Annotated in this window: 103 protein-coding genes, 4 tRNA genes and 2 pseudogenes (2 of these 109 only partly in view); 75 read left to right on the top strand and 34 right to left on the bottom strand. The window is 71.1% G+C overall.

Annotated features, from left to right (window positions below; all coding sequences use genetic code 11):
• The 5 genes from AB0B94_RS16750 to AB0B94_RS16730 all read left to right on the top strand — a co-directional run.
• Nucleotides 1–1,192 carry the 3' portion of a glutamyl-tRNA reductase gene (locus tag AB0B94_RS16750; RefSeq protein ID WP_357279603.1) on the top strand. 206 nt of this gene lie to the left of the window's left edge, so the window shows 1,192 of its 1,398 coding nt (coding positions 207–1,398); its start codon lies beyond the left edge, outside the window; it ends in the stop codon at nt 1,190–1,192.
• Nucleotides 1,189–2,157: a hydroxymethylbilane synthase gene (hemC, locus tag AB0B94_RS16745; protein ID WP_357279598.1), complete on the top strand. Its 969-nt coding sequence runs from the start codon at nt 1,189–1,191 to the stop codon at nt 2,155–2,157. Before AB0B94_RS16750 ends, hemC begins: the two co-directional genes overlap by 4 nt.
• Nucleotides 2,154–3,734 carry a uroporphyrinogen-III synthase gene (locus AB0B94_RS16740; RefSeq protein ID WP_112584249.1) on the top strand — a complete coding sequence of 527 codons (1,581 nt, stop codon included), beginning with the start codon at nt 2,154–2,156 and terminating at the stop codon, nt 3,732–3,734. The genes hemC and AB0B94_RS16740 overlap by 4 nt, the downstream gene beginning before the upstream one ends.
• A gap of 20 nt (nt 3,735–3,754) precedes the next feature.
• Nucleotides 3,755–4,738 (top strand): porphobilinogen synthase, encoded by a 984-nt coding sequence (hemB, locus tag AB0B94_RS16735; protein WP_357279585.1) that lies wholly within the window; start codon nt 3,755–3,757, stop codon nt 4,736–4,738.
• A 577-nt stretch (nt 4,739–5,315) separates the two neighbouring features.
• A complete protein-coding gene (locus tag AB0B94_RS16730) occupies nt 5,316–5,804 on the top strand; it encodes a helix-turn-helix transcriptional regulator (protein WP_357279580.1) in 489 nt (162 codons plus the stop codon).
• A 66-nt stretch (nt 5,805–5,870) separates the two neighbouring features.
• On the opposite strand, the gene AB0B94_RS16725 is transcribed toward AB0B94_RS16730, so the two are convergent.
• The 3 genes from AB0B94_RS16725 to AB0B94_RS16715 form a co-directional block, all read right to left on the bottom strand.
• A complete protein-coding gene (locus AB0B94_RS16725) occupies nt 5,871–9,173 on the bottom strand; it encodes a lamin tail domain-containing protein (RefSeq protein WP_357279575.1) in 3,303 nt (1,100 codons plus the stop codon).
• Nucleotides 9,174–9,265: 92 nt separating this feature from the next.
• On the bottom strand, nt 9,266–10,282 hold the full coding sequence (locus tag AB0B94_RS16720; protein ID WP_357280067.1) for a GNAT family N-acetyltransferase: 1,017 nt from the start codon (nt 10,280–10,282) through the stop codon (nt 9,266–9,268).
• 72 nt (nt 10,283–10,354) lie between these two features.
• Nucleotides 10,355–11,884 (bottom strand): lytic murein transglycosylase, encoded by a 1,530-nt coding sequence (locus AB0B94_RS16715; protein ID WP_357279571.1) that lies wholly within the window; start codon nt 11,882–11,884, stop codon nt 10,355–10,357.
• A gap of 36 nt (nt 11,885–11,920) precedes the next feature.
• Here AB0B94_RS16715 and AB0B94_RS16710 point away from each other — a divergent pair, with 36 nt between their 5' ends.
• Entirely contained in the window at nt 11,921–12,136 is a 216-nt protein-coding gene (locus AB0B94_RS16710) for a zinc ribbon domain-containing protein (protein WP_357279568.1), read from the top strand.
• Between the two features lie 152 nt (nt 12,137–12,288).
• Nucleotides 12,289–15,129 carry an adenylate/guanylate cyclase domain-containing protein gene (locus tag AB0B94_RS16705; protein WP_357279565.1) on the top strand — a complete coding sequence of 947 codons (2,841 nt, stop codon included), beginning with the start codon at nt 12,289–12,291 and terminating at the stop codon, nt 15,127–15,129.
• Between the two features lie 195 nt (nt 15,130–15,324).
• Here AB0B94_RS16705 and AB0B94_RS16700 read toward each other — a convergent pair whose 3' ends face one another.
• Together AB0B94_RS16700 and AB0B94_RS16695 are read right to left on the bottom strand one after the other, a co-directional pair.
• Nucleotides 15,325–15,861: a phospholipase gene (locus AB0B94_RS16700; protein ID WP_357279560.1), complete on the bottom strand. Its 537-nt coding sequence runs from the start codon at nt 15,859–15,861 to the stop codon at nt 15,325–15,327.
• A 178-nt stretch (nt 15,862–16,039) separates the two neighbouring features.
• Nucleotides 16,040–17,692, bottom strand: coding sequence for a family 10 glycosylhydrolase (locus AB0B94_RS16695; protein ID WP_357279556.1), 1,653 nt, complete (start codon nt 17,690–17,692; stop codon nt 16,040–16,042).
• A 202-nt stretch (nt 17,693–17,894) separates the two neighbouring features.
• Between AB0B94_RS16695 and AB0B94_RS16690 the strand changes: the two genes are divergently transcribed.
• Together AB0B94_RS16690 and AB0B94_RS16685 are read left to right on the top strand one after the other, a co-directional pair.
• The gene (locus AB0B94_RS16690) at nt 17,895–19,397 is read left to right on the top strand and encodes an amino acid permease (protein WP_357279552.1); all 1,503 of its coding nucleotides are present in this window, start codon (nt 17,895–17,897) and stop codon (nt 19,395–19,397) included.
• 120 nt (nt 19,398–19,517) lie between these two features.
• The gene (locus tag AB0B94_RS16685) at nt 19,518–20,570 is read left to right on the top strand and encodes a LacI family DNA-binding transcriptional regulator (RefSeq protein WP_357279546.1); all 1,053 of its coding nucleotides are present in this window, start codon (nt 19,518–19,520) and stop codon (nt 20,568–20,570) included.
• Between the two features lie 52 nt (nt 20,571–20,622).
• Here the strand turns inward: AB0B94_RS16685 and AB0B94_RS16680 are convergent, their stop codons facing one another.
• The 3 genes from AB0B94_RS16680 to AB0B94_RS16670 all read right to left on the bottom strand — a co-directional run bounded on the left by AB0B94_RS16680 (nt 20,623) and on the right by AB0B94_RS16670 (nt 23,638).
• Nucleotides 20,623–21,348, bottom strand: a complete 726-nt coding sequence (locus tag AB0B94_RS16680) for a methyltransferase domain-containing protein (RefSeq protein WP_357279541.1) — start codon at nt 21,346–21,348, stop codon at nt 20,623–20,625.
• Nucleotides 21,349–21,653: 305 nt separating this feature from the next.
• Complete coding sequence (locus AB0B94_RS16675) at nt 21,654–21,962, bottom strand: hypothetical protein (protein ID WP_124822832.1); 309 nt, start codon at nt 21,960–21,962, stop codon at nt 21,654–21,656.
• 38 nt (nt 21,963–22,000) lie between these two features.
• On the bottom strand, nt 22,001–23,638 hold the full coding sequence (locus tag AB0B94_RS16670; protein ID WP_357279538.1) for an ABC-F family ATP-binding cassette domain-containing protein: 1,638 nt from the start codon (nt 23,636–23,638) through the stop codon (nt 22,001–22,003).
• 62 nt (nt 23,639–23,700) lie between these two features.
• Here AB0B94_RS16670 and AB0B94_RS16665 point away from each other — a divergent pair, with 62 nt between their 5' ends.
• The 4 genes from AB0B94_RS16665 to AB0B94_RS16650 all read left to right on the top strand — a co-directional run bounded on the left by AB0B94_RS16665 (nt 23,701) and on the right by AB0B94_RS16650 (nt 25,949).
• A complete protein-coding gene (locus tag AB0B94_RS16665) occupies nt 23,701–24,471 on the top strand; it encodes an ROK family protein (RefSeq protein ID WP_203120100.1) in 771 nt (256 codons plus the stop codon).
• Nucleotides 24,472–24,601: 130 nt separating this feature from the next.
• Complete coding sequence (locus AB0B94_RS16660) at nt 24,602–24,970, top strand: tetratricopeptide repeat protein (RefSeq protein ID WP_112584722.1); 369 nt, start codon at nt 24,602–24,604, stop codon at nt 24,968–24,970.
• A gap of 116 nt (nt 24,971–25,086) precedes the next feature.
• A complete protein-coding gene (locus AB0B94_RS16655; RefSeq protein WP_007465523.1) occupies nt 25,087–25,341 on the top strand; it encodes a Smr/MutS family protein in 255 nt (84 codons plus the stop codon).
• Nucleotides 25,342–25,382: 41 nt separating this feature from the next.
• On the top strand, nt 25,383–25,949 hold the full coding sequence (locus AB0B94_RS16650) for an NUDIX hydrolase (RefSeq protein ID WP_357279523.1): 567 nt from the start codon (nt 25,383–25,385) through the stop codon (nt 25,947–25,949).
• Here the strand turns inward: AB0B94_RS16650 and AB0B94_RS16645 are convergent, their stop codons facing one another.
• On the bottom strand, nt 25,950–27,359 hold the full coding sequence (locus tag AB0B94_RS16645; RefSeq protein ID WP_357280062.1) for a helix-turn-helix transcriptional regulator: 1,410 nt from the start codon (nt 27,357–27,359) through the stop codon (nt 25,950–25,952).
• A gap of 148 nt (nt 27,360–27,507) precedes the next feature.
• On the opposite strand from AB0B94_RS16645, the gene AB0B94_RS16640 reads away from it, so the two are divergent.
• Nucleotides 27,508–27,843, top strand: a complete 336-nt coding sequence (locus tag AB0B94_RS16640) for a hypothetical protein (protein WP_357279518.1) — start codon at nt 27,508–27,510, stop codon at nt 27,841–27,843.
• Between the two features lie 20 nt (nt 27,844–27,863).
• Here AB0B94_RS16640 and AB0B94_RS16635 read toward each other — a convergent pair whose 3' ends face one another.
• The gene (locus tag AB0B94_RS16635; protein WP_357279513.1) at nt 27,864–28,013 is read right to left on the bottom strand and encodes a hypothetical protein; all 150 of its coding nucleotides are present in this window, start codon (nt 28,011–28,013) and stop codon (nt 27,864–27,866) included.
• Nucleotides 28,014–28,254: 241 nt separating this feature from the next.
• Here AB0B94_RS16635 and AB0B94_RS16630 point away from each other — a divergent pair, with 241 nt between their 5' ends.
• Nucleotides 28,255–28,428 carry a hypothetical protein gene (locus AB0B94_RS16630; RefSeq protein ID WP_357279508.1) on the top strand — a complete coding sequence of 58 codons (174 nt, stop codon included), beginning with the start codon at nt 28,255–28,257 and terminating at the stop codon, nt 28,426–28,428.
• Between the two features lie 15 nt (nt 28,429–28,443).
• Here AB0B94_RS16630 and AB0B94_RS16625 read toward each other — a convergent pair whose 3' ends face one another.
• Together AB0B94_RS16625 and AB0B94_RS16620 are read right to left on the bottom strand one after the other, a co-directional pair.
• On the bottom strand, nt 28,444–28,788 hold the full coding sequence (locus tag AB0B94_RS16625) for a hypothetical protein (RefSeq protein ID WP_357279504.1): 345 nt from the start codon (nt 28,786–28,788) through the stop codon (nt 28,444–28,446).
• A gap of 162 nt (nt 28,789–28,950) precedes the next feature.
• A complete protein-coding gene (locus AB0B94_RS16620) occupies nt 28,951–29,445 on the bottom strand; it encodes a GNAT family N-acetyltransferase (protein WP_357279501.1) in 495 nt (164 codons plus the stop codon).
• 270 nt (nt 29,446–29,715) lie between these two features.
• On the opposite strand from AB0B94_RS16620, the gene AB0B94_RS16615 reads away from it, so the two are divergent.
• Both AB0B94_RS16615 and AB0B94_RS16610 read left to right on the top strand, forming a co-directional pair.
• Nucleotides 29,716–30,366 (top strand): hypothetical protein, encoded by a 651-nt coding sequence (locus tag AB0B94_RS16615; RefSeq protein ID WP_357279494.1) that lies wholly within the window; start codon nt 29,716–29,718, stop codon nt 30,364–30,366.
• A 120-nt stretch (nt 30,367–30,486) separates the two neighbouring features.
• Nucleotides 30,487–30,984, top strand: coding sequence for an NUDIX domain-containing protein (locus tag AB0B94_RS16610; protein WP_357279489.1), 498 nt, complete (start codon nt 30,487–30,489; stop codon nt 30,982–30,984).
• A 319-nt stretch (nt 30,985–31,303) separates the two neighbouring features.
• Here AB0B94_RS16610 and AB0B94_RS16605 read toward each other — a convergent pair whose 3' ends face one another.
• Complete coding sequence (locus AB0B94_RS16605; protein WP_357279486.1) at nt 31,304–31,804, bottom strand: hypothetical protein; 501 nt, start codon at nt 31,802–31,804, stop codon at nt 31,304–31,306.
• Nucleotides 31,805–31,985: 181 nt separating this feature from the next.
• On the opposite strand from AB0B94_RS16605, the gene AB0B94_RS16600 reads away from it, so the two are divergent.
• The gene (locus AB0B94_RS16600) at nt 31,986–32,927 is read left to right on the top strand and encodes a threonine/serine dehydratase (RefSeq protein WP_357279483.1); all 942 of its coding nucleotides are present in this window, start codon (nt 31,986–31,988) and stop codon (nt 32,925–32,927) included.
• 92 nt (nt 32,928–33,019) lie between these two features.
• On the opposite strand, the gene AB0B94_RS16595 is transcribed toward AB0B94_RS16600, so the two are convergent.
• Nucleotides 33,020–35,392, bottom strand: coding sequence for a M28 family peptidase (locus tag AB0B94_RS16595; RefSeq protein WP_357280059.1), 2,373 nt, complete (start codon nt 35,390–35,392; stop codon nt 33,020–33,022).
• 338 nt (nt 35,393–35,730) lie between these two features.
• Between AB0B94_RS16595 and AB0B94_RS16590 the strand changes: the two genes are divergently transcribed.
• The 7 genes from AB0B94_RS16590 (at nt 35,731) to AB0B94_RS16560 (ending at nt 44,428) form a co-directional block, all read left to right on the top strand.
• A complete protein-coding gene (locus AB0B94_RS16590) occupies nt 35,731–36,930 on the top strand; it encodes a fused response regulator/phosphatase (RefSeq protein ID WP_357279480.1) in 1,200 nt (399 codons plus the stop codon).
• Complete coding sequence (locus AB0B94_RS16585; RefSeq protein ID WP_357279474.1) at nt 36,927–38,660, top strand: ATP-binding protein; 1,734 nt, start codon at nt 36,927–36,929, stop codon at nt 38,658–38,660. Before AB0B94_RS16590 ends, AB0B94_RS16585 begins: the two co-directional genes overlap by 4 nt.
• Entirely contained in the window at nt 38,657–39,109 is a 453-nt protein-coding gene (locus AB0B94_RS16580; protein WP_088987503.1) for a response regulator, read from the top strand. The genes AB0B94_RS16585 and AB0B94_RS16580 overlap by 4 nt, the downstream gene beginning before the upstream one ends.
• On the top strand, nt 39,102–39,911 hold the full coding sequence (locus tag AB0B94_RS16575; protein ID WP_357279469.1) for an inositol monophosphatase: 810 nt from the start codon (nt 39,102–39,104) through the stop codon (nt 39,909–39,911). The genes AB0B94_RS16580 and AB0B94_RS16575 overlap by 8 nt, the downstream gene beginning before the upstream one ends.
• 180 nt (nt 39,912–40,091) lie before the next feature.
• A complete protein-coding gene (locus tag AB0B94_RS16570) occupies nt 40,092–41,108 on the top strand; it encodes a hypothetical protein (RefSeq protein WP_357279464.1) in 1,017 nt (338 codons plus the stop codon).
• A gap of 36 nt (nt 41,109–41,144) precedes the next feature.
• Nucleotides 41,145–42,707, top strand: coding sequence for a fused MFS/spermidine synthase (locus tag AB0B94_RS16565; RefSeq protein WP_357279459.1), 1,563 nt, complete (start codon nt 41,145–41,147; stop codon nt 42,705–42,707).
• A gap of 71 nt (nt 42,708–42,778) precedes the next feature.
• On the top strand, nt 42,779–44,428 hold the full coding sequence (locus AB0B94_RS16560) for a serine/threonine-protein kinase (RefSeq protein WP_357279454.1): 1,650 nt from the start codon (nt 42,779–42,781) through the stop codon (nt 44,426–44,428).
• Nucleotides 44,429–44,478: 50 nt separating this feature from the next.
• Here the strand turns inward: AB0B94_RS16560 and AB0B94_RS16555 are convergent, their stop codons facing one another.
• Both AB0B94_RS16555 and AB0B94_RS16550 read right to left on the bottom strand, forming a co-directional pair.
• On the bottom strand, nt 44,479–45,147 hold the full coding sequence (locus tag AB0B94_RS16555; protein WP_357279449.1) for a TrkA family potassium uptake protein: 669 nt from the start codon (nt 45,145–45,147) through the stop codon (nt 44,479–44,481).
• A 68-nt stretch (nt 45,148–45,215) separates the two neighbouring features.
• On the bottom strand, nt 45,216–46,550 hold the full coding sequence (locus AB0B94_RS16550) for a potassium transporter TrkG (RefSeq protein WP_357279444.1): 1,335 nt from the start codon (nt 46,548–46,550) through the stop codon (nt 45,216–45,218).
• A gap of 457 nt (nt 46,551–47,007) precedes the next feature.
• Here AB0B94_RS16550 and AB0B94_RS16545 point away from each other — a divergent pair, with 457 nt between their 5' ends.
• The 7 genes from AB0B94_RS16545 (at nt 47,008) to AB0B94_RS16515 (ending at nt 55,224) form a co-directional block, all read left to right on the top strand.
• Complete coding sequence (locus AB0B94_RS16545; RefSeq protein WP_357279437.1) at nt 47,008–48,207, top strand: substrate-binding domain-containing protein; 1,200 nt, start codon at nt 47,008–47,010, stop codon at nt 48,205–48,207.
• Nucleotides 48,208–48,209: 2 nt separating this feature from the next.
• Nucleotides 48,210–48,953 carry an ABC transporter ATP-binding protein gene (locus AB0B94_RS16540; RefSeq protein WP_357279434.1) on the top strand — a complete coding sequence of 248 codons (744 nt, stop codon included), beginning with the start codon at nt 48,210–48,212 and terminating at the stop codon, nt 48,951–48,953.
• A 62-nt stretch (nt 48,954–49,015) separates the two neighbouring features.
• Nucleotides 49,016–49,723, top strand: coding sequence for an ABC transporter ATP-binding protein (locus AB0B94_RS16535; protein ID WP_357279428.1), 708 nt, complete (start codon nt 49,016–49,018; stop codon nt 49,721–49,723).
• On the top strand, nt 49,723–50,613 hold the full coding sequence (locus AB0B94_RS16530; protein WP_357279425.1) for a branched-chain amino acid ABC transporter permease: 891 nt from the start codon (nt 49,723–49,725) through the stop codon (nt 50,611–50,613). Before AB0B94_RS16535 ends, AB0B94_RS16530 begins: the two co-directional genes overlap by 1 nt.
• Nucleotides 50,610–51,713, top strand: a complete 1,104-nt coding sequence (locus AB0B94_RS16525; protein WP_357279418.1) for a branched-chain amino acid ABC transporter permease — start codon at nt 50,610–50,612, stop codon at nt 51,711–51,713. Before AB0B94_RS16530 ends, AB0B94_RS16525 begins: the two co-directional genes overlap by 4 nt.
• Nucleotides 51,714–51,813: 100 nt before the next feature.
• A complete protein-coding gene (locus AB0B94_RS16520) occupies nt 51,814–53,946 on the top strand; it encodes a DEAD/DEAH box helicase (protein ID WP_357279413.1) in 2,133 nt (710 codons plus the stop codon).
• 351 nt (nt 53,947–54,297) lie between these two features.
• A complete protein-coding gene (locus AB0B94_RS16515) occupies nt 54,298–55,224 on the top strand; it encodes a hypothetical protein (RefSeq protein ID WP_357279408.1) in 927 nt (308 codons plus the stop codon).
• Between the two features lie 150 nt (nt 55,225–55,374).
• On the opposite strand, the gene AB0B94_RS16510 is transcribed toward AB0B94_RS16515, so the two are convergent.
• A complete protein-coding gene (locus tag AB0B94_RS16510; protein ID WP_210785506.1) occupies nt 55,375–55,791 on the bottom strand; it encodes a helix-turn-helix domain-containing protein in 417 nt (138 codons plus the stop codon).
• Nucleotides 55,792–56,038: 247 nt separating this feature from the next.
• Between AB0B94_RS16510 and AB0B94_RS16505 the strand changes: the two genes are divergently transcribed.
• Complete coding sequence (locus AB0B94_RS16505; RefSeq protein WP_357279402.1) at nt 56,039–56,479, top strand: hypothetical protein; 441 nt, start codon at nt 56,039–56,041, stop codon at nt 56,477–56,479.
• Between the two features lie 10 nt (nt 56,480–56,489).
• Here AB0B94_RS16505 and AB0B94_RS16500 read toward each other — a convergent pair whose 3' ends face one another.
• Together AB0B94_RS16500 and AB0B94_RS16495 are read right to left on the bottom strand one after the other, a co-directional pair.
• A complete protein-coding gene (locus tag AB0B94_RS16500) occupies nt 56,490–57,650 on the bottom strand; it encodes an SAM-dependent methyltransferase (RefSeq protein WP_357279398.1) in 1,161 nt (386 codons plus the stop codon).
• 88 nt (nt 57,651–57,738) lie between these two features.
• Nucleotides 57,739–59,436, bottom strand: coding sequence for a DEAD/DEAH box helicase (locus AB0B94_RS16495; RefSeq protein WP_357279393.1), 1,698 nt, complete (start codon nt 59,434–59,436; stop codon nt 57,739–57,741).
• A 430-nt stretch (nt 59,437–59,866) separates the two neighbouring features.
• On the opposite strand from AB0B94_RS16495, the gene AB0B94_RS16490 reads away from it, so the two are divergent.
• Nucleotides 59,867–60,508 (top strand): ferritin-like fold-containing protein, encoded by a 642-nt coding sequence (locus AB0B94_RS16490; RefSeq protein WP_357279389.1) that lies wholly within the window; start codon nt 59,867–59,869, stop codon nt 60,506–60,508.
• A gap of 75 nt (nt 60,509–60,583) precedes the next feature.
• Here the strand turns inward: AB0B94_RS16490 and AB0B94_RS16485 are convergent, their stop codons facing one another.
• Nucleotides 60,584–60,811 carry a DUF3107 domain-containing protein gene (locus AB0B94_RS16485; protein WP_088950288.1) on the bottom strand — a complete coding sequence of 76 codons (228 nt, stop codon included), beginning with the start codon at nt 60,809–60,811 and terminating at the stop codon, nt 60,584–60,586.
• A 64-nt stretch (nt 60,812–60,875) separates the two neighbouring features.
• Nucleotides 60,876–61,514 (bottom strand): TetR/AcrR family transcriptional regulator, encoded by a 639-nt coding sequence (locus AB0B94_RS16480; protein WP_030489514.1) that lies wholly within the window; start codon nt 61,512–61,514, stop codon nt 60,876–60,878.
• A 1,319-nt stretch (nt 61,515–62,833) separates the two neighbouring features.
• Here AB0B94_RS16480 and AB0B94_RS16475 point away from each other — a divergent pair.
• The 6 genes and pseudogenes from AB0B94_RS16475 (at nt 62,834) to AB0B94_RS16450 (ending at nt 70,075) form a co-directional block, all read left to right on the top strand.
• Nucleotides 62,834–64,978, top strand: a complete 2,145-nt coding sequence (locus AB0B94_RS16475; protein ID WP_357280054.1) for a hypothetical protein — start codon at nt 62,834–62,836, stop codon at nt 64,976–64,978.
• A gap of 23 nt (nt 64,979–65,001) precedes the next feature.
• Nucleotides 65,002–65,976, top strand: coding sequence for an alpha/beta hydrolase (locus AB0B94_RS16470; protein WP_357279376.1), 975 nt, complete (start codon nt 65,002–65,004; stop codon nt 65,974–65,976).
• A 5-nt stretch (nt 65,977–65,981) separates the two neighbouring features.
• Nucleotides 65,982–66,827, top strand: coding sequence for a DUF3152 domain-containing protein (locus AB0B94_RS16465; RefSeq protein ID WP_357279371.1), 846 nt, complete (start codon nt 65,982–65,984; stop codon nt 66,825–66,827).
• Between the two features lie 188 nt (nt 66,828–67,015).
• On the top strand, nt 67,016–67,753 hold the full coding sequence (locus tag AB0B94_RS16460; RefSeq protein WP_357279366.1) for a DUF3152 domain-containing protein: 738 nt from the start codon (nt 67,016–67,018) through the stop codon (nt 67,751–67,753).
• A gap of 56 nt (nt 67,754–67,809) precedes the next feature.
• Nucleotides 67,810–69,058, top strand: a pseudogene (gene moeZ / locus AB0B94_RS16455) (adenylyltransferase/sulfurtransferase MoeZ).
• A gap of 129 nt (nt 69,059–69,187) precedes the next feature.
• Nucleotides 69,188–70,075, top strand: coding sequence for a prenyltransferase/squalene oxidase repeat-containing protein (locus AB0B94_RS16450; protein ID WP_357280051.1), 888 nt, complete (start codon nt 69,188–69,190; stop codon nt 70,073–70,075).
• A 107-nt stretch (nt 70,076–70,182) separates the two neighbouring features.
• On the opposite strand, the gene AB0B94_RS16445 is transcribed toward AB0B94_RS16450, so the two are convergent.
• Together AB0B94_RS16445 and proB are read right to left on the bottom strand one after the other, a co-directional pair.
• Entirely contained in the window at nt 70,183–71,424 is a 1,242-nt protein-coding gene (locus AB0B94_RS16445; protein ID WP_357279361.1) for a glutamate-5-semialdehyde dehydrogenase, read from the bottom strand.
• Nucleotides 71,425–71,461: 37 nt separating this feature from the next.
• The gene (gene proB / locus AB0B94_RS16440) at nt 71,462–72,571 is read right to left on the bottom strand and encodes a glutamate 5-kinase (RefSeq protein ID WP_357279354.1); all 1,110 of its coding nucleotides are present in this window, start codon (nt 72,569–72,571) and stop codon (nt 71,462–71,464) included.
• Between the two features lie 61 nt (nt 72,572–72,632).
• Between proB and AB0B94_RS16435 the strand changes: the two genes are divergently transcribed.
• The 3 genes from AB0B94_RS16435 to AB0B94_RS16425 are packed head-to-tail and all read left to right on the top strand — an operon-like array spanning nt 72,633 to nt 75,901.
• On the top strand, nt 72,633–72,947 hold the full coding sequence (locus AB0B94_RS16435) for an MGMT family protein (RefSeq protein WP_238666878.1): 315 nt from the start codon (nt 72,633–72,635) through the stop codon (nt 72,945–72,947).
• A gap of 32 nt (nt 72,948–72,979) precedes the next feature.
• Nucleotides 72,980–74,365 (top strand): MFS transporter, encoded by a 1,386-nt coding sequence (locus tag AB0B94_RS16430; protein ID WP_357279349.1) that lies wholly within the window; start codon nt 72,980–72,982, stop codon nt 74,363–74,365.
• Nucleotides 74,366–74,392: 27 nt separating this feature from the next.
• Nucleotides 74,393–75,901, top strand: a complete 1,509-nt coding sequence (locus AB0B94_RS16425; RefSeq protein WP_357279342.1) for an aminotransferase class V-fold PLP-dependent enzyme — start codon at nt 74,393–74,395, stop codon at nt 75,899–75,901.
• A 52-nt stretch (nt 75,902–75,953) separates the two neighbouring features.
• Here AB0B94_RS16425 and AB0B94_RS16420 read toward each other — a convergent pair whose 3' ends face one another.
• From AB0B94_RS16420 to AB0B94_RS16405, 4 genes are all read right to left on the bottom strand, one after another.
• Nucleotides 75,954–77,162: a hypothetical protein gene (locus AB0B94_RS16420; protein WP_357279338.1), complete on the bottom strand. Its 1,209-nt coding sequence runs from the start codon at nt 77,160–77,162 to the stop codon at nt 75,954–75,956.
• Nucleotides 77,155–77,721 carry a SigE family RNA polymerase sigma factor gene (locus AB0B94_RS16415; protein ID WP_357279332.1) on the bottom strand — a complete coding sequence of 189 codons (567 nt, stop codon included), beginning with the start codon at nt 77,719–77,721 and terminating at the stop codon, nt 77,155–77,157. Before AB0B94_RS16415 ends, AB0B94_RS16420 begins: the two co-directional genes overlap by 8 nt.
• A gap of 365 nt (nt 77,722–78,086) precedes the next feature.
• Nucleotides 78,087–79,286 (bottom strand): hypothetical protein, encoded by a 1,200-nt coding sequence (locus AB0B94_RS16410; RefSeq protein WP_357279327.1) that lies wholly within the window; start codon nt 79,284–79,286, stop codon nt 78,087–78,089.
• Nucleotides 79,279–79,794 (bottom strand): SigE family RNA polymerase sigma factor, encoded by a 516-nt coding sequence (locus AB0B94_RS16405; protein ID WP_357280047.1) that lies wholly within the window; start codon nt 79,792–79,794, stop codon nt 79,279–79,281. The genes AB0B94_RS16410 and AB0B94_RS16405 overlap by 8 nt, the downstream gene beginning before the upstream one ends.
• A 240-nt stretch (nt 79,795–80,034) precedes the next feature.
• On the opposite strand from AB0B94_RS16405, the gene AB0B94_RS16400 reads away from it, so the two are divergent.
• Both AB0B94_RS16400 and AB0B94_RS16395 read left to right on the top strand, forming a co-directional pair.
• Nucleotides 80,035–80,616, top strand: a complete 582-nt coding sequence (locus AB0B94_RS16400) for an NADH-quinone oxidoreductase subunit B family protein (RefSeq protein WP_357279322.1) — start codon at nt 80,035–80,037, stop codon at nt 80,614–80,616.
• Between the two features lie 50 nt (nt 80,617–80,666).
• Entirely contained in the window at nt 80,667–81,983 is a 1,317-nt protein-coding gene (locus tag AB0B94_RS16395) for a DUF2252 domain-containing protein (RefSeq protein ID WP_357279317.1), read from the top strand.
• A 14-nt stretch (nt 81,984–81,997) separates the two neighbouring features.
• Here AB0B94_RS16395 and AB0B94_RS16390 read toward each other — a convergent pair whose 3' ends face one another.
• Nucleotides 81,998–83,044, bottom strand: a complete 1,047-nt coding sequence (locus tag AB0B94_RS16390) for a glucose 1-dehydrogenase (RefSeq protein WP_357279311.1) — start codon at nt 83,042–83,044, stop codon at nt 81,998–82,000.
• A 105-nt stretch (nt 83,045–83,149) separates the two neighbouring features.
• Here AB0B94_RS16390 and AB0B94_RS16385 point away from each other — a divergent pair, with 105 nt between their 5' ends.
• Nucleotides 83,150–83,866, top strand: a complete 717-nt coding sequence (locus AB0B94_RS16385) for an NADH-quinone oxidoreductase subunit C (RefSeq protein WP_357279308.1) — start codon at nt 83,150–83,152, stop codon at nt 83,864–83,866.
• Complete coding sequence (locus tag AB0B94_RS16380) at nt 83,866–84,828, top strand: complex I subunit 1 family protein (RefSeq protein ID WP_355426178.1); 963 nt, start codon at nt 83,866–83,868, stop codon at nt 84,826–84,828. Before AB0B94_RS16385 ends, AB0B94_RS16380 begins: the two co-directional genes overlap by 1 nt.
• A gap of 221 nt (nt 84,829–85,049) precedes the next feature.
• Here AB0B94_RS16380 and AB0B94_RS16375 read toward each other — a convergent pair whose 3' ends face one another.
• Entirely contained in the window at nt 85,050–86,069 is a 1,020-nt protein-coding gene (locus AB0B94_RS16375; RefSeq protein ID WP_357279303.1) for a glutathione S-transferase C-terminal domain-containing protein, read from the bottom strand.
• An 81-nt stretch (nt 86,070–86,150) separates the two neighbouring features.
• On the opposite strand from AB0B94_RS16375, the gene AB0B94_RS16370 reads away from it, so the two are divergent.
• The 12 genes from AB0B94_RS16370 (at nt 86,151) to AB0B94_RS16315 (ending at nt 97,860) form a co-directional block, all read left to right on the top strand.
• Entirely contained in the window at nt 86,151–86,576 is a 426-nt protein-coding gene (locus AB0B94_RS16370; RefSeq protein ID WP_357279298.1) for an ester cyclase, read from the top strand.
• A 94-nt stretch (nt 86,577–86,670) separates the two neighbouring features.
• Nucleotides 86,671–87,276 carry an NADH-quinone oxidoreductase subunit I gene (locus AB0B94_RS16365; RefSeq protein ID WP_357279294.1) on the top strand — a complete coding sequence of 202 codons (606 nt, stop codon included), beginning with the start codon at nt 86,671–86,673 and terminating at the stop codon, nt 87,274–87,276.
• Nucleotides 87,277–87,301: 25 nt separating this feature from the next.
• Nucleotides 87,302–87,862 carry an NADH-quinone oxidoreductase subunit J gene (locus tag AB0B94_RS16360; protein ID WP_357279287.1) on the top strand — a complete coding sequence of 187 codons (561 nt, stop codon included), beginning with the start codon at nt 87,302–87,304 and terminating at the stop codon, nt 87,860–87,862.
• Nucleotides 87,859–88,221 (top strand): NADH-quinone oxidoreductase subunit NuoK, encoded by a 363-nt coding sequence (gene nuoK / locus AB0B94_RS16355; protein ID WP_357279278.1) that lies wholly within the window; start codon nt 87,859–87,861, stop codon nt 88,219–88,221. Before AB0B94_RS16360 ends, nuoK begins: the two co-directional genes overlap by 4 nt.
• On the top strand, nt 88,218–90,149 hold the full coding sequence (locus AB0B94_RS16350; RefSeq protein WP_357279273.1) for an NADH-quinone oxidoreductase subunit L: 1,932 nt from the start codon (nt 88,218–88,220) through the stop codon (nt 90,147–90,149). The genes nuoK and AB0B94_RS16350 overlap by 4 nt, the downstream gene beginning before the upstream one ends.
• Nucleotides 90,150–90,204: 55 nt before the next feature.
• Entirely contained in the window at nt 90,205–91,713 is a 1,509-nt protein-coding gene (locus AB0B94_RS16345) for an NADH-quinone oxidoreductase subunit M (RefSeq protein WP_357279269.1), read from the top strand.
• A complete protein-coding gene (locus tag AB0B94_RS16340; protein WP_357279266.1) occupies nt 91,710–93,197 on the top strand; it encodes a proton-conducting transporter membrane subunit in 1,488 nt (495 codons plus the stop codon). The genes AB0B94_RS16345 and AB0B94_RS16340 overlap by 4 nt, the downstream gene beginning before the upstream one ends.
• A 115-nt stretch (nt 93,198–93,312) precedes the next feature.
• Nucleotides 93,313–94,188, top strand: coding sequence for a zinc metalloprotease HtpX (gene htpX / locus AB0B94_RS16335; RefSeq protein ID WP_124858758.1), 876 nt, complete (start codon nt 93,313–93,315; stop codon nt 94,186–94,188).
• A gap of 148 nt (nt 94,189–94,336) precedes the next feature.
• Nucleotides 94,337–95,596, top strand: coding sequence for an MFS transporter (locus tag AB0B94_RS16330; RefSeq protein ID WP_357279260.1), 1,260 nt, complete (start codon nt 94,337–94,339; stop codon nt 95,594–95,596).
• 212 nt (nt 95,597–95,808) lie between these two features.
• Complete coding sequence (locus AB0B94_RS16325; protein ID WP_357279257.1) at nt 95,809–96,336, top strand: dihydrofolate reductase family protein; 528 nt, start codon at nt 95,809–95,811, stop codon at nt 96,334–96,336.
• Between the two features lie 26 nt (nt 96,337–96,362).
• Nucleotides 96,363–96,752: a hypothetical protein gene (locus AB0B94_RS16320; RefSeq protein ID WP_357279250.1), complete on the top strand. Its 390-nt coding sequence runs from the start codon at nt 96,363–96,365 to the stop codon at nt 96,750–96,752.
• Nucleotides 96,753–97,107: 355 nt separating this feature from the next.
• Nucleotides 97,108–97,860 carry a DUF1028 domain-containing protein gene (locus AB0B94_RS16315; protein WP_357279247.1) on the top strand — a complete coding sequence of 251 codons (753 nt, stop codon included), beginning with the start codon at nt 97,108–97,110 and terminating at the stop codon, nt 97,858–97,860.
• A 122-nt stretch (nt 97,861–97,982) separates the two neighbouring features.
• On the opposite strand, the gene AB0B94_RS16310 is transcribed toward AB0B94_RS16315, so the two are convergent.
• Nucleotides 97,983–98,477 carry a YajQ family cyclic di-GMP-binding protein gene (locus AB0B94_RS16310; RefSeq protein ID WP_091402478.1) on the bottom strand — a complete coding sequence of 165 codons (495 nt, stop codon included), beginning with the start codon at nt 98,475–98,477 and terminating at the stop codon, nt 97,983–97,985.
• Nucleotides 98,478–98,624: 147 nt separating this feature from the next.
• Here AB0B94_RS16310 and AB0B94_RS16305 point away from each other — a divergent pair.
• The 3 genes from AB0B94_RS16305 to AB0B94_RS16295 all read left to right on the top strand — a co-directional run bounded on the left by AB0B94_RS16305 (nt 98,625) and on the right by AB0B94_RS16295 (nt 100,245).
• A tRNA-Tyr gene (locus AB0B94_RS16305) sits at nt 98,625–98,708 on the top strand.
• 156 nt (nt 98,709–98,864) lie between these two features.
• Nucleotides 98,865–99,365: a hypothetical protein gene (locus AB0B94_RS16300; RefSeq protein ID WP_357279242.1), complete on the top strand. Its 501-nt coding sequence runs from the start codon at nt 98,865–98,867 to the stop codon at nt 99,363–99,365.
• A 55-nt stretch (nt 99,366–99,420) separates the two neighbouring features.
• The gene (locus AB0B94_RS16295) at nt 99,421–100,245 is read left to right on the top strand and encodes an NAD-dependent epimerase/dehydratase family protein (RefSeq protein ID WP_357280043.1); all 825 of its coding nucleotides are present in this window, start codon (nt 99,421–99,423) and stop codon (nt 100,243–100,245) included.
• Nucleotides 100,246–100,281: 36 nt separating this feature from the next.
• Here the strand turns inward: AB0B94_RS16295 and AB0B94_RS16290 are convergent.
• The 4 genes and pseudogenes from AB0B94_RS16290 to AB0B94_RS16275 form a co-directional block, all read right to left on the bottom strand.
• Nucleotides 100,282–100,487, bottom strand: a pseudogene (locus tag AB0B94_RS16290) (IS701 family transposase); the annotation flags it as partial.
• A 96-nt stretch (nt 100,488–100,583) separates the two neighbouring features.
• Entirely contained in the window at nt 100,584–101,498 is a 915-nt protein-coding gene (locus AB0B94_RS16285; protein ID WP_357279238.1) for a hypothetical protein, read from the bottom strand.
• Complete coding sequence (locus tag AB0B94_RS16280) at nt 101,495–101,851, bottom strand: PadR family transcriptional regulator (RefSeq protein ID WP_357279233.1); 357 nt, start codon at nt 101,849–101,851, stop codon at nt 101,495–101,497. The genes AB0B94_RS16285 and AB0B94_RS16280 overlap by 4 nt, the downstream gene beginning before the upstream one ends.
• 916 nt (nt 101,852–102,767) lie before the next feature.
• On the bottom strand, nt 102,768–103,748 hold the full coding sequence (locus tag AB0B94_RS16275; RefSeq protein WP_357279229.1) for a hypothetical protein: 981 nt from the start codon (nt 103,746–103,748) through the stop codon (nt 102,768–102,770).
• Between the two features lie 1,532 nt (nt 103,749–105,280).
• On the opposite strand from AB0B94_RS16275, the gene AB0B94_RS16270 reads away from it, so the two are divergent.
• The 13 genes from AB0B94_RS16270 to AB0B94_RS16210 form a co-directional block, all read left to right on the top strand.
• Nucleotides 105,281–107,752, top strand: a complete 2,472-nt coding sequence (locus tag AB0B94_RS16270; RefSeq protein WP_357280039.1) for an EAL domain-containing protein — start codon at nt 105,281–105,283, stop codon at nt 107,750–107,752.
• A 92-nt stretch (nt 107,753–107,844) separates the two neighbouring features.
• A tRNA-Thr gene (locus AB0B94_RS16265) sits at nt 107,845–107,917 on the top strand.
• A gap of 24 nt (nt 107,918–107,941) precedes the next feature.
• Nucleotides 107,942–108,014: transfer RNA gene (locus tag AB0B94_RS16260), tRNA-Met, on the top strand.
• A 132-nt stretch (nt 108,015–108,146) separates the two neighbouring features.
• Nucleotides 108,147–108,314: a 50S ribosomal protein L33 gene (gene rpmG, locus AB0B94_RS16255; protein WP_007073056.1), complete on the top strand. Its 168-nt coding sequence runs from the start codon at nt 108,147–108,149 to the stop codon at nt 108,312–108,314.
• Between the two features lie 126 nt (nt 108,315–108,440).
• On the top strand, nt 108,441–108,887 hold the full coding sequence (locus AB0B94_RS16250; protein ID WP_091402433.1) for a MaoC family dehydratase N-terminal domain-containing protein: 447 nt from the start codon (nt 108,441–108,443) through the stop codon (nt 108,885–108,887).
• A gap of 1 nt (nt 108,888) precedes the next feature.
• Complete coding sequence (locus tag AB0B94_RS16245) at nt 108,889–109,281, top strand: MaoC family dehydratase (RefSeq protein WP_357279222.1); 393 nt, start codon at nt 108,889–108,891, stop codon at nt 109,279–109,281.
• Between the two features lie 129 nt (nt 109,282–109,410).
• Nucleotides 109,411–109,483: transfer RNA gene (locus AB0B94_RS16240), tRNA-Trp, on the top strand.
• 214 nt (nt 109,484–109,697) lie between these two features.
• Nucleotides 109,698–110,087 carry a preprotein translocase subunit SecE gene (gene secE / locus AB0B94_RS16235; protein WP_030329860.1) on the top strand — a complete coding sequence of 130 codons (390 nt, stop codon included), beginning with the start codon at nt 109,698–109,700 and terminating at the stop codon, nt 110,085–110,087.
• 38 nt (nt 110,088–110,125) lie between these two features.
• Nucleotides 110,126–110,848: a transcription termination/antitermination protein NusG gene (gene nusG, locus AB0B94_RS16230; protein ID WP_238667527.1), complete on the top strand. Its 723-nt coding sequence runs from the start codon at nt 110,126–110,128 to the stop codon at nt 110,846–110,848.
• Nucleotides 110,849–111,034: 186 nt separating this feature from the next.
• Complete coding sequence (rplK, locus tag AB0B94_RS16225; protein ID WP_091402426.1) at nt 111,035–111,466, top strand: 50S ribosomal protein L11; 432 nt, start codon at nt 111,035–111,037, stop codon at nt 111,464–111,466.
• Between the two features lie 78 nt (nt 111,467–111,544).
• Nucleotides 111,545–112,261, top strand: coding sequence for a 50S ribosomal protein L1 (gene rplA / locus AB0B94_RS16220; protein WP_091402424.1), 717 nt, complete (start codon nt 111,545–111,547; stop codon nt 112,259–112,261).
• Nucleotides 112,262–112,341: 80 nt separating this feature from the next.
• The gene (locus tag AB0B94_RS16215; protein ID WP_357279214.1) at nt 112,342–113,232 is read left to right on the top strand and encodes an ATP-binding cassette domain-containing protein; all 891 of its coding nucleotides are present in this window, start codon (nt 112,342–112,344) and stop codon (nt 113,230–113,232) included.
• Nucleotides 113,229–113,627 carry the 5' portion of a hypothetical protein gene (locus AB0B94_RS16210; protein WP_357279210.1) on the top strand. The gene runs 291 nt beyond the window's last position, so only the first 399 of its 690 coding nucleotides appear in the window; its start codon is at nt 113,229–113,231; the stop codon falls past the right edge of the window. The genes AB0B94_RS16215 and AB0B94_RS16210 overlap by 4 nt, the downstream gene beginning before the upstream one ends.

The raw sequence follows: 113,627 nt of genomic DNA, 5'->3' as shown, positions 1-113,627 counted from the left end.
CTGCGCCGTGCTGGCCGAGCAGGCCGGCAGCTCGCCGACAGCGCTCGCCAGCCACCTGTACGTGCACTACGACACCGCGGCCGTGGACCACGTCTTCCGGGTCGCCACCGGTCTGGACTCGATGGTGGTGGGCGAGGCGCAGATCCTCGGCCAGCTGCGTGACGCGTACCACTGGGCCACCGGCGCCGACTCGGCCGGCCGGCTGCTGCACGAGCTGATGCAGCAGGCGTTGCGGGTCGGTAAGCGGGCCCACGCCGAGACCGGCATCGACCGGGCCGGCCAGAGCGTCGTCACCGCCGCCCTGGAACTGGCCGCCGGGCACCTCGACGGCGACCTCGTCGGCCACCCGGCCCTGGTGGTCGGCGCCGGTGCGATGGGTTCGCTCGGAGTGGCCACGCTGTCCCGCCTGGGCGCCGGGCCGCTCACCGTCAGCAACCGGGGCGCCGACCGGGCCGTCCGGCTCGCCGAGTCGTACGGGGCGACTGCCGCGCCGATGACCGAGCTGGCCGACACCCTCTCCACAGTGGACATCGTAGTGGCCGCCACCGCGTCCACCGAACCGGTCCTCACCCGGTCGGTGGTCACCGCGGCGCTGGCCGAACGCGACAGGTCCCGGGGCCCACTGGTCCTGCTCGACCTGGCCGTTCCGCGCGACGTCGAGGAGGGCGTCGCCGAGCTGCCCGGCGTCGAGGTGATCGACATCGACCGGATGGCGGCGCTGCTCGCCGACGGTCCGGCGGCCGCCGACGCCGCAGCCGTCGAACGCATCGTCCTCGGCGAGGTGGAGGGCTTCCTCACCTGGCTGCGTGGTGCCGACGTGGCACCGACAGTGGCCGCGCTGCGCGGCCGGGCCGACGACGTGGTCACCGCCGAGCTGCGCCGACTGGCCCAGCGCCGCCCCGACCTCGGCGACGACCTGCGGGCCGAGGTGGCCCGCACCGTGCACCGGGTCGTGCAGCGGCTGCTGCACCAGCCCACCGTCAAGGTCCGCCAGTTGGCCGCGGAGCCCGGCGGCGACCAGTACGCGGCACTGCTGCGCGAGCTGTTCGACCTCGAGGTGCCACAGACCTCGCCGGTGGACACCGTCCCGGACGTGCTGACCCCCGACCTCGGCATGGCGTTCCCCGGCACCGACCCGGTGTCCGGAGCCGACGCCGCCGAGACCACCCCACCCACCGGAGGTGCGCGATGACCGCCCCCCTGCGCCTCGGCACCCGGGGCAGCACCCTGGCGATGGCCCAATCCGGCCAGGTCGCCGAGGCGGTGACCGCCGCCACCGGTCGCCCCGTCGAGCTGGTCGAGGTGGTCACCGCAGGCGACCGCTCCAACGCTCCGGTGCACCGGCTGGGCGTCGGTGTGTTCGTCTCCGCCCTGCGCGACGCGCTGACCGCCGGGACGATCGACTTCGCTGTGCACTCGTACAAGGATCTGCCCACGGCCGCCGCCGGTGGGCTGCACATCGCGGCGGTTCCGGCCCGGCAGGACCCGCGCGACGCGTTGGTGGCCCGCGACGGCCGGACGCTCGCCGAGTTGCCGCCCGGGGCCACGGTGGGCACCGGCGCGCTGCGTCGGATCGCCCAGTTGCACGCCCTCGGCCTGCAACTGGAGGTCACCCCGATCCGCGGCAACATCGACACCCGCCTGGGGCGGGTGCTCGGTCCGGACGCCGACCTCGACGCGATCGTCCTGGCCCGGGCCGGTCTGGCCCGCATCGGCCGGACCGACGTGATCACCGAGACGTTGGACCCGATGCTGATGCTGCCCGCTCCCGCTCAGGGTGCGTTGGCGGTGGAGTGCCGGGTCGACGACCAGGACCTGGTCGAGCTGCTCGCCGTGCTCGACCACGCACCGTCACGTGCCGCGGTCACCGCGGAACGTGCGTTTCTGGCAACCCTGGAGGCCGGGTGCAGCGCACCCGTCGCCGCCTATGCCGAACTCGCCGAAGGCGAGACCGGCGATGAGATCTACCTGCGCGGGGCGGTGATCAGCCCGGACGGCACTCGTGACCTCCGGCTGTCCCGCACCGGAACGCCCGCCGACGCGGCGGAGATCGGTAAGGCACTCGCCGCCGAACTCCTCGACCTCGGCGCCGACTCGATCCTCGGCCACGAAGGACACACCGGCCCGGGGACCCAGCAATTTGGGAGCACAGAATGACCCGCACCCGTAAGCCCGTCGGCCGTATCGCGTTCGTCGGGGCCGGCCCCGGTGACCCGGGCCTGCTGACCCGTCGGGCCCACGACGCCCTGGTCGACGCCGACCAGGTGATCTACGACCGGGGAGTCCCGGAGTCGTTGCTCACCGTCGTTCGCGCCGAGGCCAGGGACGATGCCGAGTTCACCCCGGCCGAGGGCGCGCCGGGGGACGTGGCGAAGGTGCTGATCTCCGCGGCCCGCTCGGGGCTCAACGCGGTGCACCTGGTCGCCGGCGACCCGTTCGGCCACGACTCGGTGGTCAAGGAGGTGCAGGCGGTGGCTCGCACCGCCGCCCACTTCGAGGTGGTGCCCGGCGTCGGCCAGGCCGAGGGTGTGGCCACCTACGCCGGAGTCCCGCTGCCCGGTGTGCGTACGGCCGCCGACGTCGAGGACGTCAGCGCGCTGGACTTCGAGGCGCTGGCCACTGCCGTCGGCCGGGGTTCGCTGGCGCTCGCAGTGGACGCCGGTGACCTCGCCGCCGTCCGGGACGGTCTGCTCGCCGCCGGGGTCGACGGCACCACCGGCGTCGGAGTGACCGGCGACGGCACCGGCGAGACCCAGTACACGACCACGTCGACGGTGGACAGCTTCGTGGCCGCCGCGCTCGGTTTCACCGGCCGGGTGGTGCTCACCGTCGGTGTCGGCGTGGGGCAACGCGACAAGCTGAGCTGGTGGGAGAACCGCCCGCTGTACGGCTGGAAGGTGCTCGTACCCCGGACCAAGGAGCAGGCCGGCGCGATGAGCGCCCGGCTGCGCGCGTACGGAGCGATCCCGTGCGAGGTGCCGACCATCGCGGTCGAGCCGCCGCGCACCCCGGCGCAGATGGAGCGGGCGGTCAAGGGCCTGGTCGACGGCCGGTACGCCTGGGTGATCTTCACGTCGGTCAACGCGGTCCGCGCGGTGTGGGAGAAGTTCGCCGAGCACGGCCTCGACGCCCGGCACTTCGGCGGCGTCAAGATCGCCTGTATCGGTGAGGCGACTGCGGACGCGGTCCGCGCGTTCGGCATCCAGCCGGAGCTGATCCCCGCGGGGGAGCAGTCCTCGGAGGGCCTGTTGGCCGAGTTCTCGCCGCACGACGAGATCCTCGACCCGGTGGGCCGGGTGCTGCTGCCGCGCGCCGACATCGCGACCGAGACGCTTGCCGCCGGCCTCACCGAGCGTGGCTGGGAGGTCGACGACGTGACCGCGTACCGGACGGTGCGGGCCGCTCCGCCGCCCGCCGAGATCCGCGACGCGATCAAGTCGGGCGGGTTCGACGCGGTGCTCTTCACCTCGTCTTCCACGGTGCGCAACCTGGTCGGCATCGCCGGGAAGCCGCACGCCCGGACCGTTGTTGCCGTCATTGGGCCCAAGACGGCGGAGACCGCCACGGAGTTCGGCCTGCGCGTCGACGTCCAGCCGCCGCACGCCTCGGTGCCCGACCTGGTGGAGGCGCTCGCCGCCTACGCCGTCGAGCTGCGGGAGAAGCTGGCCGCCATGCCGGCCAAGCAGCGCCGTGGCTCGAAGGTGCAGGGCCCGACCGCTCTGCGCTTCCGGTAGTCGTTCGAGGAGGGCCTGCCATGTCGTACCCAGAGATCCGGCCCCGCCGGCTGCGCCGCAACCCGGCGGTCCGCCGGCTGGTGTCAGAGACCCGGGTCGACCCGGCCGAACTGGTCGTGCCGATGTTCGTCAAGGAGGGGCTGACCGAGCCTCGCGCCATCGGGTCGCTCCCGGGGGTGCTCCAGCACTCCCGGGACTCGCTGCGCAAGGCGGCCGCCGAGGCGGTCCAGGCCGGTGTCGGCGGGATCATGCTCTTCGGCGTGCCGGAGCGGCGGGACCCGACCGGCTCCGGCGGCACCGACCCGAACGGCATCCTCAACGTCGCCATCCGCGATGTGGTGGCGGAGGTGGGCGACGCGACGGTGGTGATGAGCGACCTGTGCCTCGACGAGTTCACCTCGCACGGGCACTGTGGGCTGCTCACCGGAGATGGCGAGGTCGACAACGACTCGACCCTGGCCGCGTACGCCGAGATGGCGGTGGCCCAGGCCGCCGCCGGGGTCGGCATGGTCGGGCCGTCCGGGATGATGGACGGCCAGGTCGGCGTGGTACGCCGGGCCCTCGACGCCGCCGGCTACCAGGACGTCTCCGTGCTGGCGTACGCGGTGAAGTACGCCTCCGCCTTCTACGGTCCGTTCCGGGAGGCGGTGGAGTCGGCGCTGGAGGGCGACCGGCGCACCTACCAGCAGGACCCGGCCAATCTGCGTGAGTCGCTGCGCGAGGTCGCGTTGGACGTAGCCGAGGGCGCCGACCTGGTGATGGTCAAGCCGGCGCTGCCCTACCTCGACGTGGTGTCGGCGGTGCGGGCCGCGGTGGACGTCCCGGTCGCCGCTTACCAGGTCTCCGGCGAGTACGCGATGGTCGAGGCGGCCGCCGCGAACGGCTGGATCGACCGGGAGCGGGTGATGCTGGAGACGCTCACCTCGATCAAGCGGGCCGGCGCGCAGGTCATCCTCACCTACTGGGCCGTCGAGGCGGCCGGCCTGCTCCGCCAGCGCTACTGAGCGCTCCCGTCCGCAGCCATCCTCTCCCGCCGTGCGCTGATCGTGGCGCGCCCGGTGGACCTTGACGCGGCCGTGATCGCTGGGGCCCCGGCTCGCGCGGGGTCCAGGTCTTGTCGGCCGGATCACGGCTCCTGACCGCGGCGGATCACGGCTCCTGACCGCGGCGGATCACGGCTCCTGACCGCGGCGGATCCCGGCTCCTGACTGTGCGGATCCCTGGCTCTGATGTCTCCACGGCTGCCTTTGCTCTGCACCCGCGGATGCGCCGGCCACGGTCTCAGGCCGGCGCTGACCAGGATGGCGCGTTCCAGCAGGGATGGAGCGTGTCGGGGGTGGCGCATGAGAGGGCCCGTCGGGGTGGCGCGTATCAGGGTGCAGAGCAAAGGGGATAGGTCAGGGACTGCGTCCCCGCTCCGTCGCCCGTACGACGTGCTGCTCAAAGCCCACGACTTCGCCGCCTGAGCGGAAGCCACCCTCACCACGATGACGGATGTCCCGTTGTCCACAGGTCCTTCCGTTGTCCACAGGCCAGCCGAACGGGACTGCGAAAAACGGGGCGAGCCGGGACGGTGAAGGCATGGACGACCTACCGAGCGATCCCTCCGACACCCTATGGCCGGTCGTTGGCATCGTCCGGGCGGTCCGTCGCCACGCGGACCTCAGCCAACGTGAGCTGGCCCGACGGGCAGGGGTGCACCACGCCACCATCGGCCGCATCGAGGGCGGTCGGACTGTTCCGAGTATCGAGCTGCTCTGCCGGATCATCGAGGTCGTCGGGTGTCGGCTGGCCGTCGTCGACGACCTCGGCCGGATGCTCAAGCCGATGCGGGACTGGGAAGACACGCGTGACGGTGCGGGGCGCCGCTACCCGACGCACCTGGACACCATTCTCGACCCGAAGCCGGGGGAGTGGTGGGCGGACATCTACGGGCTGGCCCGCCCACCCGAGACGTTCTACCGCAATCGGGAGGTCCGTGACGCGATGCGTCGGCGTAGCCAATGGGAGGTGCGGGTAGCCAAGCACCGCGGCGTTCCACCACCGCCACAGCGCTGGCGGTACGACTGACCGCGGGACGGACGACGGCCCGCCGCCCCGGGCGGGTGCGGCGGGCCGTCGGCGACCACTCCAGAATCAGTCGTCGTTGGTGATCGTTCCGGTCGCGAGCGGATCAGCCAGCCGCAGGCCGGGCACACCGGCCACCAGCAGCGTCAACTTCTCGTCCGCCTCCCGCCTGCGGTCACCGCGTACCGACACCGGGAACGCCACCGACGTCTGCCCGGCGGCCAACACCTTGCAGCCGGCGTACGGGTCGAAGTCCGAGCCCGCCTGCGCCGTGAGGCCGACGGTGGCGGCGCAGAGCAGCACCGACTGGGACAGCGGCCGAGACACGGTGGCGGTGAAGGTCAGCTGCCGGGTGCCCTGGTTGCCCTCGGCCACCGCCGTGTCGGCCACTGTCAGCGACGCCCGGGACCGGAACCGGGCCACCTGCGGGTCGTGGTCACTGGAACCCCGCGACCCGTCACCGGCGAACTCCGCCGGCCAGTCGGCGTTGATGTGCGCCGCCCGCACCTGCACCAGGTCGCCGTAGAACGCGTCGTTGACGAACAGGTGGTCGAGAGTCTGCGCCTGCCCCTCGAAGCTGTACGAGTAGGCCGAGGCCGGCACATCCGCGACGAGGTTGTCCCACAGGTTGTGCAGGCCCGCCTCGTAGAGCGGGGCGAGCTGGTCCGACGGCGCGGGCTCGTCACCGGTGGCGCTGAACCCCTGGTGCCCAAAGGGCAACGGATCGTCCGGGCGGGGGAAGACGTTCAGGTCCCCGCCGTAGACCACCCGGGCGGTCTGGTCGGCCGCCTCGATCGCGGCGACGATCGCCGCACCGTAACGCGCCTGCTCCCGCCGCTGCCCGACCCGGCTGTCCGGACCGGAGGAGTAGTGGTTGCTGAGGGCGTACAGGGTGAACCGCTCGGTCGAGCCGGGTGCCGCTGCCACGCTGAACTTCCCCAACTGCGGAGCGCGGGTGAAGACGTTGCTCCCGTCCCGACCGGTCGAGGTGTCCACATCCGCCGGCAACACCGCGTTCAGGGCCTTCGGGTTCTGCACGTCCGCGTTGGCCGGCAACCCCGCAGCCCGATACTGAACCGTCGGCGCCGACCCCAGCAGGGGGTCCGCCGCCGTCGCGGCCGCCAGCGACACCCGGTCCGTGCGGTACAGGAACGCTGCGGTGATACCGCGGGCGTCCGCGCCGGTCCGGTCATAGGCGGCGGCGTACGCGGGCCCGCCGGCCGCCGCGACCGTGAGTGCCAACTCCTGGATGCTGTCCGGAGCGCCATCGGCGTTGTTGGTGTCGCCGCAGCTCAGGGCCGCGCCCGAGACCGTGCAGATGTCCTGGTCCTCGGCCTCCTGCACCAGGATCAGGTCCGGTGCGTGCAGGTCCTTGACGATCTGGTCGGCCAGCGCGGCAAGTTGCTCGCGGTATTCCGCCTCGCTGCCCGGGACGTAGTCGAACGGCGGGGCGACGCCCACGCAGCCGGCGTTACCGGCGAAGTCGCAACCGTCGAACGGGTCGTCGCGGTAGTCGTACAGGTTCTCCACGTTGTAGGTGGCCACTGCCACCTCCTGCGACCGGTCGGCCGGCTTGGGCGGGTTGTTCTTCGACGGGTCGGCCCCGGCGGCGAACTCCGCCCGCTCGACCTGGACGCCGTACTTCTCGAACGAGTAGTAAACCCCGCCCACCGCGTCCGCCCGCAGCGTGTCGAAGGTGTGCGCCGGCGGGAGCAGCGCGGCGCTGTCCCCGGCGGTGGCCTTCACACCCATGCTGCCGAGCAGCGTCCGCTGGCCGTTGCCGTCGTCGAACCGGCGGGTCGGGTCGTTGTCCAGCGGGTGCGAATCACGGAAGACCCGCCGGGAGTACGCGTCGGCGCGGTCCAGCAGCGGGTCGTCGCGGTCGACCACCCACAGCTCCGCGTCGGCGGTGGAGGAGAAGACGTCCCGGCCGCTCACCGCGCCGCTGCCCGCGCGTACCCGCATCCGGGAGCCCTCGTGCCGCTCCCAGAAGCGCTGCGCGTCGGTCAGCACGGCCGGCGGCAGCGCGTCGGTCACCGCGACCGCGGTGTCCACGACCAGCCCACCGCCGATCCGGCGGACCAGCGACGCGCCGGAGAGCTGGGAGAAGTTGTAGTACTCCGACACCCGGGCCCGCAGCACCACCTCGTCGCCGACAGTCGGCACGTAACCGCCGATCAGCGAGGTGAACGTGCCCATGAACACGAAGATGCCGTCGGAGCTGGTCGGGTCGCCGTCGGTGTCACCAATGCGGCTCTGCAGGAAGAAGCCGTGCTGCTCCGCCCCGGCCGAGGTGCGGGCCACTGTCAACTGGGTGATCACGCCGCGTACGTCGTACATCGTGCTGCTCGTGCCGTTGCCGCTCGCCGGTGCGAGCGGTGACCTGTCGCCCGGACCCGACTCGGCGTCGGTGGTCGGACCCTGCACCTCACCGACGGTCAGCTCCCGGGTCACCTGCACTACCAACGCGCAGCTCGCGGTGCCACCGCCGGCGTCGGTCGCGGTGAGGGTGACGGTGTACGCCCCCGCGGCGAGGTCGGCGCTCACGCCGACCGTGGCGCGGGCGGTGCCGCCCACCCCGTCGGCGGGGCTGAACGCGGTACGGGTGACCGAGCCGGAGGTCGGGGTCGGGCTGATCGCGGTCACCTTCAGGTCGACGATCGTGTCGTCGGGGTCGGCGGCGGTCACCTCCCGGCTCGCGGCCGTGCCGGCGGCGGTGACCAGCGCCCCACCACAGGTCAGCGTGGCCGGCACGTCGACCGGGCCACCGCCGTCCACCGAGTGCGCGCCCAGCCCGTCGAACGTGTCGACGGGGAAGCCAGCCCACTGTGCGGCGGGGTCGAACGCGTCCGACGGGTCGGTGTCACCGGCCGTCACGCTCGGCAGCCGGCGCACTGTGTTGTCCGCGGTGCTGGTCACGCCGGCACCCCACTCGGTGCCCGGGTCGATGCCCACCTGGCCGATCGAGTCGAGCACCGTGGTGCCCCGGCGCAGCACTATCGCGTCGTCACCGTTGAAGAGGCTCGCCCCGGTGGTCTGGTCGGCCTGGGCGAGGATGGCGGCCCCGGCCGATGCGCTGGCGAACACGAACGCGTCGCCGGCCGCCACGCTGCCGGTCAGGGCGATAGTGGTGGCAGTGGTGGCGCCGTTGAAGTAGAGCTGCAACTGGTAGCCACCGGCCGTCAGGTCGACGGCGGTGCCAGTGCCGTTGAACAGCTCGATCGCCTTGTTGTTCGACGAACCCTCTACGTACTCCGAGATGAACAGGTCGGTGGGCGCGGCGCTGGCCGCGGTGGGTGCGACGCCGAGCGCCGTGACTGTCACGGCGGCGGTGGCGGTCGCGAGCGCGGCGATTGAGCGGCGCGGGCGCATAGGGCCTCCACGATGGGTGGATGGGGGTCAACGCACGTTAAGGTGCGCGACTGTCCACCGTCCATCCCCTAGTGGACAGTTTCGTGAATTCCTCAGCGCGGCGGATCGAGGCGGTGCACCAGCTCAGCGACATCGACGCTGTATTCGCACCAGTCCCGGTCGGGGCGGTAGCCCAGCTCCGCGTTGACCTTCAACATCGCCTCGTTGGCCTGCGCGTTCCAGGTCTGCACCTCGATCAGCTCCGGCTCGGCGGAGCGCAACTCCAGCAGCATCCGGGCCTTGATCGCCCGATCGATGCCGTAGCCCCGGTGATCCTGCGCGACAATCGTGTCGTACTGGTCGGCGCGGGTCGGGTGCTGCGCCGGCACCACCACCTCGGTCAGACCGGCCACCTCGCCGCTCTGCTCGTGCCGGGCGAGCACGATGTACGGCTTCATGCCCCGCCGGTGCAGCGTGTCGAGGCTGTCCCGCAGTCGCTCCGGGTCGTAGGAGCTGGGGCGCAGCTCACCGTCGTCGACGTCGCGCACCTCGGCCTTGGCCCGCGCGTACGCCTCGATCAGGTCGTCCGGCGGCCCGCCGGGGAAGAACTCCAGCTGGTAGCCCGAACCGATGCCGGTGGCCATCTCGGCCAGCTCGGCCCAGTCCACAGCGGTCAGGTCGAGCACGCTGCGCGTCTCCACGTACTCCCGGGTGAAACCGAGCGACTCGTAGAACCCGATCGCGGGCGTGTCGCCGACGACCTCGACCCCGATCGACCGGAAGCCCTCCTGGTAGACCCGGCGCGCGGCACGTAACACCAGGTCACGGCCGAGCCCGGTGCGCCGCGCGGACGGGTGCACAAGCACCTCAAGCACACCGATGTCACCCAGAAGGAGTACGTGCACCTGGCCGAGCACCGCGCCCGTGCCACCGGGGGCGGTCGGCTCGGCCTGGGCGATCCAGGAGATCCGCCGCTCGCCGGGCATCACCTCGGCGAGGTATTCCCGCAGTGAAGTCTCCCGCCAGGGCGGGTCCTGCGGCAGATCGGCCGCCAGGACCGCGTTCAGCGTGGCCAACAGCGACGCGATCTCGGCGGACGACGCGGTCCTGGGGTCCCACTCGCGCACCATCACCTGTCCAGCTTGCCGCTAACAGAGGCCCGGGGGAAGTGTCCAGTTCTCCAAGGTATCGAGACGATCACTTCACGACCGACTGGCCCGTCCGTACCGGTTCGCGGTGTCGTAGACGTCCTGGGCGTACCGCCGTACATCGTTGTAGGAGAGGATCGCGTTCCACCAGTCGCCCGCAATGCTCAGGTTTCGACCCCCCTTGCAGAGGTAGTTTCCCGCTGCCAGGGCGGCGTCGTCCAGGTCGTGCGGATCCTTGCGGCCGTCGTTGTCCGCGTCCGCCCCGATCTCCTGCCAGGTGGTCGGGATGAACTGCATCGGCCCGATGGCGCGGTCGAGGGTCGAGTCCCCATCGAGCACCCCACGGTCGGTGTCGATGATCCGCATCCGACCCTCGTTCCCGTCCAGCGGCAGCCCGATGATGTTGGGCACCGCCTTGCCGTCCTGCCCCAACCGCGCGCCGTTGGCCGAGCCGTGTCCCGATTCGACCTGCCCGATCGCGGCCAGCGTGGTCCAGCTCAGCGCGCAACTGCGGTTGGTCTGGGCGAGCACGAGTTCGGCGTAGCCGTACGCCTGCATGGCGACCGCCGGGACGCCGACCTTGGCACCTACCTGCTGCGCCCAACCGGCCAGGGCGTCCGACGGTCGGCCACCGGTCACCGACCCCGTCGGCAGCCCGTTGCCGGGTAACCCGCCGGTGGGCAGCGGAAGGGTCGGCAGCGGCCCGGTGGGCAGCGGGCCGGTCGGCAGGCCGGACGGCACCCCCGGCGCGGCGACCCCGCTCGGCGCGGCCGAGGCGTCGACAGCGACCGGGCGCGGCGAGCGGATCGCGGCCGGCACGAGCAGCGCTCCCGCCGCCCCGGTCGCGGCCACCAGCGCCAGCAGGAAGACGCCGGGCACTGTCAGCCGACCACTCGGCCGGCGTGCCCAGGCGCGGGTCGCCTGGGCCGCGGCGGCTGCTGCCCGGCGCGGCGGCAGACGTACCGCATGGGCGAACTGCACCCGCCGCCGGCGGGCCGGGTCGGACGCCGGCACGACCGGATTTTCATCCACAGTGGTCTTCGCCGGACCCGCGGCACCGGCCTTCGCTTCGTCAGTTGGCGTGTCGGCGCTCGACGCGCCGGCCGCCTTCGGCGTGGCCGGGCCACTGGCGCTGTCCTCCGCCTTCGCGTCCCCGGCTTTCGCGTCTTCGGCTTTCGCGCTGTCGGCTTTCGCGCTGTCGGCTTTAGCGTCCCCGGCTTTCGCGCTGTCGGCCTTTGCGGTGTCGGCCTTGGCTGCCTCGGCCGGGGAACCGGCTGCGGGGCTTGCGGTCGGGACAGGTTCAGCAGGGATCTTCGTGCCGGTGGCGCGCGTGTCCGGTTCGGACCCGGCGGAGTCGGCTGAGGTGGGCTTCGCCGCTGGCGGAGCCGGCGTGACGGCCGGCGGCGCGCTCGGCGCGCCTGCGGAACGCCCGCTCAGCCAGGGGCGGCGGGGGCGGGGCACATTGCGCGCCAGGTCGGGCGCGGCCCCGGAGCCTTCGAGCGGCCCGTCCAGCGGCGCGGCCGGTCGTAACGGTTGCACACGCGTGTCGTCCTCGCCGTCCACCACCTGTCGAGTATCACCCATGCTCCGCGAACCGTCAGATCCACGTACCCTGGGTGCATGCCCCGGTACGAGTTCCGCTGCCGCGCCTGCGGCGCCACCTTCGAGGTCAACCGTTCGATGGCGGCGGCCGGTGAGCCGGCCAGCTGCCCTCAGGGACACGCCGACACGGTCAAGCTTCTGTCCGCCGTCGCGGTCACCGGTCGCAGCGGCGGTGCCGGTGGTGCCCCGGCACCCGCCGCTGGTGGCTGCTGCGGCGGCGCCTGCGGCTGCTGATCGGGCCGGTTCGCCGCCGCCTGGTGGGCCGGCCTTGCCGGGAGCGGGTCCGAGTGGCACGTTGAGGCGGCACTTGCCCGGCCGTTCTCACGATGTGTGATCGTTCGGACTCAGGCAGCATGAACCCGACGTCACGGGCGGAGGTTCCTCGCATGTCGCCACGGATCCAGCTCCCGAGCGGTTGGGTGACCTTCGTATTTACCGATATTGAGGGTTCGACCCGGCTGGCTCAGCTGCTCGGCCCTGACTACCGCCCGGTGCTCGCTGAGCATCGACGCCTGCTGCGACGCACCCTGGCCAGCACGGGGGGCGCGGAGCTGCTGACCGAGGGCGACTCGTTCTTCCTGGCCTTCGAGGAAGCGACCGCGGCGATGACCGCGTGCCTGACCGCCCAGCGGGCACTGTCCAGCCACGACTGGCCAACCCCTGAGGCCGCGCCCCGGGTGCGGATGGGTTTGCACACCGGCTATGCGGAGCCACGCGACGGTGAGTACGCCAGCCCCGAGGTGCACCGGGCTGCCCGGGTGGCGGCCGCCGCGCACGGCGGGCAGGTGCTCTGCACGGCGTCCACCGCACGTCGGGCCGAGCCGATGCCGCCGGGTGCGACCCTGCTCGACCTGGGCCTGCATCGACTACGCGGCTTCGACGACCGGGAACGACTGTTCCAACTTGTCGCCCCGGGTCTGGAGCGGCAGTTCCCCCGGCCCCGCACCGCAGACGCGGTGGCGCACAACCTGCCCACCCAGGTGACCTCGTTCGTCGGCCGGCAGGCCGAGCGCATCGAGCTGGGCCTGCTGGTGCGTCAACACCGCCTGGTCACCGTGCTGGGTGCCGGTGGCGCGGGCAAGACCCGGCTCGCTGTGGAGTTGGCCAGCGGAGTTGTCGAGGCGTACCCGGACGGGGTCTGGTTCGTCGACATCGCCTCGGTGACCGACCCGGGGCTGGTGGCGTTCGCCATCGCCGCCGTGCTCGGCCTGCGTCCCGAGCCCGGTCGGCCGATGCTGGACACCCTCGTCGAGTACGCGGCAGGCCGTCGGATGCTTGTCGTACTGGACACCTGCGACACCCAACCGGCGGCCTGCGCCGAGGTGATCGCGCGTCTGCTGTCCGGCGGGGGCGGCGTACGGGTGCTGGCCACCAGCCGTGAGTCGTTCAGCCTGCCCGGCGAGGTGGTGTGGCGGATTCCGCCGCTCTCGGTCGACCGACGCGCGGACGGCGCGGAGAGCGACGCGGTGGCGCTGCTGCTGGACCGTACGGCGGCCGCGCGTGGTGGTCGACAGCCGGACCCGGCCGAGTCCGCCGACCTGCGCCGGGTGGTGCAGCGGTTGGACGGCCTGCCACTCGCCATCGAGTTGGCCGCCGCCCGGCTACGGGTGCTCTCCGTCGGCCAACTCGCCGAGCGGCTTGACGATGTCCTCGGCACCCTGGACGCCGGCCGGCAGGACCCGGATCCGACACCGGTGGAGCGGGGCTGGTCCGGCAACCAGCAGGACACCGTGGACCTGGTCGCCGCGGCGGCCGGGACGTCACCGCCCACTCCGGCGAGCCGGGCGGTGCAGCGCTCGGCCACCGAACGGCATCTGACCATGCAGGCCACCGTCACCTGGTCCTACCGGACGCTGGGGCCCCGGGCTGCCCGCCTGCTGCGGTGGCTGGCGGTCTTCGCCGGCCCGGTGGACCTGGCGACGGTGGAGTGGCTGCTGGGTGACGATCCGCTCGACCCGCTCTCGGTCCTGGTGGACAAGTCGATGGTGTTGGCCGAGCCCCGTGCCGCCGGCAGCACCTACCGGATGCTCGACCCCATCCGCGCGTACGCGGCAAGGCGGTTGGCCGAGGCGGGCGAGGAGCAGGCCGCTCGGGACCGGCACGTGGCCTGGTCGGCGCACGCGTTGGACCGGGCCCACCTGGGCCAGGACGGCCGACCGGTGACGCTGTCGTTGTACGCCCTCGATCCACTGGCCGGGGAGCTGCGCGCCGCGCTGCGCTGGTGCGCCACCGGCGGCAGCGCCCGTGCCGGTCTCGGCCTGGCGGGTGGCCTGGACCAGTGGTGGCTGGAGCGGGGCCTGGCCCGCGAGGGGCGGCTGTGGCTGTTCCGGCTGTACGGACGGATCGCGGAGACGGGGGAGCGGATCCCGGAGGCGGAGATGGCGGCGGCGTACCACATGCATTCGCTGCATGCCAGCGCCGACGGTGAGTTCGCCGAGGAGCTGCGCTACTCCCAGCGGGCGGAGGCGGCGGCCCGGCAGGCCGGCGACGCCGGGTTGCTGGCCCGGGTGCTCGCCGGCAGGGCCGCGCCGCTTGTCGACATGGGGCAGTTCGTCGAGGCCGAGCGGGTGTGCCGGGAGGTCATCGACTGGGCGCACGGGCAGGACGTGGTCGGTGAGGCGCTGTTCGCGGTCTTCAGCCTGGCCGAGCTGCTCTGGCGGCGGGGCGCCCTGGAGGAGGCTGCGGAGCTGCTGGGCGCGGTGCGTCCGGTGGAGGCGGCCCGGCCCGTGGAGCGGGGCCGGCGTTCGGTGGACATGCTGCTCGGCATGGTCGCGCTGGCCCGCGGCGACGTGATCGCCGCACACGAGCATCTGCTGGTGGCGCTGCGCTCCCGGATGGGCCACGGCTACCACGGCCGGGCGTGCGACACCTTGAACGCGGTAGCGGTGCGTTGCGCGATCGGCGGGGAGCGGCTGACGGCCGCCCGCCTGTTCGGGGCCGCGCAGGCCACCAGGGCGAGCATGCGTGCCACCCCGGGCATCTTCGGCGGTTACTGGGCGGAGCAGCAGGGGGAGTTGCGCGCGGTGCTGGGCGACGCGGCCTTCGACGACGCGTACGGCGAGGGTGCGGAGCTTGGGCTGGACGAGGCCGCGGCGCTGGCACTCGACGTGGAACACCCGGACCTGGCGGCGGACTCGACCCGCTTCAGCACCGGCCTGTCCCAACCAACCCCGCGCCGTCCCGCCGACCCCGACCGCCACCCAGCCACCCGAACCGAACGCGCCTAACCCCCGCCCCCGCCTCCCTGCCCCAGCCCTCTGCCCCAGCCCCCTGCCCCAGCGATCTTGCACTTTCTGCGGTGAGATAACGGTGCTAAAGCGGCAAACCGGCAACCGAAAGTGCAAGATCGCGTGGGCGTGGGCGTGGGCGTGGGCGTGGGCGTTGGGCTGGGTGGTGCGGGGCTGGGGGGTGGAGGGTCGGGGTTAGTGGGTTGCGGCGTTGGCTTCGGCTTGGGCCTTCATTCGGGCGGCGCGGTCGATGTCGGCCTGCTGGACGGCCGCCACTGAACCGAAGATGCTGACCGCCTGGTAATAGGTCCAGGCCAGGCTGTAGCAGGCCGGCCGGACGACAGTGTTGTACGTGGTGCAGACGCGCTTCAGGTCGGCGTAGAAGGCGCTGTCGAGGCGGGACTTGTTTGCGGAGAACTGGCCGACCGCCTTGTAGTTGCGGTAGCCGAAGTCGTGGCGGTAGCAGCCCAGGTTGAAGGTGAAGCCGAGCGGGTTGTCCGGGCTGGACGAGCAGTAGTCGGTGGACCAGTTGAAGTTGTACTCGGCCCAGGGGGCCCGGTTGACCCGGGCGCTGTTCCACGAGTTGTAGCTGGAGGCGCTGGTCTGGGTCCAGCTGGACAGCACGGAGAGCCGTTGGGCGGGGGTGACGGCGGCGGCGGGGGAGGCGATGGCGAGGGTGGCGAGCAGCGCTAACGCGCCCGAGGCGATGAGGGTGGCGAGACGTCGGGGCACGGGTGACCTCCGCGGGGTGAGCGGGTGGGACGGAAGTTACCGGCGGGTTACCGGATGTCGATGAGTGTCGATCAGCTGATCAACTAGGCGGTATGCGCATCGCCAACTATTGGTGACATGCGTTGAAACAGACGAATGCCCCGGACGCGCGAGGCGTCCGGGGCATTCAGCGAGGCGGTCAGCGCAGAACGAATGCCGGCGGGCTGGCGGGGCTCTCGTTGGCCGACCGGTCCAGCGCGGTTAGCTGATAGGTGTAGCGCCGACCGGGCTCGGCCGAGGTGTCCACCCAGGACTGGACGGTGCCGGGCGTGGCCCGGACGGTGTCGACCAGCTGCGCGGCGTCGGCGGTGGCGCACCGGCCGGGCAGCGTGGTGCCGTCGAAGCGGTAGATCGCGTACGAGGTGGCGGTGCCGAGCGGGCCGACGCCGTCGGCGGGCTGCCGCCAGGTGAGCCGGACCCCGTCGGCCTGCCTGGTCGCCTTGCTGAGCACCGGGAAGAGCAGCGGCCGCGCCGGCAGGTGGGGCATGGCTGGCACCAGCGCCGGGCGGGAGTAGTGCTCGCCGGCGTAGATGTCGGTGGCGCCGAGCCGGTTGGCCCGCACCTGCACCGCGGAGAAGTGCACGTTGCCCTGCACCTCCGGGTACGACCGGTTGAGCGTCAGGTGGTCGGACAGCTCCCGCGGGTTCTGCCAGTACGGCCCGTACGCCGGGTCGCCGCTCTTGTAGTCGGCCTGGCCGATGTAGAGCTGCACGCGGGTGCCGCGCACCGTCTCGGCCCACCACGGCACGAGGCGCGCGTAGTCGGCGGCCGGGTACTGGCCGATGTACCAGTAGAGCTGCGGCACCACGTAGTCGATCCACTCCTGCTTGATCCACTTACGGGTGTCGGCGGAGATGATGTCGTATGACTGGCTGCCGGTGGTGTCCGAACCGAGCGGGTCGGCCGTCTTGTTGCGCCAGATGCCGAACGGGCTGACGCCGAACTTCACCCACGGTTTCGCCGCCTTGATTTTGCCGTTCATCTCCTGGATCAGCAGGTTGATGTTGTCCCGCCGCCAGTCGGCCCGGTCGGTGAAGCCCCGGTTGTGGGCCGCGAAAGTCGCGTCGTCAGGCACCTGGTAGGTGCCGCTGGGGTAGGGGTAGAAGTAGTCGTCGAAGTGGACGCCGTCGATGTCGTACCGCTTGACGGCATCCATCATGGCGGTCTGGACGAACTCGCGGACCTCGGGGATTCCGGGGTTGTAGTAGAGCCGGCTGCCGGCCACCCCGGCCGGCGGGTAGGCGAAGGTCCAGTCGGGGTGCTGCTGAGCCGGGTGGCCGGGGGCGAGCTGGCTCAGGTCGGCGCCGGCACCGCCCGGTGCGGGCATGGAGACGCGGTACGGGTTGAACCAGGCGTGGAACTCCAGGTTCCGCTTGTGCGACTCGTCGACCAGGAAGGCCAGTGGGTCCCAGCCCGGGTCCTGGCCGCGTACCCCGGTCAGGTATTCCGACCAGGGCTCGTACGGCGAGGGCCAGAGCGCGTCAGCGGTGGGCCGGACCTGCACCACGACGGCGTTGTGGTGCAGCCGCCCGGCCAGGTCGAGCAGCTCGCGGTACTCGGCCTGCTGGGCCGCGATCCGGTCCGGGTTGGTCTGGGACGCCTTGCTGGGCCAGTCGATATTGACCACCGAGGAGATCCACATGGCCCGGAACTGCCGTTTCGGGGTGGCCGGGTCGGTGGCGCAGGTGGTGGTGTCGGCCGCGCTGGGTGCGGCGCTCGCGGGGGTGGCGCTGACGAACGTGCCGAGCAGGGCTGCGACCAGCCCGGCGACTCCGAGTCGGGTGGCTTTCATGCGGTGTGTCCCTTCGTTGGGGCTCCCGGATGTTTCGCGCGGTGCGCGGCAAGATTCGCCGTCGATGTCCGCGTTGCTGGTAGGAAATTTTCACAGTCTGGCCATCGCCGCAAGGGTTCGTGGTTGACCAATCGCGCCGGTGGGTAGCAACGGCGGTCACCGGCCGCCACGGAGGTGGTCGCACGGTGGGAGGGGTGACCGGGTGTCCGTGCTGCGCACAAAACCAATCAAGGACGTGATAGCCCAAGGTGAGGCGGACGGCAGCGACGGCCAGTTGGGGCTGAAGCGACGGCTCGGCGCGGTCGACCTCACCGGCTTCGGCATCGGCATCGTGATCGGCACCGGCATCTTCACGCTCACCGGGATCGAGGCCCGCGACAGCGCCGGGCCGGGCGTGGTGATCTCCTTCGCCATCGCCGGCGTGGTGGCACTGCTCGCCGCCCTCTGCTACGCCGAGCTGGCCTCCAGCGTGCCGACCGCCGGCAGCGCCTACACCTACGCGTACGCCACCATGGGCGAGATCGTCGCCTGGATCATCGGCTGGGACCTGCTGCTGGAGTTCGCGCTCGGCGCCGCGGTGGTGGCCCGAGGCTGGTCCGGCTACCTCGCCGAACTGCTCGACCTGCCAACCCGGTGGTTCGGCGAGGAGGGCAGCACCGTCAACGTGGGCGCCATCGCCATCGTGCTGATCCTCGGCATCGTGGCGATCGTCGGCATCCGGGAATCCGCCCGGATCACCAACCTGCTGGTGCTGGTCAAGGTGGCCATCTGCGTCTTCGTGGTGGTAGCCGGGCTGTTCTTCGTCAAGGCCGCCAACCTCACCCCGTTCATCCCGCCGGCCGAGCCCGCCGGGAGCGGCGACGACGGCATCAAGCAGCCGGTCACGCAGGCGCTCTTCGGGCTGGAGCCGTCGGTCTTCGGCTTCGTCGGGGTGCTCAGCGCCGCCGCCGTGGTCTTCTTCGCGTACACCGGATTCGAGGCCGTGGCCAACCTGGGCGAGGAGACGCGGAAGCCCAAGCGGGACCTCACCCTGGGTCTGCTCGGCACGTTGCTGATCTCCACAGTGCTCTACATCGGCGTGTCGCTGGTGGTGGTCGGGATGGTGCCGTACACCGAGATCGACAGGGGCGCCCCGATCGCGTCGGCCTTCGAGTCGGTCGGCGCCGGCTGGGCGGCAGTGCTGGTCTCCATCGCCGCTGTCGCGGGCCTGACCAGCGTCATCCTGGTCGACCTGGTGGCGATGGGCCGGATCGGCTTCGCCATCGCCCGGGACGGGTTGATCCCGCCCTCGATCGCGAAGGTGCACCCGCGTTGGGGCACCCCGTACCGGATCTCGGCGATCATGACGGTGGCGGTCGCGCTGCTGGCCGGCTTCCTGCCGCTGTCCGCGCTGGCCGACCTGGTCAGCATCGGCGCGCTCTGCGCGTTCGTCCTCGTGTCGGTGGCGGTGCCGATCCTGCGCCGCAAGCGGCCCGACCTGGAGCGGCCGTTCCGGGTGCCGTTCTCACCGGTGCTGCCCATCGTCTCGGCGTTGGCCTGCTTCTACCTGATGCTCAACCTGTCTGTGGAGACCTGGCTGCGGTTCCTGGCCTGGATGCTGCTCGGCGGGTTGATCTACTTCGGCTATGGCCACCGCCGCAACCGGCTGGCCCAGCACGAGCCCGCTGTCGCCCCGGCGGCTCGGGAGCCGAGCGCCGACAGCTGATCCGACGGGATGAGGAGGGGCCCCTTGCGACGGCAAGGGGCCCCTTGCCCGTCGCTCGTGCACCGTCGCGGAGAAGTCGCTGACGGTATGGTGCGCCCGTCACCTCGGGGAGGTTGCGGCGTGCGACACAGACTCAAGGACGTGGCCGAACGGGCCGGCGTCTCCGTCAAGACCGTCTCCAACGTCGTGAACGGCCACGTGCACGTGCGCCCGGACACCCGTGCCCGGGTCGAGGAGGCGATCGTCGAACTCAACTACCGGCCCAACCTCTCCGCCCGTCACCTCCGCAAGGGACGCACCGGCGTGATCGCGCTGGCGGTTCCGGAACTGGACATCCCGTACTTCGCCGAGCTGGCCCGTCACGTCGTCAGCGTCGCCGCCGAGCACGGCTGGACGGTGCTCATCGACCAGACCGGCGGCCGGCGTGACCAGGAGCGGGTGCTTGCCTCCGGTATCACCGACCACCTGATCGACGGGCTCATCCTCAGCCCGTTGGCGCTCACCGCGGCGGACCTGGCCGCTCTGGACGGCACCCCGATGGTGCTGCTCGGCGAGCGGATCGAACACTGCCCGGCGGATCGCGTGGTGATCGACAACGTGGCAGCGGCCCGGGAGATCACCGGCCACCTGATCCAGTTGGGTCGCCGCCGGATCGCGGCCGTCGGCGCGCAGCGCACCGACGAGGGTGCCAGCGCCCGGCTGCGCCTGGCCGGCTACCGCGACGCGCTGCGCGCCGCCGGCCTCGACCATGACCAGGCCCTGGTGGCGTCCGCGCCGGCCTGGCACCGCGCCGACGGCGCGGCCGCGATGCGGGGACTGCTCACCTCCGGCGTACGCCCCGACGCCGTCTTCTGCTTCAACGACACGCTGGCCCTCGGTGCCCTGCGGACCCTGCACGAGGCCGGCCTGCGGGTGCCCGAGGACGTGGCGGTGGCCGGCTTCGACGACATCGAGGACGGCAGGTTCGCCACCCCCGCCCTGAGCACCGTCGCCCCGGACAAGGAGCAGGTCGCCCGCCTGGCCGTCCAACTCCTCGCCAACCGCCTGGACGGCGACCCGACCCTCCCCGCCCAGCAACTAACGGCCCCGTACCGCCTGAAACTCCGCGAGTCCACCACCCCTCGCGTTGATCATGAAGTTATTGCCATGAAAGACGGCGTGTCGCCGCAATAACTTCATGATCAACCTGGGCGGGATGGGGTGGTTGGGGTGGGTGGGTGGGTGGTTAGTCGAAGAAGCGGGCGAGGTGGGAGTGGGGTGCTGGGTCGGCGTCCGGAGGGAGGGGCGTCAGGTCGGCGAAGATCGAGGCGCCGTCGCAGCCTGCGTGCAGTGGGTACCAGCGCGGCGTGCCAGGTGGCCGCAACTGACAGATCCCCTTGAACGTCTGCACGTCCATCAGCCGGACGTGGGTCGGGTCGGCGACCGCGTTCACATGCCCCCACCAGGGGCTCATCACGTGCAGCACCCCACCGGGGCGGAGCACCCTGTGACACTCGTCGACCAGTGGCAGGAAGTCGATCAGGTGCTCCAGGATGTGCACCGCGAAGAGGACGTCCACCGAGTTGTCGGCGAGCGGCAGCGAGCCGGACAGGTCCGCCACGGCGTCCACGCCGGGCGCCGGGTAGATGTCCAGCCCCAGGTTGCCCGACCACTGCTTGGTCGGCCCACAACCGAGGTCCACCACCACCGGCGGCCGCCCGCCGATGCCGACCCGGCACCAGACGCCGTAGACGCCGGCCAGCCGCCCCACCATGTCCCGCACCAGCCGTAGTTGGGCGGGCTCGGCCACGTCGCCGCTCAGATGGGCCACCCCCCGGTCGAACCGCACCTCGACCGCCAGGTCCCGCAACCGATCATCGTGGCGGACCTGGTCCGCCCATGCCTGGGCGAGGAAATCGTCTATCGCCCGCAGCCGGTCGGCCGAGGGCGGAGTCTGTGCCAAAGCGACCATTCGGGCCACCTCCCGCCGCGCGATACCCGCAATCGCGCCCGTTATGCCCCGCTCATCCGACTTGCCGCCCGCTGTGGCGAGGCCCGCCCACGCGTGTGTCCCGGGTTGCGGGCCGGGGCCGCAATCATGTTGATGCCACAGAGGCATCAAGATGACTCCTCGGCATCACTGTCAACGCAGGCATCGGCTTCGCCCCGGCACGGGCTGAGCCGCGACGCGGTCCACGCGGCTCACACCAGCGCACGGAGTGCAGGTCGCTTCGCCGCCGGCCGGCGAGGGGTCGCCTCGGCCGCCGAGCGCCCGGGTCAGCCGGAGAGAGTGCGGCGGCCCCCGCGCATCCGTTGGCGAGGCGGCGGGTCGGCGGGCTTCGGCCGCTTGAGGTGGTAGCGGTGCAGTTCGTGGTTGCCGGGCAGGGACGGGTCCTCGCTCATCGCGACCAACTCCCAGCCCTGGTCGCCGGCCCGGTTCAGGTGGGCCAGCGAGGTGTCGCCGTACGGCGTCACGTCGACCATCGAGCCGTCCGGCCCGTACCAGACGAAGACGACCTCCCAGCCGAGGTCGTTGGTCGCAGCCTGACGGCGGCGGACCAGCAGGGCGTACTCCCACTTGAGCATGGCGTCATTCTCACCCCGCGCCGGCCCGCGGGCACGGATCAATCCTCGGCGATCCGCCCGGCGTCGACCCGCAGTCGCCTGTTGGTCTCGATGGCGGCCAGCATCCGCCGGTCGTGGGTGACCAGCAGCAGCGTTCCGGGGTAGCTGGCCAGCGCCGATTCGAGCTGCTCGATGGCGGGCAGGTCCAGGTGGTTGGTGGGTTCGTCCAGCACCAGCAGGTTGACCCCACGGCCCTGGAGCAGGGCCAGCGCGGCCCGGGTCCGCTCACCGGGGGAGAGGGTGGCCGCCGGTCGGGGCACGTGCGCCGCCCGCAGGCCGAACTTGGCCAGCAGGGTCCGCGCGTCCGCCGGCGACAGATGGGGTACGGCCGCCTCGAACGCGTCGATCAGCGGTACGTCGCCGAGGAACAGCCCGCGGGCCTGGTCCACCTCGCCGACCACCACGCCGGGCCCGAGCGAGGCGGTGCCGGCGTCCAGCGGTAGCCGGCCCAGCAGCGCGGCCAACAGGGTGGACTTGCCCGAGCCGTTCGCCCCGGTCACCGCGACCCGGTCCGCCCAGTCGATCTGGAGGTCGATCGGGCCGAGGGTGAAGCCACCACGGCGTACCACGGCTCCGCGCAGCGTGGCCACGACGGCGCCGGCGCGGGGCGCGGCGGCGATCTCCATCCGCAGCTCCCACTCCTTGCGGGGCTCCTCGACCACGTCGAGCCGTTCGATCAGCCGTTCGGTCTGCTTGGCCTTGGCGGCCTGCTTCTCGCTCGACTCGCTGCGGAACTTGCGGCCGATCTTGTCGTTGTCGGTGGCCTTGCGGCGGGCGTTCTTCACGCCCTTCTCCATCCACCCACGCTGGGTGCGGGCCCGAGCCTCCAGCCCAGCCTTGGTGTCGGCGTACTCCTCGAAGTCCGCGCGGGCGTGCCGGCGGGCCACCTCGCGCTCCTCCAGGAAGGCCGCGTAGCCGCCGCCGTAGTGATTGATCTGCTGCTGCGGCAGGTCCAGCTCCAGCACCCTGGTCACCGTGCGGGTGAGGAACTCCCGGTCGTGGCTGACCAGCACCGTGCCGGCCCGTAGCCCGGTGACGAACTCCTCCAGCCGTTCCAGGCCGGCCAGGTCCAGGTCGTTCGTCGGCTCGTCGAGCAGGAACACGTCGTACCGGCTGAGCAGCAGCGACGCCAGCCCGGCGCGGGCCGCCTGCCCGCCGGAGAGCCCTGTCGTCGGGTGGTCAAGGTCGACGGCGAGGCCCAGGTCGGCGCTGACCTGCTCGGCGCGTTCGTCCAGGTCCGCGCCGCCGAGTGCGAGCCAGCGCTCCAACGCGTCGGCGTACGCGTCGTCGGCGCCCGCCGCCCCGGCGGTCAACGCCTCGGTCGCCGCGTCCAAGGCCGCCTGCGCGGCGGTCACCCCGGTCCGGCGGGCCAGGAAGTCCCGCACCGTCTCGCCCGGCCGCCGCTCCGGCTCCTGCGGCAGGTGGCCGACGCTCGCGATGGGCGGGCTCAGCCGCACGCTGCCGGCCTCGACCGGCAACAACCCGGCGAGGGTACGCAGCAGCGTCGACTTGCCGGCCCCGTTCGGCCCGACCAGCCCGACCACGTCGCCGGGGGCGACCACCAGGTCCAATCCGGCGAAGAGCGGGCGGTCACCGTGCCCGGCGGCCAGGTCCTTGACGATCATCGTGGCGCTCATCAGGACGGCAGCCTATCCGGCCGCCCGCATACCACCGGCCGGCAGCGGGCAGACTCAACGACGTGGTGACCACACTGGCGATCGACTGCGGCGGCGGGGGCATCAAGGCGTCCGTGCTCGACGAGGCGGGAACGATGCGGGCCCGGCCGTTGCGGGTGCCCACCCCGTACCCGTTGCCGCCCGCGCTGTTTGTCCGGACCCTGCTGGATCTCGGCGGTCGCCTGCCAACGGCGGACCGGCTCACTGTCGGCGTACCCGGCATGATCCGACACGGAGTGGTGGTGAGCACCCCGCACTACGTGACCCGCAACGGCCCCCGCACCCGGGTCGACCCGGACCTGCTCGCCGAGTGGTCCGGCTGGGACGCCCGCGGCGCGCTCGCGGACGCGTTCGGGGTGCCGGCGCTGGTGCTCAACGACGCCGAGGTGCACGGCGCCGGAGTGGTCGCCGGCACCGGCTGCGAACTGGTGCTGACCCTGGGGACGGGGCTGGGCAGCGCGCTCTTCGACGGCGGCGTGCTCGCACCGCACCTGGAGCTGTCGCACGCGCCGGTGCGCTGGGGCACCACCTACGACACGTACGTCGGCGAGCCGGAACGGCGGCGGCTCGGCGACGCCTTCTGGTCGCGTCGGATCCGCCAGGTGGTGGACGGGCTCCGCCCGGTGTTCCGCTGGGACCGGCTCTACCTGGGCGGGGGCAACTCCCGACTGATCCGGCCCGAGCAACTGGCCCGGATGGGCGACGACGTGGTGGTGGTGCCGAACACCGCCGGAATCGTCGGTGGTGTCCGCGCCTGGGAACTTTCCGCCGGACGTCGGGACGCCCGCACCTGACCGTTCGACGCCCCCTCAGCGGCCTTCGGTGGCTGGAACTGACCCGATCTCGACCCCGGGAACAGTCGCCAAACTCCCGGTGTTGTGCCAGCGTCGGAACAGGTGACGGTGCGACCCGAGGAGGTGGCAGATGGATCTTCTGGCGGACTACCGGCGGGCGACCATGTTCTTCGAAACCGGTGACCCCAGCGGGGCAGCCCGACTGCTGGAGCCGATCATCGACGCCGAACCCGGCAACGCGGCGGTCCGGCAACTGCTGGCCCGGGCGTACTTCCAGTCGGCCCAGCTCAACCGGGCCGAGGAGCACCTGCGTGAGCTGGTCGAACGGGACCCGAGCGACCACTACGCGCACCACGTGCTCGGTCGGACGCTCGAACGGCTGAATCGGCACACTGACGCGCTGCGGCACCTGCGGATCGCCGCCGCGATGTACGCGGCCAACGACGACTACCGGACCGCGCTGGAGCGGGTGGAGACCCGCCTCGGCGGCCGGCGCTGAACGTGCGGCGTGACACGGAAGGGGCGGTCCTTCGGGGCCGCCCCTTCGTCGTCGGACGACCTGGCGGAGGTGCCTAGGATGGCGGACATGGGACCTGACCTGCCGAGGGCTGCGGCATGAAGCTCAAGCTGGACCTGCACGAGATCTTCAACAAGGGCCAGGACATCGACCGGGCGTTGCGCGGGATCATGGACGAGGCGGTGGCGAAGAAGGCGACCCTCGTCGAGATCATCCCCGGCAAGGGGTCCGGCCAGCTCAAGAAGCGGGTGCTGCGGTTCCTCGACCAGAAGGACGTCAAGCAGCTCTACCACCGCGTGGAGAAGGACTCGAAGAACTTCGGCCGCCTCTTCGTCCACTTCCGCTGGAAGTGACGAGGGCACGCCGTCCGTGCCAGCGGTCGGATACTGGGCTGGTGACGGAGGAGCAGGGTACCGAGCCGACGCGGTGGACGATTCACGGTGAGCGGGTGGTGGACGGCAGCCGGCGAGCGCGGCTGAGCATTGCCGACGTGGAACTGCCGGACGGTGTCCGCTTCGAGCAGTACGTGATCAGAGCACCCCAGTCAGCCATGGTTGCGGTGCTTGACGAGCAGGAGCGCCTGCTGCTGATGCGGCGGCACCGGTTCGTGTTCGACCGGTGGGTGTGGGAGCTGCCCGGGGGTTACGTCGACGACGGCGAGCACCCGGCGAGCTGCGCGATCCGGGAGGTTGAGGAGGAGACCGGATGGCGTCCGGGTGCGGTGGAACCGATGCTGTCGTTCCAGCCGTGGGTGGCGACTGCGGATGCCGAGAATCTGCTGTTCCTGGCACGCGATGCGATACACATTGGTCCGCCGGTGGACGTCAACGAGGCCGAGCGGGTGGCCTGGATTCCGTTGGCGGAAGCGCGGAACCTCGTCTCCCGGGGTGAGATCGTGGGATCCGGCACGGTGATCGCGGTGTTGGAGCTGGTCGCGCGCAAGGCCCGGGGCGAGCTGTAGTCAGCGGCGTTGACCGAGGGTCGCGTCGACGCGGTTGATGAAGTGTCGGACGGCTGGCCGGCGGCGGTGTGCTGTGAGTTCGGTTTGCAGGTCGCGTAGGTACCGGGCGGCTCGGGCCGAGCGTAGTTGAGAGGTCAGCGTGAGCGCTCTGGCCCCGATGGCGCTGGCGCGATCGGGTTCGCCGCAGTGGGCGTGGATGGAGGCGAGAAGGGCGAGGTTGAAGGCCTTTCCGCGTATGTAGCGTTCGTCCATTCGCAGTGAGCGGACGGTGAAGCGTTCGGCCTGCTGGTAATGGCCGAGGGCATGGAAGCAGTGGCCGAACTTGGCTGACAGGTATGCCTCGTCGAAGTAGCCGAGCCATTGCGGGTCGTTGCTGCGGTCGGCCCGGTCGAGGGTCTGTTCTGCCTGGTGCAGTGCGGTTGTGCAGGCGCGTTCGTCGCGCGCGGCGGCGTGGGCATGAGCTTCCATGACCAGCGCCTCGGCGGTCAGCACCGCGAGGCCGGCGCGTTGTGCTGTCTGCCGGGCGGCGCGGGCGAGGTCGACGCCGCTGGCATTGTGACCGAGGTAGGTGGCTTGGTGGCTCATCGCGGCGAGGATTTCGGCGCCGAGCCCAGCATCGTCGGCAGCTCGGGCGAGGTCGAGGGCGTGGGTGAGGTAGCGCTGGGCGAGGCCGTGTTCGGCCGTGTCGTATGCCTGCCAGCCGGCGAGCTGGGTCAGCTCGGCGACGGCGGCGAGTAGCTTTCGGCCGGTCGCCGGATCGTAGCGGCCCTCGATCAGCAGGGGCGTGACCTCGTGGTTGAGGTAGCGGGCGAGGGTTTCGCGGGCGTGGCCGCCCCCGTGCTGGTTGTCGAGTCGACGGTAGGTGGAGGTCATCTCGCGGATGGTGTCGATGTCGGGTTGACCGACTGATCGGCGACCTTGCTGTGTGACGGGTTGGGTGGTGGGGGCGGTGAACCAGCGCAGCGCGGGCAGGGTGTAGCCAGCGGAGCTGAACACTGACTGACGGAGCATGTCTCGGCGGTTCACGTCGCCTTCCCACAGCTGCGTGGCGGCGCGGACGTCCTCGCGCCATGATCGGCTATTTGGCATATCACCCGGAGGGCTGCCGGGGGTGAGGTGACGTGCTTGGTGGCGCGGTGCAAGACCGAGCGACATCCGGGTCTCGTCGGGCATGCCGCAGCCGTCGGCGATCCGCTCCAGCACGTCGATGGAGGTCACCTTCCGGCCGGCGATCACGCGGCTGACGTAGCCCTGTTCCAGGCCGACCACCGCCCCGATGCGCGTCTGACTTGCCCCCGCATGCCGGCCAAGCAGGCGGAAGAGAGTGCCGATGTCGCGGTCACGCACTGCGGTCCTAACGTCCTCCCGCGCCCAGAAGCCGTCCGGAATCCGAAGATGGTCGAGTAGCAAAGCCCCTCCCACCGTCGTCGAGTGACTACGCATCGTGCTCAACCTGGAGCCTAAGTCTGGTGCCCGTGCAGGTCGAGCCCGCTCATGTCACCGTGACATGGCTAGCGAACATGGTCGCGAGACCACAGCCGGCGGGACCGTCTTGCACATGTTGTTGCATGTCGAGAACCCACCGGTCGAGCCGCCTGACGGCTGTCGCCACCGGCTGCTGTGGCGTCTGTGCCGAGCACTGTGGGAAGACCACCGCCCGGACCGTGCCGCCCACTACCTCATCGTCGGCTGCGCGCAGGACGACCAACTCGTGCCGTGCCACCTGGCACGCCTCGCCGCAGAAGGGCTGCGAACCGCCAGCGGCGAGCAGGACGTTGCATCACCGCTGTGGCTCTCACTTGCCCGGAGCCTCATCGCCACGGGCGACATCAAACTCGCCGCCGTCATGGCGGAGGCACGCTGGCACCGCCGCCGTGCAGGCCTAACGGGGTGAGGATGGCTGCTATTTACGGCCTAGAGGCCCTGATCGACCATGCCCAGGCTCAAGTCGACGCTGCCGACGAACTCCTGACCCGCCACCTCGAGGTCGGACTCGACCTGTGCCGGTGCGGTCGGCCCCATCCCTGCTCCGAGCGACTGAGGTGGCTCCAGAGGCGGGCGCATTTCGTTCACCTTATCGGCGGCTCACGGTGACCACCCACAGCCCGGTGATGCCGATCTGGACCTGCGGAGGCTGCAACGCGCCATGGCCCTGCCGGACCCGACAGCAAGAGCTACGCGCTGAGTACGAGGGGGCATCCGTTTCCCTGGCGCTCTACATGGGCGCTCAACTGGTCTGCGCCTCGCAGGACCTGACCTGGGTGCCGGCAGGGGTCCTGCACCTTCGCTTTTTCGGTTGGACCCGATGAGCATCCTCCGGAGGGGCGACGAAAATTTCCACTACAGCGATGGCTCCCACAAGTGGATCCCGCCGGACCCCGAATACGACCAAGACGTCTGGGACGAGCAGATTCGCCAGCACAAACACGGCCACCTGCGAAACGAGCGTCCGAAGGTCCGCATCCAGCGGCTGATCTGATGTGAGCGGCGGCGGTCAGAGGTTGGCGATGAGGAGTCCGCACACGGCCAGCGGAAGCATCGCGGACAGGCTGCCCAGCACGGCCGACGAGCGGATCCGGGTACGGGCGACGAGGACCGCGAGCATTGCCAGGCTGACCAGCAGCGCGAGGAACAGCACGGGCGTAGCCACGTAGAGCCCGAAGAGCAGCGCCCGCGACCGTTCGGAGTCGCATACCTCGCCGCAGCCAGCCGGGACCGACCCGGAAAGCGTGCTGAGGAACAGGCCGAACGACACGACGATGGCCACGTACCAGCCGGCCAGCACCAGGAAGGATGAGCGCGCGTCAACGAGATGGGTGCGTGACGGTGCCAGAGTCATGAGCGAAGTATCCGCCTTTGCGCGAGCTGGATCAGCTTTCGAGAGCATCGGCGCGGGAAGCGTGGCCCGGCCGGGCGGCGGGACCAGCACTGCGGACGGCCACTCCAACGCCAGGTGATCGTTACGCCTTCTTGGATCGCTTCGCCTCGGGCGCCACACGCGTCAGGCCCCGATCTCAGCGACCATCGTGTCCGCGTCCTCGAACGACTCAACCGTGCGGAATCCTTCGGCGGCGTACAGCCTTGCAGCGAAGTTCGCCCGCTCCACGCTCAGCGACACCGTGCGGATGCCACGTTCTCGTGCGGCGTCCAGAACAGCGCGCAGAAGCAGCCGGCCCACACCCCGACCCCTCCAGGCCTCCACCACCCCGATAGTCAGCTCTGGCACGTCGTCACTCACGTACCCATAGCCCGGATCAGCGGCGGTCAGGTATCGGCACCAGGCCGCGCCGACTGACCGATCAGCTCGGTCCACCGCAACCAGGCCAAAGTCGTCTGGCTGCATCCACCCGGTGACATAGTGAGCCAGCGCGGGATTCGCCAGGATCTGCTCGCGAGACCAGTTGCGCTCAGGCAGCCAGTTCACGGCCTCCACGAGCATGTCAACCAGGAATTCGAAATCAGCCGAGGTGGCTGCGCGGATGACGAGATCAGTCACCGCCGAAGGCTCGCACACAAGATTGGACAGAGCCAAGATCCCGCCGGGTCCCGGCCGTTCAACGCGAATCACAGCAACCATCATTGGCCATCGACGCCTGATGCGGGCGCAGCTCACGGGCCGTCTCGTCCGATTCGATCGAGTGCTTCCACGATCTGGATCAATACCGCTGGAAGTATCAGCGCCTTGTCGATGGGGCGTAGGTGTGGCACGGGCGGTGACAGACCAGAGTGCGGCATCATCGGCAGGCATCGGGGGTACAAGCCGTCGATGCGCTTACGTCCCGGTGAGACTGAAGCCGTTGGTTGGCGGCTGGTAACCCTGTTCGACGCCGTCCGGCAGTTACGGGATGCATCACCAGCTGTCACCGGACGCCCTCGGGTGATCGCGATCGATGGCCGGGGTGGGGCGGGTAAGACGAGCCTGGCCGAGAAGCTGCGCAAGGTGGAGTCCAACTCCGCCACCGTGCACACCGACGATGTCGCCTGGAACCACGCCTATTTCGACTGGGGCGCCGTGCTCGCCGAGAACATTCTGCAACCTCTGCACCGAGGGGAGTCGGTGAACTTCCGTCCCGATGCCTGGATCAGCCACGACCGAGCTGGATCGATCACCGTGCCTGCCGGCGCTGACTTCGTCTGGGTCGAGGGCACCGGCATCATCCGAGACGAACTTGGCCCGTGGTTGGACGCCTCGATGTACATACAGGGCGATCTTGATGAACAAGAGCGCCGGCTGGCCGCTCGCGACGGTGACTCTTCCGAACAGCAGGAGCACGTGACGCACTGGCTGCGGGAGGAGCTGCCCTTCATGCTGCGAGAACGACCGTGGTCCCGAGCCACCCTGATCGTCGCCTGCCCTTTGGAGATTGACCACGACCCGGACACCGAACTGGTCGTAGCCGCACCGGTTACGGCATAAGGAAAGCCCGATCGCCCTACGAGCAGGAGGTGGCGATTGGTTGGTTCATGGGCGCAGGCGCATCAGGCCGCTACGCCGTCGCTGGCGTCGACGGTGATCGTTGACCCGTAGGGTGTCCTCATGTCGACGGTGGACCTGCGGCGATCGGCGCGTGCGGTCGTCGTCGATGAAGACGACCGGGTTCTGTTGCTACGACTCGCCATTCCCGATCCGGCCGGCACGATCGCCGTCTGGATCACTCCCGGGGGTGGCGTCGAAGACGGCGAGACGCCACTGGCCGCCCTGCGGCGAGAGCTGCGCGAAGAGGTCGGCCTTGCTCTCGATGCCGACCCGCCTCAGGTCTGGCGCCAGGAGATAGTCGCCGCCGGGTTCGCACCCGGCCACGATGGCGTCGTGAACGACTACTTCCTCGTTCGGACCGCGTCGTTCACGCCGCGCGGTGTGATGAGCGATGAAGAACTCGCCGCCGAGCACGTCATTGGCTGGCGTTGGTGGTCGCTGTCAGAAATCAGCGAACACCGCGGTCCGGAACTGTTCTCGCCCCGAGACCTCGCCACGCCGTTGACGGAATTGATCAATGACGGAGTGCCAGTCCAGCCCGTCGCGCTCGGCCTGTGAACCGCACCCCTGCGGGACCAGTTGCGGCGTCGCCGGTCCCAGCGAAGGCTTCGACGCCCACGGCGATGTCACGCCGAAGCAACCGGGGTTCTGATGCATACCCGTAGCGACCTCCGGCTTTAGGTAGGCTGCTCCGAAGTAAGATTCAATCTAGCTTCGGGAGGTTCGGGGCTTTCAGCCCGAGACCAGTGGCCTGGTCGTCGTCAGCCGCTCTGGAGCCAACCTTCCGGCTGGGGCTGTGGACCTTTCTGGGGACCTGACGACATTGTCCGTGCCTGGTCGGCCTGATGCTGTCTGTCGCGAACGGGGCCCATTGCCGTTAACGCGGTACCCAGGTGGCCGAAATCCCAGGCGGGCATTCGATCGGCGCGGGAGTGATCTCGCGGGGCCCGCTGGCTTCCCGGCGAACATCGAAGCGTACGCAGATGTGGTAGGACGTCTCGTCGCCGGCCAGCCAGCCTTCGGATGCGCTGCCCGTCATCATGACCTCCACCCTGGCCAGGAGACCCACCCCACGCTCGTCCGGCTCATGGACCGCGGAGGTGAGTAGCTCGCCTCCGGTTTCGGCGACGAGCCGATCGAGTACGGACTTGTTGCTTTTCCAGCCCTTCAGGCTGAGTGAGTCGGTTGCCCATGGCTCGGTTTCGTGGGCGACCTGTTCGGCCCTCTTCAAGACCGAGTCCCGAGCCTTGTCATGGGCTGAGGGGGCGCATCCAGCAGACGGCAGCGCGACGAGGCAGGCCAGCAGCGCGCCGACGACGGTCCGCCCCCAGCGAGCCGGATCGAGTGCCCGTCGACTGTCGATGATGTGTCGCGACATGTTGCTAGAACATCGTCAATCCGGCCGGAGCGCATCCGTCCCGGTACTCAGCGCTGCGCTGGCCGGCCTGCGGACAAGGTTGGGTGAGTGAAGCGTCCCGCGACGGATGGCCGACGGATCTCCATAGGATGTTCTGTCGGGCTCACCGGCGATGGTCGACTCGTAGTGAAGGGCGTTTCCCATGCTGAACAGAAGCGACGTCGAGGCGGCGGCCGCGCTGGTGCAGGGGCGGGTGCGGGAAACCCCGGTCATCGCTGTCGACGGCGCCGATCTGGGTGTGCCGGCGCAGCTCAGCCTCAAGCTGGAGCTGCACCAGCACACCGGCTCGTTCAAGCCGCGCGGCGCGTTCAACCGGATGCTCCAGGGGCCGCTGCCGCCGGCGGGGGTGATCGCCGCATCGGGTGGCAACCATGGTCTCGCCGTCGCGTACGCGGCCCGGTCGCTGGGCGTGCCGGCGGAGGTCTTCGTGCCGGTGACCTCTTCGCCGGTGAAGGTGCAGCGGCTGGCCGGGCTGGGCGCCCAGGTGCGCCAGGTGGGCCAGCACTACGCGGAGGCCCTGGCCGCGAGCACCCGGCGGGCCGAGGAGACCGGCGCGCTGGTCGTGCACGCGTACGACCAGCCGGAGGTGGTGGCCGGTCAGGGCACCGTCGGCCGGGAGCTGGAACGGCAGGTGGACGGGATCGACACCGTGCTGGTGGCGGTCGGCGGCGGCGGGTTGGTGTCCGGCATCGCCAGTTGGTTCGACGGTTCGGTACGTGTCGTCGCCGTCGAGCCCGAGCAGATTCCCACCCTGCACTCCGCTCTCAAGGCGGGTGGGCCGGTCGACATCGAGGTGGGCGGCATCGCCACGGACTCGCTGGGCGCCCGCCGCATCGGCGACATCGCGTTCGACACCGCCCGCCGGACCGGGGTGGTGTCCGTGCTGGTCAGCGACGAGGATCTGGTGCGGGCGCGTCGGCTGCTCTGGTCGGAGCTGAGGGTCGCCGCCGAGTTCGGTGGTGCCGCGGCGCTGGCCGCGCTGGTCGGAGGCGCGTACGTGCCGCAGGCGGGGGAGCGGGTGGCGGTGATCGTCTGCGGCGGCAACACCGACCCGAGTGACCTGGGGCCCGCCGCGCCGCACTGACCGGGCACCGTAGGTAGGTGGTGCGTCCGCGGGTGCAGAGCAAAGGACGCGGGTCCGGCGGGTAGCACCCCGCCGGACCATGACCCGTCCCGTCAGAAGGGGTAGGTGCGCGCCACCGCCAGCATCTCGGAGCTGTGCGATCCGACGACGCCGACGGCCGGCGGCCGGGGGCGGAAGCCGGGCAGCGCGTCCAACCCGTCACTGGCGTCCATGGCCCGCAACGCCACCTGCCCGGCGATGGGCCGCACTGTCAACGTGACCTCGATGCCCTCCGTCGGCGGGGCGTGGAACACCAGCCCGAAGCCCCACTTGCCCTCGCGGGGCTCCACCGGCACCGACCGCCCGGCCACCTCGGCCCTCAGCACGGTGGCGGTCGACGTGTCGACGTGCAGGGTGGCCAGCCGCGCGGCCCGCTGCGGGGTGAGCCGCAGCCGCAGCGTCCGTTCACCGCCGGAGGTGGCGTCGGCCACCACGTCCAGCTTCGGGGCCGGCAGGTTCGCCGGCTGCGCCGGCCCGGTCCGCAGTTCACCGTCGCCGAGCCCGGGGAAGTCGTCGCCGACGTCGGCCGTCCCGTCCACGTAGCCGTCCGTCCACGACTGCGGGTCGCTCTCGTGGCTGAGCCAACGGGCCTGGCCGGTGCCGGCGTCCATCGCGTACATCAGGTGGGTGGGCGCGGGATGGTCGGTGTCGAAGCGGTCGACGCCCAGCCCGACCCCGGCGAGCACCACCGCCGCCAGAGCCGTGGCGGCGGCCGGGAGCACGCCGAGCCGTCGGGCCCGCAGCGCCAGCAGGCCGCGCTGGCCGCCGGCCTGCGGGTGCAGCAGGTCGACCACCGGCAGGGCGGTCAGGCCGAGTAGCACCGCGACCAGCGCGGCCACCCCGCCCATGGCCATCCCGAGCGCGGGGAAGAGCAGCACCACTGTGGGCAGCAGGATGACCACACCGACGGCCGCTGCGGCGGTCACGGCCACCACCGGCCACGGCCCGGTCTGCCGGGTACGCAGCGCGACCAGCCCACCGAGCGCGCCGGCCAGCGCCGGCAGTGTGGTGAGGTACGCCCCACCCGGCACCGCCACGGCGAGCAGCACTCCGAGCAGCGCAAGCCAGGCCAGCCCACCGATCGCGAGCGCGGCCGGGCCGATCCGGCGGCGGGTCAGCGCGTACCAGGTGAACAGGATGGCGGTGGCGAGCGCCACGACGGCCAGCCGGTACCAGATCGGTCGGTACGGGTCGAGCAGTTCCGCGTACCCCGGTCGGATCGCGGCGATCGCCAGCCAGAGCAGTTGGGCGGCGACCGGCGCGACCACGATCGGCACCAGGGCCAGCCCGAAGCCGGCGGCCATCCGGCCGATGCTGGCCCGGCCCTGCCGACGGGTCAGCCAGCCCAGCGCGGCCACCGCCACCACCGCGAGCAGGGCCAGCGGCAGGGTGAGCCAGCCCGGGTAGCGGACCAGCCCGCCGGGAACGGGGAAGTAGGTGGCGTCGTGCCCGGAGCGCAGCTCGGTCAGGTCGGTGCCGCCGAACTCCCGGGCCAGGCCCAGCGCGTTGTCCCCGTGCTGCTGGAGGCTGCCCCGGTCCATGGCCTCCGGTGTGTCCAACGGCGTGTGGTAGATCGCGCCCCCGTCGATGTACGCCGAGTTCAACCCGACGAACTTGTGATCGAGGAAGGCGGTGAAATCGGTGTCGTTCGGCAGCGCGCGGTAGATCTCCACCGCGAACGAGGTGCCGACCGGGTGAGGGGCGGCCCGGCCGAAGATGTCCACCAACTTCGCGTTGTTCCGGGACGTCTCGAACATGATCACCGGCCCGGTGGAGCCCCGCGCCTCCAGGTTGAGCACCACCCCGCCGTCGGTGGCCAGCGGGTGGCTGGCGGCGAACGCGGCAGCGCCGCACAGGCACGCCTCCTCGGCGTCGGTCAGCACGAAGACGATGTCGTTGCGCGGCCGAGGGCCGGTGGTCAGCGCGCGGGCCACCTCCAGGATGGTCGACGTGCCGGCCGCGTCGTCGTTGCCGCCCGGCCCGGTCTGCACCGAGTCGTAGTGGGAGACCAGGAAGACCCGACCCGTCGAGTCGGTGCCGGGCAGCCGGGCCACCACGTTGCGGACCCGGGCCACTGTCGCCCCGCCCGCCGCCCCGCTGAGCTGACCGGCCTCCGGTGCCACAGTGTCCTGCACCTCGGTCTCCAGGCCCAGCCCCCGCAACCGCTGCTCCAGGTGCGCGCGCACCTGTTCGTTGGCCGGACTGCCGGCGACGTGCGACCGGGCGGCGATCACCTGGACGTCCTCGTACGCCCGGCCGGCGCTGAACGCGTCAGCCGGCGCGTCGGCCGACTTCGGGGCCGGGGTGCGCAGGTCGAGCAGACTGCCGGCGGCGACAGCGGCCAGCGCGGCCAACGCCGCCGCGGCGGCCACGAGCCGCCGACGCGGCCGGGCCAGCGCCCGGCTGCCAGGGGGTACGCCCGGAATCGGACGGGTCGGCGTGCCCGTCGTGGCCGGGGTGGTGGGTGCGCCCACGGGTACTCCTCGGGGGGTGGTGGGGCCTGGGGTGGGATCATCCTGCCCGTCGGGGGCTGCGGATGGGATGGCCGGTACGTCCCGTGTCCGTCAGCCGCCCGGTTTGTCCACGGCCGAGCAGTGACGCTCCCCATCCCCGCCCGCGCCGTAGGCATCGTGTTGTGTGCGACCGTTGTCTAATACAGGATCAGCAGGGCACTCGGAAGGAGCCCGACATCACCAGCGAACTCCCGCGTCTCGCGGCGGTGACCCGGCCGCACCGGGGGGCCGGCTTGGCCGGTTCCCCAGTTGTGCCGTACCCGCACGGTGGCCTGGCGCGGCACGCCAACCTGCCGCCGGGTGAGCGGTTGCGGGTGCTGCTGGTGGAAGACGACGAGGGCGACGCCTTCCTGGTCGGTGAGCTGCTCGCCGAGACGAACTCGATGATCGACCTGCTGGTCGCCACCAGCCTCCGGGAGGCGCGGCAGCGGATCAGCGGCGTCGACTGCGTCCTGCTCGACCTGGGCCTGCCCGACGCGCAGGGGCTGGACGGGCTGCGCCAGGTGTTGGACATGTCCAGCGGCGCCGCGGTCTGCGTGCTGACCGGCCGCACGGACGAGCACCTGGGCGTCGTGGCGGTCGCCGAGGGCGCCCAGGACTATCTGGTCAAGGGCCAGGTCGACGGGGTGCTGCTGACCCGGGCGCTGCGCTACGCCGTGGAGCGCAAGCGCGCCGACGAGAACGCCCGCCGGTTGCGCGAGGTCGAGCTGCGCCAGGCCGAGTCGGCCCGACTCGAACGCGGCCTGCTGCCCCAACCGCTGATGACGACCGACCTGGTCGCGGTGCACACCTTCTACCGGCCGGGCCGGCACGCCGCGTTGATCGGCGGAGACTTCTTCGACGTGGTGCAGACCCACCCGGACCGCCTCGATCTGATCGTCGGCGACGTCTGTGGGCACGGGGTGGACGAGGCCGCGCTCGGGGTCGAGCTGCGGGTGGCCTGGCGGGCCCTGGTGCTCGCCCGGGTGCCGGACGACGAGGTGCTGCCCGCCCTGGAGCAGGTGCTGATGAGTGAGCGCCGCCTCCAGGAGATCTTCGCGACGGTGGCCACCGTCAGACTGGACCTGGACGCCAACCGGGCCACCGTCCGACTGGCCGGGCACCCGCCACCGTTGCTGCTCTCCGGCGGCCGGGTCGCCCCGGTGCCCGCGCCCGGCGGCCTGCTGCTGGGCGTACGACCTCGCCGGCCGATCGCCTACGACCTGGAGTTCGACACCGATGACTGGTCCCTGTTGATGTACACCGACGGCCTGATCGAGGGGCGGGTGGGCGCCGGCAACGAACGGCTCGACGTGCCGGGCCTCAGTGGCTTGCTGGACGAGCCGGCCAACCGTTCGGTGTCCCTGCCCGAGCTGCCGGCGTGGCTCGTCGGCCGGGCCGAGCGGCTCAACGGTGGCCCGCTCGCCGACGACGTGGCCATGCTGTTGGTCAGCCGGGGCGGTGGCCGGTGAAGCCGGTGGTCGGCGGCTGGAGTCTGCGCCGCCGGGTGATCACCCTGCTCGCCGTCGTGGGTTTTCTGTTGGTCGGGCTGGCCGCCGCGGAGGCGGCGATGGCCGCCCGCAACCGCACCCAGATCGACGCGGTCCTGAACGAGACCGGCCCGTTGCGGGTGCAGTCCCAGGAACTGCTCAACGCGCTGCTCGACCAGGAGACGGCGATCCGCGGGTACGCGGTCAGCGGCGACCGGGACGACCTGAACCCCTACCGGGAAGGGCTCGCCCAGGAACAGAGCGTCGTCACCTCGATGCGGACGCTGCTCGACGACTATCCAGAGATCAGCCAGGAGCTGCGGACCGTCGAGGAGCGTGTCACGCAGTGGCGACAGTCGGTTGCCGAGCCGGTGATCACCACCACCGAGCAGAGCGGCACCAACGCCGGCCAGGCGTTGGTCACCGAAGCGGCCCGGCAACAGTTCGACGAGGTGCGCTCGGCGGTGAACGACCTCCAGGAGGAGGTCCTGGCCGCCCGGGAGCAGACCGCCACCAACGTCCGTACCAGCAGCAACATCCTGGTTGTTCTCCTGATCGTCGCCGCGCTGGTGGTGGTCGTCGCCGGGGCGGTGCTGCTGCTCTCGCTGGACCGGATGGTGGTTCGGCCGCTGACCGGCCTCGCCACCCAGGTCCGTGAGGTCGCCGAGGGCGACTACCAGCACCGCATCGCCGCCCTCGGTCCGCCGGAGTTCATCCGGCTCGGTGAGGACGTGGACGCGATGCGGCAGAAGATCGCCGCCGACCTGGCCGAGGTCCGGGCCGCCCGCGAGCGCATCGAGTGGGTCAACAGTCAGCTCCAGAAGCAGGCCGAGGAGCTGACCCGGTCCAACCGGGACCTGGAGCAGTTCGCGTACGTGGCCTCACACGACCTGCAGGAGCCGCTGCGTAAGGTCGCCAGCTTCTGCCAGCTGCTCCAGCGCCGTTACGCCGGGCAGCTCGACGAGCGGGCCGACCAGTACATCGCCTTCGCTGTGGACGGCGCGCAACGGATGCAGCGCCTGATCAACGACCTGCTGGCGTTCTCCCGGATCGGGCGGCTCACCACCGGCTTCGTCGAGGTCGACCTCAACAAGGTGATGGGCGACGTGGCCGGCCAGACCGAGGCCGCCCGGCAGTACGCGGACGCCGAGTTGACCTGGACCGATCTGCCGGTGATCTCGGGTGAGGAACCGTTGCTCACCAACCTGCTGGCCAACCTGGTCAGCAACTCGATCAAGTTCCGCCGCCCGGACGTGCCGTCGAAGGTGCACGTCTCGGCCCGCTTGGTGGGCGCCGAGTGGGAGATCACCTGCCAGGACAACGGCATCGGGATCGAGCCGGAGTTCGCCGACAAGATCTTTGTGATCTTCCAGCGGCTGCACTCGAAGGACGCGTACCCGGGCACCGGCATCGGGTTGGCGATCGTCAAGAAGATCGTCGAGTACCACGGCGGCCGCGTCTGGGTGGACACCGACGTGCCGGAGGGCACCGCGATCCGGTTCACCCTGCCGGCACTTCCCGAGGACGTCGCGGCGGCTGCCGCCGCCGATTCTGCCGGGGAGCCGGACGCCCCGACAGCGGGCGACGCGACGCCCTCGACAGAGGCTCCGGCAGCGTTGACGGAGCAGGCCGGCGGGCCGGACCAGCCGGACCGGGCCGACGAGACGCTGGAAAGCGGTAGAACGGGTGACATGAGGGAGACGGTGGGATGACCGCGCCGGCGGATGGCAAGAGCCCGATCGAGGTCCTGCTCGTCGAGGACGACCCGGGTGACGTGCTGATGACCCAGGAAGCGTTCGAGGAACACAAGCTGCGTAACCGGCTGACCGTCGTCTCCGACGGGGCCGAGGCGCTCGCCTACCTGCGCCGGGAAGGCCAGTACGCCGACGCGGTGGCGCCCGACCTGATCCTGCTCGACCTCAACCTGCCCCGGCGTGACGGCCGGGAGGTGCTGGAAGAGATCAAGAAAGACCAGGAGCTGCGCCGGATCCCGGTGGTGGTGCTCACCACCTCGCAGGCCGACGAGGACATTCTGCGTAGCTACCAACTGCACGCCAACGCCTATGTGACCAAGCCTGTGGACTTCGAGCGCTTCATCTCGGTGGTCCGTCAGATCGACGAGTTCTTCGTCAGCGTGGTCAAGCTGCCGCCGCGTGGCTGACACCCTGTTGGACGACGTCGGCGGCCTGCTCTGGGAGGCCGCCGATCAGGTCGTGCTGCCACTGTTCCGCAAGCTCGACGACGATGACGTGTCGGAGAAGGCACCCGGCGAGGTGGTCACGGTCGCCGACCGCCGGGCCGAGGAGTTGCTCTCGGCGGGGCTGCGCCGGCTGCGGCCGGGCTCGACGGTGGTCGGCGAGGAGGGTGTCGCCGACGATCCGGGGTTGCTGCGGCACCTACGCGACGGCGGGGACGTCTGGCTGGTCGACCCGGTCGACGGAACCGCGAACTTCGCCGCCGGTCGCCGGCCGTTCGCCCTGATGGTGTCGCTCCTGACCGACGGGCAGCCGACCGCCGGCTGGATCCTGGACCCGCTCGCCGGCACTCTCGCCGCCGGCTCGGCGGACGAGGGCACAGTGCTCAACGGTCGACCGGTGGACGGCACCGGCTCGGTGCCGCCGATCGGCGAGCTGCGCGGCGCGGCGATGACCCGGTTCCTGCCGCCGGAGGCCCGCGACCGGGTCCGCGCCGGCGGGCGGCGGCTCGGTGAGCTGCTGCCCGGCCTGCACTGCGCCGGTCGGGAGTACCTGGACATCCTCACCGGCGAGCAGCAGTTCGCCCTCTTCTGGCGCACCCTGCCCTGGGACCACGCCCCGGGCACCGTGCTGGTCCGTGCCGCCGGGGGTGTCGCCCGCCGATTCGACGGCGTCGACTACCACCCCGCCGGCGACGGCCGGGGTCTGCTCGTCGCGGCCAACGAGCAGGTGTGGGCCGAGGTGCACGACGCGCTTCTGAGCACCTGATCCGCGCGCTGCGCGACCGTGTTGGGACGCTGCGTCGACATCGAGGCGGCCAGCGGGTCAGCGGGCTGGTCACCGGCCCGCGATCCGGTATCGTGACCGGCGGTCTCCGCCAGCAGGCCGCCGACCGGCGCCGCGGTGCAGTGTTCATCGGGGGCCGGCGGTCGACGGAAGGACGCTTTCGTGCCCAGGACCAGGCTCAGCCCGCGGCTCGGTCGCCGCACTCTGTTCGCAGTGCTCGCCGCCGTCGCGTTGGTGCTCGGCGGTGCCGGCGTGCCCGCGTACGCGGAGCCTGGCGAGGGTGGCAGCAAGAAGTTGCAGGACGCGCTGGAGTTGACCGCCAAGGGTCACATCGAGGCCAAGGCCAAGCTGGACAACTCCAAGCGTCGCAAGACGGCGCTGACCGGCGAGCTGGCGACGCTCGAGGGTCGGCTGGTCGGGCTCAGCAGCCAGGTGGGCGAGGTGGCCGCCCAGTCGTACCGGGTGGGTCGACTGAGCGCTGTCTCGATGCTGCTCAACACGGCCACACCGGAGGCGTTCCTGCAACGCGCGGGCGACCTCGACCTGATGGCCCAGCGGGACAGCAAGCGGCTGCGTGACCTCACCGACGCCCGGCAGCAGGCGCAGCAGGCCAAGGTCGCCATCGACGCCGAGGTCCGCGAGCAGCAGAAGCAACTCGCCGTGATGGCGAAGAAGAAGAAAGAAGCCGAGGAGGCGCTCGCCGAGGTCAGCTCCGGCGGCAGCAACGGTTTCAGCGGTGGCAGCTCCGCCTCGGCGAAGCCGGCGCCGCGTAACTCCGACGGGTCCTGGCCGTCGGAGTCCTGCTCGGTGAAGGACCCGACCACCTCCGGGTGCATCACTCCGCGGACCCTCAACGCGCTGAAGCAGACCCAGGCGGCCGGCTACAAGCGGCACGTCTCCTGCAAGCGCAGTGGTGGCAGCGGCGAGCATCCGAAGGGCCGGGCCTGCGACTTCTCGGCCGCCACGAACGGCTTCGAGGACAAGAACGCGACCGGCGGCGACAAGGCGTACGGGGACAGCCTGGCCGCCTGGCACGTGCGCAACGCCGACCGGCTCGGCGTGCTCTACGTGATCTGGTACCGGCAGATCTGGCATCCCGGCACCGGTTGGCGTTCGTACAGTGGAAGTGGCTCTCCGGCGGCGTCCCACACAAACCATGTTCATCTCTCTATGTACTGACCCGAAGCACCAGCTTGGCTGCGTACCATCGCGACGATGAGCTCCCCACCGTCCGACGTAGCGGCCCTGCCGGCGCCTCCGGCCCCGCCCGTGCCGGTCACCGGCCGGGCGCTGCCCAACGGCCTGGCCGCATTCCTGGTGTTCTTCTCCAGCGGTGCCGTGCTGGTGCTGGAGACAGTCGCGCTGCGCCTGGTCGGCCCGTACGTAGGGGTGACCCTTCAGGTGACCAGCTCGGTGATCGGCATCGCGCTGGCCGCGATCGCGTACGGCGCGTGGTCCGGCGGTTGGCTGGCCGACCGGCGCAACCCGCGAGGCCTGCTGGCGCCGGCGTTGGTGCTGGCCGGCATCGCCACAGCTGTCACCCTGCCCGTCGTCCGGTACGCCGGTGAGGTGCTGCGCGGTGGCGCGGCCAGCGGCATCCTGCTGCTTGTCGCGCTGGCGGTGTTCGTGCCGGCCGCACTGCTGGCAGCTGTCACCCCGCTGGTGGTGAAACTCCAGCTCGCCGACCTGCGCCGCACCGGCCAGGTGGTCGGTCGACTCTCCGGGATCGGCACCCTGGGCGGCATCACCGCAACCCTGCTGACCGGGTTCGTGCTGGTCGCCGCCCTGCGCAGCACCGTCATCCTGCTGGCCCTGGCGCTCGCGCTCGGGCTGGTCGGCATCGGCCTCGGCTGGTACCTGCGCCGGCAGGAGCCCACCGAGCTGCCCGGTCCGGCCCGGGCCCGGGCCGCGCTGGCCGTACTCGGCCTGGCCGGGGCGGGGCTGACCACCGTGGCGCCCAACCCGTGCGACATCGAGACGGCGTACCACTGCGCCCGGGTCACCGCGGACCCCGCCCGGCCCAGCGGGCGGACGCTGCTGCTCAACTCCGCCCAGCACTCGTACGTGGACCTCGCCGACCCGAAACACCTGGAGTACGCGTACACGAAGTGGATCGGCGCGGTCGGCGACGTCGCCGCGCCGGCCGGTCAGCGCCTGGACGCGCTGCACCTGGGCGGTGGTGGCTTCACAGTGCCGCGCTACCTGACAGCGACCAGACCGGGCACCGACAACCTGGTGTTCGAGATCGACGGCGGGCTGGTCGAGCTGGGTGAGCAGGAGCTGGGCGTACGGCCGGGGCCGGACCTGCGGGCGGTGGTGGGTGACGCCCGGATGCTCGTTGCCGGCGAGCCGACCGACAGCCGCGACCTGGTGGTCGGGGACGCGTTCGGGCACCTGGTGGTGCCCTGGCACCTGGCCACCCGGGAGATGGCCGCCGACGTCCGACGGGTGACCCGCCCCGGCGGCGTGTACGTGCAGAACGTCATCGACTACCCGCCGCTGCGGTTCATCCGCGCCGAGTTGGCCACTGTGGCAGCCGAGTTCGGGCACGTCGCGTTGATCGCGCCGCCGGAAGCGCTCGCCCAGGAGCAGGGCTCCAACTTCCTCATCGTCGGCTCCGACGCGCCGTTGCCGCTGGAAGCTGTCCGGGCCCGGCTGGCCGAGGTGGATCCGAAGGTCAGCCTGCTGTCCGGTGCGGCGCTGACGGACTTCGTCGACGGGGCGATGGTGTTGACCGACGACTACGCCCCGGTGGATCAACTGCTGGCCACCGCCTGATCGGGTGACAATCCTGACCGATTCCGATACTCCAGGTGTAGGCGGGCCGTTCCTGGGCAACATCGCTCACCATGGGTGGTGGGGACCGGAACGGCGCGCAGTTGCTCGATGAGCGGTACCGACTGATCGAACAACTCGGCGCGGGCGGCATGTCGGTGGTCTGGCGTGGCTACGACGAGGTGCTCGGTCGTCAGGTCGCGGTGAAGGTGTTGGCCTCCAGGCTGGCCAGCGACCGGGCCTTCCGCCACCGCATCCGGATCGAGGCGCAGGCCGCCGCGCGGCTCTGCCACCCCAACATCACCAACGTGTACGACTACGGCGAGTCCCAGCAGGTCGGTCTGACGGTGCCGTACGTGGTGATGGAGCTGGTCGACGGCGCTTCACTGGCCAGCCGGTTGGGTCGGGAGAGCCAACTGCCGTGGCGGGAAGCGGTGACCATCGGTGCCGAGGTCAGTTCCGCGCTGGCCACCGCGCACGCTCGCGGGGTGGTGCACCGCGACGTCACCCCGGGCAACGTCATGCTCACCTCGACCGGGGTCAAGGTGGTCGACTTCGGCATCTCCGCGCTCGTCGGGGAGAGCGAGAAGGGCCCGGACGGCGCGCTGTTGGGCACTCCCGCGTACCTCGCCCCGGAGCGGCTGGACAACGGCCAGGTCTCCCCGGCCACCGACGTGTACGCCGTCGGGCTGCTGCTGTACCGGATGCTCACCGGCCGACTGCCGTGGCTGGTCAGCACTACCACTCAGATGCTGCGCGCCCACATGTACAACGACCCGGAGCCGATGCCCACCGTCGCGGGGCTGCCCGACGGGGTGGCCGACCTGGTCGGACGCTGCCTGGCCAAGCGGCCCGCCGACCGGCCGGCCACCGCCGAGCTGACCCGGACGCTCGCCGAGGCGGCCGGCATGCTCGCGGCGGTGCCGGTCTCCCCGGCCGCCGGGCCGCTGGACGCGGCCATGCTCGGCAGTGCGCGTACCACGATCCTGCCCTGGTCGGCGGCGACCGACGCGTTGCCGTTGTCGCGGACCCGCAACCGGGACCGCCGGACGCGGCAGCGGGTGACCCGGCGTCGGCGGGTGGAGGCCGGAGTGGCCGCCGTCGGGTTGATCGCGGTCACCGGGGCGATGTGGGGGTTCACCTCACGCAGCCCGGCCAGCGGAGGGGACCGACCGACGACCGAGGCGCGGATGGGTCTGCCGGCGGCGGTGCCCTGCGAGGTGGCGTACGCGTTGCGCTCCGACTCCGGCACCGAGTTCTCCGCCGAGCTGACGTTGACCAACACCGGTGGCCGTGAGCTGCGGGACTGGGCGATGAGCTTCACCTTCCCCGGGCAGCAGAAGGTGACGAAGGCGGAGCCCGCGCCGGTGCACCAGCAGGGGAGCACGGTGCTGATCCGACCGGCGGCCCAACGCACCACGCTGGCCGCTGGCGCGGCCGAGAAGGTGACCCTCACGGGTAGGTACAGCGGGGCGAACCCGTTGCCTGTGGAGTTCCGGCTCGGCGAGGCGACCTGCGGGGTTCGGGTTTCCGGCGTCGCCGGCAGCGCGCCGTCCACGGCCCCGCCGAGCAAGGCCGCCACGCCGAAGGCTCCGCCCAAGGCAGCGAAGGTGCCCAGCGGCTCCGGTTCGGGCGGCGGCGCGTCGAAGGCCAAGCCGCCGAAGCCGCCGAAGGCCCCGGCGAAGCCCGCGAAGGCTGCCGGTGGTGGTCCGGGAAAAGCGTGAAGGTGACCAAGGGGCCGGGTGGTCACCGGAAGTGAGCAGGCCGCGGCAGGTCAGCGCATTCCCGCGAACCGCTGCACCTGGTCGATCCCACCTTCGACGATGAGCACCCCGCCCTGGGGAAGCGTGGTGTCGTCGGAGGTGTACCGGAAGCGTTCGCCCGGCAGCTTGGCACCGACCACGCGTACCCCGAAGCGCTCCTCCGGTTTCAGGTCGAGCAGTGTGCGTCCGACCAGGGACTCCGGCACCCGGACGGTGGCGATGGCGAAGTCGTCGTCGAACTCGATGAAGTCGAGCAACCGGCTGACGATCAGGTGCGCGACCCGGTCCCCGGTCTCCGCCTCCGGGAAGATCACGTGGTGCGCGCCCACCGACGCCAGGATCTTGGCGTGCTTCTGCGAGGTGGCCCGCGCCCAGATCTGGGGCACACCCAGCTCGACCAGCGCCAACACGGTGAGCACACTCGCTTCCACCGAGGCCCCGATGGCCACCACCGCCCGCCCGAAACTGGTGATGCCCAGTTGCCGCAGCGCCCCCTCCTCGGTCGCGTCGGCCTGGACCACCCGGTCGAGCTGCGCCGACCAGCGCTGCACCTTCGCCGGGTTGCGGTCGATGGCCAACACCTCGCGGTTCATCCGGGTCAGCGACCCGGCCAGGTGGCAACCGAATCGACCCAGGCCGATCACCACGACACCGCCGCTGTCCGCCCGTCTAGCCGACACCTCGGCCCTCCCTGCTCCCAAGGGCCTGGTCCCGGCGTGCGGGCCGGCCGACATATCCCAAACACGCCCTAGCCGACAATGGGTTGCTCCTGGGGATAGCGGTAGAGGCGGCGTCGGGTGTTCAGGGCGATCGCCGACCCCAGGGTGAGCGTCCCGACGCGGCCGATGAACATCAGCACGGTCAGCACCAGTTGGCCGCCGGCCGGCAGTTCGGCGGCCAGACCGATGGTCAGACCGGTGGTGCTGAACGCCGAGGTGATCTCGAACAGCGCCGCGACGAAGCGGACGCCCTCGGTGAGCAGCAGCAACAGCATGGTCCCGGCGGTCACCAACGCGACGCTGAGCAGCGCCACGGTGACCGCCTGCCGCTGGCTCGCGGTGGCCACCCGCCGGTGCCCGATCGTCACGTCGGGTTCGCCCCGCAACTCCGCCCAGATGGTGAACGCCAGGAGGAAGAACGTGGAGACCTTGATGCCACCGGCCGTGCTGGCACTGCCGCCGCCGATGAACATCAGCACGATCAACAGGGGATAGCTCTCCTCCTGCAGGTCGGCGATGTTCAGGACGCTGAAGCCGCCGGTGCGGCTCAGCGCGATCTGGGTGAACGACGCGAGGATCTTCCCGGGTACGTCGTACTGGCCGATCGTGCTCGCGTTGGTCCACTCGGCGGCGAGCAGGCCAGCGAAGCCGACCAGCAGCAGCGCCGCGCTGCCCCAGATGGTCAACTTCGTCGCCACCGCCCAGTGCGCCGGCTGCCGCCACTCGCGGACCGCCTCGAAGAGCGCGGGAAACCCGAGACCGCCGATGATCGCGCCGATCGCCAGGGGCAGCGACACCCACGGGTCACGGCTGAAGGCCAGCAGCCCGTCGGTGTAGAGCGCGAAGCCACCGTTGTTGAACCCCTGCACGGCGTGGAAGGCACCCGACCAGAGGGCCCGCCCGAACGGATAGTCGTAGGCCAGCCAGAGCCGACCGGCGATCAGCACCGTCATCACCGCCTCGCAGGCGAAGACGGTCAGTGCGATCCGGCGGAGCAACCGGCCCACCTCACCGAGCCCGAACTCGGCCGTTTCGGCCTGCACCAGTAACCGGTTGCGCAGTCCGAGTTGGCTGGAGACCACCAGGATGACCAACGCCGCGACGGTGAGGATGCCGAGGCCGCCGAGCTGGGTGAGCAGGGTGATCACCACCAGTCCCGCGCCGGACCAGTAGTTCGGCGTGTCGGTGATGGCCATGCCGGTGACCGACACGGCCGAGGTGGCGGTGAAGAGCGCTGTGACCACCGGTGGGCGTACGTGTTCCACTGTCGCCCAGCGCGCCATGAGCAACAGGGTGCCGAGCAGTATCGGCACCAGGAACGCGAACGGCACCAGTCGCACGGGATTGCGGAAAAACTGGCGCACCAGACAATCTTCCTGTCCGCCAGCGGCCCTGGAGTGGGAACGGACATTCCGGAGATTCATCTGCCGGCCAGAATCACCTTTCGCGGGTGCAAGATCGCGCTCGATCCAGGATGTAGTGGCGTCGCGGCCCTTTGAGGCCACTACATCCAGGATCGAGCACGATCTTGAGGGGAGGAGATGTTCGCCCGCGGCTGGGGGCCGAGGCGGCAGGCCCATCGCCGGTTCCGCCAACCGAAGCGGACGAATGGCGCGGGGCGACACACGGCTCGGACGGTCCGTGGGGGTTCGGGCCATCGAGGGCATGGGCGCCCGGCTGGTAGCGCGGCCCGCTGTAACCTCCGGCCACCTCATTCCTGTTACTTGTGTGTTTCCGCCACATAGCTCGTGGGTGACGTCACTTCTAGCGTGAGCCGTCACGAAGAAGTTCTCTCCCTCTGAGTCCTCATGTGGAGTCGCAATGACGGTCCGGACGACGCGGCGGGCGTTCCTCTCCGCCGCCACGATGATGGCCGCGGCGCTGGCCGCCACGGCCTGTGGCAGCCCGCAGGACACCGCCACCGGCGGCGGCGACAGTGCCGCGCCGGTCAAGGTCGGCCTGGTGTACTCCCAGTCGGGAGCCCTGGCCAGCTACGGAAAGCAGTACATCGAGGGGTTCAAGGCGGGGCTGGACTTCGCCACCCAGGGCACCGGCAAGGTCGGCGACCGCAAGATCGAGTTGACCGAGGTCGACGACGCTGGCGATCCGGCCAAGGCGGTCTCCGCTGCGAAGGACCTGATCGGCAAGGGTGCGAAGATCATCGCCGGCTCCACAGCCTCCGGCGTGGCGCTCCAGGTCGCGCCGATCGCGGCGCAGAACAAGGTCCTGTTCATCTCCGGCCCGGCCGCCACGGACGCGGTGACCGGCGCGAACAAGTACACCTTTCGCTCCGGTCGGCAGTCCTACCAGGACGTGGTGACCGCCAAGTCGTTCATCGGCGACCCCACCGGCAAGAAGGTGGTGGTCTTCGCCCAGGACGGCGCGTTCGGTGACGCCAACGAGGCCGCCGTCAAGGCCGTCATCGGCAGCGCGGGCGCGACAGTGAGCAGCGTCCGGGCCCCGGCAAGTGCCACCGAGTTCACCCCGTTCGCCAGCCAGATCAAGACCGCGAAGCCGGACCTGCTCTTCGTGGCGTGGGCGGGCACCACCGCCCCGGCCATGTGGCAGACCCTCGACCAGCAGGGCGTCCTCTCGTCCACCACTGTCGTCACCGGCCTGGACATCCGCGCCTCGTGGCCGACCTTCGGTGCAGCCGGCGCGAAGATCTCCTTCCTGTCGCACTACTTCGACGGTGCCAGCGACACCGAGGCCAGCAAGGCGCTGAAGGCCACTGTCAACACCATCGACCTGTTCCACCCGGACGGCTTCGCCGCCGCGCAGATGGTGGTCCGGGCCGCGCAGGAGGGTGGGGACGACGTCGACAAGATGGTCACCGCCCTGGAGGGCTGGAGCTTCGACGGGGTCAAGGGCAAGATGACCATCCGGGCCGCCGACCACGCGCTGCTCCAGCCGATGTTCCAGGCCAAGCTGACCGGCAGCGGCACCGCGTTCACGGCGACCGCGCAGAAGAGCCTCACCGGTGACGAGACCGCGCCGCCGGCCGTGGCCATGAAGGGCTGACCATGCTCGCCACCCGCGGTCTGACCTGGCGGATCGGTGAGGTCGCCATCGTCGACAGCGTCTACCTCGACCTGGCGCCCGGGGAGTTCCTGGGCGTCATCGGGCCCAACGGCGCCGGTAAGACCTCACTGTTCAACCTGATCAGCGGCCTGCGCCGGCCGACCGAGGGTCGGATCGTGCTGGACGGGCAGGACATCGGGGCGCTTGCGCCGCACCGGCGGGCCCGCCTCGGTCTGGGCCGTACCTTCCAGGCCTCCTCGGTGTTCGGCTCGCTGAGCGTGCGGGAGAACGTCCGGCTCGCCGTGCAGGCGCACCGCGGGGGCTCGATGGCACTGTGGCGGCGGGCGACGGCCGACCGCGAGGTCGCCGCCGCCGCCGACGCGGCGCTCGACCGGGTCGGCCTCGCCCACCGGGGTACGGCACTCGCCGGCACCCTGGCCCACGGCGAGAAGCGCAAGTTGGAGATCGCCCTGCTGCTCGCCGGTGAACCGCGGGTGATGCTGCTGGACGAGCCGATGGCCGGGGTCAGCGCCGAGGACATCCCGGAACTGGTCGCCGTCATCAAATCGTTGACCGGCGACAGTGGCCGGGCGGTGCTGATGGTCGAACACCACATGGACGTCATCCTGGAGCTGGCCGACCGCATCGCCGTCATGCATCACGGCGCGCTGCTGGCCTGCGACACCCCGGAGACGGTGATGGCCAACCCCACAGTGCAAGAGGCCTACCTGGGGGAGTCGCTGTGAACGCGAGGAAAGAGCCGGGTCTGCCAGCCCCGCAGTCACGAACTCAGGAACCGATCCTCAGCGTGGAGGAGCTTTCGGTCCGAATCTCCGGGCTGCACATCCTCCAGGGGGTGTCCTTCACTGTCGCCCCGACCGGCGTGACAGTCCTGCTCGGTCGCAACGGCGTCGGCAAGACCACCACGCTGCGCGCGATCGTCGGCCTCACCCCGCCCGCCGGGGAGGTTCGCGGCACCATCCGGATGGGCGCGCAGAGTCTGCTGGCCCGGCCGACGCACCGGCTGGTCCGCGGTGGGCTCGGCTACGTGCCCGAGGACCGGGACGTGTTCGCCGGGCTCACCGTCGCGGAGAACCTGCGCCTCGCCGAACGGCGCGGCACCACCCCGGCGTACGACAAGGTCTTCGCGCTCTTTCCGGAGCTGGACCGGCGCGGGCGGCAACGGGCCGGTTCGCTCTCCGGCGGGCAGCAGCAGATGCTCGCCATCGGTCGGGTGCTGCTCAACGACAACCGGCTGCTGCTCGTCGACGAGCCGACCAAGGGGTTGGCGCCGAAGGTGGTGACCGAGGTGGCCGAGGTGCTGGAACGGGTCGCGGAGTCGGTGCCGGTGCTGCTGGTCGAACAGAACCTGGCCGTCGTACGCCGACTGGCCCGCGACGCTGTCGTGCTGGCCGCCGGCAAGGTGGCCTGGACCGGCGACGCCCACGAGTTGCTGTTGGAGACCGCGTTGACGAAGTCGCTGCTCGGTGTCGGCTCGGCGGAGGTGTCCCACTGATGGGCACCGTGATCCTGTTGGCGTTGACCGGGCTCGGCCTGGCGGCGCTGTACTTCCTGGTCGCCTCCGGCCTGTCCCTGGTCTTCGGCCTGGCCGACGTGCTCAACTTCGCACACGGGCTGTTCCTCGGCGTCGGCGCGTACGGCACCTGGTGGGCGTCGGGCAACCTGCCGGGCGCCGGCCCGGACGGGTTCGGCTTCGTGCTCGCTGTCGCCTTCGGGGTGGCCGCCGGCACGCTGGTCGCGATCCTGGTCGAGCTGGTGCTGATCCGCCCGCTGTACTCCCGCACCATCGAGCAGGTGCTCGTCACCGTCGGGCTGTCGCTGGCCGGGGTGGCGTTGCTCCAGGCCACCTGGGGTGCGGACGCCCGGCCGTTCCCGCGTCCGGACTGGACCCGGCAGGTGACCGGAATCCTCGGCGCGCAGGTGCCAAACGGCGGCCTGCTGCTGATCATCGCGGCGGTGCTGGTGCTCGGCGCGATCCTGGCGTTCCTGCGCTGGACCCGGTACGGCCTGGTGATCCGCGCCGGGGTGGAGAACCGGGAGATGGTGACCGCGCTGGGCATCGACGTCCGCAAGGCGTTCACGCTGGTCTTCGCGATCGGTGGGGCAGCCGCCGCGCTCGCCGGCGCGCTCGGCGGGGTCTACTTCGGCACCGTCTCGCCCGGGCAGGGTAGCTCGCTGCTGATCTTCGCGTTCATCGTGGTGGTGATCGGCGGGATGGGCTCGGTGGTCGGCTCCGCGTACGCGGCGGTCGTGGTCGGGCTGGTGCAGCAGTTCGTCAACTACTACGGCACGTCCGGGCTGGGCGACATCTGCGTGGTCGGGCTGCTGGCCGTGGTGCTGCTGCTGCGTCCGCAGGGCATCGCCGGAAAGGTGGCAACGGCATGACGGTGATCGACGCGCCTCGCGCACAGGTGCCCGACGAACTGAGTCCGCAGCGGGGGCGGTGGCACCGGATCCGTCCGTTCCTGCCGCTGGTCGCGCTGGTGGTGCTGGCGATCCTGCCCTACTCGACGATCTCCCTGCCGGGGATCTTCGAGGGGCCGGTCAACTCACCAGGCACCCTGCAACTGCTCGCCATCTGCCTGATCTTCGGTGGGTTGGCGGCCGGGTACGACCTGCTCTTCGGCCGGACCGGGATGCTCTCCTTCGGGCACGCGCTGTACTTCGCCGCCGGTGTGTACGGCACCGACATCCTCATCACCCGGGCCGGTCTGCCGCTGTGGCAGGCGGCGCTGCTGACCATCACCGGCGGCACCATCCTCGCCGCGCTGCTCGGCGCTGTGGCGCTGCGGACGGTGGGCATCGCGTTCGCCATGGTCACGTTGGCCTTCGCCCAGGTGGGCGCGATCCTGGTGGCCCGGGACTTCGGCGGGCTCACCGGTGGCGAGGAGGGCCTGCCGCTGGACGTGTCGGGGCTGCCCGCCGGACTGGTGGGGGTGACCAACACGGTCAACCTGTACTGGTTGGCGCTGGCGTACCTGACCCTTGTGGTTTTCGTGGTGCACCGGGTGAGCGGGTCACCAACCGGTCGGGTGCTCGCCGGGCTGCGTGACGACGAGCGGCGGATCGGCGTGCTCGGGTTGGACCCGTACCGCTACAAGCTGGTGGCGTTCACCCTGGCCGGCGGGTTGGCGTCGGCGGGCGGGGTGGTCTACGTCCTGATCGTCGGCGGCGCGTCGCCGCACATCACGTCCTCCGAGCTGACCCTGTCGTTGCTGGTGATGGTGGTGCTCGGCGGGCCGGGCACCCGGTGGGGTCCGGTGCTCGGCGGTGTCCTCTACATGTACCTGGACCACCGGCTCACCGCCTTCGGCACGAGTGACGCGGTGGACAACCTGCCGGCCGTCCTCAGCCGTCCGCTGAGCCAGCCGCTGTTCGTCCTGGGCACTGTCTTCATCCTGGCCGTCTACTTCTTCCCAGGAGGCCTGACCAGCCTGGCCCCCCGCCTGTCCCACCTGACCCGCGCCCTCCGCCCCCGCCGATAACCTCGGTTGATCAAGAGGTTTGCGTCAGAATCCGGCCGAATGGTGACGCAAACCTCTTGATCAACAGGGGGATGACGGGCGGCGCTGGTAGAAATGCCGGGTGGAGACAGCAGAGCGGGCAGCGGTACGCGAGCGGGCCGAGGCGGTGCTGCGCCGGCTGGCCGGTGACCACGCCCGGCTGCGCGAGGATCAGTGGCGCGCCATCGAGGCGCTGGTCGTCGACCGGCGGCGGGTGCTCTGCGTCCAACGCACCGGTTGGGGCAAGTCGGCTGTCTACTTCGTGGCCACCGCACTGCTCCGCGACCGCGAGCAGCGCCACCAGGCCGGGCCGACAGTCATCGTCTCGCCGCTGCTGGCGTTGATGCGCAACCAGGTCGAGGCCGCCGCGCGGGCCGGCATCCGGGCCCGCACGATCAACTCGGCGAACCTCGACGAGTGGGACGAAATCACCGCCGAGATCCAGACCGGCGCGGTGGACGTGCTGCTGATCAGCCCCGAACGGCTCAACAACCCGGATTTCCGCGACGGCGTCCTGCCGAAGTTGGCCGCCACCACCGGCCTGCTGGTGGTCGACGAGGCGCACTGCGTCTCCGACTGGGGGCACGACTTCCGGCCGGACTACCGGCGACTGCGGACGTTCCTCGCCGAACTGCCCGAGCGCACCCCCGTGCTGGCGACCACCGCCACCGCCAACGCCCGGGTCACCCAGGACGTCGCCGAGCAGCTGGGCGACGCCCTCATCCTGCGCGGCACCCTGGACCGCGAGTCGCTGCGCCTCGGGGTGCTCGACCTGCCCAGCCCGGCGCACCGGCTGGCCTGGCTCGCCGACCACCTGGACCAGCTGCCCGGCTCGGGCATCGTCTACACGCTGACAGTCGCGGCAGCGGGGGAGACCGCAGAGTTCCTGCGCTCCCGGGGCTACCCGGTCGCCTCGTACAGCGGGCAGTCCGACGACGCCGACCGGCGCGCCGCCGAACAGGACCTGCTCGACAACAAGATCAAGGCGTTGGTCGCCACCAGCGCCCTCGGCATGGGCTTCGACAAGCCCGACCTGGGCTTCGTCGTCCACCTCGGCGCGCCACCCTCGCCGATCGCGTACTACCAGCAGGTCGGCCGCGCCGGCCGCGCCGTCGAGCACGCCGAGGTGCTGCTGCTGCCCGGCGTCGAGGACGCCGCGATCTGGCGGTACTTCGCCTCGCTGGCGTTCCCACCGGAGCAGCAGGTCCGGGCCGTGCTGGCCGCCCTGCACACCGACCGCCCGCTCTCCACCCAGGCACTCGAACCCCTCGTCGACCTGCGCCGGGCCCGGTTGGAGCTGATGCTGAAGGTGCTCGACGTCGACGGCGCGGTCCGCCGGGTGCGCGGTGGTTGGCTCGCCACCGGCGAGCAGTGGGTCTACGACGAGGCCCGGTTGCGCCGCGTCGCCGAGGCACGCACCGTCGAGCAACAGGCGATGCGGGAGTACGCGACGACGTCCGACTGCCGGATGCGATATCTACGGGAACGCCTGGACGACACCGAGGCGGCCGACTGCGGGCGCTGCGACAGGTGCGCCGACCCACTCTTCGCCGCTGACGTGTCGACCGCCGCGCTCTCCGCCGCGCAGACCTTCCTGGGTCGACCTGGCGTGGAGATCGCACCGAAGAAGCTCTGGCCGACCGGGCTCGACGCCGTGGGCGTACCCCTCAAGGGCCGGATCGCCCCCGCGGAGCAGGCGCTGCCGGGCCGGGCCGTCGGGCGCCTCTCCGACCTGGGCTGGGGTGGCCGGCTGCGCGCCCTCGTCGGCCCGGAAGCGCCGGACGCGCCGGTGCCCGACGACGTCGCCGGCGCCGTCGTGGAGGTGCTGAAGGCGTGGGCGCACGGTGACGACCCGTGGCCCCGCCGGCCGGTGGCGGTGGTCGCCGTCGGTTCCCGTCGGCGGCCCCGGCTGCTCGCCTCGCTGGCCGAGCGGATCGCCACAGTGGGCCGACTGCCGCTGCTCGGCGAGGTCACCGCGTCCGGCCCCGACGGCCCGGGTGGGCCACGGGGCAACAGCGCCCAACGGGTACGCGCCCTGCACGACACCTTCACCGTGCCGACCGACCTGGCCGACGCCCTGGCCGGGCTGGACGGCCCGGTGCTGCTCGTCGACGACCTGATCGACTCGGGCTGGACGATGACGCTGGTGACCAGGGCCCTACGCCGGGCCGGCGCGACCGACGTGCTCCCGCTCGCCCTCGCCGTGGCCGGCTGACCCGCTGCGCTCACGCCGGTCGCGATCCCGGCGCTCGCCGATGCTCGGGTCTGGGTCGCCGGCCGCGCCCGGTTGGGTCTGCGTCGGCACCCCTGCTCGGTTGGGTCTGCGCCGCTGGCCGGGCCTGGTCGGGCGTTGCGCGGTGCTGTGGCGGGGTCTACGCCGGTCGGTGGAAAAGTTCCCGGGCGGTGTCGAGTGCGACAGTCGCCACGCTCTCCGGGCGTCGGCCTGGCCCGGCCGGGCGCGGCGGTACCGTGGGCGGCATGACCGACCAGCAGCCCGTCACCCGCGCGTGCGCCGTTGCGGGCACCACCGTCGGCGGCGGGTCCGGCCAGGCGCTGGGCGTCGGTAGTGGCTGACCAGGGTCCCGCCGAGCTGGACCGGAGCACTCTCCGGCTGGCGCTGGTGGTCGGCGGGTTGGTGCTAGCGGTGCTGCTCGGCTTCGGCCTCGGCCGGCTGAACGCCGGCGGTGCCGTCACCGGCGGCCCGTCGTTGGCCGCCGAGCACACCGACCCACCGGGCGTCGCGCCGCACAACCACGGCAGTGCCGCGGCCAGCGATCAGGGCGCGCCCACCGAGCCAGGTGGTCTCGCGGTCAGCTCGGCCGGGTTCACACTGGTGCCGGTGGCCACCGAGTTCGCGGCGGGTCGCCCCGATCAGCTCCGCTTCCAGGTGCGCGACGCGCAGCGCCGGCCGGTGACCCGGTTCGCCATCGTGCACGACAAGCCGATGCACCTCATCGTCGTCCGGCGGGACCTGACCGGTTACCAGCACCTGCACCCGACAATGGCGGCCGACGGCACCTGGTCGGTGCAGTTGACCCTCACGCAGCCCGGCCTCTGGCGCGCGTACGCCGATTTCACAGTGGTTGCCGACAACGGCGCGCAGACCGCTGTGACCCTCGGCACGGACCTGGTGGCGCCGGGCGACTACCGACCCCGTCCACTGCCGGGTCCGGCCACCTCGACGACGGTGGACGGCTTCACCGTCGGCTACCAGGGCACTGCGCAGGCCGGGGCGACGGTGCCGCTGACCTTCCGGGTCGACGGCGTTGGCGGCGCAGCTCCGCTGGAGCGCTACCTCGGGGCGTACGGGCACCTGGTGGCGTTGCGCGAGGGCGACCTCGGCTATCTGCACGTGCACCCGGAGACCGAGTTGGTGGACGGTCAGATCAAGTTCTGGTTGACCACTCCCGGCCCGGGCCGCTACCGCCTCTACCTCGACTTCCAGGTGAACGCCGAAGTCCGAACCGCCGAGTTCACCCTCACCGTCCCCTAGCCCCCGCCCCCCTCTCCCTCCCCGTTCCCCCCTCCCCGTCCCCCCCCCGTTGATCATGAAGTTATTGCCCTTGGCTGCGGCGTGTCGTGGCAATAACTTCATGATCAACGCCCGCAGAGGGTGGGGGTGGGGTGGGGTGGGGGTGGGGGTTTAGCTGGCTCGGCGGATGGGGCGGCGGGCCAGGTAGCGGAGCAGGTCGCGGATGTGGTGCTTCTCCTCGGCGGGGACCGTAGGGTCGGCCAGCCGGTCCAGGATGGCCCGGACATCGGCCTCGACCGGGCCGTCGTCGTGGCGTCGGCGGGGCGCGGGACCGGCGTCGGGCAGCCCGAGCGCGCGGAACGCGGCGGCGACCGGCAGATCCAGTGCGGCGCAGAAGCCGCGCACCTTTGCCAACTCGGGATAGTCCTGCCAGTCGCCGGCCAGCCACCGGAACACTGTGGAGCGGCCCACGCCCGTGTGTGAGGCAAGATCAGTCACGGTCCAGCCGCGTTCGTCGCGAGCGTCATCGATGGCGCGCCGGACGAAGCGGGCGAAGGCCATCTGCGGTGATACGTCGGCTGATCCCATCCCTGTGTGTCTTCCCCCCTGCCGGAGCACCGGGACGATGCGCCTTCCGAGGGTAGTACGCCAGGAGCCGGAAACAATTGACTGACCGCACAAACTGTCCCGTGGACGAGACTTTTCTCTGGAAGCGTGTGTGCAGAACGAAAATTGCATCGAGCGATCTTCATCGTTCTTCAATTAAGCTCGGTGCCCGTCCCGACATGGCGTCTGTCGCCTGCCGCCTCCGACCGGACCATCGCCGAGGAGCACCATGGCCGAATCGAGCCGCCCCCAGCCGTACCAGCCCGGTGCGGTGAGCCTCTTCTTCGTCGCCAAGGCTGGCGTCTTCGCCGCCGCCTTCTGGATCTGGTTGCTGGTCCTGGTGCTCCGCACCGACTCCGCGACCGGCCTCCAGGTGCTGGCCGCCACCGGCACCATCACCACCACGCTGGTCGCGGTCCTGCTCGGCGCCCGGATGGCGTTGCAACACAACGCCGCCATCCGGCACGCCGAGGTGAAGAAGCTGCTGGTCGACATCTCCTGGAACGCCTTCGCAGCGGCCGGCAACGCCGAGACCGGGGGCACCGTCGTGCCGTTCCCGACCGCCCCGGCCGACGGTGACTGGGCCGGCCAGCGGACGGCGGCCGACCGGGTGTCGGTCCTCGACCGGGGTGCCGGCGAGCGCAACGGCGGCCGGGATCGCCGACGCTAGCCACCCACCCCTAGGAGACGGACGCCTCGCCGGCGGCCAGCAGGGTCTCCAGCCGGGGAGTCACCTGCCACTGGTCCACCAGCTCGCGGTACTCCGCGCGCTGTGGCTCGGTCGCCCCGGCACCGGTACGACGGGCGCGGATCAGCAGGTTACGCGGGGTGTGCTGCGAGTCCACGAACTCCACCACCTCGGTCCGGTAGCCGTGCACCCGCAGCAGCCCGGCGCGCAGCGCGTCGGTGAGCACGTCGGCGAAGCGCTCGCGCAGGATGCCCTGCCGGGTCAGCAGCTCGTACGGGGCCGGGGCGGGGTGGGCGCGGAGCTGCTTCGCCAGATCGTGGTGGCAGCACGGCGCGGCCAGCACCCAACGAGCCTCCCAGCGCACCGCGCGGGCCAGCGCCTCGTCGGTGGCGGTGTCGCAGGCGTGCAGCGCCAGCACCAGATCGGGGGCGGGGTCGACGACGGCGTCGGCGATCGTCCCGGCCACGAAGCTGACCTGGTCGGCCCAGCCGAGCCGTTGTGCCAGCTCGGTGTTTCGTCGCCGCTGGTCCTCCCGGACGTCCACGCCGACCAACTGGACGTCGAGCCCTCGACCTGTCAGATAGCGGTACGCGGCGAACGTCAGGTAGGCGTTGCCGCAGCCCAGGTCGACCACCCGTAGCGGACCGGTCAGGTCGTCGGGCAGGGTCGCGGCCAGGGCCCGCAGGAACGCGTCCACCTGGCGGCGCTTCGCCGCCGAGCCGCCGATCTCCGCGAAGATCGGGTCACCGGGGTCGAGCAGGTATTCCTTCGTCCGGTCGTTTCCGGTGGGCGTCGCCGCCGGACGGGAGGTCGCGGCCCGGTGCACCTGCGCCTCGCCGGATTTGGTCACCCGCAGTTGAAGGGTCGCGTCGGCCGTCTCGACGTGCCAGTTACCGAACGGCTCCGCGAGCAGTTCGTCGATCGCCGCAGCGGCCTCCGGACCGGAGGCGAGGTTGCGGGTGTAGGGGCGAGCACCGTCGGACGTGGTGATCTGCATCCGGGGCCCGGCCTTGAGCCGCACCGGCCGCAGTTCGGCCCGTTCAACTGTGGGGCGGCGACCGCGTCGACGTCCGGCGGCGACCGCCCGGGTCAGCGCGGGGTCGAGCAGCAGCGCCCGAACCTCGGTCAGGGCGGCGTCCAGTGGTTGCGGCATCGTTCCATCTTCGGCAGGTGGGGTGGGAGAAGGGAACATCCCCCGTACCGCGCGAGGCGGTGCGGGGGATGTCGGATGTGGCTGGTGGTCAGTCCGCTGTCGCCTCGGCCGGAGTGTCCGCGCCGGAACCGCCACCACGGCGGCGGCGTCGGCGGCGCGGCTTGGACGCCTCGCCGTCAGACGCGGTGGCCGGCTCGGCGGGGCCGGCGTCGGCGGAGATCACCGCTGTCGCCTCGGCCGCGACCACCTCGCCGGCCCGGCGGCGACGCCGGCGGCGGGGGGTACGGGTGCCTTCGTTGCCTTCGTCGGCGGCGTCGCCCGCAGGCGCGTCGGCGACGGCCGGCGTGCCGGCGTCGGAGCGGTCGCGCCGGCCATCGCCCCGACCACGGCGCTCACCGCGACCCTCACCACGGCTCTCGCCGCGTCGGGGGCCCCGACCACCGCTGTCGCCCCGACGGGAGCGGGTCGTCCCACCCAGATCCTCTTCGATCTCGGCGGACAGCCCGGCCCGGGTGCGCTCGGCGGTGGGCAGCGTGCCGCTGACCTCGGTGGAGATGTGCAGGTCGGTGTAGAGGTGCGGCGACGTGTGGTACGTCTCCGGCGGCTCCGGCATCTCCAGACCGAGGGTCTTGTCGATGATCCGCCAGCGCGGCATGTCGTCCCAGTCGACGAACGTCACCGCGACACCCGTCGCGCCGGCCCGGCCGGTACGACCGATCCGGTGGGTGTAGGTGTCCTGGTCTTCCGGGCAGTCGTAGTTGATGACGTGGGTGACGCCGGTGACGTCCAGCCCACGCGCCGCCACGTCGGTGGCGACCAGGATGTCGATCTTGCCGGCCCGGAAGGCCCGCAGGGCCCGCTCGCGGGCGCCCTGGCCGAGGTCACCATGCACCGCGGCGACCGCGAACCCGCGGAAGTCGAGGTCCTCGGCGACCCGGTCGGCGGCGCGCTTGGTACGCGTGAAGATCATGGTCAGCCCACGCCCCTCCGCCTGGAGGATGCGCGCCACCACCTCGACCTTGTTCATCGAGTGGGTGCGGTAGACCAACTGCTGGGTCTGCGGCGACGGGCCGGTCTCGGCGGTGTGCCCGGCGTGGATCGTCATCGGCTGGCGCAGGAAGCGGCGCGACAATGTGACGATCGGGTCCGGCATGGTGGCCGAGAAGAGCATCGTCTGCCGGTCTTCCGGAAGCATCGCCAGGATCTTCTCGACGTCGTCGAGGAAGCCCAGGTCGAGCATCCGGTCGGCCTCGTCGAGGACCAGTGCGTGCACCCGGTCGAGCCGGAGGTGCTTCTGCTTCTGCAGGTCCATCAGTCGGCCGGGCGTGCCGACCAGGATCTCGACGCCCTTGCGCAGCGCGTCGATCTGCGGCTCGTACGCCACGCCGCCGTAGATCGGCAGCACCCGGACGCCACGCGTCCGGCCGGCGGCGGCCAGGTCCTTGGCGACCTGGATGCCCAGCTCGCGGGTGGGGACGACGACCAGGGCCTGGGGGACACCGTCGCTGCCCTCGCCCGGCGCGAAGACCCGGTCGAGCAGGGGTACGCCGAAGCCGAGGGTCTTGCCGGTGCCGGTGGGCGCCTGACCGATCAGGTCGACGCCGCGCAGCGCGATCGGGATGGCGTATTCCTGGATGGCGAAGGCGCGGGTGATGCCGGCCGAGGCCAGGGCCTCGACGGTCTCGGCGCGGGCGCCGAGTGCGGCGAACGTGGGGGCCTCCGGTCGAACCGGGGCGGTGGGGGCCAGTTCCTGGCCGTCCAGCAAATCTTGAGTCAGGTCGCTCATGTGGATGTGGGGGTGCCCTCTCGTGGGTGCGCCCGTCATGTCCTCAGGGCGCGTTCGGTATGACGCGGGCCACACGGTCGGCGGCAGATTGCCGAGCCGGACCGGGCCGCACGCGCGCCGCGGGCTGAGCTTCGATCAGATCGGCGCCCACGGCAACTGCTCCATGTTACCTGAACAGGCATGCCCCCGTCCCGATTCCCAATCGGCCACTCGCCACGCGGGGCAAGCATTTGTGACCCACGCCACACCAACCCCCGCGCCCCCGCCTCCACGCCCGCCCGCCCCGCACCCCCGCGCCCCGCCCCCGCTCCGTGTCGATCATGGAGTTGTGGTGGTGGACAAAAGGCTCTGAACGCAACTAACCGCGCACCACACCTTCATGATCGACACGGGGCGGCGCGGCGGGCGGTCACGGGATAGCCTGCCGCTCGTGTCCGCTTCTGGTTCCGCGTACGCCGACCTGCTGGGTCTGGTCGCCTTCGGTGAGCTGCTCGCCTTCGAGCGGATGGCGGGTGATGCCCGGCTCGCCCCTGACCTGCGCCGCCGGGCCGCGCTGAACGAGATGGCCGGGGCCGAGATCGCCAACTACCGGCGCCTCGCCGACCGGCTCAGGGTGTTGGGCGTACCGCCCGAAGACGCGATGGCGCCCTACGTCGAGCCGTTGCAGGCGTACCACGATTCGACCGAGCCACGGGACTGGGCGGAAGTGGTCACCAAGGCGTACGTGGGCGACGCGATCACCGACGACTTCGTTCGCGAGATCGCCGACGCGCTGGAGGAACCGGACCGGGCCCTGGTGCTGGACGTCCTGCACGACTCCCGGTACGCGGAGTTCGCCGCGGTGGAGATCCGGGCGGCCGTCGCCGACGACCCCCGGGTGGCCGGTCGACTCTCCATGTGGGCCCGGCGGCTGGTCGGTGAGGCGTTGTCCCAGGCCGGCCGAGTCGCCGCCGAGCGGGCCACCCTCACCGCGCTGATCGCACGCGACGGCCGGGTCGACGTGCCGGGGCTGTTCGGCAGGCTCACCACCGCGCACACCGCGCGAATGGCCGCCGCCGGGCTGAACAACTGACCACCCGGCCGGTTCGGCCGGTGCCGGCCTGCGGCAGGTGGGCCGAGTGCCGACCTGCCGCGATGGCCGGACCGGTCAGCGGACGGTGAACCCGACCGCCCGCGACGACGCCTCGGCGATCTCGACGTAGGCGACCTTCTCGACCGGAACGATGACCCGCCGGCCCTTCTCGTCGGTCAGGGAGAGCGTGCCGCCGTTACCGGCGAAGGCGTCGGTCACGATCTGCTCGATCTCGGCCGGCGACTGCGCGCTGTCCACTACCAGCTCGCGTGGCGCGTACTGCACGCCGATCTTGACCTCCACTGTGCCTCCTCAACTGGGGCGAAAGAACCGCCCTGCGAAGGCTATCCGATCACGGGGCCAGCGGTCAGGCTGACTCACCTTGCAGCGGGAAGCTCGCGATGCCCCGCCACGACAGCGCGGCCACCAACGCCTCGGCCTCGGCCTTCGGCACCTGCCGGCCGCCGGCCAGCCAGAACTGCGCGGCCGTCTCCGCCGCGCCGACCAGCCCGGAGGCGAGCAGCTCGGCGTGCGCCCGGCTCACCCCGGTGTCGGAGATGATGGTGTCGGTGATCGCCGCGATGCAGCCCTGTTCGACCCGTTCCACCCGCTGCCGCACCGCCGGGTCGTTGCGCAGATCCGACTCGAAGACGAGCCGGAACGCCTCGCTCTCGTGGTCGACGAAGTCAAAGTACGCCCGTACCGACGCGCTGACCCGCTCCTTGTTGTCGCTGGTGCCGCGCATCGCGTCCTGCACCTGAGCGACGATGGCGTCACAGTGCGTGTCGAGCAGCGCGAGGTAGAGATCCATCTTTCCGGGAAAGTGTTGGTAGAGCACCGGCTTCGAAACCCCGGCCCGCTCGGCGATGTCGTCCATCGCGGCGGCGTGGTAGCCCTGCGCGACGAACACCTCCTGCGCCGCAGCGAGAAGCTGCTTACGGCGTGCGGAGCGGGGCAGGCGGGTGGGCCGGCCGGCGGTCTGTGCACCGTTCCCCGCAGCGGTCATGGGATCCTCCGAGTTCTCCGTACGAGCCGGCATTTTCCCCCCAGACCGGGCGAGGCCCGTGACCTCGGTCGTGGAAATGGCCCGCCGCTGTAACTTATCGCCACTCTCGGCACACGGTAGCCTCAGCGGGGGCGACCAAGGAGCGCGCGGTGAGTGAAACAGGGCAACCCGGAGCCGCCACCCCGGGAGAGCACGGTGACGGAGCGGGTCAGCACGACGACCCGAGCCGTTCCGTCAGTGGGTGGGCGCCTCCGGCGGGTGGGTGGCCCCGAGCCGCCGACCGCGAGGACGCCCGGGATGAGGCGCCGCGCTGGCAGCCCGACCCCGCATCGGGCTGGCGGAGCTCCTCGACACGGCACGGTGACCTGCCATCGCCGCTGGTCGGGCGGTCGGGCGACCCGGAGTCGCCGGCCCGCGCCAACGGCCACCACGTCAACGGGGCGCACCACCCGGACGACGTCAACGGCGTCCCTCACCCCGGTCTCGAACCGCCCGCAGGGCGCCCCACGCCGGTGAGCGCCCCGCCCGGGCTGCCCGCTGAGGGGCGTCCCGGGGCGGCCAGCGACCGGCTCGTGGTGCCCGCCCAACGTCCCGCACCGCCGACGGAGCAGAGTGCCGTCGAGCCCGACCCGGGCTCCGCCCCACAGTTCACAGTCGATCCGGCCGCCGCGCACCGTGCCCGCTGGGCCGAGCCCGGGTTGCCCACCTCGGCCCCGCCGGCCGTCCAGGTGCCGCCCGTCGGCACCGCGGCGTCGGGCTTTGAGGTGCCGCCCGGTTTCCACGCGCCGACCGGCGAGCGGCTGGCCGCCGACGAGAGTCCGACCGCGCCACGCGACTGGCGGGACCCGCTCGCACCCGAGCCCGTGGGACGCACCCCGGGCCCGACCGCGTCCGCCGACGAGGGCGAGCCCGGTCGCGCTAGCGAGGGTTCCCGGCCGGCGGAGACGCACCGCGCCGCAGAGGCGCACCGCAGCGGGGAGGCACACCGCGCCGGGGAGTCGTCTGCCATCGAGCCCGACTGGTCGGGGCCGAACTGGAACCGTCCGAGCTGGGGTGGCGGGTGGGCCCCGCCCTGGTCGCGCCAGGACGACGAGGCGGCTGGCCCGGCAGCACGGGACGAGTCGGCACCGGACTGGGTCGGCGAACCCCACCAGCCGTACGAGCCGGTGCGCGCCGAGGTGCCCCGTCCGTACGAGCCGGTGCGCGCCGAACCACCCCGGGCGTACGAACCCGCCCGGGTCGAGTCCGAGTCCACCCCGGAACGCCCCGCCGAACCGACCGCCGCACCGCCTGTTGATCGTCCGTCGTGGGCTGGTGGTGTGACGCCGACCAGCGGTCCGCCTGTTGATCGCCCGTCCTGGGCTGGTGGTGCGACGCCGACCAGCGGTCCGCCTGCTGACCGTCCGTCCTGGGCGGGGTCCGGGGCGACCGGCGGATCCCGGGCCGACCGCCCGTCCTGGGCTGGCGGGGCCGATCCCGACCCCACCGCCGCGTCACCCGCGCGGCCCTCCTGGGCTGGCGGGTCCGATCCGACGCCGACCAGCGTGCCGCCGGTGCGGCCGTCCTGGGCCGGCGGGTCCGAGGCGGCGACCAGCGTGCCGCCGGTGCGGCCGTCCTGGGCCGGCGGGTCCGAACCGCCTGCGACCGGCGCGGCGTCGACGCGGCAGTCAGTGGCCGGTGGTGCCGATCCGGCGCCGGCCGCTTCGCCGTCGGCGCGACCCTCCTGGGCCTCCAGCCCGGCATCGGCCGACCCGCCCGCACCGCCCGAGGCGATACCTCCGGCACCCGCCGGACCGCCTCCGGCTCCGGCCGGGCCACCTCCCACGCTGACCGACGCGCCACCGGCTCCGGCGGGCCCGTCGCTGGTCGCGGAGCGCTCGTCCTGGACCGGCGGTTCGCCGACGGCGAGCAGGTCCCGGGCCGAGCGGCCGGACTGGTCCGAGGGCCGGCTCCCGGCCACCCCGGTCGAGCGCCCGTCGTGGCCGGCCAGCCGGTCGGCCAGCGCCGGTGAGGGCGAGACGCCCGGCCGGTCCCGGCCCGACGTCCGGCCGACAGCACCGTTCCGGCTCCGGCCGGCGACACCCGAGCCCGGTCCGTCACCCGTCGAGCTGTCCCCACCGGCCGCGCCGGTCAACGGTTCGCCATCGACCGACGCCACCCCGTCCTCCACCACAGCGGTCCCGCCCGCCGCCACAAAGGGTTCCGGCCGCCGCGATCAGCCCGCCCCGGCGTCCGCCTCCGCCTACGCGGCGCGCCGATCCGCTCCCGACCCGACGTCGCCGGCAGACGATGGCCGGGAGTCGACTGCGAGCGCGGTGGTGCTGCCGCAGCGCGTCCCCGCAGAACCGGACGTGCCCGTCGTGCCGGAGCCGCCAGCCGTGGAGCCACCCGCCGAAACCCCGGAACTTGCCCGCATCGCCACTCACCTGCGCCGGGATGACGAGCCAGCTCCACTGCGCGAGCGCCCCGAGGGGTTCGATGTCAACGCCATCCTGGACGCCGTCCGGGAGGTGGCCGGTGTCCGCGACGCGGCCCTGCGCCGCACGCCGGCGGGGGCGCACAGTCTGCGACTCGACCTCGCCGACGGTGCCGACCCGGCCGAGGTGAGTCGGCAGGTGGCCCGGCTGCTCCAGGAGCGGATGGGGCTGGCCGCAGCTCCGCAGAACGTGCCCGGCCTGCCCAGCACGCCACCTCCACCGGTTCGCCGTCGCGCGGCCGAGCCCGCCGAGCGGCGTACCCCGGAGACTCGAAACGCGGCTTCGCGCGACCCCGGCGAGGTTCGGTCGGCCGAGTCGCCGACGGTCGCCCGCCAGTCCGGCGGTCGGGCCGATTCCCCGCCGGCCGGGCCGGAGCAGCGGACCGGCACGGACCCGATGCGCCGCCGCCGGTCGAACGCCCCGCACCGGGGGCGCGCCACGGTGGAGGAACCCGGCTCGGTCTCTTCCGCGCCGACCGGCGCCGCGACCGGTAGCCCGGCGACGCTGGGTACGTCGTACTCCGGTGGCCAGGTGACCACGACGGAGTCGGCGCCGTCCCGGCCGCTGGAGACCGGCGGTGCGCCGGGGCCCCGAGTGGTGATCGACCACGTGCAGGTCAGCACCTTCGGCCTGGACGCGAACGTGGAGGTCCGGCTGCTGGCCGGGGGCGACAGCGCCTCCGGGTACGCCACCGGGCCGGCGGTGGACGGCTACGTGTTGCGGCTCTGCGCGGTGGCGGCGGCGGCCGCGGTGGACGAGTTGCTGCGCGGTGCCGAGAACGCCGAGCGGGGGCGCTGTTTCGTCGAACACGCTGCTGTGGTGCCGTTCGGCAATTGCGAGGTGGCCACAGTGGTGGCGCTGCTGGTCTGTGAGGGCTGGGTCGAGCAGCTCGCCGGGTCGGCCCTGGTCGCTGGTGATCCGCGTCAGGCGGTGGTCCGGGCGACGCTGGCGGCGGTCAACCGTCGGCTGGAGGCGCTGCTGTCCTGAGTGGTCCGAGGCAGACTGGAGCAATGAGACGCGCCACCCTCTGGCCGGACCACCTGCTCCCCGACGACTGCGTTCCGCCGCCGTGGCCGGGCCGGGAAGTCCGCCTCGACGGACGGGTCACGTACGTGCGGGACACCCCGGCCACCGCCGCTGGCGCGGAGCCGGCGCTGTACGTGCACGGGTTGGGCGGTTCGTCGCAGAACTGGACCGACCTGGCCGGGCTGCTTGCCGACCGGCTGGACGGTCAGGCCATCGACCTGCCCGGCTTCGGCCGTAGCGAGCCGGGCCCGAGCTACACGATTCAGGCCTTCGCGGATCTGGTGGTCCGCTGGATCGAGCATTCCGGTCGAGGGCCGGTGCACCTGTTCGGCAATTCGCTGGGCGGCGCTGTGGCGGTCCAGGTCGCCGGGCTCCGGCCGGATCTGGTCCGCACCCTGACCCTGATCTCCCCGGCGCTGCCGTTCCTGGATTTCCGGCGCTCGTTGCAGGGGCGGATGCTGCCGGTGCTCGCCATTCCGCGAGGGGAGCGGCTGGTCGCCCGGCACCTCACCCAGCTCGCTCCCGAGGTGATGGCTCAGCAGGTGCTGGAGGCGTGCGTCGCCGACCTCAGCCGGATCTGCGATCAGCGCCGGGCCGAGGCGCTGGAGGAGATCCGGGTGCGGTACGAGGCCGAGCACTACGCCGCCGCGTACGTCCGGACGTTCCGTGGGCTGGTCTCCAGCTTCCTGCGGGCGTACCTGCCGGGGCCGGGCTCGCTGTGGCGCCTCGCCGGGGCGGTACGCGCTCCGACGCTGGTGGTGGGCGGTCTGCAGGACCGTCTGGTCGACGTGCGGGTCGGGCCGCAGACCGCCCGGGTCATTCCGGACAGCCGATTGATGATGCTTGAGGGCGTCGGTCATGTGGCGCAGTTGGAGGTTCCCCGGCTGGTTGCCCGCGCGGTGGTCGGCCTGCTCGCCGAAACGGAGGACACCGCGGGGCGGTCTGATCTGGCAGGCTGACCTGGATGCCCAGCTCAGCCCGCCATCCTGCTCGCCGTCGGCGACGTTTCGCGCTGTTCGCCCAACTGGTGGCGGTGGTGGTGGCCGTCGGTGCGGTGGTGACCGTGGTCGCCGAGGGGCCGGGTGGGCGTCCCGGCGCTGAGCGGTTGGCCGCCGAGGAGATCGGCCCGCCGCCGCTGGTGGCCGGGCCGCTGCCGCCCGACCCGTCGCCCTCTGCCGCGGTTGCGTCCAGCCCGGCCCCGGTGTTGCGGGTGCCCGGCGCGGTCCCGAGCGCCGGCACCGGCGGGTTCGGCTACGACGCCCGCTCCGGCCCGGTGCTGGGTCGGGCGGGTGAGCTGCGGCGTTACCGGGTCGCTGTGGAGTCGGGCAGTGCCGAAAGCGTCACCGGGTTCGCCCAGGCGGTTGAGGCGGCGCTCGCCGGGCCGGGCAGTTGGGTCGACAGCGGCAGGTTGCGGCTACAGCAGGTGCCGGGGGCTGCGCCTCGGGACTTCACCGTCTACCTGGCGACCGCCCGGACCGCGGGTCGGATGTGCGCGAAGGGTGGGGTGGACATCCGGATCGGCGGTCGCCCGTACACGTCCTGTCGGGCGCCTGGCCAGGTGATCATCAACCTGGATCGGTGGCGGTTGTCGGTGCCGCACTTCGTCTCGGCCGGTGTGCCGTTGGCTGTCTACCGGACGTACGTGGTCAATCACGAGGTGGGTCACCAGCTCGGGCATCGGCACGAGCGCTGTCCCGGTGCTGGCCGGCCCGCGCCGGTGATGATGCAGCAGACGCTCTTACTCAACGGCTGCCGGGTCAACCCCTGGCCGTACCTGAACGGGCGTCGATACACCGGTCCCGCCCTGTGAGTGGATCGGCCCGACACGCCGACGAATGACTCCTCCATCAGGCGTCTTGCGGCAATAGCCATAAAAACGGAGAAATGCCCGAATAATCTGGCACGCTTGATCCTATGACGCCGTCGTCCCCTTACGGCCCGCCCCGGCCGCCCGAGTCCCGGTCGGCGGCCCGGGGTGCGCGTCCCGCGTTCGTCCGGATGCACAGGCGTCGTCGTCGCAGCATGCTGCTCGGCCTGCTCGTGCTCGCGACCGCCATCGGGGTGACGGTGAGTCGGGGCGGCGAGCCGTCGGTCGAGCCTCCGGCCACCACGCAGGGTGGCATGGGCCACGGCGGTGGGCTGGCCGCGCACCCGGCGCCCACCGGCTATCCGTCGGTCGGAGCGGGACGCTTCACGGCGGCCGACGGCGAGACGTCGGTGCACGGCACGGATGGACCGCTGCACCGGTACCGGGTCGTCGTCGAACGAGACGCCGGCCAGGACGCCGACGTGTTCGCCGCCACGGTGGACGAGGTGCTGGCCGACCCGCGCAGTTGGATCGCGTCCGATGAGCTGCGGGTGCAACGGGTGGCCGACGCCGGAGCCGCCGACTTCACCATCTACCTGGCCACCCCTGTCACGTCCGAGCGGATGTGCGCCGAGGGCGGACTGACCACCGAGCGCTACACCTCCTGTCGGCTGCCCGGTCAGGTCATCATCAACCTGGCCCGCTGGATGGAGGCGGTCCCCGACTACGGCGCCTCGCTGGACACCTACCGGACGTACGTCATCAACCACGAGGTGGGCCACGAGTTCGGCGAGGAGCACGAGGCGTGCCCCGGCCCGGGGGAGCCCGCCCCGGTGATGCAGCAGCAGACGTACGGGCTGCAAGGGTGCGTCGCCAACGCCTGGCCGTACCTCGACGGTCGTCGCTACGCGGGGGACATCGTCCCCTGATCTGCCGGGTCGTCGGTTATTCCCGCTCCCGCATAGCGGACCACGTGTCGTCCCTCATGGCCGAGGAGGGCTCCGGCGAGCAACAATGGCGCGGTTCACACCGCCGATCCCGGGGAGTCCACCGTGTCGTTGCCCCCGCTCGTCGAGCCCGCCGCCGAGCTGACCGTAGACGAGATCCGCCGCTACTCACGTCACTTGATCATTCCGGACGTCGGGGTGACCGGCCAGAAGCGGCTGAAGAACGCCCGGGTGCTCTGTGTCGGTGCCGGTGGCCTCGGGTCGCCCGCCCTGTTGTACCTCGCCGCGGCGGGCGTCGGCACGCTCGGCATCATCGACTTCGACACCGTCGACGAGTCGAACCTCCAGCGCCAGGTCATCCACGGCGTGTCCGACGTCGGCCGGTCCAAGGCCGAGTCCGCCGCCGCGTCGATCCGCGAGATCAACCCCCTGGTCAACGTGGAGATCCACAACACCGCGCTGGACCGGGAGAACGTCCGCGAGATCTTCGCCCAGTACGACCTGATCGTCGACGGCACCGACAACTTCGCCACCCGCTACATGGTGAACGACGCGGCGGTGCTGCTGGGCAAGCCGTACGTCTGGGGCTCGATCTACCGCTTCGACGGCCAGGCGTCGGTGTTCTGGGCCGAGCACGGCCCCTGCTACCGCTGCCTCTACCCGGAGCCGCCGCCGCCCGGCATGGTCCCCTCCTGCGCGGAGGGCGGCGTGCTCGGAGTGCTCTGCGCGTCGATCGGTTCGATCCAGGTGAACGAGGCGATCAAGCTGCTCACCGGCATCGGTGAGCCGCTGGTCGGCCGCCTGATGGTCTACGACGCCCTGGAGATGGAATACCGCAAGATCAAGGTCCGCAAGGACCCGAACTGCGCGCTCTGCGGCGACAACCCGACCGTCACCGACCTGCTGGAAGACTACGAGGACTTCTGCGGCGCGGTCTCCGAGGAGGCCCAGGAGGCGACGCTCGACTCGACCATCACCGCCCTGGAGCTCAAGGAGTGGCAGGACGCCGGCAAGGACATCTTCCTCGTCGACGTACGCGAGCCGGCCGAGTACGAGATCGTCCGGATCCCCGGCGCCACCCTGATCCCCAAGGGCGACATCATCTCCGGTGAGGCCCTCGCGAAGCTGCCGCAGGACCGGCAGATCGTGCTGCACTGCAAGTCCGGCGTCCGCTCGGCGGAGGCGCTCGCCGCGCTCAAGGCGGCCGGTTTCAGGGACGCCGTGCACGTGCAGGGCGGCGTGCTCTCCTGGATCAAGCAGATCGACCCGTCGCTGCCCGCGTACTGACCGATCGAGCCGGGGCGGCCCTGGCGCGGCCACGCCGCCGCGCCGGGGTGGCCCACGGCGACCGCCCCGGCAAATCGACGCAGATGACGCCGAGCGGCCGTCCGGCCGGAGCGACGCAGCCATTCCGGGCTGGCCGATTCTCCGAGGCGGCATCGCGTCTGCGCAGGTAGCGTCTCCGCCGTGGTCGACTTGGAAGCCGCGATCGGGTTCGTCGTGGCGCATGGGGATGCGGTGGAACGCGCCCGCCTCTCCTGGCTCCGCAACGGCACCGCCGTGCCCGCCGAGTTGCTGGAGACGGCCGAGGTGGGCCAGTCACCGGACGGCGGCTGGCCGGCCACCTGGGGCGGCGAGGTCGCCTCGATCGACGCCACCTGTTTCCGGCTCGTCGAGCTGGACGACCTGGGCGGGCTCGGCCGTCCCGCCGCCCGCCGCGCGCTGGACTGGCTGGCCTCCCGGCAGCAGGCCGACGGCGGTTGGGAAGAGGACGCGTCGCTGGCCGACTCGGCACCGGAGTGGGCCCGTCCCGGCGACCCGGAGGCCGGGTTCCTCGTGACGGCCAACGCCGGCTTCTGGCTCACCGTCGCTGGCCTGGACGCCCGGGCCTCGGGTCCGCTCGACCATCGGGTCGGTGGGGCGTACGCCGGGGTGGTGCAGGCGGCTGCCCACTCGCTCGCCGTGCGGCTGCGTCCGGACGGTAGCTGGCCGTCGTACCTCGCCGCCGGCTGGCTGAGCGCGGCCGTGCTGCACCGGCAGGAGATGTTCCAGGAGTCCGCCCGGATCCAGGTGGTGCTCGCCGAGCGGATGCCGAAGATGCCCCCTGGGGACGTGGCGTGGCTGGCGGCCACGTTGCGCCGCGCCGGCGTCGATCCACAGGACTGGATCATGGTGCGGGCGCTGCGCCGGCTGACCGAGACCCAACGCAGCGACGGCGGGTGGGAGAGCGAGGACGGCCACCAGTTCGACGTGCACGCCACGCTGGCCGCGATCCGGGCGGCCCGCCCCGCGCCGACAGGCTGACGCCGGGCCCCACCTCGCCGATCTTGCAGTTCCTGTCACGGATTTGCGGCCACATGCCCCTTATGTCGAGACAGCAAATGCAAGATCGCGGAAGTGGGGGTAGGGCTTCAGCGCACGTGGCCGTCGCCGGTGACGACGTACTTGGTGCTGGTCAACTCGGGCAGGCCCATCGGACCGCGAGCGTGCAGCTTCTGGGTGGAGATGCCGATCTCCGCCCCGAAGCCGAACTCGCCGCCGTCGGTGAACCGGGTCGAAGCGTTCACCATCACCGCCGCGGCGTCCACCCTCGCGACGAAGTCGCGGGCCGCGCTCGCCGAGTCGGTCACGATCGCCTCGGTGTGCCCGGTGCCGAAGCGGCGGATGTGCGCGACCGCCGCGTCCAGCGAGTCGACCACCGCCACCGAGATGTCGGCGGACAGGTACTCGGTGGCGTAGTCCTCCTCGGTCGCCGGGACCACAGCGGCGGAGTGGGCGGCCACAGCGGGTGAGCCGTGCACCGTCACCCCCGCCTCGGCGAACGCGGCCAGCACCGGCGGCAGGAATGCGTCGGCGATGCCCGCGTGCACCAGCAGCGACTCGGCGGTGTTGCAGGTGGACAGGCGTTGCGTCTTGGCGTTCAGCGTCACCGCCACGGCCTTCGCCAGGTCGGCGGCGGCATCGACGTAGACGTGGCAGTTGCCCACCCCGGTCTCGATCACCGGCACTGTCGACTCCTCGACCACGGTCCGGATGAGCGACGCGCCACCACGCGGAATGAGCACGTCGACGAGGCCCCTGGCGCGCATCAGCTCCTTCACCGAGTCACGGGAGCTGGCATCGAGCAACTGCACCGCGTCGGCGGGCAGACCGGCCCCGGCGACCGCGTCGCGCAGCACCGCGACCAGCGCGGCGTTCGAGTGCGCGGCCGACGACGACCCGCGCAGCAGCGCCGCGTTGCCGGACTTGAGGCAGATCCCGGCGGCGTCCACCGTCACGTTGGGCCGCGCCTCGTAGATGATGCCGACGACCCCGAACGGCACCCGGATCTGACGCAGTTCCAGGCCGTTGGGCAGGGTGGACCCGCGGACCACCTCGCCGACCGGGTCGGGCAACGCTGCCATCTCACGCAGCGCGTCGGCGATGCCGGCCACCCGATCCGCGTCGAGCGCGAGCCGGTCCAGCACTGCCGCGCTCAGCCCGGCCTCACGTCCAGCCGCCAGGTCCGTCTCGTTCGCGGTCAGGATCTCCGGTGTACGCGCCACCAGCGCGTCGGCCATCGCGACCAGCGCGGCGTCCTTGACCGTACGCGTGGCCACGGCCAACTCCGCGGCGGCGTCCCTCGCCCGTCGCGCCTGCTCGGTAACGCTCATGCCGGCACTCCTCAAATGGTGTGGGAAGGTCCTCGGTTCACAGCAGCACCAGGTCGTCGCGGTGGACGACCTCTCGTTCGTACGCCGGGCCGAGCGCCGCGGCGAGTTCGGACGTGGAGCGGCCGAGCAGCCCGGGTAGCTCCACCGCGTCGTAGTTGACGAGCCCTCGGGCGACCGATGCGCCGGCGGTGTCCACCAGGTCCACCGGGTCGCCGGCCGTGAACGTGCCGTCCACCGCTGTGATGCCGGCCGGGAGCAGCGACTTGCGCCGCCCGACGACGGCGGCGACCGCGCCCGGGTCGAGGTGCAGCCGCCCCCGGGGTGAGGTGGCGTGGGCCAGCCAGAACAGCCGGGCCGTCGGGCGGCGGCGCTGCGGGTGGAAGAGCGTGCCGACCGGTTCGCCGGCCAGCGCCGGCGTGGCCAGGTCGGCGGCGGTGAGCACCACCGGGATGCCGAAGCCGGTGGCGATCCTCGCGGCCTCGACCTTGGTCACCATGCCACCGGTGCCGACGCCGGACCGGCCGGTCCCGCCGATGGTGATGCCGGCGAGGTCCGCTTCGTCGCGCACCTCGGCGATCCGGGTCGAGCGCGGGTTGGTGGGGTCACCGGTCCAGAGCGCGTCCACGTCGGAGAGGAGCACCAGCAGGTCGGCGTGCACCAGCGCGGCCACCAGGGCGGCCAGCCGATCGTTGTCGCCGAACCGGATCTCCTGGGTGGCCACCGTGTCGTTCTCGTTGACGATCGGCACCGCCTGTAGGTCGAGCAGCTTGCGTAGCGTCCGGTACGCGTTGCGGTAGTGCGCTCGCCGGGTCACGTCGTCGACTGTGAGCAGCACCTGCCCGACGGTGCGGCCGTGCCGGGCGAAGCTGGCCGCGTACCTGCCGATCAGTAGCCCCTGCCCGACGCTGGCGGCGGCCTGCTGGGTGGCCAGGTCGCGCGGGCGTCGGGACAGCCCGAGCGGGGCGAGCCCGGCGGCGATGGCGCCGGAGGAGACCAGCACCACCTCGCGCCCTTCGGCGGTGAGCCGACCGAGGGTGTCGACCAGCGTGTCGACGCGCTCGTCGGCCAACCCGCCGGTGGCGGTGGTCAACGAGGAGGAACCGATCTTGACGACGACCCGCCGGGCCGTCGTGACTGCGTCGCGCACCCGACCATTCTGCGTGGTCACGGCCGCACCGCCCGGCGGCCTTCCCATATGGTGGCGGATTGTGACTCCAGACGAGTACGTCGAGGCGGTGCTCGACCTGGTCGAGCGGATCCCGGAGGGCCGGGTCATGTCGTACGGCGGGGTGGCCGACGCGCTGTCCGAGCGGTCCGGACGTGCCTCGGCCCGGTTGGTCGGCAACATCATGGCCCGGCACGGCGGCTCGGTGCCCTGGCATCGGGTGGTGACCGCGAGTGGTCGACTGCCGCCGGGGCACGAGCGCGAGGCCCGGGCCCGGCTGCGGGCCGAGGGAGTGCCGCTGCGCGGCGAGGGCGTGGACATCGGGGCGGCGGGTTGGTCGCCTGATGAGGGGATGTGACCGCCGGCCAAACGTGAGTAACATTCGGCCCCATGAAAACGCCGCCGGGCGCCGGCTCATCAGCCACCGGCGCGCTGCCCCGCTCGGTGCACGCCGGCTACGCGCTCGGTTCACTGGCGACCGGAGCGTTCGGCACGGTGCCCGGCCTGCTGCTGCTGCCGTACCTGACCGACACCCTGGGGGTGGCCGCCGGGCTCGCCGCCCTGCTGGTGTTGCTGCCCAAGGCATGGGACGTGCTGGTCAACCCGGTCGCCGGGCGGATCTCCGACCGGACCCGGTCGCGGTGGGGTGCCCGCCGGCCGTACCTGCTCGTCGCCGGCCTCGCGCTCGCCGTCCTGTTCGCGTCGATCTTCGCCGCGCCCTTCGGTAACGGTCCGGCCGCCGTGGCGTACGTGGCCTTCGCCTTCCTCGCCACCGCCACCGCGTTCGCCTTCTTCCAGGTGCCGTACGTGGCGATGCCGGCGGAGCTGACCGGCGACTACGCCGAGCGCACCCGGTTGATGACCTGGCGGATCGCGGTACTGGCGTTGGCCATCCTGGTCTCCGGCGCTGTCGCGCCGCTGGTGGTGAGCGCCGGTGGCGACGGTGTGGTCGGGCACCGCTGGATGGGCCTGTTCGTGGCGGCGCTGATCGCCCTCGGCGCCCTCGGCGCGTTCCTGGGCACCCGGTCCGCGCCGACCGGCACCGTGGGCGAGAGCGAGCCGACCCTGCGCGCCCAGCTCGCCGTGGCCGGTGCCAACCGTCCGTTCCGGGCACTGCTGATCTGCTTCGTGGTGCAGTCCGCCGGGGTGGCCACGATCCTGGCCGGGGTCAACTACTTCGCCGGGCAGATCCTGCGCGACGAGGAGAGCGGGCCGACACTGCTCTTCGTCTGCTTCGTCGGGCCGGCGCTGCTGGTGATGCCGATCTGGAGCCGGATCGGTGCCCGGCTGGGCAAGCGCAGCGCGTTGGTCGTCGCCTCACTGATTCTCGCCGTCGGCGCGTTCGCCCTGGTCGCCGCGCCGGTGCTGCCGGCGGTCACCGTCTATCTCGTGGTGGCGCTGATCGGCGTGGGGTACGCCGGACAGCAGGTCTTCGCACTGGCCATGTTGCCGGACTGCATCGCGCACGAGACGGCACGTACCGGCCGGCGGCAGGCGGGCGTCTTCACCGGGCTGTGGACCGCCGGAGAGACCTTCGGTCTGGCGCTCGGCCCGGGAATCTACGGGCTGGTGCTCCAGCTCTCCGGCTACGTGTCCTCCGACACCGGCTCGGCGGCTGCCCAGTCGGACACGGCGAGACTGGGTGTCCTCCTCGGTTTCACGCTGATCCCGGCCCTGCTGATCGCCCCTCCGGTCCTCCTGCTCCGCAGGTACACCCTCACCGCCCAGAGCGACCCGGTCGATCATGGAGTTGTGCTGGGGGACGAAAGCCGTTGACCGTCACGAGAAGGGCACCATGACTCCATGATCGACGAGAACAGGGTTGAGGCTGGGGCGCTTTCCGCCACCGGGGTTCCGGCGGAACGGGTTCTTGACGAGGTACGGGAGCTGCGGGCGAGTGACGCGCCCACCCACGGGGGACGGCTGTTCGCGTACGTCTACGACCCGGCGGTGCCCGGGCTGGACGACCTGGCCGCCGCCGCCCACCGGGAGAGCGCGCACGTCAACGGCTTGGACCCGACCGCGTTCCCGTCCCTGCTGGCCATGGAGAACGCGCTCGTCGGCGCCGCCGGCCGGGTGCTGGGCGCCGGCCCCGGGACCACCGCCCCGGACGTCGTCGGCAGCGTCACCAGCGGCGGCACCGAGTCGCTGATCCTCGCCGTCAAGACCGCCCGGGACGCCCACCCGGAGATCGCCGCACCCCGGATCGTGGTGCCGTCGAGCGCGCACGCGGCATTCGCCAAGGCGGCGCACTACCTGCGGGTGGCGCTGGACGTCGTACCCGTCTCCCCGGAGACGCTGCGCCCCGACCCGGCCGCGATGGCCGCCGCGATCCGCCCGGAGACGGTGCTGGTGGCCTGCTCCGCGCCGTCGTACGCGCACGGGGTGGTGGACCCGGTCCCGGAGATCGCCGCCGCCGCGGCCGAGGCCGGGGTGCGCTGCCACGTCGACGCCTGCTTCGGCGGCTGGACCCTGCCGTACCTGCGCCGGCTGGGGGAGCCGGTGCCGCAGTTCGACTTCGCGGTGCCCGGGGTCACCTCCATCTCGGTCGACCTGCACAAGTACGCGTACGCCCCGAAGGGGGTGTCGGTGCTGCTGCACCGCGATGCCACACTGCGCGCCCCGCAGTACTTCGCGTACGCCGACTGGCCCGGCTACACCATGATCAACCCGGTTGTCGCGTCCACCCGCTCGGGCGGCCCGATCGCCGCCGCGTACGCCACAGTGCGGCACATCGGCGACGACGGCTACCTGCGGCTGGCCGCCATCACCCGGGACGCGGTCGTCGGTCTGGCCGACGCGGTCCGGGCCGTCGACGGCTTGCGGCTGATGGCCGAACCGGAGTCGACAGTCGTCTGCTTCACCGCCACCGAGGGCGGACCCGACCTGTTCGTCCTGGTAGACGAGCTGACCGCGCGGGGCTGGCACACCCAACCCCAGCTGTCGTACGACGGCCTGCCCGCCAGCGTGCACCTCACAGTGACCGCCGCTGTCGCCCCCCGGGTAGCCGAGTTCGGGCCGGACCTGGCCGACGCGGTGGCCGCAGCCAGGGCCGCCGGCCCGGTGCGGCTGCCCACCGAGCTGGCCACCCTTGTCGGCGCGCTGACCCCCGAGGCGCTGACCCCGGACCTGATCGTCGGGCTGGCCGCCGGGCTGGGCCTGAGCGGCGAGGCGCACTCGGACGCGGCACCGCTGCCGGAGCGGATGGCGCTGGTGAACACACTGCTCGACGCCGCGCCGTCGGCGCTGCGCGAGCGGTTGCTGGTCGAATTCGTCAGTCTGCTGCAACGCCCCAGCTGGGCGCCGAGCTGACAGTGCGGCAACGGGCCCGGCGGTCGGTGCCGGCCGGGCCCGATCGGCCGGATCAGGGAGCCACCCGTACCTCCACGACGTTGTTCTTGAAGGTCAGGTCCTGCCAGTGCCGGTCCTGGTCGTCGAAGTGCACCACCCGAACGCTGGGTTGGTTCAGCGCCGTCGGATCGACGAGCAGGTGGAACGTGTACGCCCGGCGCTCCCCGGCCCGCAGGCCGGCTGTGCGGCAGGTGGTCCCCGACTCGTCGCCACCCCGCCACGGCAGGCAGATCGACGAGTCGGCCCTGCTCATCGCCCCGATGTGGTCAATTTCGGCGAAGCCGACGTGCGCCACGTCCACCGGCCCCGTGTTGCTCAGGCTCAGGCTCAGGATGCCGGGACGCTTCCCGTCGGTGCCGGCCGGCCCGAGTACGAGGTCGCCCCCGCTCAGCACCAGGTCGGTCAGCCGGGGATCCTTGCCGAAGGACCTCGGCCCGTCGCTCTGGGTGAACCGGCCGTCGTGCCAGCGGTACGTCCGCCACTGGTTCTGCGCCCAGTAGCTCGGCGTCGAGCAGCAGGGCTGGATGTCGGCCACCTGAGCCCGCACCCTCCCGTCCTCAGTGACGGCGGCGTCCGTGATGTCGTCGAGCCCCTCGGCCGTGCCGACGACCCGGGCCATGGTCACGATCCGACCGTGCCCGTCGCGGTCGAACGCGACGAGTTGTTTCGCCGAGGCCTCGCCGAGCCGGCAGGTGACCAGGGCGACCGTCTCGGTTGCGCCATCGCCGTCCAGGTCGGTGTAGCCCAGGTCCACGTCCGCCAGTGCCGGCCCACGCTGCCTGCTTCCCGGAGGCCGCAGCCGCACGTCCGAGGCAACGCAGTCCTGCGGCGCGTGCGCCGGCCAGGCTGGCAGGTCGACGCGGGCGGCCAGCAACTGGGCGCGGCTGATCCGGCCATCCGGCGCGGCCGGACTCGTGGTCGTGGTGGTGCTGGGCGTCAGCGGGGTCGACGGCGTCGGTGCGCTGGCACTCGGCGGCGGTGTGGTCGGCTCGCCGGTCTGTGCCGGCGTCGGAATCGATCCGTCATCTCGCAGGGCGGCGTTGGCGACGATCGGTGCGACCGCCAGGACGATCGCCGTCACGGCCACCGTCACAGCCTTCGCCTGCCGACGCCGACGAAGGGTACGGCGAGCCTGATCAGGTCCCGGACCTGCGATCTGGGAGATCGTCTCGGCACGGTACGCAGCGAACCGCTCCCGTAGCCGCGGGTCGATGTCAGACATTGCCCATCCCCTCGGTGCTCTCGTCGAGCAGTCCCGCCAGCGCTGCCCGGCCGCGGTGCAGCCAGGACTTGACGGTGCCCTCGGCCACCCCCTCCTGAATCGCTATCTCGTTGACCGGCAGGTCGGCGAGGTAGTGCAGGATGACTGCCCGCCGGTGGTTGGCCGGCAGTTGGGCCAGCGCGGCGTCGATCGCCACCCGATCGGGCGTCGGCCCGGCCATCGTGGCCTCGGTCCGCCGCTGCCGGAGCAGGTGGTCGCGCGCGGTCCGGAGCCGCCGCCAACGGCTCCGGGCGAGGTTCCAGGCGACCTGCCGGACCCAGGCGACCGGATCGTCGTACCGGGCCAGCCGGTCCCATCGGGCCAGGGCCCGGCAGAACGCCTCCTGCGCGAGGTCCTGGGCCTGTGAGAGGTCGCCCACGTAGGCGCCCAGTTGGCTGGTCACGCTGCGAAAGTGCGCGTGGTAGAAGTCGTCGAAGCTCACAGTCGTGGTGCGCTCCCCGCCCCTCGCGGCAATCGCCCCCGGTGGCTCGTTGGCACGGGCTCCCGTCATCACTGTCACTGCCCCTCCCCCGTTCGCCGTCGGGCCCGTACCCGAGGCGGTCGTACCACTGGCTCATCGGGGTCGTTCCCGTGCTCCCCGATATCGGCGCTCCTGCTCGGCGTGCCGTACCCCCTTAGAAGCTCCGAACAGGTCTCGGGGTTGCAGCCCGACGCTGTGGTTCGACTGTCGTGTGGGGGACTGAGTGACGAGGCGGGGTCGGACGCGGACCACCGCCGGGGCGGATGGCGCAGGTGAACACCCTGCTCGACGCCGTGCCACCGGCGCTGTGCGGGGAGGTCGCCGGTGGAGTGCGTCAGGCCCACCCGGTGAGCCGGCTGATCCGACCCGCGGGTCGGGTCCCCGTCGAGCGGGGACCCGACCGGTCAGCGGTACGCGATCACGACGATGTTGTCGGGGTCGTAGACCTCCTCGACGAAGTCGAAGCTGGCGTCCATCGGCCGGACGTCCACCTCGGCCTTCCCGGTTCCGACGGTGGCACCCGCCGCCACCCGGAAGCCCAGCGTGAGCCGGAGTTCCTTGCCCCCTTCGAGCCGGTTCAGATCACAGGTGACCGGCTCTCCGGTCGATTCCGGGTCGTTGCGGCAGGCCGCCCACCCGTCGCCGTCCGGGCGGATCGCCGCCGGCAGGCCGAGCCGCAGCGCCACATAGGCGGCCGGACCCGTGGCTGCGTTGCGGATGCGCACTGTCACAGTGCCGGTCCGGGAGCCGTCCGATGCGGTGGTCAGCGTCAGATCAGTTGAGGTGACGACCAGGTTGACATCGTGCTTGTTGGTGCCGAAGCTCGTCGGCCCGGAGACCTGGGCGAAGGCGTCGCCCTTCCAGCGGTAGCCGCGCCACTGCCGCTGTGACCACTCGGCTGGCCAACCGCCCCCGGGAGCGATGTCACCGACCTGAACGCGGACCGTGCCGTCGCCCACCACATCCAGCGCGAACAGCCACTGCGGCTTGTCGATCGTGGTCGCTACCACCCGGCCGACGGTCGTCACCTTCCCTTCCTTGTCCCTGTCGAAGGCGACCACCTGCATCGGCCCGCGGGTGCCCAGTACGCACTGCACGAGAGCCACCGTCTCCACCGCGCCGTCCCCGTCGATGTCGCCGTGGTCGAGCGCCAGGAGCCAGTTCGCGCCTTCCCGGGCATCGGCGGTAAGCCGGGTCTGCGACGTCGGGCAGCCTCGTCCGGCCCGCCACGCCGGCACCGTCACCGGCACGCCCAGCAACTGTGCCCGGCTGAACCGGCCGTCCGGGACAGCCGTGGTCGGGCTGGCACTGGTCGCGGCGGGGCTGGGGGTCGAGCTCGGCGGTGGCGTCGGCGACACCGACACGCTCGGCGTCGGCTCGACCGGACCGGGCCGGTGCTCATTGCCGCTCATCGCCGCGTATCCGACGGCCGACCCGCCGAACAGGGCGAGCGCCGTCGTGGCAGTGGCAGCCAGCCGTCGTCGGCTGCGGCCTCGTACCGTCCGCCGAACGGCGGCCGGCCCCGGCGCCTCGACCTCCGGCAGCGCGCTGCGGCGGTATCGGGCGAACTCTTCGGCGAGGTCGAGAACCTCCTGCTCAGACATCCCGCACCTCCTCGTTTGCGTCGCGCAGAAGTGTGGCGAGAGCGGCCCGGCCCCGGTGCAGCCAGGACTTGACAGTTCCCTCGGCAACCTGTTCCTGGGCGGCGATCTCGGCGACCGTCAGGTCGGCGAGGTAATGCAGCACGACGGCCCGCCGCTGCTTCGGCGGCAGTTTCGCCAGGGCGGCGTCGACAGCGACCCGGTCAGGGTTCGGCTCGGCCACGTGTGTCTCCCGCTGCCGCAGCAGCCACAGTTGCGCGGTCCGCAGCCGCCGCCAGCGGTTGTGGCCGAGGTTCCAGGCGACCCGACGGACCCAGGCCAGCGGATCCTGGTAACCGACGAGCTGGTCCCAGCGGGCGTACGCCCGACAGAACGCCTCCTGAACCAGTTCCTGCGCCTGCCCACGGTCACCCGTGTACGCGGTCAACTGCACCACAAGCCCCCGGAAGTGGGCGTGGTAGAAGTCGTCGAAGACCAGCTCCGCCGGCGTGGAGGTTGCGCCTCCCGGCAGGTCCGGCGGGCGTCCGCCCTCCCGCACATCTCGTGTCACAAGCACTCGTCCTCCCCGTGGCGGCTGCGGGCGGTGTGTTCGCCAGCACCGGTCACACAAGCGAGCGCGCCAGTAGGTTGCGCGTCAGTCGCTGCCGATCCTTGTCGGCTCCGGGACAGTTGGTGGACCGCTCGCGCCGATCACCGCCGGACCGCACGGACGCCGTCTGTGATTCACTGTCGGTGAGGAGAGGGGGCGGTCGTGCAGCTACCGGCAGTGCTCGGGGAGCCGATCCGGTTTGTGCTGAACTGGGGCCGTCGCTACTCGCTCTGGGTCTTCAACTTCGGTCTGGCCTGCTGTGCCATCGAGTTCATCGCCACCAGCATGGGACGGCACGACTTCATCCGACTCGGCGTGATCCCGTTCGCCCACGGCCCCCGCCAGGCCGACCTGATGGTGGTCTCCGGCACCGTGACCGACAAGATGGCCCCGGCGATCAAGCGGCTCTACGACCAGATGCCCGAGCCGAAGTACGTCATCTCGTTCGGCGCCTGCTCCAACTGTGGCGGCCCCTACTGGGATTCGTACTCGGTGACCAAGGGCGTCGACCAGCTCATCCCGGTCGACGTGTACGTGCCCGGCTGCCCGCCCCGGCCGGAGGCGCTGCTGCACGGCATCCTGCGCCTGCAGGAGAAGATCGCCGCCGAGCAGTCCGGCATCGGGGGTGTGCCGCAACGCGACGTGTTGGCCGCGCCGTTGGACGCTCCACCCCGCGAGGCCGCCGCCCCGCGCTCGGTCGACTCGCTCACCGCTGCGCCGGTACGCCCACCCACCGCCACCTGACAGCGTGAGTCACCACCCTGTTGTGGACCCGCCGCACTAGCCTGCGCACTATGAGCAGCTCAGCGGACCAGCGGTCCACCCACATCGTCGATGTGCTCACCGACGAGTTCGGCGCGTCGATGGCGATCGACCCGGCCGCCTTCCGCCGCAAGTTCCGCAAGATGGCGGCGTCGCCGTTCGCCTTCTACCGGGGCAGCGCCGCGCTGTTCTACGCCGACCAGCTCGGCGACTTCGCCGACGACCGGTTCTCCGACGAGCAGACCAGCCGGGTGTGGATCCACGGCGACCTGCACGCGGAGAACTTCGGCACCTACATGAACGCCTCCGGGCAGCTCGTGTTCAACGTCAACGACTTCGACGAGGCGTACGTCGGGCCGTTCACCTGGGACCTGCGCCGGCTCGCGGCCAGCGTGGCGCTGCTCGGGTACGGCAAGGCGCTCTCCGACACGGCGATCGGGGAGCTGGTGGCCGGGTTCGCCAGGTCGTACCTGACCGAGCTGCGGGCCATCGCCGCCGGTGGCGACGACGCGATCGGCTCGATCACCCTGGACAACGCCGACGGGGTGCTGCGCCGGGTGCTCCAACGGGCCCGGCTCAACACCCGCGTGGACCTGCTCGCCGCGCAGACCACAATTGACAACTACGAGCGACGTTTCTCCATCGGCGACGGGGTCTTCGAGATCGACGACGCCACCCGGGACCTGGTCAGCGCCGCCTTCCAGGACTACCTGGGCACCCTGCCAACCGCGTCGACGCGGCTGCGCCCGGTGGCGGCCCGGATCAAGGACGTGGTGCTGCGCAAGGGGGTGGGCATCGGCTCGGCCGGGCTGCCGTCGTACAACCTGCTGTTGGAGGGGCACACCCAGGCGTTGGAGAACGACGTCGTCATCTACATGAAGCAGGCGCAGGTGCCGGCGGTGGCGCGGTACGTCACCGACGAGTCGGTCCGCGGCTACTTCCAGCACCAGGGGCACCGGACCGCCGAGTCGCAGCGGGCGTTGCAGGCGCACGCCGACCCGTGGCTGGGCTTCACCGAGCTGAACGGGGCCGGTCAGCTGGTCGCCGAGGTCTCCCCGTACGCCGCCGATCTGGACTGGTCGGACGTGAACGAGCCGGAGGAGCTGACCGGGGTTCTCGTCGACCTTGGCCGGGCGGTGGCCCGGATGCACTCGGTAGCCGATGATGAGTCAAGCCACGACCTGGTGGACTACTCCACCGAGGAGGCGATCGTCGCGGCGGTGGACGCCGACGAGTCGGGATTCGTCGACCACCTGGTGGATTTCGCGCATGCGTACGGGGTGCGTGCCCGCCAGGACCACCAGCTCTTCGTCGACCTGTTCCGCAACGGTCGACTGCCGGGCATCTGATCGGGCGGCGTCGCTCAGGACGCGAACTCCAGCACCACCTTGATGTCGTCCGGTCCGGGCGTGTAAGCGTCGGCGTACCTGTTCACCGGCACCCGTCGGGTGATCAGCGACTCGAGCCAGACCTGGTCGGCGCGGGCGAGCGCCTGCGCGGCCATGCTCCAGTGTCGTCGGTTGGCGTTCACCGAGCCGAACACCACGTTGTTCTCCAGCACCAGCGCCCGATTCAGCGCCCCGGCGTCAAAGTCGATGCTCCGGCCGCCGCTGGACACCCCGGCCAGGCAGACGATCCCGGTGGGGGCCGCCTTGCACATGACGTCGAGGACCACTGTGGGAGCGCCGGTGCACTCGATCACCACGTCCGGCTCGAAGGGCAGGTCGTTGACCGGCACCGTGTGGTAGGTGGCACCGAGCCCGGCGACCAGCTCCGGCTTCGGCCCCTCGGTGTTCCGGTCCAGCACGTGGACGGTGAGCCCACGCTGGGTGCCGAGCAACGCGGCCAGCAGACCGATCGGCCCGGCCCCGGTCACCAGGACGGTCTGCGGCTGCCACTCGGCCCGGTGCCCGATCCGCTCGATGTGGTCCCACGCCTTCGCCACCACACTTGTCGGCTCCAGCAGCACGCCCACCTGGGCCAGCGTCGGGTCGAGCGCGACAGCGAACCGCGGCTCGACCCGCCAGCGGTCCCTGGCGAACCCGGCCAGTGCCTTGATGCCGTGCTCGGTGTACTGACCGTTGCGGCACATGTCCCACTCGCCGACCGCGCAGTTCGAGCAGGGCACCGGGTCGGGGTACCTGACGATCCCCGCCACCAGGTCACCGGGTTGCAGGGTGCCGCTGGAGTCCTCGATCACCCGGCCCAGTGACTCGTGCCCGATGACCAGGCGGTCGGCACCAGGCGGCGCCTCGCCGTACTCCCCGGCGATGATCTCGTGGTCGGTGCCGCAGATCCCCACCGCCAGCGCCTCGACCAGGACAGAGCCCTCCTCGGCAGCCGGCTCCGGCTGATCCTCGACGAGGCTCAGCGAGTTGGCGACCCCTGGTCTTACCGTCACAGCGCGCACGCCCTCATCTTTCCCCGCCGAGGCGTGCGGCGCGCCCAAAGCCGGCAGATCGCTGGGCATCGGCGGCGGCCAGGTGCGGGCCCGGCCGGCACTAGGATCAGCGGCATGACTCCCGAAGAGGTCGGCGCTCGACTGGTCGCGCTGCTCGCGCCGGTTGAGGCGACCCCGTCGGTCTCCGGCGGGCAACGTTTCGCCCGGGCCACAGTCGACGTGCCACCCGCGAGTTGGCTGACAGCGGTCTCCGCCGCCCGCGACGACGCCGAGCTGGCCTGCGACTTCTTCGACTGGCTCTCCGCCGTCGACGAGTTGGCCGAGGGCTTCGACGTGGTGGCGCACCTCTGGTCGACGCGACTGCGTCACGGCCTGCTGCTGCGTACCCGGTTGCCGCGCGGCGCGCCCACTGTCGCCTCGGTAGTCGACGTCTACCCCGGTGCCGCCTGGCACGAGCGGGAGACGCACGAGATGTTCGGCATCGACTTCGCCGGGCACGGGGAGCTGCTGCCGCTGCTGCTGCCACCGGAGTTCGAGGGGCACCCGCTGCGTAAGGAGTTCGTGCTGGCTTCCCGGGTGGCGAAGCCCTGGCCGGGCGCGAAGGAGCCGGGCGAGTCCGAGGCCGGCGGCGGGCGTCGACCGATCCGCCCGCCGGGCGTTCCCGCTCCGGGCGAGTGGGGGCCGACGCTCACCCCGGCTGGCGCCGGTGGGGTGGGGGAGGGCCCGCGTGGCGGCACCCCGGCCAGGCCGGCCCGTGAGCGTCCGGCGCGGCCCATCGCGGACCCGCCGGGCCGCGCTGCCCCGAGCGACCACGACGGGGGTACGGCCTGATGCCGCTCTGGGTGGAGTTGGTGCTCCGGATCGGCGGCGTGGTGGTCGCGTTCCTTACCCTGCCGTTGCTTGTCGGCCAGGCCGAGCACAAGGTGATGGCGCACATGCAGGGTCGGCTCGGCCCGATGTACGCGGGCGGCTTCCACGGCTGGGCGCAGCTCGTGGCCGATGGGGTCAAGTTCGTGCAGAAGGAGGACATCACTCCGCGCGAGGCGGACCGGGCGGTGTTCCGGTTGGCGCCTGCGGTGGCCCTGGTGCCGTACCTGCTGGTGTTGCTCGTCATTCCGCTCGGTCCGAACGACCTGGTCGGGCAACCGTTGGACATCGGCCTCTTCTTCGTGCTGGCCGTGGTCGGCGTCGGGGTGGTGGCGGTGCTGATGTCGGCGTGGGCGTCGGCCAACAAGTACAGCCTGCTGGGCGGGTTGCGCGGGGCGGCCCAGTTGCTCGGTTACGAGCTGCCGCTGGTGCTGGCGGCCGCGTCGGTGGCGATGGCGGCCGGCACGCTCAGCCTGTCGGGCATCGTCGAGGCGTGGCAGCCGTGGTGGCTGCTCTGGCAGGCACCCGCGATGATCATTTTCTTCGTCGCCGGGCTGGCCGAGATCCGTCGGCCACCGTTCGACATGCCGGTGGCCGACTCGGAGCTGGTGTTCGGCTACATGACCGAGTACACCGGTCTGCGGTTCGCGTTCTTCCTGCTCGCCGAGTACGTCGGCATCGTGGTGATCGCCGCGCTGACGACTGTGCTGTTCCTGGGTGGTTGGCAGGGCCCGTTCGCCGACGACCAGTTGGGCTGGCTCTGGACGCTGCTCAAGATCTTTGCGGTGTCCTTCGTGATCATCTGGCTTCGGGTGTCCTACCCCCGGCTGCGCGAGGACCAACTGCAACGGCTCTGCTGGCTGGTCCTCGTGCCCGCATCCCTGGCCCAACTGGTCCTCACCGCAGCCGTCCGCGTGGCCCTGTAGGCAGGGTCTCCGGGCGCGGCGCTTCGAGGTGTCGTCGCGCGGCGCTTCGAGGTGGTTCCGAGAGGCGCTGTGGAGCTGATGTCGTAAACGAATCGGCGGCCGACCGGTTGGCCGGGACACCGCAGCGGCCCTGAACGCCGTCTGATGTCACAGACGATGCAACTCGAAAGCGCCTGATGACCCCCTCCAGCCCCAATCCCGCGACTGCCGCACTCGATCGGTCAGCGCAACGGGGTGTGGGCAGGGTCGACGGGTTCGACCGGGGGTGGGGGCGGGGTGCCGTCGCCGAAGGGGCGGCCACCCAGCGCTTCCCGACCGTGTGGGGTGAGCCAGTTGGACAGGTCGGGGCCGAGCGGAACGATCCCGGTCGGGTTGATGTCGCGGTGCACCTCGTAGTAGTGCCGCTTGATGTGGTCGAAGTCGATGGTGTCGCCGAACCCGGGGGTCTGGAACAGGTCCCGGGCGTACGCCCACAGCACCGGCATCTCGCTCAGCTTCTGCCTGTTGCACTTGAAGTGGCCGTGGTAGACGGGATCGAAGCGGACCAGGGTGGTGAACAGTCGCACGTCGGCCTCGGTGATGGTGTCGCCGACCAGGTAGCGCTGGTCGGTCAACCGCTCGGTGAGCCAGTCCAGCCGGTCGAACAGCTGGTGGTACGCCTTGTCGTACGCCTCCTGGCTGCCCGCGAACCCGCACCGGTAGACGCCGTTGTTGACGTCCCGGAACACCACGGCGTTGACCTCGTCGATCTGCTCCCGCAGGTGCTCGGGGTAGAGCTGCGGGGCGCCCTCGCGGTGGTACGCCCTCCACTGCGTGGACAGGTCAAGGCTCATCTGCGCGTAGTCGTTGGTCACCACCTGCCCGGTCGGCACGTCCACGATCGCCGGCACTGTGATGCCGCGCTCGTAGCCGGGGAAGCGCTTGAAGTACGCCTCCTGGATGCGCTCGATGCCGAGCACCGGGTCCCGGCCGTCCGGGTCGAGGTCGAAGGTCCAGCTCCGGGCGTCGTGGGTCGGGCCGGCCACCGCCATCGAGATGGCGTCCTCCAGGCCGAGCAACCGCCGCACGATGATCAGTCGGTTGGCCCACGGGCAGGCCCGGCTGACCGCCAACCGGTACCGGCCCGGCTCGACTGGATATCCGTCGCGCCCGTCCTCGGTGATCCGGGTGGCGATGTACCGCTGGTCGCGGGTGAACTCGCCGCCCGGCTCGACGTACTTGCCGCCTTTTTCCTCGCCCACGTCGCCCTCCCGGTCTGGTCAGTGTCTCTACCCAATCCTCGCGGATCTACGGCGCGCCGTGGTCCCGGATACCCTGCCGGGATGACGGACGTGGAGGCGGCGGCGCGACGGTTCATCGCCGATGTGTGGAATGCCCGCCAGGAGGAGTCGGCGTACGAGCTGGTCGGCGATGAGTGCCCGGGGCTGGGCGGCACCGGGCCGGAGGCGACGTTGGCCTGGCATCGTGAGCGCCGGGCGGCCTTCCCGGACCTCCGTTACAAGATCGTCGACGTGGTCGCGTCCGGTGAGCGGGTGGCGGTGCACTGGCGGGCCGCCGGCACCCACGTCGGGCAGTTCGGGCCGGTGCCGCCGACCGGGCAGGTGGTCAGCTATTCGGGTGCGACGTTCCTGCGCTTCGACGCGGCGGGCCGCATCGTCGAGGTGTGGAGCTGCAACGAGCTGTTCCAGTTGCTGCAACAGCTCGGCGTCGAGATGCTCCCACCGGTGGTCAGCGGGCCCGCTGCGTGATTCGGCTGATCCGCAGGTGACAGCGCTCCTCGGGTAAGCCCTAGGGCCGTAGACCTGTGGGTGGTGGTCGCGCGCGCTGTGGCCACAGGGCAGGATGGTCGACATGAGCGACCCCAGCGAGCGCGGTGCCACCGGCGAACGCGGCCTTCCCGGCGCGGGCCTGGTGAAGGGGCTGGCGGTCACCCTCAAGACGATGACCAGCCGTTCGACCACCCAGCAGTACCCGGACACGGCCCCCGACCTGCCGCCGCGCTCGCGCGGTGTGATCGCGCTGTCCGAGGAGAACTGCACTGTCTGCATGCTCTGCGCCCGCGAGTGTCCGGACTGGTGCATCTACATCGACTCGCACAAGGAGGAGGTGGTGGTGCCCGGCGCCGCCCGCCCCCGCCAGCGCAACGTGCTCGACAAGTTCGACATCGACTTCTCGCTCTGCATGTACTGCGGCATCTGCATCGAGGTCTGCCCGTTCGACGCGCTCTACTGGTCACCGGAGTTCGAGTACGCCGAGTACGACATCAAGGACCTGCTGCACGACAAGGACCACCTCGGTCAGTGGATGGCCACCGTTCCGCCGCCACCCGCGCACGACCCGAACGGCGAGCCGGCCAAGGAGGAGACCTCCGCCGCGCGCAAGGCCGCCGCCGCCCGTCCCGCTCCACCAGCGGTACGCCCCGACGCCGACCAGGATCCGGCGTCGTGAGCGCCCGCGCCGCAAGGGCGCCCCGGTGACCGGCGCGGATGTGCTGCTGCTCGCGCTCGGCGCGGTGGCGGTGGGCGCCGGCGTGCTGGTGGTGACCACGAAGCACCTGGTCCGGGCCGGGCTCTACCTGGTGGTGTGCCTGGGCGCGTTGGCCGGTGACTTCCTGGTGCTCAGCGCCGAGCTGGTGGCCTGGGTGCAGGTGCTGATCTACGTGGGCGCGGTGGTGGTGCTGCTGTTGTTCGCGGTGATGCTGACCAGGGCCCCGATCGGCGCCTCCGACGACCTGGACCGGCCCGGCTGGCCGGCCGCGCTGATCGGTGGCGGCGCCGGGCTGGGGCTGACCGCCCTGCTTGTCGACGCGTACCGCTGGAGCACAGTCACGCTGCCGCACGCCGGAACCGCCGAGCGGCTGGGTGAGCAGATCTTCCAATCCTGGGTGCTGCCGTTCGAGGTGCTCTCGGTGCTGCTGCTCGCCGCCCTGGTGGGCGCGATCGTGCTGTCCCGCCCGGACATCGGCCGAGCCGCCCCGCAACGCGACAGCACGGCAGACGACCTGGTCGACAGCGAGCCCGGGGGGCGCCGGTGAGGCCGGTCATCCCGTACGTCACCGCCGCGCTGCTGTTCGGCCTCGGCGTGTACGGCGTCCTGCGCCGCCGCAACGCGGTGCTGGTGCTGATGTCTGTCGAGTTGATGCTCAACGCGGTCAACCTGATCCTGGTCACCGCGGACACCACCGCCCGCGCCGTGCTCCCGCATTCGGGGCAGGTCTTCGCGCTGTTCGTCATCGTCCTCGCCGCCGCCGAGATCGGGGTGGGGTTGGCGATCGTCCTTCAGCTCTACCGGCTGCGGGCGACAGTCGCAGTGGATGACGTGGCGCTGACCGAGTCGCCGGATCCCGTCGGTGGGCGCGAGCCGGCCGTTGGAGACTCGGAGGCGGTCCGGTGACCGGGCTGATCGGGGCGCTGCTGCCCGCCGTACCGCTGGTCGCCGGGCTGCTCGGGCTGCTGCTGCCACCGGCCCCTCGGCGCGACAGCGCGACCGGCGGCGACCGGGCCCGGACTGCCGCCGTGACGCTCGGCGTCGCGGGTGCTGCCGGTGCGCTGGCGCTGGCCGTCGCGCTGCTGCTCACTGTCGACGGGCCGATGGAGACGTCGGCCACCTGGGTCGACTTCGGCGGGCTGGCGGTGACCCTCGGCGTACGGCTGGACGGGGCCGCCGCACTGGTCGCGGTGGCGGTCACCGCTGTCGCCCTGGCCGTGCAGGTCTACTCGATCGGTTACCTGCGGCGCGGTCCGCACGACGACGTCGACGTGGACCACCGCTACCCGCCCTACGCCGCCCAGATCAGCCTCTTCACCGGTGCCATGTTGCTGGTGGTGGTCGCCGGGGACCTGATCATGTTGTTGGTCGGCTGGGAGGTGATGGGCCTCTGCTCGTACCTGCTGATCGCCCACGACCGCCGACTGGCCGGCGCCCCCGCCGCGGCCATGAAGGCGTTCCTGGTGACCCGGGTCGGCGACGTGGGGTTCCTGCTCGGCATCGCGCTGCTGGGTGTGTCGACGGGCAGCTTCCGGATCGCCGACGTGCTCGCCCACGACCACCCCGGCGCGACGTTGACCGCCGCTGGCCTGCTGCTGCTCGCCGGTGTGGCGGGCAAGAGCGCGCAGTTCCCGCTGCACACCTGGCTGCCGGACGCGATGGCCGGCCCGACCCCGATCTCCGCGCTGATCCACGCGGCGACGATGGTCGCCGCCGGGGTGTACGCGGTGGCCCGGCTCTATCCGCTGTTCACCGCCGCGCCGGTGACGCTGACAGTGCTGGGGGTGCTCGGCGCGATCACGCTGCTGCTCGGCGCGCTCGCCGCCACCGCCCAGGACGACATCAAACGCGTGCTGGCCTGGTCGACGGTGTCCCAGTTGGGTTACATGACCGGCGCGCTGGCGGTCGGTTCACCGTCGGCCGCACTGTTCCACCTGCTCACCCATGCCGCTTTCAAGGCGCTGCTGTTCCTCGCCGCCGGCGCGGTGATCCATGCCGTCGGCACCACGCTGATGTCGGAGATGGGCGGGCTGCGGCGCACCATGCCTGTGACGTTCTGGTGCACCGTGGTGGGCCTGGGTGCGCTGGCCGGGGTGCCGCCGTTGGCCGGGTTCTGGAGCAAGGACGGCGTGCTGACCGTCGCCGAGTCGGCCGCGCTGGAGGGCACCGGCCCGGCCCCGTCCTGGGTGGGTTGGATCGTCTGGATCGCCGGGCTGCTCGGCGTGGCGGTCACCGCCTGGTACGCAGGTCGGCTGCTGCTGCGCGCCTTCTTCGGCGCCCCGCGTCTGCCCCTGGTCCAGCCGCACGACCCGCCGGCGGTGCTGCGCTGGCCGGTGCTGCTGCTGGCCGTGCCGGCCGCGCTGCTCGGTCTGGCCGGGTTCGTCGGGGCGTTCGCCGACCGTCTGCGGTTCCCCACCGTCCCGGTGGCGGGCTCCGAGGACGGCCTGGTCCACCTGGGGTCGGGGGTGCTGCTGCCGCTGGCGTTCCTGCTGTTCGGCGCCGCGCTGGTGCTGCTGGGCTGGCGGCGCGACAGGGCCGCCGACCCGGCGGCCGCGCTGGGTCCGCTGCGGCCGGTCTTCGCCCGCGCGTTCCGGCTCGACGACGTCCAGCACACCCTTGTGGTACGCCCGGTCCGCGCGTTGGCCCGTGCCGCGCGCACGGGTGACGAGGTGGTGGTGGACGGCGCTGTCGAGGGCAGCGGGCGAGCCGCCTCCGGTCTGGGCGCGGGGTTGGCCTTGCTGCACCGTGCGGCGCTGCCCCGGGCCGCCGCCGGTGTACTGGCCGGCGCGCTGCTGATCGGCCTGGCCGCCGCACTGCTGGGAGTCAACCGGTGAGCGCGAGGAGTGAGCCGGGTTTGCGAGCCCCGCAGTCGCGAACAGAGGCGGTCCGATGACGCTTGGGCAGGGGTTGCTGGTCGCGGTGCTGGCGGTGCCGGCGCTGGGTGCGGTGGCGGTGGCGGCGACGCCCCGGGACCGGGTGGCCCGGCTGGTCGGCACTGTCGCGGCGGCGTTGACCCTGTTGGCCGCGGTGCCGCTGGTGTTCGACCGTCGGGGTTGGGTCGTCTGGTCGGGCAACGAGCCGGCGGTGCGCCCGTGGCACCAACTGGACCTGCCCTGGGTGCCCGGCCTGGAGTTGCGCTTCCACCTCGGCGTCGACGGCATCTCCTGGCCGTTGGTGGTGTTGACCGCGCTGCTCACGTTGCTCTGCTGCGCGTACACGATGTGGCGGGTTCCGGACGGCGGCAGCGGGCGGGCGCTCGTCGCGCTGCTGTTGGTGGTCGAGGTGGGCATCCTGGGCACCTTCCTCGCCCTGGACCTGGTGTTGTTCTTCCTCTTCTTCGAGGTCGTCCTGCTGCCGATGTACGCGATCATCGCCGGCTGGGGTGGCGCGGAGCGGCGTCGGGCGGCCCGGAAGTTCGCGCTCTACACGCTGTTCGGTTCGGTGTTGCTGCTGGTCGGTGTGTACGTGGTGGTCGCCGCCGCCGGCACCGCCGACCTGGTGACACTGACCGGTGGCGCGGGGATGTCCCGGGGCACCCAGTTGGCAGCGTTCACACTGCTCGCGTTGGCGTTCGCTGTGAAGAGCCCGCTGTGGCCGTTGCACTCCTGGCTGCCCGACGCGCACACCCAGGCACCCACTGTGGGCAGTGTCGTGTTGGCCGGTGTGCTGCTCAAGATGGGCACGTACGGCCTGATAAGGGTCGCGGTGGGGGTGGCGCCGGAGGGCGCCCGTTGGGCGGCGCCGGTGCTCGGCGTGCTCGCCGTCGCCGCGATCCTGATCGGATCGCTGGTCTGCCTGGCCCAGTCGGACGTGAAGCGGCTCATCGCGTACTCAAGCGTGGGGCACATGGGCTTCGTGCTGCTGGGCGTCGCCACGCTGACCGCCACCGGCATCCAGGCGGCGTTGATCGGCAACATCGCGCACGGGGTGATCACCGGCCTGCTGTTCTTCCTGGCCGGGGCGGTGAAGGACCGTACCGGCACTGGCACCCTCGCCGAGCTGTCCGGGTTGCGGGAGACCTCGCCCCGGTTGGCGGGTCTGCTCGCGTTCGCGGCGATCGCGTCGCTGGGCCTGCCCGGGCTGGCCGGCTTCTGGGGCGAGGCGTTCGCGGTGATCGCCGCAGTGCAGGTGGGCGGTCCGCTCTGGACCACCCTCGGGGTGCTCGCGGCGGTCGGTGGGGCGCTCACCGCCGCGTACTTCCTGCGGTTGTTGCGCCAGGTCACCCACAACCGGCCGAGCCCCGCCGTCGGTCGGGTCGGCCCCGGCCTGGCCGGTGCGGAGTTGACCGCCTGGGTGCCGCTGGTGTTGCTCGCGTTGGCCATCGGGCTGGCGCCGACGCTGGTCCTCGGCGTCGCCGAGGCCCCCGTCGACGCCCTGATCGGGGTGGTCAAACCATGAACGTCGTGCAGAGCGTGGACAGCGTCGCGCTGCTGCCGGCCTATCTGGCCGCCGGCACGGCCGTGCTCGTGCTCATCACCGACCTGCTCGTGGCCCGGCCACGGGCCACCATCGCCGTGGCCGCGCTCGGCGCACTCGGCACCGCCGTCGGCTGCGCGCTGGTCGGGTTGAGTGCTGAGCGGCGGACGTTCTGTGTGGGCGCCGACTGTTCCTGGATCTTCGGCGGTCGGGCGGCGGTGGTCGGCGTGGTGGTCGCGCTGCTCACGCTGGGCGTGCTCGGGCTGTCGGTGCCCGCGCTGCGGGCCGGACGGTCACCGGCCGGGGAGTACGCCTTCCTGTTGGCGTGCTCGATGACCGGCGGCGTGGTGCTCGGCGCGGCCGGCGACCTGATCACGCTGATCGTCGCGCTGGAGACGCTGACCCTGCCGCTGTACGTGCTGGTAGGCCTGCGCCGGGGGAGCCTCGCGAGCGCCGAGGCGGCGGTGACCTTCTTCGTGGTCAGCGTGGTGGCGACCACGCTGACCCTGCTCGGCGCGGCGCTGCTGTACGCGGTGACCGGTGGGCTGCACCTGGACCGGCTCGGCGCGTTGCTCGCCGAGCAGCCAGAGCTGCGGGACCTGCCGTTGACCACAGCCGCGGTGGCGGTGCTGCTGGTCGGCCTGGCCTTCAAGGTGGCGGCGGTGCCGTTCCACGCCTGGGCGCCGGCCACCTACGACGGCGCGCCGCTGCCGGTGGCCGCGTACCTGTCCACCGCGTCGAAGCTGGGCGGCCTGGTCGCCCTGCTCGCCGTTGTGCAACGGGCGCTGCCGGCGGACCAGACCGGTCCGGTGCTGGCTCTGCTCGCCGTGCTCACCATGACCGTCGGCAACCTGGTCGCCCTGCGTCAGCGGCGGACCGTCCGGCTGCTCGCCTGGTCGTCAGTCGCGCAGGCCGGGTACATTCTCGCCCCGTTGGGAGCGTTGGCGTTGGCCGCCGGACGCACTGACGAGGCACTGTCCGCCGCGTACGCGGCCGCCCTGGCGTACGCCGTGTTCTTCGTGGTGTTGGAGCTGGCCGCGTTCGCCGGAGTGACAGCGCTGCGGCCGGCCGGTGCGGACGGCGGCACGCTGGACGACCTGCGCGGGGCAGCCCGGCGGCACCCGTGGCGGGCCGCGGCGTTCGGTCTCGCGCTGGTGGGCCTGGCTGGTCTGCCGCCGGGGCTGGCCGGCCTGTTCGCGAAGGTGACGGTGGTCCGGGCGCTGCTGGACGGTGGCGCGGCCTGGCTGGCGTTGGTGGTGGCGGTGAACGCCGTGATCGGGCTCGCCTACTACCTGCGGGTGACCGCCGCGCTGTGGGCGCCGACGCCCCGCGCCGCCGCGAGTGGCGGCGGCGCTGCGGCCGTACCCCTGGTGGGTGTGGTGGCGGTGGTGCTCGCGGTGGCGACGGTCGCCGCCGTGGTGCTCGGCGTCGCCCCGCAGTTGGTGCTCGACCTGGCCGCCCGCTGACCCCACCTGGGCTTCGGTCTCAGTCAACTCTCAGCGTTGAGACGGATGGTTGGTGGGTACCGGGTTGTTACACCGGTCAGCGGATCCCGGCGATCCGTGCACCGAAGGAGACATCGTGCACCACAACCGTCTGAAGACCGCAGCGCTGCTTGGCCTGCTCAGCGCCCTGATCCTGGCGGTGGGCTATTGGTTCGGCGGCAGCGGCGGCCTGGTCATCGCCGTCGTCGTGTCTCTGGTCATGAACGGCGTCACCTACTTCTACTCCGACAAGCTCGCACTGCGCTCGATGGGGGCGCAACCGGTCACCGAGGCACAGTTCCCCGAGCTGTACCGGATGGTCCGGGAGTTGGCCACCGACGCCCGGCAGCCGATGCCGCGGCTCTACGTCAGCCCCACCGCGCAGCCCAACGCGTTCGCCACCGGCCGTAACCCGCAGCACGCTGCGGTCTGCGTGACCCAGGGCATCACCGAGATCCTCGACTACCGTGAGCTGCGCGGCGTGATCGGGCACGAACTGTCCCACGTCTACAACCGGGACATCCTGATCTCCAGCGTGGCGGCCGGCCTGGCCAGCATCATCACCCTGCTGGCGAACCTCGCCTTCTTCATCCCGCTGGGCGGCGGGGACGACGAGGACCGACCCAACCCGGCTGTGCTGCTGCTCACCCTGATCCTGGGCCCGATCGCGGCCACTGTGATCCAGTTGGCGATCAGCCGGAGCCGCGAGTTCCAGGCGGACGCCTCCGGCGCCGAGCTGAGCCGCGACCCGCTGGCCCTGGCCAGCGCGCTCCGCAAGATCGACGCGGTGGCCCGACGTCGGCCGTTGCCGGCCCAGGGCCAGCTCACCAGCACCGCCCACCTCATGATCGCCAACCCGTTCCGGGGCGGCGGCATGGCGGCGCTCTTCTCCACCCACCCGAAGATGGAGGACCGCGTCGCCCGGCTGGAGCAGATGGCCCGCAACTCGGGGCCGGTGCAGTTCCAGCGCTGACCCGCTGATCCACCGCCTCCGCCCGTACCCGGTCCCGTGCCGGGTACGGGCGGATCGCTGTGTCGGAGACTATTCCGCTGTCCTGCTGTCAGGCAGCGGCGTTAGGGTCATAACGGCTCACGCTCGTTACATCCTCGGGAGGTTCACGGTGACCGCGCTGCGTCAGTACCTGGGTGTCTGGCGGATCCCCGGCGCGCCCATGCTGCTGATCACCGGCATCATCGGGCGGCTCGGAATCGGCATGACCCCGCTGGCGCTGCTCCTGGTCGTCGAGCAGGTGACCGGGCGCTACTCGCTGGCCGCCATCGCCGGCGGCATCTACGCCCTCGCCGGGGCCGCGCTCAGCCCGGTGGCCGGACGGATCGCCGACCGGATCGGCCCCAGCCCCGTCCTGCTGCTCACCGCCGTGGCCCACCCGCTGGCGCTCATCGGGCTGCTGCTGGCCAGCCGCTCCGGCGACGACGCGCTCCCCGTCATCTACCTGACCGCAGGCGTGGCCGGTGCCACCTACCCGCCGCTCAGCGCCGCCATCCGAGGCGCCTGGAACGACCTGACCGGCCCCAACTCCGGCAGATACCACCTCCGCAACACCGCGCTCGCCGCCGAGACCACGCTGTTCGAAATCGTCTTCGTCCTCGGCCCACTGCTCGTCGCCGGCTTCGTCCTCGTCGCCGACGCGGCAGCCGCGCTGATCGGCGCGGCAGTGGTCACCCTGGTCGGCACCACCGCCGTGGCCCTCGGCCGGGTCATGCGCGGCTGGCGTCCGCACCCACAGGAACACCACGCCCGTGGGCTCGGCCCACTGCGGGTCCCCGGCTTCCCGGCCCTGCTGATCTGCGTCGCCGGCCTGGGCATCGCATTCGGGGCCGCCGGTGTGATCGTGCCGGCGTTCGCCAGCGACCACTCCACCGGCGACCCGGAGAGCCTCGCCGGCGTCCTGCTCGCGGTCTGGGGAGTCGGCAGCGCCCTTGGTGGGCTCTGGTTCGGCGTCCGCAAGCCAGCACCGAACATGACCCGGCAGTTCGCCCTGCTGCTCGCCGCGCTGGCCGCCACCTTCGCCGTGTTCGCGGTGATGCCCACCCCGCTCGCGCTGGGTGTCGCGCTGGTCGCCGGTGGGGCCACCATCGCGCCCGCGCTGACCCTGGAGAACACCCTGGTCGGCCGGATCGCCCCCACCGGCATGTTGAACGAGGCGTACACCTGGGTGGTCACCGTCGCGGTGGCGGCGAGCGCCGCCGGCGGCTCGCTGGCCGGCGTGATCGTGGACCACGCCGGCGGTGTCCGCTGGGCGTTCCTGTTCGCCGGGGCGGCGGTCGCCATCGGGGCCGCGGTCGCCGCACTACCCGCCGGGCCCATCGCCCGCGCGGAAACCGCAGCGGTACGCGCCGAACAGCCCGTCCCCGTCTGACCTGCTCGCTTCTGCCTGTCTTCAGTGCGGCTCCCGGTCGGCTTGACCCACCCGGCGGCCGTGCGCGCTTAACCCACCCGGCCGTGCCGCTTGACCCACCCGGCGGGGCCGTGCGTGCTTGATCCACTCGGGTTCCTGGAAGTCGGGGTGTTCCTACGCGGCGGACACCCCGATTTTCAGGAACCCGGGTTCTGCCCGCCTACCCTGGGCTCATGGCCAAACTTCTATATTCAGCGACGGCGTCGCTCGACGGCTACATCGCCGGCCCCGGCGGCGACATGTCGTGGCTGAGCGACCACCTGGGCGGCGAAAACCCGACGGCGGAGCGCCTGCTCAACAACGTCGGCGCGATCCTGGCCGGCAACGGCACATTCGGCGGCGACGATCCCAACCGTGGCACCGACAGCGAAGGCGCGTTCGGCGGCCAGTACCACGGGCCGGTGTTCGTCCTCACCCACCGGCCACCGGCCGGGCCACCCGCGGACGTCACGTTCGTCGGTGACCTGCACACCGCCGTCGCCCAGGCCAAGGAGGCCGCCGGGGACCGGCACGTCAACATCCTCGGTGCCAACGTCGCCAAGCAGTGCATCGAGGCCGGGCTGCTCGACGAGGTCCTCATGTTCTTCGCCCCGGTGCTGCTCGGCGACGGGGTGCGCATGTTCGACCACCCCGGCGGCACCACAGTGCGGCTCAAGTCGCTGCCCGGCGAGACCGAGCACTGGTACCGCGTCGTCTACTGAGCCCGCGTACGGATGGGGTGAGCCACATGGAACAGGTCGACGACCCGGATCGAGCCTTCAGCCTGCGCATGACCACCCGGCAGTGGCGCCACCTGGATGGCGCGGTCGACAGCGAGGTCAGCGTTGCGGCGGAGAGCGGCGATCCTCACCAGGTCGTGCAGCCAGGGTCAGGCATCCGGGAAGCAGGATGGGACCAGATCGCGCACTGGACCCCCGGCGTCGCCGGCTCGGGGAACTGGCCGACCGACGACGAGGAAGTCGCCGTCAAGCTGTCGCGCAGACAGTGGGAGCTGGCTGCCCAGTGCGCCGCGCACTGGGCCGCTGTCGCCAGCAGCGTGGGCCACGACCAGGAGGCCGCCGTGCTGCGCTCTGTCCACGCACTCGTGGTCGACGGACTCCGTGCGGAACCAGCCTGACCAGCGGGCGAGCCGACGCACAGGGCGACGACCACCGCGTCGACGGTGACCTCGACCGGGCCGCGCCTCCTCGGTCTGGCGGTTGTCCCGGTTCGCTTGTCAGGCGGCCGACGCCGGCCCGGGCGGTTGATGCTGGCCCGGGCGGTTGATGCTGGCCCGGGCGGTTGATGCCGGCTCGGGCGGTGAGGTCGACTCGGATGGTTGATGCCGGTCTGAGGGAAGGCGCCGGCCCGAGCGGATGACGTCGGCTCGGGTGAGTCGACGCTGGCGAGCGGATGGCGCGCAAGGGGAGGTCCCGCGACGGCAACCAGGCGGCCTCCGGGCATGCCGGGAGTAGGCACGGGTACCTCCAGGCGTGACCTTCTCGATCGCCGCACGGTGCCGGCGTACCGGCCAGCTGGGGGTGGGAGCCCTGACAGCCAGACCTGCGGTCGGCAAGCTCGTCGCCCACGTCCAGTCGGGCGGCGGTGCGGTAGCGACCCAGGCCACCCCCAATCCGTTTCTGGCCTATCACGGCCTGCCGTTGCTCGACCAGGGCCGCTCGCCGCAGGAGGTCCTGACCGAGTTGCTGACCCACGACCCGGGCCGGGAGGTGCGGCAGGTCGGCATGGTCGATCGCCACGGCCGCTCGTACGCCTTCACCGGTTGCCGCACCAAGGGCTGGGCGGGACACCGCACCGGGCCGGGTTACGCCGTGCAGGGCAACCGCCTGGTAGGCCCGCAGACCCTCACGGAGATCATCCGAGTGTTCGAGGAGAGAGCGGAACTCGACCTGGCGGAGCGGCTCGTCCTGGCCATCGGGGCCGGCGAGGAGGCCGGCGGTGACAGGCACGGCGCGCGTTCGGCGACCGTCGTGGTGACCGGGGATCAGCCGTACCCGCTCTGGGACGTGCGAGTCGACGACGCCGAGCATCCGGCGCGGGAGCTGCACCGGCTGCACGGCGTCTTTCGGGAAGAGGTGCTGCCGACCATCTGCGGGCTGCCTACCCGCGACGATCCCATGGGCGAAGCCGCCCGGCAGGCGCTCGGGGCGCAGATGGTGGGCAGGACACCGGCAAACGCCGTCCACCAGCAGGCAGCAACGCCGGGAACCGACGAAGCCCTGTGAGGAGGCGTCCGATGCATCCGGCGGTCCCCGGTCTCGCCACACCCAGCCAGGCCCCGCGCTGCCTGACTTCGATGTCGGGAAGCCCCGGCTGGTCGGCGGCGGCTTGAGCGGCGGTCGCCGTCCTACCTGTAGTTGTTGAACTGGAGGGCGACTCCGAAGTCCTCGCCCTTGAGCAGCGAGATGACGGCCTGCAGGTCGTCGCGCTTCTTGCCGGTCACGCGCAGTTGGTCGCCCTGGATCTGCGCCTGCACGCCCTTGGGGCCCTCTTCGCGGATCTTCTTGCTGATCGCCTTGGCCTTGTCCGTCTCGATGCCCTGGATCACCTTGCAGTCGATCTTGAAGATCTTGCCCGACGGGCGCGGCTCCCCAGCATCCAGCGACTTCAGCGAGATGTTCCGCTTGACGAGCTTCTCCTTGAACACGTCCAGGGCGGCGCGGACGCGCTCCTCGGTCTCCGCCTGAAGACCGATCGCCTCCTCGCCAGACCAGGAGATCTCAGCGCCGGTGCCGCGGAAGTCGAACCGCGTCGCAAGCTCCTTCTCCGCCTGCCGAAGGGCGTTGTCGACCTCCTGACGGTCAACCTTGCTCACGATGTCGAACGACGGGTTCGCTGCCATGTTTCTGCTCCTGCTGTCCGGCGGTCTGGGCCTGCCGTCGGCCGCCGACCAGCGGCACGACCCCCTGACCGTACCCGGTTGCGTAGGTGCCGGGGGGAGCCGCTATCCTTGCTTCCGCCGCCGCGTTACGACGCGGTGGGGTGCCCTGGCGGGTTGCCCGAGCGGCCAATGGGAGCGGACTGTAAATCCGTCGCGAAAGCTTCAGAGGTTCGAATCCTCTACCCGCCACCAGGTGCACAGAAGAGGCCCCTGACCAGCGAGAACGCTGGTCAGGGGCCTCTTCTGTGAGTCTCACTCAGTCCCGCTCTAGCCCGCTCGATCTCGCTGGCTGTGTCGTATACGTGTCGCGGGCCGATCATGCTGGAACTCGTAGGACAGCATGGCTGGATGGCATGGGAGTGGCTGGCACCGGTTGGAGCAGTGGGCGGAGCGGCGGTTGGCGCGATGGCAGCGGTCGTAAGCGCCAGGGTGACGGCGCGAAGCGACGTCCAAGCCCAAGAGATGCAACTGAAGATCCTTGAGACGCAGATTGCGGCCCAAGATAGACGGGACCTCTTCACGGCGAAGCGCGAGGCTTATTCGAGATTCCTGGCCGAAGCTCAGTCGCTGTTTGATGCCGCCATTGAAGCTAGTCCAGTAGGAGAGGTTGCGGACGAGGAGCGTGCACGTCAGCTAGAACTGCTCAATAGTTGCGCAGCCCGGCTGGGTGCGCTCGCAGGCGAACTAGCGGTTCTAGGCGGTCCCGAGATGTTCGGGCTGGCCTCGGAGTACATTGCCGCCGCCTATCAGTGCTCGCAAGAGCAGACGGACTCTGGTGATCTTGCGGGGGCGCGAGCTCGAGTCACACGCGCGTTGCACAAGAACATGACCCCCGACCTAAGCGACTGAGAGCGTCGCTGCTGGTCCCCAATGCCGCTTCGACCCGGCGGCGGGCGGCTTCCTCCTGGCCGTAGACGCACTTCGCCTGGGATTTCTCGGCCGCGCCGTAGCCCGCGACCTGCTTGCCGCCGGGGACCGGGTCACGGTCATGACCCAGGGTCGCGGTGACCGAACCGCACCGCCCGGCGTCGAGCTGGTCACGGGGGACATCCGGGACCGTGCGCGGGTCTTCGAGATCGCCCAGGAGGGCGGGTACGACGGAGTCGTACACCTTGCGGCGTTGACCAGCGGCCGGAACTCGTTTGCTGACCCGATGGGTTACTTCGACGTCAACGCAACCGGCACCCTGAACCTGCTCATGGCCCTAGACGCCGCACGGACGAGCACCCCGCCGGCCTCTCTGGTCTTCGCCTCCACCAACATCGTCTACGGGTCGCAGAACCACGGCGCACTGTCCGAAGACCTCGACCCGCACCCCGAGAGCCCGTACGCGGCCTCGAAAGTCGCGGCTGAGCACATGGTCGCGGCGTGCGCGGCGACCGGAGCAATCGGCGCGGTCATCCTCCGGCCCTTCAACATCGCTGGGGCCGTTGACGGCGTCACCGACACCGACCGCACACGGATCATCCCGAACGTCTTCCGCGCGATCACCGGAGAACTTGACCACGTCACCCTTAACGGCGACGGGGCGGCGGTGCGGGACTTCGTGCACGTGGCCGATATCGCCACCGCAGTGCGGCTTGCCCTAATACTGCAACGGCAGTTGGTTAGGGGTAGCCGTGTCGTCGGTAGTGGCAGGTTCGGGTTTGGTGTTGGCGTCGTCGGCGCCAGTGGGACCAGGCCCAGACGTGCTCGGGTGGGTGGGTTGATCGCACTGCGAGTGCGGTGAGCAGTCTTCGGATCTCCGGTACGGTGTAGTCGATCATCATGTCGCCGCCGACGTTGGTTCCCCTTTTGTAGCAAGGGGTCGGGCGACGGGTAGCCAGGCGTGGGCGGCTATGGACAGGGTGATGTGGGCGTACCAGGCTCGCCAGTCGCGGACCTGGTATTCGTCGAGACCAGCTTCGTTCTTGGCCTGCTGGACACATTTCTCTATCGCCACCGAGCCCCGGCGATCCGGACGAGGTCCGTCTTGTCGGCCAACTTCGGCCGAGCCCAGCTTGCGATCTGGATGAGCAGTCGCGCGCGGCCGGCTAGCCACGAGAGGTGGCGGAGAAGTTTGCGTATCTACATGCGGGCTTGGCGGCGGCCTGCGATCGTGGCGGCCGCAAGCGTGATGACCGTGATCGCGGTGAGGATAAGGATTGCGCTGAGGGAGGTTTCTAGCGGCCATCCCGCTCGTCTGGAGCAGAGCAGATCGGTGACTTGAGCCAGGGCTGGCGCCAGGAGAATCGTCGAGGCGACGATGGGTATCCGGGCATCGATCGGCGCGGCGATGACGGCCAGTGCGGCGAGCGCGCACAGGGACACCAGAGGCGCGTCCCACCAGCCGTTGATCGGGCTCGGCGCCAGAGCGACGGCTGCTACCCCGAGGACGGGCCAGGTCCACGGTCGGATCACGGGCGTTCGGGGTGCGCGGATCAGTCGCAGCAATGCCAGCGAAGCCAGCAGCGCTGCCCAAAACTGGGGAACCATCGCATCTTGGAGGTCGTAGACCGATGAGATCCAGAACGATAGGCCCCACCCATTCGACGTCCAATGTTGGGCGGCCACGGTCAAGATCGCCGCCGCGCATGCCAGCCGGTAACCACCCAGAGCCGCGGCGAAGAGCGCGATCGTCAACAGCACCGGAATGACGACGAACCACCATGACCCCGGGTTATAAGGGCCTTCCGACAGCGTCGTCAACAGGAACGAGACCAGACCCCCGGACCAGAACGTCAAGGCGTACACAAGCAGGGACAGCGCGGACAGCCGCAGCGCGGAGTAACCCAGCGCCGATCGCGAGCCGATCTGATTGATGCCGGTGCGGGCTCGCAGCCCTCCGACTACGAGCGCCGCCGCTTCTCGAAGGTCCAGCCGCTGCCGCTCGTCATCGGCTGTGGCGAGCAGGGTTTCCAGCATCTCGTCGGCTCGATACTGCCGGTAGGCACGGGGGTAGGCCCGCAGTAGCCATCGGTAACGGCGCTCTATCTCGGTCATGCCGGCACTCCCCAAGCCGCCGCAGGCGTCGAACGGATGGAACGATCACGAACGATGCTCGCCGCCGCAGCCATCCGTTCCGCTTCCGCACGCAGCGCGGACATACCTCGCTGGGTCAGCGCATAGGTACGGCGGGCACGGCCGTTGACCACCGCTTCCTCGGCCACCCGTACCGCTCCTTCCCCGGTCAGCCGGTCCAAAGCGGCGTAGAGGGTGCCCGTCGTGAGGCGCACCCGCCCGTCGGACAGCTCCTGCGCCCGCTTGACGATCGCGTAGCCGTGTAGGGGCTCGTCCTGCAAGGCGGCCAAGATGAAGTAGGTAGGTTCGCGCATCGACGCGAAGGGTCGGGTCATGCCGTCGACATAAGCAGATGATCGACGCATAGTCAAGATCGCGGCGGGGCGGAGCACTTGTTCAGCTTGGTCTGCTGCTCGTCGTCGCGGGCTGGTGGATCTTGTTGGAGTAGAGGTCAAAGCGGCACCGCCCATCTTCGACCCGTGGCCGGAGGGGCTACCGCCGGAGAGTCTGCATCTGCCTGGGAAATGACCTTTGTGTCACATGCGCGTCGTCGAGGGCATGGTTAAGGGTGAAACCCCAGGTCAGCGGGCTTTTGATTGGCGCTCTGTAAATCCGTCGCGAAAGCTTCAGAGGTTCGAATCCTCTACCCGCCACCAGGTGCAGAAAAAGGTCCTTGACCAGCGTGAACGCCGGTCAAGGGCCTTTTTCGTGAGTCTCGCTCAGTCTCGCTCTAGCCCGCTTGATCTCGCTGGCTGTGTCGTATGCGTGTCGCCGCTGGGCGGCTAGAGAAGCAGGCGCAAAAGGCTCGTCACGGCTCCGATCACCATCGCAAGTCCGGTGAGGGTGCCCGGTAGCGCCTTCGCCCATTCGGGTGGGTGACTGCACCGGTTCTTGCGCTGACGACGCTGCGCGTTGCTTCGTGTCAGCGGGCTTGCTAGCTTCGGCACGCGGCCTCCTTGCTCTTATGGCCTCAGCAGGGCATTTCGAAGCAGAGAGCCGAAGCGGCATCCGGGGTCCAGCCGGGTGCCGCTTTTCGTGCCATCTAGGCGACTCTCTGCTTGCTGCGCTCGATTTCAGCGCGTCGGCAGCGGTGAGGCAAGTGCGGAGAGTGCTGAAAACTGAGGTTTACAGCTACGGAACGTAGCGAACAGGGTTGTCCGTTCTGGGTGCTTTTCCAGGCCGGTGAACATAGAGCACACATCACACATGATGTGTAAGGCGGGTCCGTGGCGCGTCACACCTGATGTCTTTCTAGGGGTCGCATAACTCCTTGTGGCTAAGAGTGACCTCGGCCACATTTTGATCGATTGTTTTCCCGGCTAGCGCCGCCTCGATTCGGCGACGAGCGGCTTCCTCCTGGCCGTAAACGCACTTTGCGTAGACCCGCATGAGGACGTGCACGCTGTGCCCGGCCCACTCGGCGACGTGAGTAGCCGGCACCCCGGCATTGAGCCATAGCGACACAGCGGCGTGCCGCAGGTCGTACGGCCGGCGAGCCAGCGGGGAGCGTTGCTGTGCCGACGTGAGCACCTTTCCCCGCGCGTCGCGCCACGCCTTTCCGTAGGTGTTGTTCGGAATTGGCTGGCCGGCGGTAGGCACGTACCGCCCGCCGGGGCCGCGCCGGGTGACAAACAGCTTGCCGTTTGATCCCCCTTTGACGTGGTGGTCGAGCAGCCGCACGAGCAGCGGCGGCACCGGCACATCCCGAGTGGCCCTCTTCGCTCGGTGCTTCAACCCCCGGTCCTCGGCCGTGTCGTCCCCGTCGCCCCAGTCCCGGCCCACGGCCACCGTCGAGCCGGTCAGATGCAGCACGCCCCACCCCCCACGCTGGGCGGGCCGCTCGTACTCGTCTTCGCGTAGGTGAAGCACCTCTTCGGGGCGTAGGGCGGCGTAGTACATGCATCCGAAGAACGCTTCCAACTCCGGCACCGTTCGGCCGACCTCAGCGAGCCGTGCCCGCGCCTGATCCGGGTTGACCACCGCTCCCCGGTCGATCTCATCGGCCGTCTTTGGGGCGGTCCAGCTCACCAGGAACATCGGGTGCGTGTCGAGTAGTCGCAGCTCAACGGCGTACTTGAGAGCGCCGGAGAAGACTGCCCGCTTACGGACGATCGTGCTTGCCGAGGCGGGGGCACCATCCATCCGCAGGGCGAGCGTGTCGAGCGCCTCGCGCACCAAGGCAGCGTTTGCAAGCGCCGTCAGATCGACGGTGTTGGCCTTGAGCCAGCGCACGGCTGCGGCTAGATGGGCGGGCGGGGTCGCCCGCGTCGCGGCGGGCCTTGTTGAACACCCACCCGTAGAGCGCGGCGCGTAGCGCCTTGTCGCTGGGCACGCCCCGGTCGGTCGATAGCAGAGCCGGGGTGACGGTGGCCAGCGTCTCGGCGATGCCCTTGCGATGCTTCGCCGACGCGCGGGGCCACTTCATGTCGACGTAGGCCACCGCGTGCTCGTACCACGAACGGGCAGTGAGAGCGCGGGCCATGGGCTCGGGCAGACCGCTGGCCTTGTCGAACGCGACGCCTCTTGCTGAGACACCACCAGCTTTGATCGGAAGCTCTCGGCCAGGGCGTGGGTGGCGAACGTCTTGCGGAAGGGCTCGCCCGCCACCTTCCAGCGGACCACGTATGAGTAGCCCTTGGTGAGTTGGTTGCCCACGAACGGCACCGTTGTTCGATGGCGCACCGACGGGCGGTCTCCACTCGCGAGTCCCTTGTCGACACCGGACGCTGTGCTGGCTGACCGGCGCCGTCACGTCGTCCGCCCGGTGGTACCGGGAGTTTCGAGCGATTTCAGGCCGCGGCTCAGGCGGTCGGCCAGGCCCCGCCGCTGGTATCGGTTCGGGTCGGCTCCGCCAAGCTCCCGGTGAGGCTGGGCCGTTCCGCGGAGCTGACCGAGTCGGTCTACCCGGCCTCTCGTACGTCAACGAGGTTGCCCGCGGCGGCCACTTCGCGGCTGTGGCGGCCACTTCGCGGCCTGGGAGGAGACGTGTGGAGCTCGCCGATCGGTCGCGAAGGCTACAGAGTCTCGAACCGTCCGTCTCCGGGGGTGATAATCGAGGGACTCCGATCCTATGGATCCGAGAGGATTGTTGTGTTCAACTGGTCACCGGTTGCGAACCCGACCAACCGGCGCCCGTGGTCCTGGGGAGTTTCGGTGGTCGGGAAGGTCCGGTGCCGCCCATACCTGCCGGCTTTGCGTTCGCGGCGGGCTTTGCGACTGGAAGCGGCTTCCATGACGTAGATCCAAATTGTGGCTATAACTTGAACACGCATCATCTGCGCGTCTCCCGAGACCAGCCAACGACCTTGCAGGGCTTCCGTCGTTGAAGCGTTCGGGCCGACTGGACGGGCCTGCGCTGCTCAGCCGTCCGACCGCTTTGCGGGCTGCCTCGTGTGTGGCACCATCGTGGAATCTTGCCTTCCCGACACCCCTGCCATGAGGAGCACACGATGTCTGGTCAAAGGCTGGCCCGGCGGGTCGGCATGGTGTTCGCAGCACTGGCTTTCGTTGTGATGGCAGGCGGGGCTTCCGGAAGTTTCGGGGAGTTCCAGGCCTTTGACTATGTCTGGACGGCGCCGCAGCGCTAGCCGAGGCTGGTGACACCACTGTCGTATCGGACGGTGTCGTCAGCTTCGTTTCCGGCCGTGCGTCCTTCGCAGCAGTGACCGGTAAGGAGTGGGATGGCTGGCCGCCGGTCCGCGTCGGGTGGCTCGGGGTCTCCTCGGCGCCCGGCGCAGTACGCATGGTTCATCACCGGCCCGTTGATGTTCCTGGCCGTCGTCTTCTCGATGACGATCGGGCTGGTGACCCCGAACCGGCCGCACCCCTCCGGGTCCTGGGGGCTCGCCGCCGTCCTGCTGGGCGTGATGGTGATCGCCGGCCTGCCGATGCTGAACTTCGTCATCGGGCGGCAGTCCTTCGGGGTGCGGCTCGTCGAGATCCCGCTGGTGCCGGCGTTCGTCTTTCTTCCGCCGTTGATGGTCGTCCTGGTCTACACCCTCTCCACGCTGATAACCCACCTGCGGTACCGCTTCGGGGCGGAAAAGCTGGCCTTCAACGTCGCCAACGCCGCCGCTGCCGTATCGCTGGCCGGCCTCGTGTTGCTGGCGCTCCCGCCGGTCGTGGGTGTCGGACCGCGGACGTGGGGAGTGCTCTTCGCGTCCGTCGGTACCGTCGTGGTGTCGACCCTCGCGGGTGTGGCCGGGGTGATCGCGATCATGCACGGCCGGCACGCCGCGCTGGGTGTGCTGCGTAGCGGGTTGCCGTCTCTGCTGGCCAACGGCGTCAACCTCGTAGTCGGGTTGATCGTCCTGATCGCGGTGGACAGCACCTGGTGGTCGGCCGTTCTGATCGTCGTGCTCGGGGTCGCGCTCGCGAAGGTCTACCGGTCGTACGAGCAGTTCTTCCGGCAGCACCGGACGCTTGGCGACATGTACGAACTCACCCAGGCGATGACCGCCAACGGGCAGAGCGGCAACTTGGCTGACGTCCTCCTCGGTCGGATCCGGGGGTTGATGCAGGCCGAGTACGCGACGCTGTGGCTGCCGGCCCAGGGGCGTCACCCGGAGGTGATGCTGACCGCGCGGGTCGACGACGCCGGCCTGTTGGACACGTCGCCGACGCCGGTGGTCGTCCGCGAGGAGGCCCGCCGTCAGCGTCGCAGTCTGGCCATGGGTGTTCGCCTCGGCGACGAGGAGAGCCTGCGAGGGTCGCTGCGCGCCACCGGTGTGAAGGACATCATCGTGGTGCCGCTCTACTCGGGTCAGGCGGTGATCGGCACGCTCGAGGTGGTCAACCGCCTCAGCGACGTCGGTCATTTCACCCCGGGCGACATCCCCGTCTTCGAGACGGTCGCCGCTCATGCGGCAGTGGCCCTGGAGAATTCGCGGTTGGTCGACAGGCTTCGGCACGACGCCCACCACGACACGTTGACCCGACTGCCCAACCGGCGGCGGATCACCGGAGCGCTGGACGAGTCGGTCAAGATCCGCGCACCGGGCGAGGTGGTGGCGCTGCTGCTCTTCGACGTCGACGGGCTGCGCCAGGTTAACGAGTCCCTGGGGCACGCGGCCGGGGACAAGGTCCTCACCGAGGTCGCCACTCGGTTGCGGGCCAGCGCGCCGTCGTCGGCTCTGGTTGGCCGTGCCGGTGGGGACGAGTTCCTGGTGACACTTCGGTTGGAGAGCGCCGAGGCCGCGCTTGAGTTGGCCGCCCAACTGCGCGACCAGATCCGCGACGAGATGGTCTTCGACGCGCTCACCCTCGACGTGGACACTGCCGTCGGGGTGGCCGTACACCCGGATCATGGCAGCGACGCGGCGACCCTGCTGCTCCGGGTCGACCTCGCCGCCACCGCGGCCAAGTCGGTGCCGGGCAGCGTGCAGCTGTTCAATCCCGCGCTGGAGTCCCGTTCACTGCGCCGGTTGGGTCTGGCCGGCGATCTGCGTCGCGCACTGGACCAGAACGAGCTGGAGGTCTACTTCCAGCCCAAGGTGACTCTGCGGGACCGGCGCCTGGTGGGTGTGGAGTGTCTGGCCCGCTGGGAGCACCCGGCGCACGGCACTGTCGCGCCCGAGGACTTCGTGGCGGTGGCGGAGCACACCGGCCAGTTGAGCCGGCTCACCGAGGTGGTGCTCCGGGAGGGCCTTCGGCGCAGCCGGGACTGGGCGCTGGCCGACCAGCCGCTGCCCATCGCTGTCAACCTCTCGGCTCGTACGCTCATCGACAGGCACTTCCCGGACCGGGTCCAGGAGTTGTTGACCGAGTACCAGGTGCCGGCGCAGCGCCTCACCCTGGAGATCACCGAGTCGGGGGTGCTGGACGGCACGGACCGGCCGATCCCCACCCTGCAGCGGCTACGGGATCTCGGCGTACGGCTGTCGGTGGACGACTTCGGCACTGGTGACTCGTCTCTGGCGCACCTGCGCCGGCTGCCGGTGCACGAGGTGAAGGTGGACCGCTCCTTCGTGCAGGGCATGGCGACCGACCCGGGGGACCTGGCGATCGTCAACGCGGTGGTCACCCTCTCCCAGCAGTTCGGCCTGGCGGTGGTGGCCGAGGGGGTGGAGAGCGAGCTGACCCTGGAGCTTCTCCAGGACATCGGCTGCGAGATCGGGCAGGGCTTCCTGTTCAGCCGGCCGCTGCCGTACGAGCGGTTGGCCGCCTGGTTCGGTGCTCAGGTCGAGCCGGAGACGACCTCGAACGGGGAGCTGCCGCGCCTGCGTGTCGTGCCCTGAACAGGGCGCGGACGATCACCGGGGATCCGATTTCACCTGTCGAGCCGGGCCGTGTACTCTTACTCCTGCGCGCCCCACGGGAGATCGCGCAGGCCCCCTTAGCTCAGTCGGCAGAGCGTCTCCATGGTAAGGAGAAGGTCTACGGTTCGATTCCGTAAGGGGGCTCGAGGGTTCAGCTGGACCCATCGCAGCGGTGTAGCTCAGATGGTAGAGCAAGCGGCTCATAATCGCTGTGTCGCCGGTTCAAGTCCGGCCACCGCTACTCTCGTCTTCCGGGCTCGTTGCCGGTGGTCGTAAGAATGGGCGCTTCTGGCGCCCACTTTGCATGTCCGCGCTGTCAGCGTCTAGGCTGGCGCGTCGTAGTTGTTTCCGTTAGCGAGGAAGGCACTCCGCCGTGGCGAAGGCTACCGATGTCCGGCCGAAGATCACTTTGGCGTGTGTGGAGTGCAAGGAGCGCAACTACATCACGCGCAAGAACCGGCGCAACGACCCCGACCGCATCGAGCTGAAGAAGTTCTGCCCGCGTGACGGTCGGCACACGGTCCACCGCGAGACCCGCTGACTGCTGGTCGGCCTCAGGGCCGGCCGTTGTCGAAGCTTTACGATCGCCGATCTGACCGGTTTGGTGCGGCTCCGCCGCCGCCTACCGATCAGGTCGGCGATTGGGCTTTCCGTGTAGGTTCGCGGCATGCCTCTGGACCCTTCCTTCGTCGGCCGGACGTATCCGCCGACCGCCCCCTACCAGGTGGGCCGAGAAAAGATCCGCGAGTTCGCCAGCGCCATCGGTGCCACCGACCCGGCTCACCACGACCCGGAGGCCGCGCGGGCGCTGGGTCACCCCGACGTGGTCGCCCCGCCGACCTTTCCGGTGATCGTGACGATGGCCGCGAGCAGCCAGATCATCGAGGACCCGGCCCTGGGCGTCGACTACAGCCGCCTGGTGCACGGCGACCAGCGGTTCGCGTACACCAGGCCGGTGGTCGCCGGCGACGAGCTGGTCTGCACCAACACCATCGAGGACGTCAGCACCAGGGGTGGGCACGGCTTCCTGACCACGCGCACCGACGTGAGCACCGTCGGCGGGGAACCAGTGGTCGCGGTCTGGGCCAGGTATGTCATTCGCGGGGAGGCCTGAGATGGAGTTGCCGGCACAGACGTTTCAGGTGACCCGCGCGGACCTGGTCCGCTACGCCGGTGCCTCGGGCGACTTCAACCCGATCCACTGGAGCGACCGGGTCGCCACCACTGTGGGCCTGCCCGGGGTGATCGCCCACGGCATGTTCACCATGGCGCTGGTCGGCCGGGCGGTCACCGAGTGGGCCGGGTCGCCGGACGCGGTGGTCGAGTACGGCGTGCGTTTCACCCGACCGGTGGTGGTCCCCGACGACGACCAGGGGACTGAGATCGAGGTGACCGCGCGGGTCCGCGAGGTGACCGAGGACGGTCTCACCCGACTCGAGGTGACAGCGACCTGCCTGGGTGACAAGGTGCTGTCGCAGGCGCGGGCAACCGTCCGGACGACACGCTGAACCGAGCCCGCCACGCGTGGCGCGGAGACCGGTTGGGAAAGTCGGGCGGCTACCCGTACACTGGTCCGCCGTGGGGCAAGTGACCCCTGCTCGGTCGTCTGTGGCCGCGTGGGGCGAGTGTTGCCGCATAGGGGTGTAGCTCAATTGGCAGAGCAGCGGTCTCCAAAACCGCAGGCTGCAGGTTCAAGTCCTGTCACCCCTGCGCCTCAGGCCTGACCGTTCCCGTGGGTCGCGCCGCCAGCTTGGCGGCGTCCGGCCCGTGGTGGTGGCATCGGCGGGGTGGCTCCGAGGCAATCGGGGCCCTCCGGGCGATCCACCGGCCGCGGCCCGTCGCGGGACGGTTGGGTCCGGCCGGCGTGACCAGCGCCGCGTACGCCACTCGGCGTGCGACCCCAGATTCCGCGACGGAGGGCGAAGTGGCCGACAACAAGCGGCGCGACGACGACGGCGACGATCGTCTGGACGACGAGATCGTCGACGACGTGGCCGACGACGACGCCTCCGGCGCGGACGAGCCGGTTTCCCGGGGGGGCACCGCCACGCGGTCCCGTGCCCGGGCGGAGTCGGCGGACAGCCGGCCGACCACGCGGTCGGAAACGGGTCGGGTGGGCGTCTTCGGCCGCATCGCCCGGTTCTTCCGCGAGGTCGTAGCTGAACTGCGTAAGGTCATCTGGCCGACCCGCAAGGAGTTGCTGACCTACACCGCCGTGGTGGTGGCGTTCGTCGCGGTGATGCTGACGATCGTGGGTGTGCTGGACTTCGGCTTCGCCAAGGTCGTGTTGTTTGTCTTTGGCAACTCGGACTGACCGGCTGCCTCCAGCCATAGTGACGGAAGTGAGCGAGCGTGCCTGAGTACGACGAGACCGCCGGACCGGTGGACGAGCAGTCCACGGTCGCGACGGCGGCTGGTGACGAGTCGGTTGAGGCCGCCAGCGAGCCGGAGTTCCCTACGACCGAGCCCGCACCGGACGAGGACTACGACCCCGTCGCGGAGCTGAGGCAGAAGCTGCGCTACGCGCCGGGTGACTGGTACGTGGTGCACTCGTACGCCGGCTACGAGAACAAGGTCAAGACCAACCTCGAGACCCGGATCACGAGCCTCGACATGGAGGACTTCATCTACCAGGTCGAGGTGCCGACCCGGGAAGAGGTCGAGGTCAAGAACGGTAAGCGTTCGCAGATCCAGGCCAAGGTCTTCCCGGGTTACATCCTGGTTCGGATGGAGTTGACCGCCGAGTCCTACTCCTGTGTCCGGAACACTCCGGGTGTGACCGGCTTCGTCGGCGCGACCGACAGGGCCGACCGGCCGGCTCCGCTCTCGCTCGACGAGGTGCTGAAGTGGCTGGCGCCGGCTGTCGAGACCGAGCAGAAGAAGTCGAAGCCGGAGATCAAGGTCCTCGACTTCGAGGTGGGCGACTCCGTCACCGTCACCGACGGCGCGTTCGCGTCGCTGCCGGCCACGATCAGCGAGATCAACGCCGACCAGCAGAAGCTCAAGGTGCTGGTGTCGATCTTCGGTCGTGAGACTCCGGTGGAACTCAACTTCAACCAGGTCGCCAAGATCTGATTGGTCGTCGGCGGCGGGCCCGACCCGCCGCCGACGTCGGCGTACGCGCTCTCGCTCGACCTCGGCGGACGAGTGGGCTGCGGCCTGCGCTACTCTTGAATGTCGCCGCTGTCGCACCGCGCTGACCGTGCGCGCCCGAGGGCGGCGACAGCCGCATTTTCCCAGCTCCAAGCCCCAGGAAGTGACATGCCTCCGAAGAAGAAGCTCGTCAAGACGTTCACGCTTCAGTTGCCGGCGGGCCAGGCCACGCCGGCGCCGCCGGTCGGCCCCGCGCTCGGCCAGCACGGCGTGAACATCATGGAGTTCTGCAAGTCCTACAACGCGCAGACCGAGTCTCAGCGGGGCGACATCGTCCCCGCCGAGATCAGCGTGTTCGAGGACCGGTCCTTCACGTTCGTGCTGAAGACCCCGCCCGCTGCCCGGCTGCTGATCAAGGCCGCCGGTGTGCAGAAGGGTTCGGGTGTTCCGCAGTCCGAGAAGGTCGGCTCGGTCAGCCGCGCCCAGCTGCGTGAGATCGCCGAGAAGAAGATGGCCGACCTCAACGCCAACGACATCGCCCAGGCCGAGAAGATCATCGCCGGCACCGCCCGGTCGATGGGCATCACCGTCAACGACTGACGTCGGCCCCGGCCTTCGACCCGACAGTGGGAGGGCTCGCGCCGAGCGGCCCGCCAGAGACCACAGGAGTAATCAGCAATGCAGCGCAGCAAGAGCTACCGCAAGGCCGCCGATGTCATCGACCGGTCGAAGCTCTACACCCCCACCGAGGCCGTGAAGCTGGCCAAGGAGACCACCAACGTCAAGTTCGACGCCACGGTCGAGGTCGCCATGCGCCTCGGCGTCGACCCCCGCAAGGCGGACCAGATGGTCCGCGGCACGGTCAACCTGCCGCACGGCACCGGTAAGACCGCCCGCGTGATCGTGTTCGCCAGCGGCGCGAAGGCCGAAGAGGCCGCCGCCGCGGGTGCGGACGAGGTGGGCACCGATGAGCTGGTCGCCCGCATCCAGGGTGGTTGGCTCGACTTCGACGCGGCGATCGCCACGCCGGACCAGATGGCCAAGATCGGCCGGATCGCGCGGATCCTGGGCCCGCGCGGTCTCATGCCGAACCCGAAGACCGGCACGGTGACCATGGACGTCACCAAGGCGGTGCAGGACATCAAGGGCGGCAAGATCACCTTCCGGGTGGACAAGCACTCCAACCTGCACCTGATCATCGGCAAGGCCTCCTTCACGGAGACCCAGCTGGTGGACAACTACGCGGCGGTGCTCGACGAGGTGCTGCGCGCCAAGCCGTCCGCGGCCAAGGGCAAGTACCTCCGCAAGGTCATCCTGACCACCACGATGGGCCCGGGCGTCCCGGTCGACCCGAACCTGGTGAAGAACCTTCGGGAGGACCAGGCCGACGCCTGAGTCGACAGATCGCTCCGCCGGGGCGCCGCCACGACCGTGGCGGCGCCCCGGCGCGTTTCAGGTGTGGCAGGCTCGACGCCATGCGGCTGGAGAATGTCTGGTTGCGGTACCACCGGCGGGGGCCGTGGGTGCTGCAAGGCATCGACGTGCGGATCGGTCCCGGCGAGGTGGCGATCGTGTTGGGTCGCAACGGGGTGGGCAAGTCGACACTGCTCCAGGTGGCCGCGGGGGTCCTCCGCCCGGGCCGGGGCCGGGTCACCGACCGTCCGACGCGGGTGGGCTGGGTGCCGGAGCGTTTCCCCGCGGACCAACCGTTCACGGTCACCCGCTATCTGACCGGGATGGCCCGGGTGGCGGGGCTGGACAGGGCTGCGGCCGACGAGGCGGTGGCCTCCTGGACAGATCGGCTCGGGCTGTCCGCGTTCCGCTCGGTCCGGTTGCCGGAACTGTCCAAGGGCACCGCGCAGAAGGTCGGTCTCGCCCAGGCGCTGCTGCGCCCACCGGGCCTGCTGGTGCTCGACGAGCCGTGGGAGGGGCTGGACGCCACCACCCGTGAGTTGGTGCCCGAACTGATCGCCGAGGTGCTCGCGGCCGACGGGTCGGTCCTGGTCAGCGACCACCGCGGCGAGACGGTCCGGCTCCCGGCCGCGCGCCGCTGGTTGGTGGCCGACGGCTCGCTCTGCGAGGAGACGGCGTCGACGGACGAGACGATCGCTGTGGTCGAGGTAGCGGTGCCGGCCGCGCGGGTCGCCGGCACCGTCGCCCGGTTGCGCGCCGAGGGCCACCAGGTGCTGCGGGTACGCTCCGACGCCGCCACCGCCGCATCCCAGGCCCTACCCGTCGAGCAGCCCCGGTCGGCCGGTGCCGCCCGACCCGCCGAGCCGCCCCTCGGGATGGCCGGGGAGCTGGCAGCCGAGCAGCCCGACGCCGATGACGCCGCGGTCGAGTCGGCAGCGGGGGAGACCCGGTGAGCGCCCTGGTCCGGATGCGGTTGGCTGGTTTCCTGCGGACCGGCCGGGCGTTGGCGCCGTTGCTCGCCGGCCTGATCACGCTCGGCACCCTCTACGGCGGTGGCCGCGCCCAGCCGGCGGAGGCGTACGGGGTCTCCGCGGTCGTGCTCTTTCCGGTGCTCGCCTGGCAGACCAAGATCTTGTTGGACGTCGAGCCGGACGTGCAACGTCGGCTGGCGCAGGTGACGGTCGGGGTGGCCCGGGAGCGGTCGGCCGGGCTGCTCGCCGCCGTGGTGACGGCGCTGGTGACGGTGGCCGTCGCGCTGCTCTTTCCGTGGCTGGTCGGCGGGGTGTCCGGCCCGGTCGACCCGGGGGACCGGTCGATTCCGGTCGGGCTCGCCCTGGGATTGTGGGCG

This window comes from Micromonospora sp. NPDC048986 (assembly GCF_040649335.1).
In the GTDB taxonomy this organism is placed as follows: Bacteria; Actinomycetota; Actinomycetes; order Mycobacteriales; family Micromonosporaceae; genus Micromonospora; species Micromonospora alfalfae.
The sequence above is the reverse complement of the archived record's forward strand: the minus strand, read 5'-3'. Positions and strand labels throughout refer to the sequence as shown.

Excerpts from the sequence above, each read along its gene's own strand:
- AB0B94_RS16725 (WP_357279575.1), bottom strand. The coding sequence starts at position 9,173 with ATGCGCCCGCGCCGCTCAATCGCCGCGCTCGCGACCGCCACCGCCGCC.
- AB0B94_RS16445 (WP_357279361.1), bottom strand. The coding sequence starts at position 71,424 with ATGAGCGTTACCGAGCAGGCGCGACGGGCGAGGGACGCCGCCGCGGAG.
- AB0B94_RS16660 (WP_112584722.1), top strand. The coding sequence starts at position 24,602 with ATGGATCTTCTGGCGGACTACCGGCGGGCGACCATGTTCTTCGAAACC.
- AB0B94_RS16530 (WP_357279425.1), top strand. The coding sequence starts at position 49,723 with ATGGGCACCGTGATCCTGTTGGCGTTGACCGGGCTCGGCCTGGCGGCG.
- AB0B94_RS16215 (WP_357279214.1), top strand. The coding sequence starts at position 112,342 with ATGCGGCTGGAGAATGTCTGGTTGCGGTACCACCGGCGGGGGCCGTGG.
- AB0B94_RS16635 (WP_357279513.1), bottom strand. The coding sequence starts at position 28,013 with ATGCGCCCGCCTCTGGAGCCACCTCAGTCGCTCGGAGCAGGGATGGGG.
- AB0B94_RS16495 (WP_357279393.1), bottom strand. The coding sequence starts at position 59,436 with ATGAGCGACCTGACTCAAGATTTGCTGGACGGCCAGGAACTGGCCCCC.
- AB0B94_RS16605 (WP_357279486.1), bottom strand. The coding sequence starts at position 31,804 with ATGTCGCGACACATCATCGACAGTCGACGGGCACTCGATCCGGCTCGC.
- AB0B94_RS16675 (WP_124822832.1), bottom strand. The coding sequence starts at position 21,962 with ATGCTCAAGTGGGAGTACGCCCTGCTGGTCCGCCGCCGTCAGGCTGCG.
- hemC (WP_357279598.1), top strand. The coding sequence starts at position 1,189 with ATGACCGCCCCCCTGCGCCTCGGCACCCGGGGCAGCACCCTGGCGATG.
- AB0B94_RS16500 (WP_357279398.1), bottom strand. The coding sequence starts at position 57,650 with ATGCCGCAACCACTGGACGCCGCCCTGACCGAGGTTCGGGCGCTGCTG.
- AB0B94_RS16365 (WP_357279294.1), top strand. The coding sequence starts at position 86,671 with ATGGTCGACATGAGCGACCCCAGCGAGCGCGGTGCCACCGGCGAACGC.
- AB0B94_RS16655 (WP_007465523.1), top strand. The coding sequence starts at position 25,087 with ATGAAGCTCAAGCTGGACCTGCACGAGATCTTCAACAAGGGCCAGGAC.
- AB0B94_RS16380 (WP_355426178.1), top strand. The coding sequence starts at position 83,866 with ATGCCGCTCTGGGTGGAGTTGGTGCTCCGGATCGGCGGCGTGGTGGTC.
- AB0B94_RS16310 (WP_091402478.1), bottom strand. The coding sequence starts at position 98,477 with ATGGCAGCGAACCCGTCGTTCGACATCGTGAGCAAGGTTGACCGTCAG.
- AB0B94_RS16730 (WP_357279580.1), top strand. The coding sequence starts at position 5,316 with ATGGACGACCTACCGAGCGATCCCTCCGACACCCTATGGCCGGTCGTT.
- AB0B94_RS16370 (WP_357279298.1), top strand. The coding sequence starts at position 86,151 with ATGACGGACGTGGAGGCGGCGGCGCGACGGTTCATCGCCGATGTGTGG.
- AB0B94_RS16250 (WP_091402433.1), top strand. The coding sequence starts at position 108,441 with ATGCCTCTGGACCCTTCCTTCGTCGGCCGGACGTATCCGCCGACCGCC.
- AB0B94_RS16320 (WP_357279250.1), top strand. The coding sequence starts at position 96,363 with ATGGAACAGGTCGACGACCCGGATCGAGCCTTCAGCCTGCGCATGACC.
- AB0B94_RS16505 (WP_357279402.1), top strand. The coding sequence starts at position 56,039 with ATGGCCGAATCGAGCCGCCCCCAGCCGTACCAGCCCGGTGCGGTGAGC.
- rplA (WP_091402424.1), top strand. The coding sequence starts at position 111,545 with ATGCAGCGCAGCAAGAGCTACCGCAAGGCCGCCGATGTCATCGACCGG.
- AB0B94_RS16545 (WP_357279437.1), top strand. The coding sequence starts at position 47,008 with ATGACGGTCCGGACGACGCGGCGGGCGTTCCTCTCCGCCGCCACGATG.
- AB0B94_RS16710 (WP_357279568.1), top strand. The coding sequence starts at position 11,921 with ATGCCCCGGTACGAGTTCCGCTGCCGCGCCTGCGGCGCCACCTTCGAG.
- AB0B94_RS16670 (WP_357279538.1), bottom strand. The coding sequence starts at position 23,638 with ATGAGCGCCACGATGATCGTCAAGGACCTGGCCGCCGGGCACGGTGAC.
- AB0B94_RS16410 (WP_357279327.1), bottom strand. The coding sequence starts at position 79,286 with ATGTCTGAGCAGGAGGTTCTCGACCTCGCCGAAGAGTTCGCCCGATAC.
- AB0B94_RS16640 (WP_357279518.1), top strand. The coding sequence starts at position 27,508 with ATGTTGTTGCATGTCGAGAACCCACCGGTCGAGCCGCCTGACGGCTGT.
- AB0B94_RS16280 (WP_357279233.1), bottom strand. The coding sequence starts at position 101,851 with ATGACCCGACCCTTCGCGTCGATGCGCGAACCTACCTACTTCATCTTG.
- AB0B94_RS16480 (WP_030489514.1), bottom strand. The coding sequence starts at position 61,514 with ATGACCGCTGCGGGGAACGGTGCACAGACCGCCGGCCGGCCCACCCGC.
- AB0B94_RS16540 (WP_357279434.1), top strand. The coding sequence starts at position 48,210 with ATGCTCGCCACCCGCGGTCTGACCTGGCGGATCGGTGAGGTCGCCATC.
- AB0B94_RS16740 (WP_112584249.1), top strand. The coding sequence starts at position 2,154 with ATGACCCGCACCCGTAAGCCCGTCGGCCGTATCGCGTTCGTCGGGGCC.
- AB0B94_RS16345 (WP_357279269.1), top strand. The coding sequence starts at position 90,205 with ATGACGCTTGGGCAGGGGTTGCTGGTCGCGGTGCTGGCGGTGCCGGCG.
- AB0B94_RS16420 (WP_357279338.1), bottom strand. The coding sequence starts at position 77,162 with ATGTCTGACATCGACCCGCGGCTACGGGAGCGGTTCGCTGCGTACCGT.
- AB0B94_RS16395 (WP_357279317.1), top strand. The coding sequence starts at position 80,667 with ATGAGCAGCTCAGCGGACCAGCGGTCCACCCACATCGTCGATGTGCTC.
- AB0B94_RS16430 (WP_357279349.1), top strand. The coding sequence starts at position 72,980 with ATGAAAACGCCGCCGGGCGCCGGCTCATCAGCCACCGGCGCGCTGCCC.
- AB0B94_RS16525 (WP_357279418.1), top strand. The coding sequence starts at position 50,610 with ATGACGGTGATCGACGCGCCTCGCGCACAGGTGCCCGACGAACTGAGT.
- AB0B94_RS16425 (WP_357279342.1), top strand. The coding sequence starts at position 74,393 with ATGATCGACGAGAACAGGGTTGAGGCTGGGGCGCTTTCCGCCACCGGG.
- AB0B94_RS16460 (WP_357279366.1), top strand. The coding sequence starts at position 67,016 with ATGCACAGGCGTCGTCGTCGCAGCATGCTGCTCGGCCTGCTCGTGCTC.
- AB0B94_RS16385 (WP_357279308.1), top strand. The coding sequence starts at position 83,150 with ATGACTCCCGAAGAGGTCGGCGCTCGACTGGTCGCGCTGCTCGCGCCG.
- AB0B94_RS16565 (WP_357279459.1), top strand. The coding sequence starts at position 41,145 with ATGAGCTCCCCACCGTCCGACGTAGCGGCCCTGCCGGCGCCTCCGGCC.
- AB0B94_RS16705 (WP_357279565.1), top strand. The coding sequence starts at position 12,289 with ATGTCGCCACGGATCCAGCTCCCGAGCGGTTGGGTGACCTTCGTATTT.
- AB0B94_RS16340 (WP_357279266.1), top strand. The coding sequence starts at position 91,710 with ATGAACGTCGTGCAGAGCGTGGACAGCGTCGCGCTGCTGCCGGCCTAT.
- rplK (WP_091402426.1), top strand. The coding sequence starts at position 111,035 with ATGCCTCCGAAGAAGAAGCTCGTCAAGACGTTCACGCTTCAGTTGCCG.
- AB0B94_RS16325 (WP_357279257.1), top strand. The coding sequence starts at position 95,809 with ATGGCCAAACTTCTATATTCAGCGACGGCGTCGCTCGACGGCTACATC.
- AB0B94_RS16695 (WP_357279556.1), bottom strand. The coding sequence starts at position 17,692 with ATGAAAGCCACCCGACTCGGAGTCGCCGGGCTGGTCGCAGCCCTGCTC.
- AB0B94_RS16715 (WP_357279571.1), bottom strand. The coding sequence starts at position 11,884 with ATGGGTGATACTCGACAGGTGGTGGACGGCGAGGACGACACGCGTGTG.
- hemB (WP_357279585.1), top strand. The coding sequence starts at position 3,755 with ATGTCGTACCCAGAGATCCGGCCCCGCCGGCTGCGCCGCAACCCGGCG.
- AB0B94_RS16470 (WP_357279376.1), top strand. The coding sequence starts at position 65,002 with ATGAGACGCGCCACCCTCTGGCCGGACCACCTGCTCCCCGACGACTGC.
- AB0B94_RS16610 (WP_357279489.1), top strand. The coding sequence starts at position 30,487 with ATGTCGACGGTGGACCTGCGGCGATCGGCGCGTGCGGTCGTCGTCGAT.
- AB0B94_RS16625 (WP_357279504.1), bottom strand. The coding sequence starts at position 28,788 with ATGACTCTGGCACCGTCACGCACCCATCTCGTTGACGCGCGCTCATCC.
- AB0B94_RS16285 (WP_357279238.1), bottom strand. The coding sequence starts at position 101,498 with ATGACCGAGATAGAGCGCCGTTACCGATGGCTACTGCGGGCCTACCCC.
- AB0B94_RS16270 (WP_357280039.1), top strand. The coding sequence starts at position 105,281 with ATGTTCCTGGCCGTCGTCTTCTCGATGACGATCGGGCTGGTGACCCCG.
- AB0B94_RS16720 (WP_357280067.1), bottom strand. The coding sequence starts at position 10,282 with ATGGTGCGCGAGTGGGACCCCAGGACCGCGTCGTCCGCCGAGATCGCG.
- AB0B94_RS16245 (WP_357279222.1), top strand. The coding sequence starts at position 108,889 with ATGGAGTTGCCGGCACAGACGTTTCAGGTGACCCGCGCGGACCTGGTC.
- AB0B94_RS16615 (WP_357279494.1), top strand. The coding sequence starts at position 29,716 with ATGCGCTTACGTCCCGGTGAGACTGAAGCCGTTGGTTGGCGGCTGGTA.
- AB0B94_RS16600 (WP_357279483.1), top strand. The coding sequence starts at position 31,986 with ATGCTGAACAGAAGCGACGTCGAGGCGGCGGCCGCGCTGGTGCAGGGG.
- AB0B94_RS16510 (WP_210785506.1), bottom strand. The coding sequence starts at position 55,791 with ATGGGATCAGCCGACGTATCACCGCAGATGGCCTTCGCCCGCTTCGTC.
- AB0B94_RS16680 (WP_357279541.1), bottom strand. The coding sequence starts at position 21,348 with ATGGTCGCTTTGGCACAGACTCCGCCCTCGGCCGACCGGCTGCGGGCG.
- AB0B94_RS16580 (WP_088987503.1), top strand. The coding sequence starts at position 38,657 with ATGACCGCGCCGGCGGATGGCAAGAGCCCGATCGAGGTCCTGCTCGTC.
- AB0B94_RS16300 (WP_357279242.1), top strand. The coding sequence starts at position 98,865 with ATGGCATGGGAGTGGCTGGCACCGGTTGGAGCAGTGGGCGGAGCGGCG.
- AB0B94_RS16560 (WP_357279454.1), top strand. The coding sequence starts at position 42,779 with ATGGGTGGTGGGGACCGGAACGGCGCGCAGTTGCTCGATGAGCGGTAC.
- AB0B94_RS16630 (WP_357279508.1), top strand. The coding sequence starts at position 28,255 with ATGAGCATCCTCCGGAGGGGCGACGAAAATTTCCACTACAGCGATGGC.
- AB0B94_RS16465 (WP_357279371.1), top strand. The coding sequence starts at position 65,982 with ATGCCCAGCTCAGCCCGCCATCCTGCTCGCCGTCGGCGACGTTTCGCG.